Raw genomic sequence first — 114447 nt, forward strand, 5'->3', positions numbered from 1 at the left:
CGCGCGTGCGGCCGCAGGCGCGCGACGACGCGTTCGGGCGGTGGCTCGTCGGTCATGCGGTCATGCATACCGCAGGTGGGTGAGGTCCCCCACCGCGACGCCCCTGGAGTATCCCTGTCGATCCCGGATCGTGATGCGGCCCTCGTCGTCGATGCCGGTGGCGTCCCCCCCCCCCCCCGGCGCCCGCCTCACACGTTTTACGGGCGCACGCTCACGGTAGTGTCGGCGATCCGGACAGCGCCGATCGTGCCAACGCCTTGCCCAGTGCCGACTGGACGTTGGGACCGGACCGTCTCGGCGTCCGGACCGCCCGCGACCAGGGCGGCCACTGCCTCCAGGACGGCGCGGTGGAAGGCGACCAGCACCCGGTCGGCCGAGCTCGTCGGCGGTCCCGACCGCACACCGCGATCACGAGCGAGGTGGAGGTCGACGTGGGGGTCGGGAGCCGGTCCGCGGGGATCGTCAGGTTCACGCCGGCGCCGACGACGACGCTGCCGTCGGCGGCGACCTGGCAGAGGATGCCGCACACCTTGCGGCCCTCGACCTGCACGTCGTTCGGCCACTTCACGGCGACCTCGTCGTCGCCGGGCAGCACTGCCGCGACCGCCTCGCGCATCGCCGCACCGGCCACCAGCGGGAGCCAGCCGCGGTCGCGCTCGTCGAGGTCGGCACGGACGAGCAGGCTGACGGCGAGGGCCTCGCCGGCCGGGGCGGTCCAGGAGCGGTCCAGCCGGCCACGCCCCGCCGTCCGGTCGAGCGTGACGAGCACGCTGCCGTGCGGTTGTTCCGGCGCGACCGCGAGCAGGTCGGCGTTCGTCGAACCCGTCGTCGCCGGCGTGGTGAACACGGCGCCGGTCGCGGCGACGGCCGCTCGGCTGGTCGGGAACGACGGCGACGCGGGTGTGGACATGCACGCAAATGTACGGGCAGGAACCGTGGGGGTCCTCCAACCGACCGCGTCGTCACCGCCGGTAGGGTGAGCGGGTGACTTCAGGAGACACCCCCGATCTCTCGACGACGGCCGGCCGGCTCGCCGACCTCCGCGAGCGGTACCACGAAGCAGTGACCGCCGCGGGCGAGGCCGCGATCGCCAAGCAGCACGCGAAGGGCAAGGGCACGGCGCGCGAACGGATCGAGCAGCTGCTCGACGAGAACTCCTTCGTGGAGTTCGACGAGTTCGTCCGCCACCGCACCACCGCCTTCGGCATGGACGCCAAGCGGCCCTACGGTGACGCGGTCGTCACCGGCGTCGGCACCATCCACGGCCGGAACGTCGCGGTGTACGCGCAGGACTTCACCGTCTTCGGCGGCTCGCTCGGCGAGGTCGCCGGCGAGAAGATCATCAAGGTCATGCAGCACGCCATCAAGACCGGCGTGCTGATCATCGGCATCCTCGACCCCGGCGGCGCCCGCATCCAGGAAGGCGTCGTCGCCCTCGGCAAGTACGGCGAGATCTTCCGCCTCAACACCCAGGCGTCCGGGGTCATCCCGCAGCTCTCCATCGTGATGGGCCCGGCGGCCGGCGGCGCGGTGTACTCCCCCGCCCTCACCGACTTCGTGATCATGGTCGACAAGACCAGCCACATGTTCGTCACCGGGCCCGACGTCATCAAGACCGTCACCGGCGAGGACGTCGGCTTCGAGGAGCTCGGCGGTGCCCAGACGCACAACGCCGTCTCCGGGGTGGCGCACTACCTCGCCGAGGACGAAAGCGACGCCCTCGACTACGCCCGGTCGCTCATCGGCTTCCTGCCGGACAACAACCTGTCCGACCCGCCCGCCTACGACGTCGCACCGGAGCTCGAGACCACCGACGCCGACCACGAGCTCGACGTCGTGATCCCGACTCGGCGAACCAGCCGTACGACGTCACGACGATCATCGAGCACCTCGTCGACGACGGCGAGTTCCTCGAGGTCCAGCCGCTCTTCGCGCCGAACATCCTGATCGGCTTCGGCCGGGTCGAGGGCCGCACGGTCGGCATCATCGCGAACCAGCCGCAGGCCATGGCCGGCACGCTCAACATCGACGCCGGCGAGAAGGCCGCCCGCTTCGTGTGGTTCTGCGACGCGTTCGGCATCCCGATCCTCACCCTCGTCGACGTCCCCGGCTACCTGCCCGGCACCGACCAGGAGTGGACCGGTGTCATCCGCCGCGGCGCGAAGCTCCTCTACGCCTACGCCGAGGCCACCGTGCCGCTCGTCACCGTCATCACGCGCAAGGCCTACGGCGGCGCCTACATCGTGATGGGCTCGAAGCAGCTCGGCGCCGACATCAACCTCGCGTGGCCGACCGCCGAAATCGCCGTCATGGGTGGTCAGGGCGCCGTCAACATCCTGTACCGCGCCGAGATCAAGCGCGCCGAGGAGTCCGGCGAGGACGTGGCCGCCGTGCGTGCCAAGCTCGCGAACGAGTACACCTACAACGTGGCGTCGCCGTACCTGGCCGCCGAGCGCGGTGAGCTCGACGGGATCATCCAGCCGCACGCCACCCGCGTCTCGGTGATCAAGGCGCTCCGGGCGCCCGCGGCAAGCGGGCCTCGCTGCCGCCGAAGAAGCACGGGAACATCCCGCTGTGATGCTGCGCACCCGTTCCGCGGAGGACGTGCGCTGATGGGCCGCCACGCCGCCGCCGTCCCCGCTGTCCCCGCCTCCCGCCTTGCCTGCCGAGGAAGCCCCTTCGGTCGGAGCGGACGTCCGCGTCGTCTCCGGCGACCCGACGCCCGAGGAGCTCGCCGCCGTCGTCGCCGTCCTGCAACGGCAGGCGGACGAGGCGGCGTCGCTCGGCCGGCCCGAGGTCATCGTCTCGCCGCGCACCGGGTGGGACGTGTCCGCGCGCGGGCTGCGCCGGCCGCTCGAGCACGGTGCCGGGGGCCTGGGGGCGCTCGCTGCGCTGAGGCCGGCACCGTCCGTCTTGCGCACGACCGCGCGTCGACGTCGCCGGGGCCTTGCGCGACCCGGCACGCACGGGTGACCATGTACCCTGGGTATCGAGTCACCCGCAGCGTTGCAGGGTGCACTTCCCGGTCGGTCTCCCCTCCAGACGGGGGACATCTGTGGTCGACGGAGTCTGAAATCGCACGATTTGTCCCCCATAATGACGACTGACAGACCAGTTGGCGGCAGGCATAGTAGTTGTTGTTCGGTGTCCTTCTCACGAAGAACATCGCAGGCGGTGGCCGACTAGGGTACGAAGCCACCACCAGCTACGAGTCAGGGCGATATTCGGGTTGTCGCTCAGACTCGGGTCGTGAACGGGCCGGTCGGATTCCGACCGGCCCGTTCCCCGTTTCCGGTGTGTGCGTCGCCGTGCCGCCGCGGCGGGCGGTCGGGCGGTCGTCGTCGTGGCGGTCGTCGTCGTCGTCGTGGCGGTCGTCGTCGTCGTCGTGGCGGTCGTCGTCGTCGTCGTGGCGGTCGTCGTCGTCGTCGTGGCGGTCGTCGTCGTCGTCGTCGTCGTCGAAACATGTACACGCATGTTGCGACCCCGCACCAGTCGATCGACGCGTGGTTTGTCGTCTCATGCGCACGCGACGAGTGCGTGTGCATGTTCCGACGCCGCACCAGTCGATCGACGCGTGGTTCGTCGCACGAAGCGCACGCACCGATCGGGCACGGCCAACGGCACGGCGACACCAGCGACCACCGACCGGCATGGCGATCGGCGCCACCGACCGGCTCGTCAGCGCCACCGCCAGCGACCGCCACCCCCCGCAGCGCCAGCCGCTACGCGGGCACGTGCCGCGGGATCTCCAGCCAGACCACCACGGAGTCGTCCTCGTCGCCGTCGTCGTCGTCGACGCCCGCCCCGAGCGCCGCAGACTCGCTCGCCGCCAGGTCGAGCCGGAGCCCCACGACGGTGACCGCCGAGTCGGAGCCCTCGGACACGGTGCGGACGATGACGTTGTCGGCCTCGCGGGCTTGGCGCAGCGCCTCGGCGATCCGGGCGTGCACCCGGCGCAGGTCGTCGATCTCGAGGTCGTCGAGCCCACCGTCGTCGTGCAGCTGGACCGTGGCGCCACGGCGGCGGAGGCGCATGACCTCCTCGCGGACGTCCTCCGACAGCAGGGACCGGCCACGGATCTCGTCGCGGATGGCCTGCTCGAGGTGCAGGCACTCGGCCCGCTCGGCGTCGTCGAGGTCGCCACCGGTGTCGATGATCCGTTGCAGCATCGGCAGCGCCATCCGCGTCGTCTGGCTGAGCCGGAACTGCCGCTCGAACACGTGCGCGTCCTGCGCCGCCTGCCAGTCCGCCGTCTCCTGCTCGGCACGGACGAAGTCCCGGGTGACCCGGGTCGCACGGTTCATCGCGAAGGCGAACCCGGTGGCGATCGCCACCCAGGACACGCTGCCGAGCACCCCGAGGGACCCGAGCGCGCCGAGGCCCGCCCACGCGACGGTGTGCACGGCGAGGAACCCGACGCCGATCCACGCGAACGGCCCGCGCCCACGGACGACGAGCACCACCATCAGGGTGCCGACCGCGGCGATCCACCAGGTGCTGTACGAGGGGCCGGAACGGAGCTCGACCACCGGCGACGCGACGACCGGCATGACGACCGCGGTCGCGAGCGCGAAGCACGTCGCCCAGATCGGCAGCGTCCGGCCGGACACGAAGAGCGCGACGCCCGTCGCGGCGGCGTAGAGGACCATGCACGCGACCACGGGACCGGCATCGAGGACGCGGGGCAGCGTGGTGGCGGCGAGGAGCAGGTGGTAGACGGAGAACAGTGCCGCGAGGCCGATCGCGACGCCGGCGGGGATGGAGACCTTCATGCGTGCCGCCCCCTTCGCGGGTACCCAGTCGAGTCGGACACGGGTGCCGTCCCCGGGAGCGGTGACGACCTCGGCGTGCCCGTCGACCGCGACCACGCGCTCGATGATCGACCGGCGGACGCCGAGCCGTTCGGCCGGGATCGCGTCGAGCGCGAACCCGGCACCGTCGTCGCCGACCTCGACGCGGGCCCCGGCACCGTGCTGCTCGACGACGATCCAGCGGTCGACCTCGGCACCCCCGGCGTGCTGCACGCTGTTGACGGCCGCCTGCAGCGCCGCGGAGGCGAGCGCGTCGGCGACGGTGGCGGGGATCCGGACGCTGCCTGCACGCTCGCCCTGCACGCGGACCGGGGGGGGGGGGGGCGGCCAGCGCGCCCACGGCGTCGGCGATCCGGGCACGGAGGTCGGCGAGGGATACCGGCGGCGGCACCGGCGGGGTCGTCGGAGGCGGCCGCCCTCGAGGTGGTCGATGGCGTTCCGTGCCATCCGTGCGGCGAGCATCTCGGCGTCACGGGTCTCGGCGCGGGCGGCGGACAACAGCGTGGTGAGGACGCTGTCGTGCACGATCGCGTCGACCTGGACGCGCTCGACCTCGGTCGCGTGCTCCCGGATGGCGTGCGAGTAGCGGCGGACGGCGGTGGCCTGTGCGGCGTCCACCGCCGTGGCCGCACGGCGCAGCACGACCGCGATGACGAGGACGGCACCACTGAGGATCGCCGTGTAGACGCCGTCGAGGAGCGCCCGGAACCCGGCGTCGCCGCCGACCGGGGTGAGCCGGATGACGACGTACACGGTGGGAACGAGTGCGGTGTACACGGTCGCCCGCCACGGCGCGAAGCCCATGGCGGCGGCGGTCGAGCCGACCGTGCAGAGCCACCACGGCCAGGGCACCTGGTCCGACGGGATCGGCTCCTGCACGGTCAACGGCCACGTCACCAGCGCGACGAGGAACAGCAGCGCGCAGAGGATCTGTGCGAGCTGCGCGACCGGTCGGATGAACACCGACGCACCGATGAACAGGAACGACGCCGCGAGCCCGCACGCCACGACCGGGACCCCACACGGGGTCGAGGTACGGCAGCTGGTTGAGGACGGCGGGCACCGTGGTGGCACCGAAGCCGAGCGCCGCGACGGCGATGAGGATCGCGAACGCGCGTTCGACCGAGGCCTGCGTGATGGTGGCGCGGACGCTCCGCGACGGGTCGGCGCCGAACGGCGCGTCGCCACCGCCCTCGGCGCCGATCCGCGGCGCGGAGCCCACCCGGGCGACCCGACCGGTCGACCGGGTGGCACGCGCCGATCCGGACGTGGGTGCCGCGTCAGCCGCAGCCATCGTGCTCAGCGACCGTCGCCGTCGGGGTCGATCCCCGAGTCGAGCCCGGGCAGGATGCCGTCCTCGACCGCACGGCGGAGGAGGTCGACCTTCGTCGGGGCCGGGCGACCGACCTCGACGTACTTCACGCGGATGCGGTCGAGGTACTCGCGCGCCGTCGAGTAGCCGATGCCGAGCTGCTGCGCGGCGAGCTTGAGCGGCAGGCCCGAGGCGTAGAGGTGGAGGGATCTCGCGCTCACGTCGCCCGAGCTGTGCCTTCGCGAAGTCCCGGTCGGCGTCGATCGCACTCGCCCACTCGAGGTTGTTGAGCACGTCACCGCGAGCGACCGTCGCGACGGCGGCCATCACTGGTCTTCGTCGCCGAGGACTTCGGGATCACGCCCGCAGCCCCGGCGGCCAGCGCCTTCGCACGTTCGCGACGCGGTCGGCGATGGAGTGCACGAGGACCGCGGAACCGGTGCCCTGAACACCCTTCACGTTCGCGGTCACTTGTGGAGCCGTCGCCCAGCGACAGGTCGAGGACGACGACGTCGACCTCACGCCCGTCGAGGTGCTCGATGTACTCGGGCACGCTCGCGGCGGTGAGGACCACCTCGAACCCCTCGTTCTGGCACGCTGCCTGGATCCCGAGTCGCACGGACTCGTGGTCGTCGACGATCGCGACACGGACGGGCTTGGTCGCCAGTCCGGTCGTTCCGGTGGTGGTCGTGTCTGTTGCCACGGTGGCCTCTCTCGTCGATGCGCACCCCCGGCCCTGAAACCGGGGAGCCATCACCGACCAAGGATACCCAGGTCGGACTCAGGCAGCGGCGCGATCCCGTCGCGACACGGCGGAGCGTGTTGCAGGACGCGACAAGCGGCCCGGCGAGTACCGCACCCGGCCGACCCCAGACGACCCGACGCGCGCACCGCGCCCGGGCCGACCCGTGACCACCGTCAGGTGACCGGCGCCAGGCGCGCCACGGCCTCCAGGTGGTGGGTGTGCGGGAAGAGGTCGAAGGCGCGGAGTGCCTCCAGGCGGTACCCGAGGTCCGCGAAGGTCGCGACGTCGCGGGCCAGCGCGACCGGGTCGCAGGCCACGTAGACGACCTGGGCCGGCTGGAGCGCGGCGATCTGCACGACGACCTCGCGGCCGGCGCCGGACCGGGGCGGGTCGAGCACGATCGTGCCGGCGCGGTACCGCTGCCGCTCGCCCTGCGAGAGCGCGGCGACGGTGCGCTGCAGCCACCGGTCGACGCGGCCGGTCTCGGCACGGGCGCCGATCCACTCGACGAGGTTCTCCTGCGCGTGCTCGGTGGCGCGGGGGGCGCTCTCGACGCTCGTGAGCCGCGCCTTCGGGCCCACCAGGTCGCCGAGCGCCGCGGCGAGCAGGCCGACGCCGCCGTAGAGGTCGAGGTGCTGCCCCTCGGGGTCGAGTCGCTCACGGTCGACGAGGTCCTGCACCGCGGCGGTCAGGACGGCCGGCGCGGCACGGTGCACCTGCCAGAAACCGTTGTCGTCGACCTGGAACGCGCGCTCCCCCACGCGCTCGGTGACGACCGTGGGCTTCTGCTCGTCGATGACCAGCCGGGCCCCCTCGGAGCCGCTCGGTGCGAGGACGTCGACGACCGATGCACCCGGCATCGCGCCGCGACCGAGCGGCGCGCTGTCCTGCACCACCCGGGTCGCGAGCGGCAGGGACGCGACCGGCACGACGGTGTGCGACCGGGAGGCGAAGGGCCCGGCGGTGCCGTCCTCGTCGACGTGCAGGCGGACGCGGGTGCGCCAGCCGGTGCCGTTCGCCTCGTCGTCGCCGGGCGCGGCCTCGACGACCACGTCGTGTCCGAGCACGTCCGCGAGGTCGGTCCGGGCGAAGCGCGCGAACGAGTCCACCAGGACGTCGTGCTTCAGCGTGCGCTGGTGGGCGAGCGCGATGTGCCCGAACTCGGCACCGCCCGCGCGGTCGGCCGGGTCGCGGTCGAGGGCGGCTTCCGGCCACACGTGGTCCACGCGGTGCTCGCTCGGCGTGACGACCGACACGGTGTCGGCGCGCCAGAACGACTTCTTGCGGTCCTCGGTCACCCGGGCCACGACGCGTTCGCCGGGGATCGCGTCCGACACGAACACCACACGCCCCTCGTGCCGTGCCACCGAGATGCCGCCGTGGGCGATCCCGGTGACGTCGAGTTCGAGCAGCGTGCCGACGGATTCACCCATGGTTCGATGTTCCCATGCGTCTGTACCTCGCGAGTACCTCCCCGCCCGCCGAGCCCTCCTCGCCCAGACCGGGATCGAGCCGGTGCTCGTCGCGCCCGGGGTCGACGAGGACGCCGCCGTCGCCGCGACCGTGTCGGCCCTGGGCCGTGCGCTGACCGGTCCGGAGCTGGTCGCGATGCTGGCCGAGGCGAAGGCCGCTGCCGTCGCGGACGCCACCGCCCCCGTCGACGGCTTCGTGTTCGGCGGGGACTCCGCCTTCGAGGTCGACGGCGTCCTGTACGGCAAGCCCCACGACCCCGAGGTCGCGCGGGAGCGGTGGCGGCAGATGCTCGCCGCCGGCGGCGGCACGCTGTGGAGCGGACACTGCGTCATCGACCGGCGCGTGTCCGGGTCGGTCACCGATGGCGGGTCCGTCACCGATGGCGGGTCCGTCACCGATGGCCGGTCCGTCGCCGATGCCCGGTCCGTCGCCGATGGCCGGTCCGTCGCCGAGGGCGGGTCCGTCGCCGACGGCGGGTCCGTCGCCGACGGCCGGTCCGTCGCCGATGGCGGGCCTGGAGGCGCGGGGCGGGCCGGCACCGTGCCTCCCGTCCGCACCGTGGACGCGTCGGGCGGCGGGCCGCTGGGCCTGGCCGGGTCGTTCGGCGACGTCGCGCCCGGTGGGTCCGGGCTCGTCGCCTCCGGCGACCGCGTCGTCGCGGTCGACAGCGCGGTGCTCACCTTCGCCGACGACATGTCATCCGAGGAGATCGACGCGTACGTCGCGACGGGCGAGCCGCTCGAGGTCGCGGGCGCCTTCACCATCGACGGACGGGCCGCCGCGTACATCACCCGGATCGACGGCGCCCCCTCGGCCGTGGTCGGATTGTCCCTGCCGGTGCTCCGCTCGATGCTCCTGCGGGGCTTCGGCATCGCCTGGCACGACCTGTGGTCGCTGTAGACATCCGCACTTGTTCGGGGTGGTTCTTTGTGGGTGCCAGTCAATTCACACCCCCGCCGCACGAATACGCTGATGTCTCATGCCCCGTATCAGCAAGGTCCTCATCGCGAACCGCGGCGAGATCGCCGTCCGCATCATCCGCGCGGCCCGCGACGCAGGCAAGGCTTCGGTGGCGGTCTACGCCGACCAGGACCGTGACGCCCTCCACGCCCGCCTCGCTGACGAGGCCTACGCGCTGAACGGCACCACGAGCGCCGACACCTACCTCGTCATCGACAAGATCATCTCCGTCGCCAGGAGGTCCGGCGCCGACGCCGTGCACCCCGGGTACGGGTTCCTCGCCGAGAACGCCGACTTCGCCCGCGCCGTCATCGACGCCGGCCTCACCTGGATCGGCCCGTCGCCGGCGTCCATCGAACAGCTCGGTGACAAGGTCTCCGCGCGCCACGTGGCCGAGAAGGTCGGCGCACCGCTCGCCCCCGGCACGATCGAGCCCGTGCAGGACGTGTCCGAGGTCTTCGACTTCGTCGACCAGGTCGGTCTGCCCGTCGCGATCAAGGCGGCGTTCGGCGGTGGCGGTCGTGGTCTGAAGGTCGTGCGCGACCGTGCCTCGGTCGAGGAGCTCTTCGAGTCCGCGACGCGTGAGGCGATCGCGGCGTTCGGCCGCGGCGAGTGCTTCGTCGAGAAGTACCTCGACAAGCCGCGCCACGTCGAGACGCAGTGCCTCGCCGACGAGCACGGCAACGTCGTCGTCGTCTCGACGCGCGACTGCTCGCTCCAGCGTCGGCACCAGAAGCTCGTCGAAGAAGCGCCGGCCCCGTACCTGACCGACGCCCAGACGGAGCGCCTGTACGAGTCGTCGAAGGCGATCCTCCGCGAGGTCGGCTACGTCGGCGCCGGCACCTGCGAGTTCCTGATCGGCGCCGACGGCACCGTCTCGTTCCTCGAGGTGAACACCCGCCTGCAGGTCGAGCACTGCGTCTCCGAAGAGGTCACCGGCATCGACCTGGTGCGCGAGCAGTTCCGCATCGCCGAGGGTGGCGTGCTCGACTACGAGGACCCCGTCGCGCGCGGCCACCTCGTTCGAGTTCCGCATCAACGGCGAGGACCCGGGCCGCAACTTCTTCCCCGCGCCCGGCCCCGTGCACGCGTTCAACGCGCCGTCCGGCCCCGGCGTCCGGGTCGACTCCGGCGTGGTCTCCGGCGACGTCGTCTCCGGCTCGTTCGACTCCATGCTCGCGAAGCTCATCGTCACCGGTGCCACGCGCGCCGAGGCCCTGGAGCGTTCGCGTCGCGCCCTCGCCGAGTTCGAGGTCACCGGGCTGCCGACCGTGCTGCCCTTCCACCGTGCCGTCGTGTCCGACCCGGCGTTCGCGACCCCCGACGACTCGCCGTTCAGCATCTACACGCAGTGGATCGAGACCGACTTCGACAACGACATCCCGGCGTGGAGTGGTTCGCCGGAGACGCTCCCGGAGCCCGCGGCCCGCGAGTCGGTCGTCGTCGAGGTGCAGGGCAAGCGCATCGAGGTCACGATGCCGTCGATCGTCGGTGGCGGCTGCCGGCGCCGCGGGTCGGCGCCCGGCCGGCCCGTCCGCTTCCCCGAAGCGCCGGACGTCCGGCGTGCGTGGCGGTCTGGCCTCGTCCGGCTCGGTCACGTCGCCGATGCAGGCCACCGTGGTGAAGACCGCGGTCGCCGAGGGTGACACCGTGGTGAAGGGCGACCTGCTCGTCGTCCTCGAGGCCATGAAGATGGAACAGCCCGTGCAGGCGCCGCGCGACGGCGTCGTCACCGGGCTCAACGCCCCCGTCGGCCAGACGATCTCGTCCGGCCACGTGCTGCTCGAGCTGGCGTAGGGCGCGGGGCCGTGCGCGGCGCGGCTATCCGCTTTCGAACCACGAATCCGACATCGAACCGCCCTACTCGGCTGGTTCGACGTCGGATCCGTGGTTCGACCTCGCCGTACTCACCAGGCTGGAGCCGTTCGGACGGCGCGACGGACCGGGAGACCGGCGTCACGGAGCATGCTGGGGAGTCGTCCGCCGGCCTCGACGTCGTGCCAGACCGGTCGGACGACGCGTCGCACCTCCGGCAGGGCGCGGAGACGGTCCTCCCGGATCTTCTCCGCGATGACGACGTCCTCGGCGGATCGACCGTAGCGCATCGACGGGTCACGGTACTTGACGAGGCCGTCGAACTCGACGATGACCCCCTGGTCCGGGAACCAGAAGTCCACTCGACCGATGGGCCCGGACGAATCGCGGAACTCGTGCTGCTGGATCGCCGGCGGACATCCGACGTCCCGCATCACGAGGTTCGTGACGCTCTCGCCCGCTGATTCCGACAGCGGAGATGCGAGCTCCAGCACCTGCCGAGCACGCCGATGTGCACGGACGGAGCCGCGGGACGCCAGCTCCGATTCGAGCGCCGTTCCCGCGATCCCGCGGCGCAGGACGGCATCAGCCACCGCGAGTGCCCGTCCACGGTCGTAGCGAAGCGCGACGTCCACCGCGGTGTGCGCCAGCGTCGTGACCGGAAGACCGTTGATCCTGATGCAACCGACGGGTCGTCCAGCGCCAGCGGACTTGTCAGCGAATCGAGTCCGTTGCGCGGTCCCTCTCGCCGGATCGAGAACGGTGACGCGGTCGGGCACGGGCAGGATCCACGGCAGACGGTGGGCGATGACCGCCGATGCGTGGGACACGACCGTGCGAGGGGCAGACGCCTGGACTGCCGTCGCTCGTGCAATGTGCTGCTCCCAGACGGTGGCCTGGTCCCACTGCTCGCGGACGACGAAGGAGCCGTGAGCCACTCGGATCAGCGCCCCGCTCCTGAGTGCTCGATGCTGGGCTCGCGCGGTCGACGGATCGGGGTGGACGGTGAAGACGTCAGGCACAGGCACGACCCGAGCATGCGAGACGATCGGGCCCCGCAGTCGACCCGCGCTCATCCTGTGGGAGAAGTGTGTCGATGCCACAGCAACGGTCCACCTGGCCGTTGGAACCACGAATCCGGACATCGAACTGGGGAATCGGCCCGGTTCGATGTCGGATTCGTGGTTCGGAGCAGCGTGGCCGACGGCGCCCGCGCCCGCGCGCCGCCGAGCGCGCTACGACACCAGCGGGCGGACCGCGGCGGCCAGGGCGTCGACGAGCGACTGGGCCTCGGCGGGGGTGGACGCCACCGTGTCGATGTAGACCTTCACCTTCGGCTCGGTGCCGCTCGGGCGGACGATCACCCGCGCGTCACCGGTGAGGTCGTAGCGCAGGATGTCCGAGGGCGGGAAGCCCTCCACCCCGTCGAGGTAGTCCGTCGTCGCGGTGACGTCGAGGCCGCCCAGCGACGTCGGCGCCGCGGACCGCAGCGACGCCATGATCTCCCCGATGCGCGAGAGGTCGTCCACGCGGGTCGCGACCTGCCCGGAGGCGAACGCCCCGAACTCCGCGGCGAAGGCCTCGAGGTGATCCGCGATGGTCGAGCCGGCGGCCGCGAGCTCGTCGGCGAGGGACAGCAGGTCGAGCGCTGCCGAGATGCCGTCCTTGTCGCGGACGACCGACGGGTCGACGAGGTAGCCGAGCGCCTCCTCGTAGCCGAAGAGCAGGTCCGGCACGCGTGACACCCACTTGAAGCCGGTCAGGGTGTCCCGGTACCCCAGGCCGTGCCGCGCGGCGACGCGGGACAGCGCCGGTGACGACACGATCGACGCCGCGAGCGTGGCCGGTGGTGCCGGCCGCAGCGGCACGGGCGGCAGCACGCCACCCGAGCAACCAGCCGACCTCGTTGCCGGAGAGCCGACGGAACGACGGCACACCGGAACCAGAACCGGACCCGACGGGGATGGCCAGCGCGAGCCGGTCGGCGTCGGGGTCGTTCGCGATGACGAGGTCAGCGCCGACCGCGACACCGCGGGCGATCGCCAGGTCCATCGCGCCGGGTTCCTCCGGGTTGGGGAACGAGACCGTCGGGAACGCGCCGTCCGGCTCGATCTGCTCCGGCACCACCTCGGGCTCCGCGAACCCGGCGGCGGCGAACACCGCGCGCGCCGTCTGCCACCCGACGCCGTGCATGGCCGTGTAGACGACCTTGGGCTGGTCGGCGGGTGCGAGGACGGGCGCGGTCACCGTCGCGGCCGTGGCAGCCACGTAGGCGTCGACGAGCGCATTCGTGGCGACGGTGTAGTCGGTCCCGCGGGCGATGTCGCTGATCGACCCGGCCGCGACGGCGTCGATGGCGTCCGCGATGAGGCCGTCGACCGGCGGCACGATCTGCGAGCCGTCGTCGTCGCCACCGAGGTACACCTTGTAGCCGTTGTCCCGCGGCGGGTTGTGGCTCGCCGTCACCATGACGCCGGCACCGACGCCGAGGTGCCGCACCGCGAAGGCGAGCACGGGGTGGGGAGCGCCGACGGCAGCAGGGTGACCTCGAGCCCGAGGCCGCGCATGACCTCGGCGGAGTCGCGGGCGAACACGTCGGAGTTCACGCGGCCGTCGTACCCGATGACCACGCTCTGCTGCCGGCCGGTGTCGATGAGGAAGCGTGCCAGCCCGGCCGCTGCCTGCGTGACGACGACGCGGTTCATCCGGAGCGGTCCGGCGCCGAGCTCGGCGCGGAGCCCAGCGGTGCCGAACTGCAGCCGTCCCGCGAACCGGGCGTCGAGTTCGTCCGTGTCCCCGGCGTCGACGAGCTGCTGCAGCTCGGCGCGGGTCTCGTCGTCCGGGTCCTGCTCGATCCAGGCCCTGGCGGTGTCGACGACGCTCACAGCGCCGTCACCACGCGGGCGAGCAGGTCCGCGATCACCGGCTCGGCCTGCTTGCCGGCCTCGAGCACCTCGGTGTGCGACAGCGGCGTCTTCTGGATGCCTGCGGCGAGGTTCGTGATGAGCGAGAAGCCGAGGATCTCCATGCCGGCCTGACGGGCGGCGATGGCCTCGAGCGCGGTGGACATGCCGACGATGTGGCCGCCGATGGTCTTCGCCATCTGCACCTCGGCCGGGGTCTCGTAGTGGGGACCGCGGAACTGCGTGTACACGCCCTCGTCGAGGGACGCGTCGACGGACTTCGCGACCGCGCGCAGCCGTGCCGAGTACAGGTCGGTCAGGTCGACGAACGTGGCGCCCTCGAGCGGGCTGTCCGCGGTGAGGTTGATGTGGTCGCTGATGAGCACGGGCGTGCCCGGCGTCCAGTGCTCCTTGATGCCGCCGGCACCGTTCGTGAGGACCATGATCGACGCACCGGTCGCCGCGGCGGTCCGGACGCTGTGCACGACGCGGCGGACGCCGTGCCCTTCGTAGTAGTGCGTCCGGGCGCCGATGACGAGCGCGTGGCGGCCGTCGGCGAGGCGGATCGAGCGGACGGTGCCGGAGTGCCCGGGGACGGCCGAGGCGCTGAAGCCGGGGACCTCCGACGCGGGGATCTCGGACACGGTCTCGCCGATGAGGTCCGCGGCCTTGCCCCAGCCGGAACCGAGGGTGAGGGCGATGTCGTGGCGCTCGATCCCGGACTTCGCGGCGATGACGGCGGCGGCGTCGCGGGCGACCTCGAACGGGTCGGCAGCGGGGTCGTTCAGCGGGTTCTCGGTGCTCATGCCCCAACTCTGGGGGGCGCTCCAGTGCTCCCCGAGCGCCCGGTCGACCGCGGCCGTGATCTCGCCCTGGTCGAAGTGGTTCCGGATCACGATGACCTCGGCGTAGGTGTCCTCGATGGCCTCGACGAACTCCTGGCTGGTGAGGATCACGTTCGCGTCGTCGGACACCGTGCGCACGGAGGCGACGTCGGCGGCGATGACGGAAGCGGTCAGCCCGAGGGTGGCGAGCGCCTTCTCGGCGTTCACCTTGAGGATCGCGCCGGCGCCGATCCCGGCGCCGCAGATGGTCACGATCTTCACGAGGGACTCCGGATCGGTCGTCATGCGGAGACGCCCATGATCCCGCGGACCTCGTCCGCCGTCGTCGCCGCCGCCAACCGCCCGGTGACGGTGGCGTCGTTGAACAGGTTCGCGATCTCGCCGATCGACTCGAGGTGGGTGCCGACCCCGGCGACCGCCAGGCCGAGCACGACGCGCACGGGGTCGTTGTGCGGGTGTCCGAACACGACGGGCGACGCGAGCGTCACGACCGACAGACCGTCACGGAGCACCGCGGGCCCCGGTCGGGCGTGCGCGAAGGCGAGCCCGGGCGAGATGACGATGTACGGCCCGTGCTCGTCGACCAGGTCGATCATCGCCTGGGTGTAGGGCTCGGTCGACGCCCCCGAGGCGACGAGGGCGCCACCGGCCAGTTGGAGCGCCTCGCGCCACGAGGACGCGGTGGCCCCGAGCACGACGGCGTCGTCCGGCAGTGGCGGCAGCGGCATGCGTCAGGCCTCCTGGTGTCCGGCCGTGATCGTGGCGATGATCTCCTCGCGGTCCTCGAGCGGCAGGAAGGAGCCGAGGGCTGCGTTGATCTGGAACGCCGCGAGGTCGTCGAGGTCGTACCCGAAGGTGCCGGCCAGCAGCGCGAGTTCACGGGACAGCGTGGTGCCGCTCATGAGCCGGTTGTCGGTGTTGACCGTGACGCGGAAGCCGAGCTGGTAGAGCACGTCGATCGGGTGGTCGGCGAGGTCGTCGCCCCAGGCCGCGATCGCGCCCGTCTGCAGGTTCGACGAGGGCGAGACCTCGAGCGGGATCTCACGGTCGCGCACCCACGCCGCGACCTCGCCGAGCGAGGCCAGGGTCGAGCCGTCGCGGGCGTCGGAGAGGGTGACGTCCTCGAAGATCCGGACACCGTGGCCGAGGCGCAGCGCTCGACCGTCGACGAGGGCGGAGCGGATCGAGGCGAGCCCGTCGGCCTCGCCCGCGTGGACCGTGACCGGGAACAGCTCGGACGCCAGGTAGTCGAACGCGGCGCGGTGGTTCGAGGCGGGGAATCCGGCCTCGGCACCCGCGATGTCGAAGCCCACGACCCCACGGTCGCGGTGCCGCACGGCGAGCTCGGCGATCTCGAGGGACCGGTCCGCGTGGCGCATCGCCGTCACGAGCTGTCCGACGCGGATGCGACCGTCGGCGGCGTCGACTGCTTCCTCGATGCCGGCCTGCACGGCCTCGACCGTCTCGTCGAGGGTCAGCCCACCTTGCAGGTGCTGCTCGGGCGCCCAGCGGACCTCGCCGTAGACGACGCCGTCGGCGACCAGGTCCTCGACGAACTCGCGGGCGATCCGGGTGAGCTGCGGTGCGGTCTGCATCACCGACGTGGTGACGTCGAACGTCTTGAGGTACTCGACCAGGGAGCCGGAGTTCGACTGGTCGGCGAACCACTGCCCGAGCTCGGCCGGGTCGGTGGTGGGGAGCGACATACCCGCCGACGCTGCGAGCTCGATGATCGTCGCCGGACGCAGGCCGCCGTCGAGGTGGTCGTGCAGCGAGACCTTCGGCAGGTCGTTGATGACCGCTCCGGCGTCGGGCAGGCGGTAGGTCGGGGCGTCGGCGCTCATGCGACCAGGCTATCGGTGGTCACCGACCGCGCGCAGGCACCTGTGCACAACAGACGGACGAAGGGACTGGAGGCTCTCCACACGTGTGCGCAGAGCCTCCGGTCGGTCGGACGGTCGCGTTCAGCCCGCGATGCGCTCCCGCACGATCGGCCCGCGCGCCGCCACGGCAGCGTCGGACGAGCCGATCGACCACGCACCCTCGAGTGACTCGAGTGCCCGCGGGATCCGCGAGGCGTCGTCGGTGTGCAGCGTCCAGACGCGGCTGCCCCTCGGTCACGGTGTCACCGGGCTTGACGTGCAGCTCGATGCCCGCCCCGGCCTGCACCGGGTCCTGCGCGCGGGCACGACCGGCACCGAGGCGCCAGGCCGAGACGCCGAACGGCAGGGCGTCCTGCTGCGCCAGCACACCGGACGACGGCGCCGTGACGACGTGCTGCTCGCGGGCGACCGGCAACGCGGCAGAGGGGTCACCACCCTGCGCGGCGATCATCCGGCGCCACGTGTCCATCGCGCGCCCGTCCGCCAGAGCAGCGGCCGGGTCGGCGTCCGGCAGTCCCGCCAGCGTGAGCATCTCGGAGGCCAGGGCGACGGTCAGCTCCACGACGTCGGCCGGGCCGCCGCCCGCCAGCACCTCGACCGACTCCCGCACCTCGAGCGCGTTGCCGATCGTCAGGCCGAGCGGGACCTCCATGTCGGTGAGCAGCGCCGAGGTCTTCACCCCGGCGTCGTTCCCGAGGTCCACCATCGTCTGCGCGAGCTCGCGCGACGCTTCGTAGGTCGGCATGAAGGCACCGGACCCGAACTTCACGTCGAGCACGAGGGCACCGGTGCCCTCGGCGATCTTCTTCGACATGATGCTCGACGCGATGAGCGGGATGCACTCGACGGTGCCGGTGATGTCCCGCAGGGCGTAGAGCTTCTTGTCGGCCGGTGCCAGGCCCGAGCCGGCGGCGCAGATGACCGCGCCGACGTCGGACAGGATCTCCATCATGCGGTCGTTCGTCAGCGACGCCCGCCACCCGGGGATCGACTCGAGCTTGTCGAGCGTCCCACCGGTGTGGCCGAGGCCACGGCCGGACAGCTGCGGCACCGCGACGCCGAACGACGCCACCAGCGGCGCGAGCGGCAGCGTGATCTTGTCCCCGACCCCGCCCGTGGAGTGCTTGTCGACGGTCGTCTTGCCGAGCGAGCCGAACGACATCCGCTCCCCCGACGCGATCATCGCGAGCGTGAGGTCCTTGATCTCGCGCCGCTCCATCCCGTTCAGGAAGATCGCCATCGCCATGGCCGCCATCTGCGGGTCCTCGACGTAGCCGCGGGTGTACGCGTCGACGAGCCAGTCCACCTCGGCGGTGCTCAGCGCGCCGCCGGAGCGCTTCGTGCGGATGAGGTCGACGGTGTCGAAGGGCTCGACGGCCATGTGGATCAGTGCTCCTGCTGGTAGGTGGCGAGGGTACGCGGCCCCAACGCGTCGGGCAGGACCTCGTCGATGGTGCGGATTCCGGAGACCGTCTCGAGCAGCATGCCCTCGGTCGAGTGCTCGAACAGCAGCTGCCGGCAGCGCCCGCACGGCATCAGGGTCGCCCCGTCGCCGTCGACGCAGGTGAACGCGACGAGCTTGCCGCCGCCGGTCATGTGCAGCTGCGAGACGAGCGAGCACTCCGCGCAGAGCGTCACCCCGTACGAGGCGTTCTCGACGTTGCAGCCCGAGACGATCCGACCGTCGTCGGTGAGTGCCGCGGCACCCACCGGGAACGACGAGTACGGCGCGTAGGCGTGGCGCATGGCGGCCGTCGCTGCGGTCCGCAGGGGCGGTTCAGTCCACGTCGGACTGGAGGCGCGGGGCGGCGTCCGCCCCGGCGGTGGCGGTGACCGCCTGGTCACCCTGGGCGTTCGTGTGGGTCATGTGCCGCGCCTCCAGGCCGGTGTGGTCGGACTAACTCTTGATGTAGGGCTTGCCGGACGCGGCGGGACCGCGCGACTGACCGACCAGGCCGGCCACGGCGAAGATCGTCACCACGTAGGGCAGCATCAGCAGGAACTCGCTCGGCACGGGCGAGTTGATCGCCCCGAGCGTGTTCTGCAGGTTCGACGCGAAGCCGAACAGCAGCGCCGCGAGCGTCGCGCGGATCGGGTCCCAGCGGCCGAAGATGACGGCCGCGAGCGCGATGTAGCCGGCGCCGGCGGTCATGTCCTTGGTGAACGGACCGACCGCGTCGAGCGTGAAGTACGCACCACCGAGACCGGCGATCGCGCCGGCGAGCGAGACGTTCCAGAACCGCGTGCTGGTGACGTTGATGCCCACCGTGTCGGCCGCCTGCGGGTGCTCGCCGACCGCGCGGAGGCGGAGGCCCCAGCGGGTCTTGAACAGCGCGAAGGTGACGACGGCGACGGCGACGTACGCCAGGTACACGACCACGGTCTGCTCGAAGAAGATCGGGCCGATCACCGGGATCTGGTGGAGCAGCGGGATCTCGATCTTCGGGAACCGGATGCCGACGTTGAGCGACTCCTCGTTCGGGGAGAGCACCTGCGATGCAGGAAGCCGGTGAGGCCAGAGATGAACGCGTTGATGACGACACCGACGATGACCTGGTCGACGAGGTACTTGATGCTGAACGCCGCGAGGACGAACGACACCAGCACACCGGCGACGAGCGCGCCGACGAGGCCGACCCACGGCGAACCGGAGATCGACGCGATGAGCGCCGAGGTGAACGCGCCGGCGAGGAACTGGCCCTCGATCGCGATGTTCACGACGCCCACGCGCTCCGAGATGACGCCGCCGAGCGCACCGAACACGAGCGGGACGCTCAGGCCGAGCGCACCGACGAGCAGGCCCGGCAGCGGGATCGTCGCGCCGGCGGCGGCCCAGGTCAGGAAGCCGATGACGAACACGATCGCGAAGACCGAGGTCACCCAGAGCGGGACGCCCCGCGAGGCACGGACCTCGACGAAGGCGTAGACCGTGGCGATCGCGAGCAGGAGCACGACGACGATGCCGGTGGCCGCGGCGGGCAGCGGGACGTTCGGCAGCGCGAAGAAGTCACCGGGGTTCGCCAGGCGGAACGTGGTCGTGCCGGCGCGTTGCAGCAGGATGAAGAAGACCACGGCGAGCACGGTGAAGACCGCGTAGCCGATCGGCAGCTTCCAGCTGCGGGTGGTCTCGACCGGACGGTCGGTGGGCGACGACGCGGGGGTCGCGGTGGGGCTGAGGGTGCTCACGCGGCGACCGCCTTCTTGCTGTTCTTCGTGCTGACGCGTCGACGGGCGCCCGGCTGCGGGATCCGGAAGATCGCGCGGACGAGCGGCGGGGCCGCGATGAAGAGGACGATGAGGGCCTGGATGACCCCGACGATGTCGATCGGGATGCCGTTGGCGGCCTGCATGGCGTAGCCACCGTTCTTCAGCACGCCGAACAGGATCGCGGCCCAGAACACGCCCCACGGCTTCGACCGGCCGAGCAGCGCGACGGTGATCGCGTCGAAGCCGATCCCGGCGTCGATGTTCGAGGTGAAGCCGGATCGTCACGGCGCCCTGCACCTGGTAGGCGCCGGCGATGCCGACCAGGGCACCGGAGATCACCAGGACCCAGATCGTCAGGCTCGGGACGCTCATGCCGGCGACACGGGCGGCGCGCGGGTTCTCACCGATGGTGCGGAACCGGAACCCGAGCGACGACTTGTTGACGAGCCACCACACGACGACGACCGCGATGATCGCCACGACGAAGCCGAGGTCGACGCCGTACCGCGGGCCGAACAGTGCGGGCAGCACCGCGCTGTCCTTCGTCGCGGGCGAGATCGGCTTCGGTGCTGCCCGGCGCCGGTGGCAGGAGACCAGGGTGCGCAGCAGGTAGCTCACCAGGTAGAGCGCGACGTAGTTGAGCATGATCGTCAGGACGACCTCGTTGGCGCCGGTCCGGGCCTTGAGCACGCCGACGATGCCGGCCCACACGGCACCGCCGACGATGCCGGCGATGATCGTGAGCGGGATGTGCAGGGCCGCCGGGCCGTCGAACGAGAACCCGACCCAGCCGGCCGCCGCGGCGCCTATCAGGATCTGTCCCTGGCCGCCGATGTTGAACAGGCCGGCGCGGAACGACAGGGCGATGCCGAGGCCCGCTGCGATGAGCGGCACGGCGTAGTCGATCGAGCGCGTGAGCGGGACGATCGCCTGGTGGAACGAATCGGCGCCGAAGTTGATCACGGAGCCTTGGAACAGCGAGGCGTACCGAGCCGCCGACCGCGGTGCCGATGGCCTGGATGGTGTCACCGGGGCGGGCGAAGAAGTACCCGGCGGCGGCGCGGACGTTCTCGTCGGTGATCGCGATGAGGATGCCGCAGGCGACGAGGGCGAGCACGACGGCGAGGACCGTGACGAGCGCGGAGCCGTTCAGGATCCCCTGCATCGCGGCCTGCCAGCGGTCGCCGCCGTTGCGACGCTCGGTGTCGGCGGCGGAGTCCGTCATGAGGTGGGCGTCGACTCGACGTCCTGCAGGCGGTCGTCCGTGGGTGCCTCGGCTGCCGGCGGCGCGTCGGCCTGCGGCGCCGCGCTCGGCTGTGCGTCGTCCGGCACGGGTGTGCCCGGCTGCGTGTTCTCTGGCGTGGTGCTCACGCTGCCAGCTCCGTTCCTTCGGGATCTCCCCGGCCATCATGAGGCCGAGGACGTCTCGCGGGGTGTCCGCGGGGACGATGCCGACGATCCCGCCGCGGTACATCACGGCGATCCGGTCGGCGAGCGCCGCGACCTCGTCGAGCTCGGTGGAGACGACGATGACGGGGACGCCGGTGTCGCGGGTGGCGACGATGCGCTTGTGCACGAACTCGATCGACCCGACGTCGATGCCGCGCGTGAGCTGCGCCGCGACGAACAGACGGAGCTCGCGGCTGAGTTCGCGGGCGAGGACGATCTTCTGCTGGTTGCCGCCGGACAGCCGACCGGCGGCCGCTGTCCGGCCGGGGGTGCGGATGTCGAACTCGGCGATCTTCTCGTCGGCGAACGAGTCGCGCTCGGCGGCGCGGATGGTGCCGGCACGGACGAACTCGGCGTGGTCGGCCCGGTCGAGCATGAGGTTCTCGGCGATGGTGAACTCGCCGACGAGCCCGTCCTCCTTGCGGTCCTCCGGCACGAAGCCGACGCCCGCGTCGAGGATCTGCTTGACGCTGCGGCCGGTGAGCTCGCGCCCGTCGAGCGTGACCCGTCCGGCGTGCACGGGCTCGAGGCCGAGGATCGCCTCGGTGAGCTCGGTCTGGCCGTTGCCCTGCACGCCGGCGATCGCGAGGACCTCGCCGCGGCGGACGGTGAACGACACGTCGTCGACGAGCACGATGCCGTTCGCGTCCGTCACGGTGAGGTTCTCGACGACCAGGGCGTCCTCGCCACCGGTCGCCGGCTCCTTGTCCACGACGAGCGAGACGGCGCGGCCGACCATGAGGGCGGCGAGCTCGTTGTTCGTCGCGGTGGGCGAGGCCTCGCCGACGACCTTGCCGAGACGGATCACCGTGATGCGGTCGGCGACCTCGCGGACCTCGCGCAGCTTGTGCGTGATGAAGACGATCGCGGTACCGGCTTCGCGGAGCTGCCGCATGATGCCCATCAGCTCGTCGGTCTCCTGCGGGGTGAGGACGGCCGTCGGCTCGTCGAACACCAGCACGGAGGCGTCGCGCGACAGCGCCTTGATGATCTCGACGCGCCGCTGCACGCCGACGGGCAGGTCCTCGACCTTGGCGTCGGGGTCGACGTCGAACCCGAACCGCTCGGAGATCTCGCGGACGCGCTTGCGGGCGCCGGCGAGGTCGAGCCGCCCGCCGAAGCTGGTCTGCTCCTGCCCGAGCATGACGTTCTCGGCGACGGTGAACACGGGCACGAGCATGAAGTGCTGGTGCACCATGCCGATGCCGGCGCGCATGGCGTCACCGGGGCCGTCGAAGTCCTGCACGACGTCGTCGAGGAGGATCTCGCCCTCGTCCGCCTGGTACAGGCCGTAGAGGACGTTCATCAGGGTCGACTTGCCGGCGCCGTTCTCGCCGAGGAGGCAGTGGACCTCACCGGGCTCGACGGTGAGCGAGATGTGGTCGTTGGCGACGAGGGGGCCGAACCGCTTCGTGATGCCGCGGAGTTCGAGCTTCATGTTCGGGAGTCTATTTCTGTGATCGGCGCACGGAAACGCGGGCGAGGGAAGTCCCCCGCCCGCGTTCACCGGACTACTTGACGGTCGCCTTGGTCTCGACCTTGATGGAGCCGTCGACGATGCCCGACTTGATCGTGTCGAGCTCCTTCTCGAGGCCCTTGTCCACCTTGTCGGCGTAGTCGTGGAACGGCGCGATGCCGACGCCGTCGTTCTCGAGCGTGCCGACGTACGGCTCGTTCGAGTACTTCTTGTCGGCGGCCTGCTCGACGACGTCCTTGACGGCGGGGCGCATGCCCTTCTCGACGGACGTGAACGCGATGTCCTTGTAGCGGGGGTCGGCCTCGTAGAGGTCGCTGTCCGCACCGATCAGCACGGAACCGTTGTTCGCGTCCTTGATCGCCTCGGCGGCCGACTGGTAGATCGGGCCACCGACGGGGAGGATGACGTCGGCGTCCTGGTCGATGAGGGTCTGCGCGACCGCCTTCGCCTGGGTGCCGGCCTCGAAGCCGCCCGTGAAGGAGCCCTTCTGGCTCGCGACGTCCCAGCCGACGACCTTGACGTCCTTCGACTTCTGCTCGTTGTAGTACTTCACGCCGTCCGCGAAGCCGTCCATGAAGATCGTGACGGTCGGGATCTGCATGCCGCCGAAGGTGCCGACGACGCCGGACTTCGAGTACGACGCGGCCGCGTAGCCGGCGAGGAACGCCGCCTGCGAGGTGTCGAACGTGATCGGCTTGACGTTGTCGGCCTTGATCGAGTTGTCGTCGATGATGGCGAAGTCGGTGTCGGGGTTCGCCGCGGCCTGCTTCTTCGTGGCGTCGGCCAGGTTGAAGCCGACGGTGACGATGAGGTTGCAGTTCTGGTTGACGAGCTGCTCGATGTTCGAGTCGTAGACGGTGGCGTCCTTCGACTCGGCGGACTTGTAGGTCGCGCCGAGGTCGCTCGCGGCGTCCTTCATGCCCTCGAACCCGAGCTGGTTGAACGACTTGTCGTCGAAGCCACCGGCGTCGGAGACCATGCAGGGACGGAAGTCGGTCTTCTTGGCCGAGGCGTTGTCGGACGGGGCGGCCGAGCAGCCGGCGAGGACGGCGACGGTGCCGGCGAGCGCGAGGGAGCTCAGCAGGACCTGGACGGGTACGAGATGTCACGGGTGGGTTCCTCCGGGGGCGTGCCCGGACCACGTGCGTTCCGGGCGATCGTGGCGACAGTACACGACCGCCCGGCCGGTACAGGACGCTCCTGGAGGGGTCCGTGGATCAGTTACGGGATCGCGACCGCGCCGAAACGCGCCCGTAACGCGGAGTCGTGCGTCCGGCCCCAGTTCGGGGCGTTCGCGCACATTTCGTGGTGGAGCGCTACAGCACGTCCCCGCGACCGCTGATCTTCAGTGCATCCACCACACTCTTCACCCGCTGGGCGTTCGCGCTGGTGGTGACGAGCAGGGCGTCGGGGGTGTCCACGACGACGATGTCCTCGACGCCGATGAGCGAGATGAGCCGCTGGCTGTGCGAGACGACGATGCCGCTCGACGAGCCGGCGAGGATGCGGGCACCGTCGCCGAGGACGGCGAGGTTGTTCGCCCGGCCGCCGGACTGCAGCTTGGCCAGGGACGCGAAGTCGCCGACGTCGTCCTAGTCGAAGTCGCCGGGGATGACGGCCATCCGTCCGGCCGCCGCGGCGGGTTCGGCCACGGTGTAGTCGATCGCGATCTTCCTCGAGCCCGGGCCAGACCGCGTCGACGACGGCACCGCGTGCCGAGGTGTCCCAGGCGTCGGCGAGTTCCTCGAGCCCGGCGAGCAGCGTGGGCTTCGTCCGGCCGATCTCGGCGAGGAGCACGTCGGCGCGCGCGATGAACATGCCGGCGTTCCAGAGGTAGGTGCCCTGCTCGACGTAGGAGCGGGCGGTGTCGAGGTCGGGCTTCTCGACGAAGGACTGCACGGCGTGCGCGGTCGGGGCGCCCTCGATGCCGATCGTCTCGCCGTGCGCGTGGATGTACCCGAAGCCGATGGCCGGCTCGGTGGGGGTGATGCCGATCGTCGTGACGTAGCCGGCGCGTGCGGCCGCCACGGCTTCGCGGACGGAGCGGCGGAAGCCACGGGCGTCGCCGATGACGTGGTCGGCCGCGAAGGACCCGATGACGACGTCCGGCTCGCGGCGCACGAGGATGGCCGCGGCGAGTCCGATGGCCGCCGTGGAGTCCTTCGGCTCGCTCTCGAGCACGACGTTGTGGTCCTCGACGCCGGGCAGCTGCGACTCGACGGCGATGCGGTGGGCACGGCCGGTGACGACCATGATCCGCTGGTCCCCGGCGAGCGGCGCCAGTCGGTCCCACGTCTGCCGGAGCAGCGAGGTGCCGGATCCGGTCAGGTCGTGCAGGAACTTGGCGCGTCCGCCCGCGACAACGGCCACAGCCGCGATCCGATGCCCCCGGCGGGGATGATCGCGTAGAAGTCCTCGAGCTCGTCTGCCACAGGCTCACCGTACCGGTGCGGCGCCGCAGAGCCTGGACGCTCCCCGCACGTTTCCCGCATGCGGCGATCCGCACGCCCTGTTCACCCCGTTCGCGCACCCCGTTCACGTCGACGGCCCCGTCGGGTCACGCGCCCCGCGGAGCATGAGCCGTGCCATGAACGCACGCAGCGTGGAGCGCGGCACGTCCCAACGGACCGTCGCCGTCGTGACCGAGAGCTTCCTGCCCACCCTCAACGGCGTGACCACCAGCGTCCTCGCGGTCCTCGACCACCTGGAACGCCGTGGCCACCGCGCGGTCGTCATCGCGCCGGACACCCCGGGGCTCGCCCGGTTCCGCTCCCGCACCGAGGTGGAGCGCTACCGCTCCTTCGACGTCCACCGCATCCCCGCCGTCGCGTACCGCCAGTTCCCGGTGGCCCTCCCCCACCCGGTGCTCGACACCATCCTCGCCGCCTCCGGCGCCGACGTGCTCCACGCCGCCAGTCCGTTCCTGCTGGGCGGGCGCGCGATCACGGCAGCCGGGAGGCTCGGCATCCCCTCCGTCGCCGTCTTCCAGACCGACGTGGCCGGGTTCGCCCGCCGCAACGGCCTGACCGCGACCGTCCCGTTGGTGCGGAGGATCCTCGGCCGGATCCACGCCGGAGCGTCGCTCACCCTCGCCCCGTCGAGCGCGACGGCGTCGATGCTCGCGGAGGACGGGGTCCCCCGCGTCGCGCGCTGGGGGCGCGGCGTCGACACCGCGCTCTTCCACCCGGCACGGCGGTCGTCTGCCCACGTCCGCGCGCTCCGCCGCCGCATCGCGCCGGGCGGCGAGACGATCGTCGGGTACGTGGGTCGGCTGGCACCGGAGAAGGAGGTCGAGCGGCTCGCGGAGCTCGGCGGCATCCCGGGCATCCGGATCGTGGTCGCAGGAGGCGGTCCCTCCAGGCCCGTGCTCGAGCGTCGGCTGCGGCACCTGGACGTGACCTTCACCGGCCCGCTGCGCGGTGACGCGCTGGCGGACGCGTACGCGGCGCTCGACCTGTTCGTGCACACGGGCCCCGCCGAGACGTTCGGGCAGACGCTGCAGGAGGCGCACGCGAGCGGGCTGCCGGTGATCGCGCCCGCCTCGGGCGGGCCGCTGGACCTCGTCGCGCCGGGCCTCGACGGCGAGCTCTACGACCCGGACGTGCCGCAGGCGCTCCGAGCTGCCGTCCTGCGCCTGCACCAGGACCGCGCGCTCGCCGACCGAATGGGGTCCGCGGGGCGGCTCCGGGTCGAGGGCACCACCTGGGAGGCGGTCGGCGACCAGCTCCTCGCGCACCACGACACGGCACGCGCGATCGGCGCGCCGCCCGCCACGACGCGGGGCGCCCGGGCGGACTGGCACGAGAAGGTCAGCGCACGCGCATAGGATGGACGTGTTCCACACGAACACGAACGGCAAGGGCTCGCCGATCGGGCGAGCCCGTCCTATGGAAGGACGAGCTCATGGCTGAGCCCACCGGCGGCGGTACGGCAACCGCCGTCCCCGAAGTCACGATCGAGGCACCCCGTGCCTCTCGGAAGCTCGAGGGCACGCTCTACCGCGGATCGACGGGGATGTGGTCCTGGGTCCTCCACCGCATCACCGGTGTCGCGATCTACTTCTTCCTGCTCGTGCACATCCTCGACACCGCGCTCGTGCGGCTCTCCCCCGAGGCGTACAACGCGGTCATCGGCACCTACAAGACGCCGATCATGAACCTCGGCGAGATCGCCCTCGTGATGGCCATCGTCTTCCACGCGTTCAACGGTCTCCGGATCATCCTCATCGACTTCTGGTCGAAGGGCCCGAAGTACCAGCGCGCCATGTTCTGGATCGTGATCGTCCTCTGGGCGATCGCCATTGCCGGCTTCCTGCCGCGCCAGCTCATGAACCTCGTCGCGGACTTCAACCAAGGGGCGCCCGGATGACCACGCAGACCATCGAACCGCCGCGTTCCGCAGCAGCAGCCCGCCGCACGACCAACTGGGAGAAGTGGGGCTGGATCTACATGCGCGCATCGGGCGTCCTGCTCGTCGTGCTGATCTTCGGCCACCTCTTCGTCAACATGGTGGCGGGCGAGGGCGTCAAGCAGATCGACTTCGCCTTCGTCGCCGGCAAGTGGGCCTCGCCGTTCTGGCAGGTGTGGGACTCCTCATGCTCGTCCTCGCCCTGATCCACGGGTCGAACGGCATGCGGACCATCGTCAACGACTACGTGTCGAAGCCCGGTGTCCGGAAGACGCTGCTCGTCGCGATCCTCATCGCGTGCGTCGTCCTGATCGTCCTGGGCCTCCTCGTGTGCTGGACGTTCGACCCGTGCCCGGCCGGCGCCGCCGCTGCAGACCTGCCGTCGTTCTGCCCCGCGCAGTAGCGCCGACGCCGCACAGCAGCACGCGGGCCCCAGCACCCGCGCAGACCGACTCGCCCGCCGACGACACCCCTGTTGGCGCGGCACCCTCCCCGGAAAGGCCCCAGTGACCGAGACCACCGTTCACCACCACCAGTTCGACATCGTCATCATCGGCGCGGGCGGTGCCGGCATGCGTGCCGCCATCGAGGCCGGCCCGAAGGCGAAGACGGCCGTCATCTCGAAGCTGTACCCGACCCGCTCGCACACCGGTGCGGCGCAGGGCGGGATGGCCGCGGCCCTCGCGAACGTCGAAGAGGACTCGTGGGAGTGGCACACCTTCGACACGATCAAGGGCGGCGACTACCTGGTCGACCAGGACGCCGCCGAGATCCTGGCGAAGGAGGCGATCGACGCGGTCATCGACCTCGAGAACATGGGTCTGCCGTTCAACCGCACGCCCGAGGGCAAGATCGACCAGCGGCGCTTCGGCGGCCACACGCGCGACCACGGCAAGGCACCGGTCCGCCGGGCCTGCTACGCCGCCGACCGCACCGGCCACATGATCCTGCAGACGCTGTTCCAGAACTGCGTGAAGCTCGGCGTCGAGTTCTACAACGAGTTCTACGCGCTCGACCTCATCATGGTCGACGTCGTCGGCGAGGACGGCGTCACCCGCAAGCAGCCGGTCGGCGTCGTCGCGTTCGAGCTCGCCACGGGTGAGCTGCACGTCTTCCACGCGAAGGCGATGATCTTCGCCACCGGCGGCTTCGGCAAGATGTACAAGACGACCTCGAACGCGCACACCCTCACCGGTGACGGCGTCGGCATCGTCTGGCGCACCGGCCTGCCGCTCGAGGACATGGAGTTCTTCCAGTTCCACCCGACCGGGCTCGCCGGCCTCGGCATCCTGCTGACCGAGGGCGCCCGCGGCGAGGGCGCGATCCTCCGCAACGCCTCCGGTGAACGCTTCATGGAGCGCTACGCCCCCACGATCAAGGACCTCGCACCCCGCGACATCGTGGCCAGGTGCATGGTGCAGGAAGTGGCGGAAGGCCGCGGCGCCGGCCCGAACAAGGACTACGTGCTGCTCGACTGCACGCACCTCGGCGCCGAGGTCCTCGAGACGAAGCTGCCGGACATCACCGAGTTCGCCCGCACCTACCTCGGCGTCGACCCCGTGGTCGAGCCGGTCCCCGTCATGCCGACGGCGCACTACGCGATGGGCGGCATCCCGACGAACACCGACGCCCAGGTGCTGTACGACAACACCACCGTCGTCCCCGGCCTGTACGCCGCCGGCGAGTGCGCCTGCGTGTCCGTGCACGGCTCGAACCGTCTCGGCACGAACTCGCTGCTCGACATCAACGTCTTCGGCAAGCGCTCCGGCAACAACGCCGCCGAGTGGGTCAAGACCGCCGAGTTCCTGCCCCTGCCCGAGGACCCGGCCGCCGGCGTCCGCAACATGCTCGAGCAGCTCCGCGCCTCGACCGGCACCGAGCGCGTCTCGGCCCTGCGCAAGGAACTGCAGGACGAGATGGACAAGAACGCGCAGGTGTTCCGCACCGACGAGTCCCTGGCCCGCGTCACCGAGACGATCCACACGCTCCGGAACCGCTTCATGCAGGTCTCGGTGCAGGACAAGGGCAAGCGCTTCAACACCGACCTGCTCGAGGCCGTCGAGCTCGGGTTCCTGCTCGACCTCGCCGAGGTCGTCGTCTACTCGGCCCGGAACCGCAAGGAGTCCCGCGGCGGGCACATGCGCGACGACTTCCCAAAGCGCGACGACGAGAACTACATGCAGCACACCATGGCGTACCTGACGGGCGATCCGCACTCGTCACTCGCCGACGACCACATCACCCTCGACTGGAAACCAGTCGTCGTGACGCGGTACGAGCCGATGGAGAGGAAGTACTGGAGATGACCGACACCCTGGTCTCCGACGCACCCCGCACCGACACCGTGCAGGACGCTCCTCCCGGATCGTTCTCCGTCACGGTGATCGTCCGGCGCTTCGACCCGGACGTCGACGACGAGCCGCGCTGGCAGGACTTCGACGTCATGATGCTGCCGACCGACCGCATCCTCGACGCCCTGCACAAGATCAAGTGGGAGCAGGACGGGTCCCTGACCTTCCGTCGCTCCTGTGCGCACGGCGTGTGCGGCTCCGACGCGATGCGCATCAACGGGCGCAACCGCCTGGCGTGCAAGACCCTGATCAAGGACCTCGACGTGTCCAAGCCGATCTACGTCGAGGCGATCAAGGGCCTGCCGCTCGAGAAGGACCTCATCGTCGACATGGAGCCCTTCTTCAAGTCCTTCCGCGAGGTCCAGCCGTTCCTGCAGGCCAACTCGGTGCCGGAGAAGGGCAAGGAGCGCATCCAGTCCGTCGCCGACCGTGCCCGCTTCGACGACACCACGAAGTGCATCCTCTGCGCCGCGTGCACCTCGTCGTGCCCGGTGTTCTGGACCGACGGGCAGTACTTCGGCCCGGCGGCGATCGTCAACGCGCACCGCTTCATCTTCGACTCGCGCGACGACGCGGCGAACGTGCGCCTCGACATCCTCAACGACAAGGAGGGCGTGTGGCGCTGCCGCACGACCTTCAACTGCACCGACGCCTGCCCGCGTGGCATCCAGGTCACGAAGGCCATCTCGGAGGTCAAGCAGGCCCTGATGCGGGGTCGCGCGTGACGTCCGGTCGGAGCCGTTCCTCGGCGTCGTCCAAGGCTCGCCCGAGACACCACCGATAGGCTCCGGACCATGACGTTCGCGGAAACCCGCCCCATCCTCGACCAGCTCGGCTACACGATCCGCTACGTGCAGCTGCCCGGCGAGACCCTGCACGAGCCCCCGGTGGAGGGCGCGCTCCGCATCGTCCCCGCGGATACGAACGGCTCGGGCGACTTCGCGCTCGAGGTGGTCGACTACGGCACGGCCCGTCGCCTCGCCACCGCGCGCGGTGAAGCGGACGCGGTCGAGATGCCGCGACGCTTCCTGAACCGGCCGTTCCCGGCGCCGCGGGACATCCCCCGGCACGAGCTCGACGGGCTCCGCGACCGCGCCGCCTCGACGTACCCGCAGCTCGCGCAGCAGGTCGCCCAGGCCGGCGAGCAGGGCCTCACCATCCAGATCCCGGCGGGGTCCCCGTGGACCGCATCGGCGGTCCGGACGGGTACCTCCTGCACCCGCTCGACACCCCGGCACCGCAGCGGTCGCTGCCGCCGCACGTCGCTGCGGCTCCGGGAGACGCACCGGTACCTGGTCGAGCGGCCGTTCCTGCGTGACCGTCCGGTTCGTGCAGCCCTGGTTCGACCAGCCAGGAGGCGCGCTCCGCTTCCAGACGGCGGATCCGTCCGTCACGGTGCGAGACCTCGTCGTGGACGGCTCGCTCGCTCGACTCCGGGTGGTCTGACTCCCCCGACGACGACGGCCCTGCCACGCTGACGCGTGGCAGGGCCGTTCTCGTCGGTGTCCGACTAGCGCTGGTCCGGACGGTCGAACTGCGCCCCGGCCGGGTTCGGCGGCGGCAGCCGAACACGATCCCCGCGACACCGGCCGCGAACGACACCAGCCACAGCGCACCGGGCAGGTTCGCGTCGTGCAGGCGGCGCCACCCGAGCGCGATGTTCGGGACGATCGTGGCGAGCCACCACAGGCCGTAGAGCCCGAGGAGCACGAACGCGAGGACCGGGAAGGAGTTCGCCGTGTACTCGTTGCCGTACTCGTCCACGCGCGTGGCCGAGGCTGCGAACCCGATGATGGCCGCGATGTAGCCGCCGAAGAGGACGATCGTCACGATGGCGTTCGCGAGGAACCAGTACCAGTACTCACTGCGGCTGGCCCGACCGTCGAAGCGGGCGTACTTCTTGAAGAAGCGGAGGAAGGCGTCGAGGAAGCCGATGCCGTACCAGGGCGCCCAGAGCGGAGGGGCGCCGTCCGGGCCGGCCGGGATCGGCTGCGTGGACCTGCGGGTACGGCTGCCCGTAGGGCTGCTGCGCGTACGGCTGCTGCGTGTACGGCTGCTGCGTGTACTGCGGCGGCTGACCGTACTGCTGCTGCTGCGTGTACTGCGGCGGCTGGCCGTACTGCTGCTGCTGCGTGTACTGCGGCGGCTGGCCGTACTGCTGCTGGCCGTACTGCGGCTGCTGACCGTAGGGGTTCGGCTGCTGGCCGTACTGCTGCTGCTCCCCGGCCACGTTCGACTGCTGGCCGTACTGCTGCTGCTGCTGCCCGTACGGGTTCGGCTGCTGGCCATAGTCCTGCTGCTGGCCGTCGTGCGCCTGCTGCTGGCCGTACGGGTTCTGCTGCCCGTCCTGTGGCTGCTGCTGCTGCTCGGACGGCTGCTGACCCTGCGGCTCCTGGCCGCCGTCGGCCGGTGGTCCCCACTGCGGGGTGTCGTTGCTCATCGGACTCCTTCAGGTCGGTCGAAGCGGGCGCCGGCGGGGTTCGGCGAGAGGCAGGCGAAGACGACCATGACGGGCCAGAAGACCAGGCTCACCAGGCTCAACGCCCCGGGCAGGTTGACGTCGTGCATCCGCCGCCAGACGAGCGCCAGGTTCGGGACGAGGGTCGCCAGCCACCACAGGCCGAACAGTCCCAGCAAGACCCAGGCGAACGGGGACGGCGCACCGGTCACCCGACTCGAGAAGCCATTGTCGTCGACCACCGTCGTCGTGGGGCTGGTCGCGAAGAGCACGACGAAGAAGCTCCCGTAGAGCACGACCGTCACGATGGCGTTCGCGAGCACCCAGTACCAGTACTCGCTCCGGCCCGCGCGTCCGTCGAAGCGCGCGTACTTCGTGAAGAACCGGGTCACCGCGCCGACGAACCCGATCCCGTACCACGGAGCCCAGAGCGGCGGTCTGCCGTCCGGACCGACCGGTGCCTGATGGGCGTGCTGGGGGAACGGCTGACCGTACTGCTGCTGCTCGTCGGTCGGGGGTGCCCAGTGCGGTGTGCCGTTGGTCATCGAGCGCCCGCGGGCAGGTCGAACCGGGCCCCCTCGGGGTTCGAGGGCAGGAGGCCGAACACGATGCCGACGATGCCGACGAAGATCGCGATGAGCCAGAGCGGCCCGGCCAGGTTCGCGTCGTGCAGTCGACGCCAGCCGAGCGCGAGGGTCGGCACGATCGTCGCGAGTGCCCACACCCCCAGGAGGATCCCGCCGATGACGAACAGCGGCGACGGCGACGTGATCATCGAGCTGGTGCCGTAGGCGGTGGACACCGTGTCCCGCTGGGACGTGAAGGCACCGATGACGTAGATGACGACGATCACGGCCGTGACGATCACGTTCGCGAGGTACCACCACCAGAACTCGCTGCGGCTCGCACGGCCGCTGAAGGTCGCGTACTTCTTGAAGAAGCGGGAGACGGCCTTGCCGAACGACGCGCCGTAGTAGGGCGCCCAGAGCGGCGGCTCACTCCCTGGTCCGGGCGGTGCCGGCTGCTGCTGGCCGTACGGGTTGGGCGGGTACTGGTCACTCACGGGTCCCCCTTGTGCGTGTCGACATATGTGTCGGATCAGAGTCAACCAGAACGTCGACACCCCCGTCAGCGTGTGACGGGGGTGTCGACGAGCCGTGCAGGGCCCGGATCAGCCGCGATCGGGGCGGTCGAACTGCTGGCCACCGGGGTGCGTGGTGAGCAGACCGACGATGAGCGAGAACAGGATGCCGATCGGCGGGATGATGAAGAACAGCGCGAAGAGCCCGGACAGGTTCACGTCGTGCAGGCGCCGGACGGTCAGCGCGATGAACCCGATGAAGGTCGCGAGCGCCCACAGCCGTGCGAGCCCACCGTCAGCGTTGTCGAAGAGCGGCAGCACGTTGAAGACCGCTCCGATGATGCCCGCCGCGACGTTGCCGAGCACGTACCAGAGCGCCCAGAACCAGAACTCGCTGCGGCTCGCTCGACCGTCGAACCGGACGTACTTCTTCCAGAAGCGCAGGAACGCCTGCGGGAACGGGATGCCGTACCAGGGGGCCCAGAGCGGCGGCTGTCCCTGCTGCTGCCCGTTCGGGGTCGGGCGGCCGTACGGGTTCTGCGCGCCGTACGGCTGCTGGCCGTACTGCTGGCCGTACTGCTGGCCGTACGGCTGCTGGCCGTACTGCTGCTGACCGGACGGGTTCTGCGCGTACGGGTCGCGTCCGTACGGGTTCTGGTCGCTCACTGGTTCGTTCCTTCCGGCGGCCGGCTGTCGATGCACACAGAGTCAAGCAGACAGCCGGCTCGCTCGCGTCACTCCAGCGGAGGACACCGCCCCTACGGGATCAGCGCGAGCTTGCCGCCCGGGTGCTGCGACTCGAGCACCTCGGCGGCCTCCTTCGCCTCGGCCAGCGGGAAAGTGCGCGCCACCGGAACCTCGAGCTGGCCGGCCCCGGCGAGGTCGATCAGCCGCTGCCGGACCGAGTCACGGAACGCCTTGCTCTCCGGCTGCGCACCGCCCACGGCCGGGAAGCCGTCACGGGCAGCCCTCCCCGGCGCAGCGATCGTCACGATCCGGGTCCGGTCCGCGACCAACGCGAGCGAGACGTCGACGGCCTCGTCGGTTCCCACGCAGTCCAGTGCCACGTCGACGCCGGACGGTGCGAGGTCACGGATGCGCGCCTCCAGGCCGTCGCCGTACGCGACCCACTCGCCACCGAAGCGTCGGACGGTGTCGGCGTTCCGCTCGGACGCGGTGCCGATGATGCGCGCGCCCAGCGGGCGCAGCAGCTGGAGGAGGCTCACGCCCACCGCGCCGGAGGCGCCGTGGACCACGATCGTGTCGCGGCCCTCCGCGCGGGTGACCCGGATCATGTCGGCGGCGGTCGAGCCGGCGAGGAGCAGGTTGGCCGCTGCCGGGAAGTCGAGCGACGCGGGCTTCGCGAAGACGTCCGAAGCGGGGACGGTGAGGCGTTCCGCCCAGCCGCCGGAGACGCGGAAGGCGAGGACCTCGTCGCCGACGGCTCCCCCACCGGACGCGATCTCGGTGTCGGGGCCGATGGCGCTGAGGACCCCGGCGACCTCGTAGCCGATCGGGATCGGCAGGCTCGACGGGTCGCCCTGCCGAATGTGCTTCGTGTCGGCGGGGTTGACGCCAGCGGCACGGACGTCGATCGTGACCTCGCCGGGGCCGGGCGCGGGGACCTCGGTGTCGACGTACTCGAGGACTTCGCTGCCGCCGAACCGCGGGGCCACCCAGTGCTTCGTCATGCGTGCGACGGTACGCCGGTAGCCTGCTGGCGTGACGAGCCACGATCGACCGACCGGCCTCGCGCTGACCTTCCGGCAACGACGGCACGCTCCTCCTCGAACTCCTGCAGGGCTGGTACGACGCGTTCGACAGCAGCGTCACGCACGTGGACGACCCGGACCGGATCCGGGGTGTGCTGCGGTGGTGGATCGCGACGAAGCCCTCGCCCCCGCGGCGCCGGTCGACCTTCCCCGCGTGGCAGGAGTTCGGCTCCGGTCCTGCGTACCGGATCGCGATCACCGAGCAGCCGAGCGATGCGGCGAGGAAGCTCACGTTCGGGACCGACTCGGGCTCGCGGGGCTTCGAGAAGACCCTGGCGACGGGGCCCACGGATCCGATGTCACGGGCGTCGCAGTCGTTCATCGACGATGTCGCGCGCGGGGCCCTTCATCTCTTCCGCACGGAACAGCAGCGTGCCGAGAAGCGGATCGCCGGAGGGCAGTACCTCGCGATCCTCGAGGGGTACCTCGAGGAGATGCGGTCGTACGTCGACGTCAGTGACCAGCACGATGCCTACCACGACGTCCGTATGGGTATCGGTGCGATCCTCGACGACGAGCACTACCTCACACTGTCGCCGGATCCCCGTGCTCGATCGCTCTACTCCGAGCTCCTCGCGGAGCAGAGCAGCCTGTACCAGTGGCACATGGACCTAGCGAAGGGCGGGCACGAATGGGCTCGCGAGCGGCGCTGACCCAGCCGGGATCGGACGTCGGCCTCAGCGCTGTCCCCGCAGCCGCTTCCGCAACTCCTGGTACCGGGCGAAGCCGTCGACGCGGCTGAGGAAGTCCTCGATCGCAGCAACTCGATCGCCGTACTCGCGGATCGATTCCTCGGTGGCACGCTCGTCGGTGGTCGAGACTCGCCATCCGTTCTCGGTCTCGTAGATGCACGCGACGTTGACGTCGTTCGACGGCCGGCGCATCCAACAGACTGGGATTCCTGCGGGAATGAGCACGCCGTCCTGCACCTGCCAGTCCATCTCGGAACGCCAGAGGTCGTCGCTCATGATGCCTTCGACGATGCTTCTGCAAACGCGCCTAAAGAGTCCTCTTGCAGAACGCACTGCTCGATCTCTTCGACGGGGACGCGCGCCACCGTCGCGAATGCGACTGCGCGCGCGACGAACCCGTGAGCGCCGAACCAGGCACGGTGGAGTGTCCCGCCGAGTTCCCAGTCCAGGACCGTCTGGCCGTAGGTCGTCGCCAGCGTGAACCCAGCGGGCAGCTCCTCCGCGCGGCCCAGCAGCCAGTGCCCGCGGCTCAGACCTGCCTGCGCAGTGGAGTCCCGCAGAGTGGCCGCGAGCTGGATCAGTCCGTTCAGGATTGGACGCTCCCGACGCGCTGCCCCGGAGCAGGCGAATCGACGATCTCAACCACTTCGGCAAGGGAATGCTGACGTACCCAGGCGAGTCGGACGGCCAGCGACCAGCCGAGGTCAGAGAGGGCTCGTACGACGTGTTCATGCCCGTCGATGTGCCAACGAAGCTCTCGCTCCGAGTCGTCCTCGAGAACCTTGACACCATCGGGCGTACTTGCCCTGCCGTCGAACCACAGAGCATCGTTCCGCGCAGCTCCTTCGCGCACCAGCACGTACCGCTCGGCATCCTCGAGCCGGTTGAACCACACGAGGGGCCAGGCGCTTCCACGGTCACGAGTCGCGAACGAGTAACCGGCGCCGTCCGCGACGATACGGAAGGCCGTCCTCCGGCGTGCCGTACTCGAAGACGACCCGCTCGTCTCGCTTGATGCCGGGGATGGAAGAAAGGTCGGGCGGTTCGTTGCCCACGAACGTCCCGAGCAGGTCCGCGTCGGCGGGACGAAGTCCGCGTTGGTCAGTCAAGAGTGAGCGCCCTCCGCGTGATCGAGGGACACGACCCTCAAACGGTATCGCCTCGGTCTCATGTCAAATGCGAACCGCACGTTGCAGCAACTCCTCGATCGGTACATCCCGCACCCACGCCGTCATGCACACATCTCGACGCTCGCCGACAGCCACGAGCCTGACCTGGAGTCCACCTGCTGACCGTCGCGCCGTTGACCGAACTCCGCGTCGATTCGGCTCACCTGGACCGTGAACCCGTTCGCCTCGATCGCCAAGGTGTCCACCTTCGATCACGACGGGTCACGCGCGACGGTCGCCGCGATGCGAACGGCCAGGTCCTCGTCGATGACGTGCGGGTAGTTCGATCCGTACTCCCACCACGAGCAACAGATGCAGCATCGGTAGAGATGGCACTGGTACTCAAGGCTCACTCCGATGAGCTTCGGCTGGTCGGATCGGGAGATCCAGAACTCACGGCAGTACTTGCACCCCTGGTCATGAAACGGGATCGTGCGTGACATCAAGCGGTTTCTCGTCAGCTCACTCGCGGTGCCCGAGACCACCGAACCGGGTGGCATCGGGATGCCCCCCCTCCACGACGAATTCTCGTGTCTCCTTGATGAAGAACTCTCCACCCCCCTTGACTGCAGTGCGCCCACCAGGGACGAAGTGCTCCACCCCGCCGACGTCGGCGAACGTCGGGAGATGAGCCGCGAGATTCTCGACCGGGACGACGACACCGAAGACATCGCCGCCAGTCTGCCATGCCTTCATCGCGGATGGAGCCATCTGTGACAGGGTCTTGTAGTCGTGCGTGGTCTCCTCGAGATCACGGTGAACCGCGTCGGGAACCGACTCCACTGCGACCCAGGACTCACCGGGCGTCGCACTGCGCCCCTTCCCGATCAGTTGCACTACCGCTTGGCTGGGAGCGACATCCGCGACCAACTGTGGTCCGTTCATTCCGGCCAGATCACTCAGGTGGAGCCGGACGCCGGGTCCACCTGCACGCTCTTTGCGATCGCCTGGTTGTTCTTCAGCGCTTCGAATTCAGCGGACGATGCCGCTCGCGATCAGTTCCTTCAGGTCACGGAGCAGCATGATGAACATCTCGAGCGCGTCGGACTCGTCCTGGTAGTCCCGCGGACCGATCTCGACCGCCCGCTCGTCCGTCGACACCACCCGGTAGCCGCCACCGACCTCGTATATCGCCACCACGTCCGGCTTCCCGATGGAGCTGCTGGAACCACACCGCGCGCTCGAGGCCATCGGCAGCGATGATCTCCTTGGCAGTTGCCCGATCCATGTTCTCCTCCCCGATCAGTTGCACTACTGCTCGGCTGAGAGCGACAACCACGACCTGTGGTCCTTCCTCCAGGCCAGATCGCTGCCGGTGTCATCGACCACATGCACTTCGCCGCTGCACCCTCGGAGAACTGGAGGTTGCACGGTCGTCGGTGGCCGAGACTCGCCGAGGGGGCACACGGCTTCATGATCGACCACGAACGCTGAGAACGACCGCTCCTGCCGATGCGCCCCCTACCCCGGAAGATCCCCGTGGGGTCGACCTCGGTCATCCACTCGACGTGCTCGAGGCAACGGAGCGCCCGCCGCTAGCCTGAGACCGTGGCATTCGCATCCTCCGCGCCGACCTCGACCGATCCGGGTTCACCTCCCAGTTCATCGCGCTCCCCGGTGACGTCCCCGACCGTCCGCCGCTCGAAGGCGCACTCCGCGTCGAACCGTCGAGTGCCGGATTCGATCTGCTATCCGTGGACTACGGACAGGCGCGGGTCATCAGCCGCGCAGACGACGAGGACGGGGTGTCCGATCTCGTTCGTGCGTACCTCCGCAGGCCCATCCCGGAACCACGGTCCATCCGCGCGGAGGAGTTCGCGGAGCTGCGCCGATCGTCGGAGGGGTACCTGCCTGAGCTCGCCGACCGCATTCGTTCGTCGGGCGGCCAGGTGCTCATCGAGCTCCCGCCCGCGATCCCGGTCGACCGGGTCGGTGGACCGGACGGTTGGCTCCTGAACCCGTTCGGCGCGTCGTTCGAGTCGAGGTCACTCCCGCCCAACGCCTTGTCGCTCCCGTCGAGCGTGCACCCGTACGTCACCGATGGCATCGTGCTCGTGCATGCGCAGATCACACTTCCGTGGTTCGGGCAGCCCGGCGGAGCAATCCGGTTCTCGATCGCCGACGACACCGTGACGATCCGGGATCTGCTCGTCAGCGGTCAGCTCCGCAGGATCACCGTCGGCGACTGATCCGACAGCAGCATCGGCGACCGCCGCGCGACCATCAGCCTCAACCGTTCGGGTTTGCCTCCGAAGGTCTTCATGCGGGCAGCGCCGCCTCCGAGAATGCTCGCCGAGAGTTCACCTCGAGCGCACACCGCTCGATGTCGGACACGGGGACCCGCGCGACCGTTGCGAACTGCACTGCCGGGGCGATGAACCGCCCGGCTCCGAACCACGCTCGGTGAGGGCGTCCCGCAGGCCGTCCATTTCAGGAGGTTCCGCTCGCTCTCCACACTCAGCGACATCCCGTCGGGGAGTTCCTCGGGGCGGTCGAGGAGCCAGTGCCCCCGCTCGAGGCCAGCCCGGGAGCGAAGGGCACCAGCCGCTGAAGCGGCGATCGCGCCGCGCGGCGTCCTCCCCTGCTTCGAACACCACCCCGGTCCAGTCACCGGATCCCCGGTCGCCTCTCCACGCGTGAACTGCTCCGTCTCGAACGACGTAGCGCTCCAGAGTCTCCTGATCGCCGAACTCGACGAGCCTCGGCTCGTCACGACCCGATCCTGTCCGGCGCGGCGCAGGAGGTCTTCGAGGAGTTCGAGGCACGGGATCGTGATGCGCTCGTCGCTCACGACAGGATCCCGAGATCGCGGAGGTCCGCAGCCGAGCGGAAACTCATGGGAGGACCGGGGTCGACGAACCTGACCTGAAGCCCTCCACCCGGATGCCCGAATGCCGGAGCGATCTCGCTCACCCTCGATCTTCAGACCCTGCCCGTCGAAAGTTGCAGCATCGAAGTCGTACGTCCGGTACGCATCGCTGAGGTTGGACGGTGGAAGGGCGCGCTGTTCGAACGAGGTCCCCGGGAACGAGAAGAAGTTGCCGGACTCCTTGCCGAGCCGGTCGAGTTGCGAACCGTACTGATCGACGAACCCGTACGGATCCACCCAGTCGACGCGGTGTCCGGCGACGGCACCGGCGTTGCCGGGGTACTCGGGCGCGTACGACTGCCAGTCGTCGTTCCAGTCGATGTACCGGTCTTCCCAGTCGTCCCTCGTGAGGTAGTTGCCGTCGGCGTCCTTGCCGTACAGACCGTTCGGATTGCCCCAGTCGTCGACGAGGGCCCGCACGTCGTCGCTCATCCCCGGGCCCGTGTACGTCGGGTCGTCGGGAGCTCGGTACTTCTCCCCGAGGTCGTCGAGGTGGAGGTGCGGCTGGCCGTAGTCGGGCCGCTCGGCACCGCCCCGGACCGACTCGTCACGCTCCCACCCAGGACCACTGCGGTCGTCGGAGAACACCGGGTCCGTCGAGCGGTCGTAGTGGTGCGGCGGCGGAGTACCGGGCGCGTCGTGCCCGTCGCCGTCCGGCCGACCACCGCCGTGATCGGCGTCCGTGCCGTGGCCCGAGCCGCCGTGCCCTGTTGAGTCCCCACCGTGCCCGACTGAGTCACCCCCCGTGCCCGACCCCGCCGTGCGACCCCGACGTCGAACCGCCGTCCCCCGTCGCAGTCTCCCCGTGCTCCCCGTGCCCGCCAGCACCGACGAGCGCCGGCTCCCGCTCCGGCACGTGCACCGTCGCGTCGCCGCCGTCCGCGTGCGCGTTGGCGTTCGCATCGCTCCCCGCCCGCACGTCCGTGTCCGCCTCGGACCGCACCGGCGGCGCTTCGACGCCGCCGTCGCCGTGCCGTCCGTGCAGGAAGTCGCCGAGCCCCGTCTGGAAGTCCGCGAGGCGTCCGGAGAACCCGTGCGCCGCGTCGCCGATCCCGGTCTTGATGATCCCCTTGAGGTCGCCGAGCTTGGGCAGCACCGCGGTCAGCCCCTTCGACGCCCACGCCCCGGCGTCGACGAGGTCGAGGTACTTCCCCGCCTTCCCGACGGCTCCGGCGACCTCGCCGACCTTGCCGGCCGCGCCGACCTTGCCCGCTTCGCCGGCGATCGGAATGACCAGCGAACCGATCCCCCAGAGCGCCTGCCCGAACGCGCGCCCGGGGTCCTTGCCCCACTCGTCCCAGCCGACGGTGGCCTTCAGGAGCTCGGTCCACGACTCGCGCTGCAGCTCGGGATCCTTCTGCATCGTCTTCGTGTTGAAGCCGGTGAGGGCGAGGATGCCGCTCCACGATGCCCCGGCGGTCTCCCAGTGGAACCCGGTGCCGTCGACGCCGATGAGGGTGCCGAGGCCCTTCACGGTGCCCCAGATCCCGTCGACGAGGACGCCCTTGACCATGTTCGGCAGGAAGTCGACGGTCTTCTCGGAGCAGGACTCCTTCCGGTCCGACGCCGACCCCCACGGCAGCTTCGTGCCGGCGGGCAGCTCCTTGTAGCCGTACCCGAGTCCGTCGTCCTTGCCGTCGGCGCTGATCGCGTGCAGCGGCGACAGGCCGGACAGTCCGCGGATGGTGTTCGCGCAGGTCCGTTCCGCCGCCTGGTACGCCACGACCTGCGCGGCGACGCCGTTGATGATCGCGTTGTTCTCGTCGGTGAGGGTCTCGTCCTGGTCCCACGACTCGACGGTCGCGGAGTGGCCGTACTCCGTCGTCATCGTCCCCGGCGTGAAGGCCGCGACGTCGCGGTGCAGCTGGTTGCCCCGCGTGACGTAGGACTTGAGCTTCGCGATGATCGGCGTGACCTCGGTGACGAAGTCGTCCAGCGCCTTCGCGGCGGTGTCCAGGTTGTCGCCGAACGAGGTGCCGTGCGGGCCGATGGGTGTCATCACGGCGTACAGCTGCTCGTCGGCCGGCCCGGAGTAGACCCCGGAGATCGGCTGCCACGCCGTCACGATGTCCGCCGTGCCGTCCCGCACCGCGCTCGCGACCGTCCGGAGCTCCTTCGCCCCGGAGGTGATGCCGGTGAGGTCGACGTCGGTGTACGGGATCTCCCCGACCTTGACGAGTCCGCTCATCGCTTGCTGTCCCCCGTTGTCTCAGTTCCCCGGCGCACCGTCGAACGCGGCGAAGTTCCCGCTGCTCGCAGCGGCGATCGCGTTCGCCTGCGTGGTCGACGCCATCTCGGCGTCACCGTGGTCGATGGCCCTGGTCGCTCCGGCAGCACCGAGCAGCGACGCCTGGATCCGGTTCTGGATCCCCGCCAGGGTCGGCTGCTGGTGCTCGAAGAACCCCGCGAGCGCTTCACCGATGACCTGCGACTGCGCAGCGGTGGCCGCGGCCTCGACGGTCGCGGCCACCCCCGGCTTGCTGCCGTCAGCTGAGCCGCCGAGGGCATCCGTCAATCGCCGTCGCCTTGGTGGCGACGGCGGTGAGGACGGTCTCGACGCCGGCCGGGTCGACGCTCCATCCGTTGACGGTCACGTCAGCCGATGTTGCCGACTGCCGACTTCGCCTTGCTGATCGCCGACTGCGCCGACTCGTCGTTCGACTGCAGCGACGCGCGCAGCGTGGCGATGATCTGCTTGACCTCGCCCGCGACGGTGTTCCACCGCTGCTCCTTGGCGTGGTACTCGTCCGAGACGCCGTCGGCCTGGTAGTCGGCCATCGCGGCCTTCACGTCCGAGTCGCGCTGGGCGATCAGCGACTCGAGCTGCGCCGCCACGGCGTTGAAGTTGTCCTGCGCGTTCTGCGACGCCGCGACGTCGTAGTCGCGACGGTCTGCCTGGTTGCCACCGCTCATGGTGTGTTCTCCCTCTCCCCGAAGATCCGTCAGGCGCGGCCGCTGAAGCGGGCCGCGTCGAAGTTCGAGCTGCCCTCGAGCGAGCTCGTGGACTGCGCCATGTCCTGGTCGCCTTCCTGGAACGAACGGTCCATGCCCGAGATGCCCTGCAGCACGCTCGCGAGCGCGCCGTTCAGCTCGTTGGCGATGGTGTCCGTCTCGGCCTTGAAGCGGTCGAAGGCCTGGCGGCCGGCACCGTTGAAGCGGCCCTGCAGCGGCTCGGCCGAGTCGGCCAGCTTCCGCACGAGCGTCCCCAGGTCACCCGAAGCGCCGGACGTCTGCTTGGTCAGGTTTGTGAGGACCTGTGCCCCCATTGCGAACTTCATCGCTCATCCTCTCTGTCTTTTCCCCCACCCCTCAACGGGTGACAGCGAACGTCAGCAGCCTAGACCACCACTCTGCGCACGCGTCACGCCCCGCTTCTGACATGATCGGACGTGCCGATGGGAGGTGAGGCATGTCGTCGATCGTGGTCGAGACCGTGGTCCCCGTGATGACCTGTGGTCGCTGCGGGGTCCCGTCGACACAGGGACAGCGCTTCTGCACCGACTGCGGTGCTCCTCCTCGGGCGCACCGTCGCCTCCGCCGAGTACGACGCCCTGCAGGGCGTCGCCCCCGCCGGCGCGGGTGCAGTCCTCCTCGCGCGGTTCGTCGACGTCGTCGTCGTCCTCCTCGGCGGCGCCGCGGGTGCCGCCCTCCTCTTCCTCGCGCACACCGCGGTCCCGTCCTCGGACCCGGTCGGCACGGCCGTCGCCGGAGCGGTCGCGGGGCTCGTCGTGACGGCCGCGATCGTGGTGATCCGTGCCCCCAGGACGGGTCGCGGGCTGGGCGGTCTGCTCCTCGGCACCCGCGTCGTCGACACGGACGACGCACTGCCCGCAGGACCGGTCCGGCAGATCGCACGGCTCGGCGGACGTCCGCACCGACGCGCGGCGGGGACCGGTCCCTGGGCCGCGGCGACCGGCACGCTGACCGCCGCGCTCCGGACCGGACGCGAGCCGCTCGACCCCGCGGTCCCCGCGCTCGGCACCGCCTTCGGTGCGGCCGCGTCGGCGGGTGTCCGTCCCGGGTCTGCTCCCTGCCTGGAGGCGCGGTGCAGGCCGGTCTCGACGCCACCCGTCGCGCAGGGTTCGGTCCCACCCCCGCGGCTGCCCAGCAGACCGGTCACGGCTTCGCCGAGGTGCCACCGCCGACCGCGCCGGTCGCGGACGACTCGGTGCCGGCCGACGCCGTCGTCCTGCGCTTCGACTCCGGGGCGGTGCACTGGTTCCACGGCACCTGCGTGATCGGCCGGAACCCCGAGGCCGAGCCGGGCGTCGCCACGGTCGCCGTGCCCGACCTGTCCCGGACGCTGTCGAAGACGCACGTCGCCCTCGTGCAGGCCACCGGGTTCGTCGTGCTCCGCGACCTCGGCTCGACGAACGGCACCTCGGTGATCCGTCCGGACGCCTCCTTCGAGGACCTCGTCCCCGGGGTGGACCTCCCCGTCCCCGCCGGCTCGACCGTCCGGATCGGCGACCACGCGTTCCTCGTCGACCGGACCGGAGCGACGACGTGACCCCGTTCCGCCGCGGTGGGCCGGTCGACGACCGCCCCACCGCGAAGCACCCGCTCGTCGACTCGGCGGGCGACGGCTGCGTCCGCTACGAGAGCCGGGCGGGCATCGTCCGGCTCGGCGGCGCCCAGGCGACCCTGCTCGCGACGGCCGCGGCCGAGGGCGCCCGTCCGGTCCTGGTGACCGACGGCCTGTCCGTCCTGACCGAGGGGTTCCGGCAGGCGCTCGTGGACAGTGGTGGCGCGTGGGTGGTGCGTGGGGACGACGGCCTCCGGAACGGTCTCGACGGACGACGGCTCGACGCGTTCACGGACGCCCCGCACGCCGGACCGCCCACGTCGGTCGAGGACGTCGCAGTCGGGTTCCTCCGCCCGTGGACTCCCACCGCTGACCAGCTCGTCGTCTCCGTGTCGGTCCGCCACCGCGCCGCCGAGGAGACCGTCCTGGGTGCCACCACCGAGCTGCTGGCGACGGAGCTCGCCGGTGCGGCACCCAGCGGCTGGGGCCCCCACGAGCCGGCCGGACGACCCTGGGATCGTCGTGCACTCACCGAGACTGCCCGGGGCCGGATGCCCGACCCGACGCGCCTGCTCGCCGTCGGCTCGGCTGCAGCGCCCCTCGCGGTGACGATCACGGCGCAGCGCACCGGGCAGGGCGTCGAGGAACTCACCACCGGTCTGCTCTCGGTCGGCGCCCTCGGGGACGCCGTCTCCGAGGTGCGCGTCGCCGCCGTCCCGCAGGTGCTGGGCCGGCTCGCGGCGACGCAGCTGCCGCTGTTCGCCTTGGTGCTCCGGCGCCCCGGCCGGGCCGACCTCGCGCAGGCACCGCGGCTGTCCGCTCCACCGCTGCCGGTCGCGATGCTCGTCGGCGCCCCGGCGGTCCGGCAGCTCGACCTCGACGTCGAGGGCATGCGGGACCGCTTCGGAGCGGTGATCGCCGGACGCCCGCGCATCCCGGCACTGGTCCTGCCGTTCGGACGGACCCCGGAGCGCAACCCGGTCGAGGAGCTCGCCGCGGTCATCGACCACATCGGGCGCGACCGCGTGGCCGACGCCGTCGGCATGGACGACCGGACGAGGGAGCAGGTGCAGCGTGCCACGGAACAGTGACTCGATCCTGCTCGAGAGCGTCTCGACGCACCGGCGCCGGCTCCGGCAGGCGTTCGTGCTCGGACGCCTCGCCGACCGCCGACTGGTGAACGACAACGTGAAGCGGTTCATCGGCAGCGTCGTGCTCGCCGCGGTCGTCGGGGTCGGGTGCCTCGGGTACTCGTTCGTCACGAACGCCCTGGCGCAACAGGCCGCTCAGCAGCAGGCGCAGCAGAACCCACTGTCGACGCTGACACCCACGCCGACGCCGACGCGGCCGACCCAGACCCAGCGGACCCAGACGCAGCCGGCACCGACGCAGCAGACGCCCACGCAGCAACAGCAACAACGGCAGCGGACGCTGCCGGCCGGAACCGCAGCAGGAGACCAAGTGACCGACTTCACCCGCGTGACCGTCGTCGGGGCCGGCCGTCGCGCCGACGTCGTCGTCGCCTCCGACGAGCCGTTCGCCGGACTGCTGCCGCGACTGGTCGACATCCTCGACGAGCCGATCGCGGACAGCGCGCACCCGGTCACCCTCGTGCGGGTCACCGGCGAAGAGGTCTCCCTCGCCGGGGACGCCGCCTCGCAGGAGATCGCCGACGGCGAGGTCCTGCACGTCGTCCGCCGCGCCGACGCCCCGCCGCCCCCCGAGGTCTCCGACGTGACCGATGCCGTGGCCGACTCGCTCGGTCGCCGCTCGGACGGCTGGGGCACGGCCGCTCGGCAGTCCGTCGCGCCGCAGCGGTCGGGGCCACCGCCTCGGTCGTCGGCACCCTCGTGGTCGCGGCGTTCACGGTCGCCTCCGTGCGGGCCGCGTTCGACGGTGGGACCGTTCCCCCGCGCTCCTGCCGTCCGTGCTCGTCGGCAGCGGCGTGGTCCTGGCGATCGCGGCCCTCGTCGCCGGCCGCGCCGGAGCCCGGTGGACCGGCATCGCCCTCACCGCCGCGGCGACCGGACTCGCGCTGCCGATCGGGCTGGCGGTCGGGCCGGTGGTCGGCCGCGAGGGCGACCAGCCCGCGATGGTCGCCGGACTCGTGCTCGTCTGGGCGTGGATCGCGCTCGGCCTCGGGCTCGGCGTCGGGCAGCGCACCCGCACGATCGGCGTCGCGGCCGTCGTCGGCGTCGTGCTCCCCCTGCTCGGCATGGTCACCTGGCTGACCCCGGCACCGCAGGCCGCCGGCTGGGGTGTCGTCGGGATCGCCGCGATCGTCGTCTGCGGGCTGCTGCCGTCGGTCGCGATGTCGTCCGCCGGGCTCACCGGCCTCGACGACCGGGTGAGCGGCGGCGACCCCGTCGCCCGCGATCGCGTGGTCACCGCGCTCGACGACGCCTACCGGGCGCTCGACTGGACGACCGCCGCGGTGGCCGCCCCCATCGCCCTCGCCGGAGCGGCGCTGGTCTCCGACGCTGACCCGTGGGCCGTCGGTCTCGGCGCCGCCGTCGTCGTCGTGGCCGCACTCCGGACCCGGGCCTTCCCGCTGACGCTGCAGGGCGTGCTGCTCTGGAGCGCCGTCGTCGTCGCCGCCGTGCTCGGACTGCTCGGGCACGCCGCCACGGCACCGTTCCAGGTCCTCGGGGCCCTCGCCGGACTCGGCGTGCTCGGCGCCCTGCTCGCCGGGGTCCGTCCGGCCGCGCACCAGCGGGCTCGACTGCGGTCGATCGGCAACGTGCTCGAGACCGTGTCGGTCGTCGTGGCACTGCCGCTCCTGCTCGGCACGTTCGGCCTGTTCGCCGCGCTGCTGGAGACCTTCCTGACCATGCGGCTCCTCGACGACGTGGTCCCCGCACTCGGCCGGGCCTTCTTCGGCAGCGTGGCCGGTGGGGCGCGCGAGCTCGACGACGCGCACCGGGCGATCCGGCAGGGCGTGCCGACCAGCCGGCGCATCGCGTTCGCCTCGCTCCGGGGCGGCACCGGCTGCTCCGCGACCGCAGCGGCCGTGGCCACCGTGCTGGCACGCCGGCGCTCCGGTCGGGTGCTGGGCGTGGACGGCGCAGCCGGCCTCCGCTCGTTCGCGGTGCACGCGGGCGCGGACCGGACGGCACCGACGCCGCGGTCCGAGCGCCGTGACGCGGCGAGGACGTCCTGGGACGCGACCGACGGTCTGGCGGTGACCCCCGTCGGGGCTGCACGTGCTCCGGATCGGCGACCCGCGCCTCCCGAGCCGACAGGCCGCACCCGCCGAGTGGACGGACGCCGTCGACCCGATCGCCCGCTTCTTCGACGTCGTCGTCGGGGACTGGGGCTCCCGGAGCCCGTTCGTCGACCTCGGCGCCGTCGCGGCGGACGCGCACGTCGTCGCCCTCGTCACCGGACCGGACCGCGCCGCGATCGAGGAGGGCGTGGCCCACGCCGACGCCGTCCGCCGGCACGCACCGGACACGCGCGTCCTGGTCGTGCCCGTGGACACCACGGGCACCGGGCTGCGCGCCGCCCGCACGGCCGCCGCGTGGGCCCGGCCACGCGGTGCACCCGGTCCCCGGCGACCCGAGCGTCACCGGTGGCGGCGACCGCCCCACCGCGTCGCGGATCGCCCTCATCCAGCTCACCGCGGCACTCGTCGAGGCGGCGGTCGACCGTCGTCCCGACCAGCACGCCGACCGCACCGCCCCGGAGGTGACCCGGTGAACCGCATCGTGCACCGACCCGCTCGGGTCTCCACGCCGCTCGTCCGCCCCGACGCGGAGCAGCTCGCCCCGCCGCCGCAGCTGCCGGAGGGGCCGAGCGGCGGGATCCCGCTGCAGTCGCTGCTGCCGGTGGTCGGCGCGATCTCGTCCGTCGTGATGATGGTCGTGCTGCGCGGCAACAACCCCGTGCTCATGGTCGTCGCCGCCCTGGTCTTCGTGGTCGCGCTCGTCGGCGGCCTCGGCATGGCGTTCACCCAGCGCGGCAACGCCGTCCGGAACCGTCGCACCCAGCGCGAGCGCTACCTCGACTACCTCGAGGAGCTCCGCGGCGACCTCCGCACCCGCACGACCGCCGTCCGCGAGCGCGCCGAGCACGTCGACCCGTCGCCGGACACGCTCCCCCGCCTGGTCGGCGACCCGGCCCGGCTGTGGGAGCGGCGACGCACGCACGGCGACTTCCTGCGGGTCCGTGTCGGCTCGGGCGACGTCGGCTGGCTCGACCTCGCGGTGCCGCCGGACCAGAACCCGGTCCAACCGCTCGACCCCCTCATGCTGGCCGAGCTCGAGCAGGTCGCCGAGCACTACGGCACCGTGCACGCCATGCCGATCGCGATCCGCCTCGACGACGCGGGGGACGTCTCGGTCGTCGGTGACCGCGACGCGGTGCTCGACGTCGCGCGGGCCCTCGTCGCGCAGCTCGCGGCGCTGCACGCGCCGGAGGACCTGCACCTCGCCGCAGCGTTCCCCGCCGAACGCGCCGCCGACTGGGAGTGGTTCGACCTGCTGCCGCACGCCCGCATGGACCGGACCTTCGACGGACCGCTGCGCGCGCGTCGGGTCGCCGAGGACGTCCCGACGCTGGCGCGCACGCTCGCCGGCGAGCTCGGCGAACGCGCCCGCACCGCTGCGATGTACCGACGGTCGGGCGACTCGGCCAAGCGCAGCGACCTGCCGCGCCTGGTCGTCTTCGCGGACGAGCACGGCACCGTCGCGGTGCCGCTCGCGCTGCCCGAGGGCGAGACCCGTCCGGAGGACCTCCGGATCACGGTGGTCCACCTCGTCGCCGACCGGCTGCACGAGCCGTCGGACGTGCGGGTGCGGGTGACCGCGCGGTCGGACGCTGCCGAGGGCACCGGGACCGGGACCGGGACCGGGACCGGGACCGGGACCGGGACCGGGACCGGGACCACGCTCCTCGAGATCGTCGACGCCCGCGACGTCGAAGAGGGCGAGCCGGCCCCCGTGCAGACCGCGGTCTGCGACCCCGTCGCCCCCACGCTCGTCACCGCCGTCGCCCGCGCCCTCGCCCCGCTCCGCCTCTCCGCCGACGCCGAGGAACGCGCGGAGTCGTCGGCCGCCATCGGCGTGACCGACCTGCTCGGCGTCGACGACGTCACGACCATCGACCCGGACCGGACCTGGCGCCCGCGTGCCCCGCGGGACTTCCTGCGCGTGCCGATCGGCGTCGACGACTTCGGTGCCCCGCTGCTGCTCGACCTCAAGGAGTCGGCGCAGCTCGGCATGGGACCGCACGGCATCTGCATCGGCGCGACCGGCTCGGGCAAGAGCGAGATGCTCCGGACGCTCGTGCTCGGACTCGCGGTCTCCCACCCGCCCGAGGACCTCGCGATGATCCTGGTCGACTACAAGGGCGGCGCGGCGTTCGCGCCGTTCGCCCGACTGCCGCACGTCGCGGGGCTCATCGACAACCTCGCCGACGACCCGCAGCTCACCCGCCGCGCTCGTGCGTCGATCGCCGGTGAGGTCCGGCGGCGTCAGGAGATGCTCCGCGACGCCGGGGCCGCACCGTCGATCACGCACTACCGCGAGCTCCGCACGCAGCGCCCCGACCTGCCGCCGATGCCACACCTCGTGCTCGTGATCGACGAGTTCGGCGAGCTGCTCACCGCGGAACCCGAGTTCGTCGACCTGCTCCTGATGATCGGCCGCATCGGTCGGTCGATCGGTGTGCACCTGCTCCTGTCGAGCCAGCGCATCGAGGCCGGCAAGCTCCGCGGGCTCGACACCTACCTGTCGTACCGGCTCGGCCTCCGCACGTTCTCCGAGGCGGAGAGCCAGGTCGTGCTCGACACCGGCGACGCGTTCCACCTGCCCGCCGTCCCCGGGTACGGCTACCTCAAGGTCGACACGAGCGTCTACACCCGCTTCCGGTCGGGCTACGTGTCCGGCCCCGTCGAGGACGCCACCCCCGCCGCGGCCGCGGTGACCTCGTCCGCCGACACCGCCCCCGAGCCCTTCGTCCTGCCCGTGTACAACACGCTGGCGTCCGAGGACGAGGACACGGGCGAGACGACGCTCGAGACGCCGGACGTCGGCCGGAGCGTCGTCGACGAGGCCGTCGAGCGCCTCGGCCGCGGCGACCGGGCCACCACGCCGGTGTGGCTGCCGCCGCTGCCGACGCGACTGGCGCTCGGCGCCGTGCTCGACCCGAATGCCGAGACCGACCCCGTCGGCATCACGGTGCCGATCGGGCTGCTCGACGACCCGGCGCGCCAGCGGCAGCGCCCGTGGATGCTCGACCTCACGCAGGGCGGCGGGCACGTCGCCGTGATCGGCGCGCCGGGTTCCGGCCGGACCACCTTCCTCCGCACCGTCGCCGCGTCGATCGCGCTCACGACGACACCCCGGCAGGTCAGCGTCTACGGCATGGACCTCGCCGGCGGCGGCCTCGGTCGCATCGAGGGCTTCCCGCACGTCGGTGGCGTCGCGACCCGCGCGGACCGGAACCGCCTGCTCCGCCTGGTCGAGGAGCTGCAGGCGATGATCCGGCTGCGCGAGCGGGTCTTCCGCGACCACGGCATCGACTCCCTCGCGATGCTCCGCAGCCGGCACGCCGCGGGCCGGGTCCCCGAGCTGGGATCGGCGGACGTCGTGCTCCTCGTCGACGGGTTCGGGGTGATGCGCACCGAGTTCGAGGAGCTCGAGGACGCGTTCGGCGACCTGCTCCAGCGCGGCGGCAGCTTCGGCATCCACGTCGTCGTCGGCCTCACCCGCTGGAACGAGCTGCGGCTCGCGAACCAGCCGCTCATCGGCCAGCGCTTCGAGCTGCGGCTCAACGACCCGGCCGACTCGACGATCGCCCGGGCCGCCGCCGCGACGCTGAAGTCCGGCGAGCCCGGCCGCGTGCTCACCGGCGACGAGCTGTTCGGGCAGGTCGCGCTGCCGGTGCTCGACGACGTGGACGACGGTGCGGTCGGCGACGAGCTCGCCGCCCTCGCCCAGCGCGTCGCGGACAGCTGGGGCGGGCCCGCAGCCGCGCCGATCCGCCTGCTGCCGGAGTCGTTCGACCCCGCCGAGCTGCCGGACCCGCTCGCGACTCCGACCACGGTGCCGTTCGCGCTCCGCCAGGACACCATGGACTTCGTGGCGTTCGACCCCGCGGTCGACCAGCACCTCCTGGTGTTCGGCGACACGGCGAGCGGCAAGACCGCGCTCCTCCGCGGCCTCGCGGCGGGCTTCATGGAGCGCTCGACGCCGGACGAGCTCGTCCTCGCCTTCATGGACGTCCGCGGTGGCGCCGCCGCGGGCACCCCGGACGACTTCCTCGGCGGTCACGCCGCGAACGAGCGCGACGCTCGCGGGCTCGCGGCCGCGATCGCCGCGGAGCTCGAGCAGCGCGCCGCCGGCACCTCCACCGGGCCGCGCCCGCGCATCGTGGTGCTCGTCGACGACTACGACATCGTGGCCTCGGCCGGCACCGACCCGCTCGCGCCGCTCATGCCGTACCTGCCCTCGGCGCGTGACCTCGGTCTGCACGTCGTGCTGACCCGTCCGGTGGCCGGAGCCGCCCGCGCGATGTACGACACCGTGATCCAGTCGATCCGCGACTCCGGCGCGACCGGGCTCGTGCTGAGCGGCGAGCGGTCCGAGGGGCAGGTGTTCCCGAAGGTCTACGCGGAGCAGTTCCCGCCGGGCCGCGGGCGGCTCGTCCGAGCGCGGCACGGCCCCGCGCATCGTGCAGGTCGCCCACTTCCCCGCGGCCACGACCGTCGCACCGGTGCAGGCCGACCCCGCCGGTCAGACGACCGTGCTCGACCCGAAGGGAGCCGTCGATGCCCCGTGAGGTGATCATCCTGTCCGCGGAGCCCCCGACGTCGCTCGCGCTCGTCGAGGCCGGCGCGGACATCGCTCCCGAGCTGCGGGCCCGGACGCTCGAACGCGTCGTCACCGAGTTCGTCGACGACCGCGGGTCCGCCGTCCTGAGCGTCCAGGTGCCCGAACGCGTCGAGAACCCGGCGGAGCTCGCACGACTCGCCCCGTGGGCCACGCTCGAGGCACCGGTCTGGTGGACCGACGCCTGGGTTCCCTGGGGAGCTGCGGGCGAGGTGGGCGTCGCGATCGTCCGCGCCTTCGCCGCAGCCGTCGACGCCCAGCTGATCGTGGAGGACGGCACGTGAGCACGCTCCCCCGAACTCCGCGCTGCCCCCGAACTCCGCCCCGCCCCCGACCTCGGCCCCGCTCCCGCCGATGCCCGGCTCGCGGCGCGCCGCCGTCCAGCGCGCCCGGACGGTGCTCGTCGCGGGCGTCGCCGGCGGCACCGGGACCACGACCGTCGCGGCGCTCCTCGCCGACGCGGTCGGCGGTCGCCTGGGCGTCGTGGTGCAGGCGACGGACCACTCCGGTGGCGAGCTCGCCGCGCGGCTCCCCGTGCTGCAGAACGCGACCTCTCACGCGTGACCGTGCACGACACGGGCGCGCACGTCGGCCCCGCCGCGGTGCTCGCGGCCACGCCGGAGAACAGCCTCGTCGTGGTCGGACGGGCCACCGGTGACGGTGTCGAGGACGTCCGGGCGGCGCTCGCCTCCCCTCGCCGATTCCCCCGACCCGACGCTCCTGGCGCGCTCGGTGGTGGTGCTCGTCGACCGGGCCGCGAAGCCGACGCCGGTCGAGACGCGACCGTCCGCGACGCCGGGGTCGCCGGCGTGTTCGTGCTCCGCGCCGACCGCGCCCTCGGCCGTCCCGGCCGCATCGACGTCGCCGGCCTGGGCCGGCCCACGATCACGACGGTGTCGGACCTGCTGACGGCGCTCGGCTGGTAGACGCGACCGACAGACGGACGGGAGGCACGGTGCCAGCTGGCAACGTGCCTCCCGTCCGTGCAGTGGGACGTCGCTAGACGCGCGCGGAACGCACCCGGTCCACGAACGCGGCGCGCAGCGGGTGCTGCTCGTCGAGCCCCGTGATCGCCGTCACGACGTCCGCGTCGGAGCGGTCCGACCGCAGCAGCGTCTGCAGCTCGACGCTCTGCTCGTCGTCCGCGACGTCGAAGCGGAGCGCCGCACCCATCGCGTCGAGCAGCGCCGTCGGCTCCGTGCCGTCCTCGGCGAGGGCTGCGGCGGGCGAGACGAAGCGCTCGTCGCGGGAGAGCTCCCGGAGCGGCTGACGGCCGACACGGGTCACCGTGTCGGGCAGGTGCGGGTTCTCGAACCGGCCGATGATCGCCTGCACGTACGACGCGGTGGACCTCGGGTCGAGCTCGTGGCGACGGACGAGCAGGTCGCCGGTCTCGGCGAGCACGGACTCGAGCTCCGACCGGACCGCGGGGATCGCGATGGCGTCGGAGATCTTGTCCGCCCCCGCGAGGAAGCCGTGGTAGGCGACCGTGGCGTGCCCGGTGTTGACCGTGAAGAGCTTGCGCTCGATCGACGCCGCGAGGCCGTCGACGTAGTGCGCGCCCGGGATCTCCGGCTCGTTCCCACCGAACGGCGTGCGATCGATGGCCCACTCGAAGTAGGTCTCCACCGTGACGTCGAGTTCGCCGTCGGCGGACTGCGCCGGCACGATGCGGTCGACCGCGGTGTTCGCGAAGACGGCCTTCGCGAGCGCCTGGTCGCGGGACTCGGTCGGCAGGGCGTCGACGATGAACTCGCGGAGGCGGTCGGTCGCGTTGATGGCGTTCTCGCACGCCATCACCGTGAGGGGTGCGGCGGCGGCGTCGCGGGCGACGAGCGCGCGGGCGATGACCGGGGCGATGAACTTGAGCACGGTCGGACCGACCGCGCAGGTGACGATGTCGGCAGCGGCGACCTCGGCGATGACGCCGGCTTCGTCCCGGCGCTGTTCACCGCGCGGAAGTCCGTGACCACGTGGTCCGTCGCGCCGGCACCGACCTCGTGCACGGTGTACGAGTCGGCGGCCGCGAGGGCGTCGATGAGCGGTGCAGCCGACGTCGGCGAAGACGACCTCGTACCCGGCTTCGTGCAGGAGCAGTCCGACGAAGCCGCGGCCGATGTTGCCGGCGCCGAAGTGGACGGCGGTACGGGTGCTCACTGTTGACCTCGCCGAGGATCGACAGGATCGCGGCGGTGTCCGGGGCGTCGGTGAGCTTCTGGACCTCGTCCTCGTCGGAGAACACGATCGCGATCTTCGACAGGATGTCGAGGTGCTCGTTGTTGACGCCGGCGATGCCGACGACGAAGCGGACGGGGTTGCCGTCCCAGTCGATCGGGGTCGCGTAGCGGATGAACGAGAGCGCGGACGACTTGATGGCGTCCTTCGCGTCGTTCGTGCCGTGCGGGATGGCGAGGAAGTTCCCCATGTACGTCGAGACGCTCTTCCTCGCGCTCGAGCATCGCCGGGTAGTAGTCCGCCGTGACCGCGCCTGCAGCCTCGAGGATCTCGGCCGCCTCCTTCATCGCCTCCGACTTGGTCGGGGCGGTGTCCTCGGTGTGGATGCGGATCTGGCTCTCCTGCAGGACGGGCATCGGGGTTCTCCTTGGTGTTCGAGGACGTGGTGGAGGGGACGGGTCTGTACCCGTCCCCTCCGATACTGCACTTCGTTACTGGTTGTGGCGTTACTGGTTCTTGAGCTGCTCGACGACCTGGTCGTACTGCGGGGCGTTCATGAAGTTGCCGACCGACACGTGCTGCGCGTTCGGGTTCTTCTGCTTCGCGCGGTCCGTCAGTTCCTCCTGCGTGATGATGAGGTCCTCGTCACCGGTCAGGTTCGCGATCGCCTTGTTGACGACCGTGACCCCTTCGATGCCGGCGCTTCTTCACCTTGTTGCGGAGGACGCTGGCGCCCATCGCGCTCGAGCCCATGCCGGCGTCGCACGCGAAGACCACGTTGCGGACCTTCGTCGCGGTGGCCGTACCGGCGCCGACGCCGCCGAGGGCGGCCTCCGACTCCTGCTCGTTCGCCGGGCTGTTGTTGCCGAGGAGACCCGAGGTCGCGGAGTTGACGTCGCGGCCCTTGTTCGCCTGGAGCTTGGCCATCGCCGCGCTCATGTCGCCACCGGTGCCGGAGGCGAGGTCACGCTTGCGGGTCGCGATGAGGAAGAACGACGCGACCGCGAACGAGACCGCGGCGGACAGGATGACCGACAGGATGACGCCGAGGAAGCTGTCCTTCGCGGTCGCACCGAGCACCGCGAAGATCGATCCGGGGGACGCCGGGGCGACGAGTCCGGAGTGGAACGCGACGTTGGTCGCGACGCCCGTGGCACCACCGAGGATGACGGCGATGAACAGGATCGGCTTCTGCAGCACGTACGGGAAGTAGATCTCGTGGATGCCGCCGAGGAACTGGATGATGATCGCGCCGGGAGCGGTCGAGCGGGCGATGCCGACACCGAAGAACGTGAAGGCGAGGAGGATGCCGAGGCCGGGGCCGGGGTTCGCCTCGAGGAGGAACAGGATCGACTTGCCGGATTCCTGCACCTGCTGCGCGCCGAGCTGGTCGAGCACACCGTGGTTGATCGCGTTGTTCAGGAAGAACACCTTGGCCGGCTCGATGATGACGCTGGCGAGCGGCAGCAGGGAGTGCTGGACGAGGAAGTTCACCGCGTCGCCGAGGCCCTCGGCGATGAGCTTGAACAGCGGGGCGAGCCAGAAGAACCCGACCATCGCGAGCCCGAAGCCGAGGATGCCGGCCGCGTAGTTGTTCACGAGCATCTCGAAGCCCGGCTTGATCTTGCCGTCCCAGATCTTGTCGATCTGCTTGATGAGGTACGCGCCGAGGGGGCCGCAGATCATCGCGCCGAGGATCATCGTCGTGCCGTTGGCGCCGATGATGACACCCATGGTCATGATCGAGCCGACGACGGCGCCGCGGGTCTCGTAGACCATCCGGCCACCCTGGATCGCGATCGCGAGCGGGATGAGGTAGGTCAAGATCGGACCGACGAGCCCGACGTTCGCCACGCCGCCCGTCTCACCGAAGCCGCCGAGGATGCCCACGGGCGTCCAGCCGGTCTCGATGAAGAAGGCGGTGATGATGCCCCACGCGATGAAGATCGCGATGTTGGGCATGACCATGCCGGAGAGGAACGTGCCGAACTTCTGAACGGCGACGCGTGCGCCGCCCCGCGACTTCGCGGGTGCGTCGGGCGCTGCAACGGACGACGTTGTCATGTGCGGTGACTTTCTGTGAGGTGCTGCTGCTGTGTGAGGGGTGGTGCTGGGATCGGGTGGTGCTGTGGGGGCGGCTCAGGCGGCGTGCACCGCGGCCGCGGCGGACTTCGCGGCCGCCGCCGTGCTCGCGGCGAGTGCTGCCGTCGCCATCTCGCGGGCCTGCTCGAGGGTGTGGTTGCCGAGTTCGGCGCGCACGTCGGCGAGGGCCGCGGGGGTCATGGAGAGGGTGGTGGCGCCGAGGCCGACGAGCACGACGGCGAGCAGCGGGTCGGCCGCGGCCTCGCCGCAGATGCCGACGGGCTTGCCGGCGGCCGCACCGGCCGCACCGAGCTGTGCGACGAGGCGCAGGACGGCGGGGTGCCACGGGTCCTGGTAGGACGCGACGGTGCCGAGCATGCGGTCGGCGGCCATCGTGTACTGGGTCAGGTCGTTCGTGCCGATGGACACGAAGTCGGCGGAGGTGAAGACCTGGTCGGCCATCAGCGCGAGGGAGGGACCTCGGCCATGACGCCGGCGGTGCGGATGCCGAGCTCGCGGGCGAGGTCGACGAAGTACTCCGTCTCCTCGGCGTCGGCGACCATCGGGGCCATCACCCAGAGGTCGGCCTCGGTCTCGGCGTCGGCCTGGGCCAGCGCGGTGAGCTGGTCGCGGAGCACCTCGGGGTGGTTCCGCAGCGCACGGAGGCCGCGGCGCCCGAGGGCCGGGGTTCTCCTCGTCCTTGTCGGTGAGGAACGGCAGCGGCTTGTCGGCGCCGGCGTCGAGGGCGCGGACGACGACCTTCTTGCCGGGGAACGCCTCGAGGAGCTGCCGGTAGGACTCCTGCTGCTCGGCGACGGTCGGCGCCTTGGGCGAGTCGAGGAAGAGGAACTCGGTGCGGAAGAGCCCCACGCCCTCCGCACCGAGAGCAACGGCGCCCGCGGCGTCGGCGGGGCTGCCGAGGTTCGCGAGCAGGGGCACGGTGTGGCCGTCGGCGAGCGCGCCGGCGGTGAGCGGGGCGGCGGCGGCGGCGAGGCGGTCGGCGATGCGCTGCTCGACGTCGGCCACCAGCTCGGCGGAGGGCTCGGTGACGATCGTGCCGGCGACGGCGTCGACCACGACGGCCTGTCCCTCGGCGAGGTCGTCTGCGCCGGTGACGCCGACGATCGCGGTGATGCCCTTCGCCCGGGCGAGGATCGCGGTGTGCGAGGTGGGGCCGCCGTCGCGGGTGACGAGGGCGAGGACCTTGTCGAGGTCGAGGAGTGCGGTGTCGGCGGGCGCGAGGTCACGGGCGACGAGCACGAACGGGGTGTCCGACTCGGGGACGCCGGGTGCGGCGACGCCGCGGAGCTTCGCGACGATGCGCTGCGCGACGTCGTCGAGGTCGGCCGCGCGCTCCCCCATGTAGCCGCCCATGCCGACGAGGAGGTCGCGGAACTGCGCGAAGGCCTCGTGCACGGCGCGCTCGGCGTTGGTGCCGCCGTCGATGCGCGCGTGCACGTCGTCGAGGAGCGTCGGGTCCTGCGCCATGAGCGCCTGCGCCTCGAGCACGGCCTGGGCGTCGCCGCCGGCGAGCTGTCCGCGCTTGTTGAGGTCCTCGGCGACGGCGGCGATCGCCGTGGCGACGGCCTGCTTCGCGTCGTCCGCCGAACCCTCGAGCGGCGTGGTCGACGGTTCGCCGAGCGGGTCCGCCATCCGGAGCACGGGGCCGTGGGCGACGCCACGGCCGACGCCGGTTCCGAGCAGTTCGGACATTCGAGACTCCTTCATCTCACACGCACGTGCGGTGGGGGTGGTTCGTTCGGTGCGCGCGACGCGGAGACGGGACCCCGCCGGTGCGGCTGTGCAGCACACTACCCCGATCCGCGTTGACAAACAAACACATCCGGGGATAAAAATGCAGAAACAGATGCCCGTTTGCGTCTGGCGGCTGATCGGTTCCGAACACGACCGCCGCCATCGTGTCCGAGCATGTCCGTTCCGTTCCGACTCCACCGTCCCCAGACCACGAGGCCCCCGATGTACGCACCAGAGCGCCACCAGCGCATCGTCGAACGGGCCCGCGAGCAGGGCCGGGTCGACGTGAAGGACCTCGCCGAGCTGCTCGAGGTCACGCCCGAGACCATCCGCCGCGACCTCACCAGCCTCGAGCGGCGCGGACTCGTCCCGTCGCGCCCACGGTGGCGCGATCCCGGTCGAGCGGATCACCCTGCACCCGGGGGTCGGCGACCGTGGCGGCATCAACCAGTCCGAGAAGATGGTCATCGCCGAAGCGGCCCTCGACGAGCTGCCCGAGAACGGGTCGGTCATGATCGACGCCGGCACCTCGACGATCTGCCTCGCCGAGATGCTCCCCACCGACCGCGGCCTCACCGTCGTCACGCACTCGCTGCCCGTCGCCATGGCCGTCGCGAACCGGGCCGGCATCGACCTGCACCTGCTCGGCGGCAACATCCGGAGCGACTCGCTCGCCGGGGTCGGCACCTGGACCCACCAGCTCATCGGCATGGTGAGCGTCGACGTCGCGTTCATCAGCATCAACGGGATCACCCCCGAGCGCGGCCTGACGACGCACAACATGGCCGAGGCCGCCGTGAAGAGCGCCATGATCAAGTCCGCCCGACGGAGCATCCTGCTCGCCGACCACACCAAGTTCGGTCGCGAGGAGTTCGGCCGCGTCGCGCCGCTCGCCGCCATCGACACGATCATCACCGACCTGGGCGTCAACGCCGACCTGGTGCGCGAGGTCGAGGCCGCCGGCACCGAGGTCTTCTGGCCCGGCCGCGACTGACGTCGCGCCCCCGCGCCCCTCACCGCACCCACCCACCGGTCGCTCGCTACCATGAGCGCCACCACCCATCGACTAGGAGTTCATCGATGTCCGAAGCCACCCGCACCGTCACCGTCGCCAGCGCGTCCGGCCTGCACGCGCCCCGCCTCCCTGTTCGTCCAGACCGTGACCGCGTCGGGACACCAGGTCACGATCGCGAAGGGCGACAAGTCCGGCAACGCGGGCAGCATCCTCGCCCTGCTCGGTCTCGGCATCGAGAACGGCGACGAGGTCACCCTCACGGTCTCCGGCGACGACGCCGAGACGACCGCGGACAGCCTGGTCGAGTTCCTGAAGACGGACCACGACGCGGCCTGATCGCGTCGGTCGCGTCGCGTCCCGGACGCTGCCGCGACCACCTGACGGACTGGAGGCGCGGTGCCAGCTGGCACCGCGCCCTCCCGTCCATCCAGGGTGCGTCCAGGGCTGTCGGCACCCGCCGATAGGGTGTTCTGCATGACACGCCTGCGCCTCGCATCCGTCAACGTGAACGGCATCCGTGCCGCGTTCCGGAAGGGGATGGGCGACTGGCTCGCCACCCGCGACGTCGACGTGCTCGCCCTGCAGGAGGTCCGCGCGTCGAGCGACGACCTCGCCGGTCTGCTCGGTGACGAGTGGGACGTCGTGCACGACCCGGCGACCGCGAAGGGCCGGGCCGGGGTGGCGATCGCCTCGCGGCACTCCGCGCAGATCCACCGCGTCGCACTGGGCGCCGACGACTTCGACTCCGCCGGGCGCTGGCTCGAGGCCGACTACGAGATCGGCGGCACCACCGTGACCGTCGTGTCGACGTACGTGCACTCGGGCGAGGTCGACACCCCGAAGCAGGACGAGAAGTGGAAGTTCCTCGACGCGATGACGGAGCGCCTGCCCGCCCTGCGCGCGCACAACCCGCTCGCCGTCGTCGTCGGTGACCTCAACGTCGGCCACGACCAGCGGGACATCAAGAACTGGAAGGGCAACGTCAAGCGCGCCGGCTTCCTGCCGCGCGAGCGTGCCTACTTCTCGCGCTTCTTCGGTGCGGACGGCGAGCAGGTCGAGGGCGCCGACGGGTCCACCGGCCCGGGGCTCGGCTGGGTCGACGTCGGTCGTGCGCAGGCCGGCGACGTCGAGGGGCCGTACAGCGTGGTGGTCCTGGCGCGGCCAGGCGTTCGACAACGACACCGGCTGGCGCATCGACTACCAGATGGCGACGCCGGACCTCGCCGCCAAGGTGACCGGGTACACGGTCGACCGGGCCGCGGCGTACGACCAGCGATGGTCCGACCACGCCCCCGTGGTCGTCGACTACGAACTCTGGACCTCCCCGCCGCTTCACCTCACGCACCGGAGCACCACCATGACCAAGACCCGCATCTTCTCGGGCATCCAGCCGTCCGGCCGGCTCACTGCACCTCGGCAACTACATCGGCGCGCTCATGCAGTGGCGCGACCTGCTCGACGACTACGACGCGATCTACTGCGTCGTCGATATGCACGCGATCACCTCCCCGCAGGACCCGGCGGAGCTCCGGGCGAACACCCGGGCGACGGCCGCGCAGTACATCGCCTCGGGCATCGACCCGACGAAGGCGACCCTGTTCGTGCAGTCGCACGTCCCCGCCCACGCCGAGCTCGCCTGGGTGCTCAACACCCTCACCGGCTTCGGCGAGGCGAGCCGGATGACCCAGTTCAAGGACAAGTCGGCGCGTCAGGGCGCCGAGGCCGCGTCCGTCGGGCTCTTCACGTACCCGATCCTGATGGCGTCGGACATCTTGCTGTACGACACGAAGGTGGTGCCGGTCGGGGACGACCAGCGGCAGCACGTCGAGCTCACCCGTGATCTCGCCGGTCGGTTCAACTCGCGGTTCGGCGACACGTTCGTCGTCCCGGAGGCACGCATCCTCACCGAGACGGCCCGCATCTACGACCTCCAGGACCCGACGAGCAAGATGAGCAAGTCGGCGGCGTCCGACAGCGGTCTCGTGCGACTGCTCGACGACCCGAAGCGCACGGCGAAGAAGATCAAGTCGGCCGTCACCGACGCCGAGCGCGAGATCCGGGCCGACCGTCAGGCGAAGCCGGGTGTGACGAACCTGCTGTCGATCCTCTCCGCGTTCACCGGCACCCCGGTCGCCGCGCTCGAGGCGTCGTTCGCGGGCAAGGGCTACGGCGACCTGAAGGGCGAGGTCGCGGACGCGGTCGTCGCCGAGCTCGAGCCGGTGCGCGCCCGCACCCTCGAACTGCTGGACGACCCGGCGGAGCTCGACCGGCTGCTGGCGGTCGGCGCCGAGCGGGCCGAGTCGATCGCCCGCGAGACCCTCGCGCGGGTGTACGACCGCATCGGCTTCGTCCCGCGTTCGCGCGTCTGAGCATGCTCCCCGTCACGCTGTCGTCCGACCGGGTGCACCTCGACGTGCCCACCCGGGCGGACGCCGCGGCGATCACCGAGGCCTGCCAAGACCCGGACATCGTGCGCTGGACGACCATCCCGACGCCGTACACCGCCCGTGACGCCACCACCTTCGTGGACGCCCTGGTCGGCCCCGGCTGGGCGTCGGACCGCGAGTACACCTGGGCGATCCGTCGTACCGGGTCGACCTGGCTCGAGGGCGTCATCGGGTACCGCACGGCGCACCGCGACCTCGGGTTCTGGCTCGCGCCGTCGGCCCGCGGCACCGGACTGATGCACGACGCGGTCCGGCTCGTGCTCGACTGGGCCTTCGCGCAGGGTGCTCCGGACGTGTACTGGGAGTGCTACGCGGGCAACACCGCGTCCGCCTCGGTCGCACGGGCGGCGGGGTTCTCGTACACGGGGTCCGGTCCCGCGCTGATCCCCGGTCGTGGCGGCGCCCCGACGACCGCGGGAAGGGCCTCCCGCCGTGCGGACGGCACACCCGCATCAGAGCTGCCGTGGCCGCCCGAGACGTTCGGCGACGCCGGTAGTCTCGGTCCGTGAGCCGCTCCACCGATCCGTCGCCGACACCCGCCTCCCCGGCGGAGGTCCGTGCGATGCGCCGCGGGCTCGAACTCGCCGCGCTCGGCCCGGCCGTCGGTGACCACGCCCGCGTCGGAGCGGTCATCCTCTCCCCCGGCGGCGAGGTCCTCGCCGAGGGCTGGCACAAGGGCGCCGGCACGCCCCACGCCGAGGTCGACGCCATGGCCAAGGTGGCGCCGGAGCTCCTCCGCGGGGCGACCGCCGTCGTCACCCTCGAACCCTGCAACCACACCGGACGCACCGGCCCGTGCGCCGTCGCCCTGCTCGAGGCCGGCATCGCCCGGGTCGTGTACGCGATCGACGACCCGGGCGCGAACGTGCACGGCGGCGGCGACCGGCTGCGCGACGGTGGCGTCGACGTCGTGACGGGCGTGCTCGCGGACGACGCCGAGGCCTTCCTCGAACGGTGGCTCCTCTCCGTCCGGCTCGGACGCCCGTGGGTCACCGTGAAGTGGGCCTCCAGCCTCGACGGCCGTGCCGCCGCGGCGGACGGCACGAGCCAGTGGATCACCGGCGCCGCCGCCCGGCAGCACGTCCACGAACAGCGCGCCGCGCACGACGCGATCCTGGTCGGCACCGGCACCGTCCTCACCGACGACCCGAGCCTCACCGCGCGGGGCGACGCCGGCGAACTCCTCGCCGACCAGCCGCTCCCGGTCGTGCTCGGCGACCGCCCGGTCCCCGACGACGCCGCCGTCCGTCGCCACCCCGGGGCTGCTGACGCTCCCCGGCCACGACCTCGAGGCCGCCCTCCGAGCCCTCCGCGAGCACGGTGTGCACTCGGTGTTCGTCGAGGGCGGTCCGACCGTCGCCTCGGCGCTCATCGCCGCTGGTCTCGTCGACGAGTACCTCGTGTACCTCGCGCCCGTCCTGCTGGGCGGTCCCCGTGTGGCGCTCGGTGACGTCGGCGTGGGAAGCATCGGCGACCGTCGGAGGTTGGACGTACTATCGACCACCAGCCTCGGCCCCGACCTGCTGGTCCGAGCACGACCCCACCGCGCGGCGACGCCCGCGGCGGACGAGCTCCGGAACGCGGGCCCCAGGACGACCGGAGCACCCCATGACCGACGCACTCACCTCCCCCACCCCCGGGAGCCCGGTCCACTTCGAGGTGTCCACGAACGTCCCGACGACGCACGGCACGTTCGAGATGCGCGCCTACCGCGACCTCGTCACGAGCGCCGAGCACGTCGCGATCATCGCCACCGACCCCGACGGCGCCGCTCCCCGCGACGGCGCGCTCGTCCGGGTGCACTCCGAGTGCCTGACCGGCGAGGCCTTCGGGTCGCTGAAGTGCGAGTGCGGCCCGCAGCTCGACGCGGCGCTCGACACGATCGCGGCCGAGGGCGGTGTGGTGGTCTACCTCCGCGGGCAAGAGGGGCGCGGCATCGGGCTCATCAACAAGCTCAAGGCGTACCGCCTGCAAGAGGACGGGCTCGACACCCTCGACGCCAACCTCGCGCTCGGGCTGCCCGCCGACTCGCGCGCGTACGGCGGCGCCGCCGGCATCCTCGCTGACCTCGGTCTGGACCAGCGTCCGACTGCTGTCGAACAACCCCGAGAAGCGGCGGCAGCTCGAGGAGCACGGCATCACCGTCGAGGGGCTCGTGCCGCTCGTCGTCGGCATCTCCGCGCAGAACGCCGGGTACCTGACACTGAAGCGCGACCGGATGGGTCACCAGCTGCCGGCACACCTCGAAGCGGGCAGCCCGCTCGCCTGAGACCCGCTCGGCCCGTTCAGGGCGGATTCGGGCAGGTCCGCGACATCTGTCGTACGCTGTTGTCCTCCGTCACAAGCGGGCCACCACCCAGTTCCGAACGCACCCGATCGGTGCCCGCGCCACCCTGCGCGAACCGATCGGTGTCCGCCGTCCGGACCACCGCTGCGCCTCAGCACGAGCGCGCCCCACGGAGTCTCCTCACCACATGTCCGCCGCACCGGCACCCGCAGCCCCGAAGACCGCCGGCAATCCAGCGCTCCCGCGTCGTGATCGCCAGCCTCGTCGGCACCTCCATCGAGTTCTACGACTTCTACGTCTACGCGACCGCCGCGGTCCTCGTCTTCCCGACGCTGTTCTTCCCGAACGAGGACCCCACCGCATCGCAGCTGTCGTCGTTCGTCACCTTCGCCCTCGCGTTCTTCGCACGGCCGGTCGGGTCGATCATCTTCGGCCACTTCGGTGACCGCGTCGGCCGCAAGGCGACCCTCGTGGCGTCGCTGCTCGTCATGGGCACCGCGACGTTCCTCATCGGGTGCCTGCCGACGTTCTCCTCGATCGGCATCTGGGCACCGGTCCTCCTCGCGGTGATGCGCTTCGCCCAGGGCGTCGGCCTCGGTGGCGAGTGGTCCGGGCGCGGCCCTCCTGGCGACCGAGAACGCCCCGAAGGGCAAGCGCGGCGTGTTCGGCTCGATGCCGCAGCTCGGCGCCCTGATCGGCTTCCTGCTCGCGAACGGCCTGTTCATCGCGATCAACGCCGCCATGCCCGCCGGCGCCGACGGCTCCCCGAACCCGGACTTCCAGGCCTGGGGCTGGCGCATCCCGTTCCTGCTGTCCGCCGTGCTCGTCATCGTCGGCCTCTACGTGCGCTTCAAGCTCGTCGAGTCCACGGTGTTCCGCGGCGTCCAGGAGTCCGGCACGGTCGCGAAGGTCCCGCTCGGCCGCGTGTTCCGCACCTCGTGGAAGGCCGTCATCGTCGGCACCTTCGGCATGGTCGCCACGTACGTGCTCTTCTACTTCATGACGACCTTCACGCTGTCGTACGGCACCACCGGCACGGAAGCGAGCCCGCTCGTCCCGAAGATCGGCCTGGGCTACACCCGCGGCGAGTTCCTCACGCTGCTCATGATCGGTGTCGTGTTCTTCGGCATCCTCACGCCGATCGCCGGCATCCTCGCGGACAAGTTCGGCCGTCGTCGCACGCTCATCCCGACCACCATCGGCATCGCGCTGTTCGGTCTGACGTTCCAGATCTGGTTCGCGGCCTCGACCGGCCCGATCACGGTCGTCACGTTCCTCATCGTCGGCCTGTCGCTGATGGGTCTGACGTTCGGCCCGATGGGTGCCCTGCTGCCGGAGCTCTTCCCGACGAACGTCCGCTACACCGGTTCGGCGATCGCGTACAACGTCGCGTCGATCATCGGCGCCTCGCTCGCACCGACGATCGCGTTGGCCCTGTGGCAGCCCGACGGGAACATCTTCCTCGTCGGCCTGTACCTCTCCATCGCCGCGGTGGTGACGCTCGTCGCCCTCCTGTTCATGCGGGAGACCAAGAGCGCCGACCTCGACGAGGCGGACCGGTCCGGTGCGCCGGACGCCGCGCCTGCGGACGTCCGCGGGTAGGCACGCGCGCTGCGGACGGGAGGCACGGTGCCAGCTGGCACCGTGCCTCCCGTCCGTCTGCGGTCCCCCGGTGTGTGGATCCGGGCGTACCTGGTCGGAACTTCCGACCCGGTACGCCCGTTCCTGCTCGGTACGCCCGGTTCCGCCCGCACGCCCACCCGGGCGACCCCGCGCCTGTCCGTCAACTCAGGTTGACAGATGTCGGAGCGTCAATGTAGGTTGACAGCCATGGACCGACCGACCATCACGAGCCTCGCCGCGGGGGCCTCCCGAGACGACCCGTTCTCCGCCCTCGCCAGCGTGCGCGAGCTCCGACGTGAGCTCGAACGGACCGAGGAACTCGCTGCCCGCCGCGCCCGGGTGGCCGGCGCCTCGTGGCAGGAGATCGCGACGCTCCTCGGCGTCAGCCGACAGGCAGTGCACAAGAAATACGGCAGAAACTAGGACCACGATGAGCTCCCCTTCGCACGACCCAAGAAGACCGACGGCCCCCGCGCCAGCTTCGGCCGACTGCTGGGCTACCTGTTCGAGAACAAGCCCGCGATGGTCGTCATCATCGTGCTGAGCATCCTCGGCGCGGGTGCGTCCCTCGCGCAGCCACTGCTGGTGAACCAGGTGGTCACCGCGGTGCAGCACGGCAACACGCTGAGCATGCTCGTGTGGGCCCTGGTCGCCCTCGTGCTCGTCTCCGGGGTCCTCAACGGCGTCCAGCACTTCCTGCTCCAGCGCGCGGGTGAGGGTGTGGTCCTCTCCACCCGCCGCAAGCTCATCGCCCGCATCCTCAACCTGCCGATCTCCGAGTTCGACACGCGTCGCACCGGCGACCTGGTGTCCCGCGTCGGCAGCGACACCACGCTGCTCCGTGCGGTGCTCACGCAGGGGCTCATCGAGTCCATCGGCGGCGCGCTCACCTTCATCGGCGCGGTCATCGCCATGGCGATCATCGACCCGCTCCTGCTCGGCATCACCGTCGTCATCGTGCTCGTCGCCATCGTCGTCGTCGGCGGTCTGAGCCGACGCATCCGCATCGCGTCGAAGAAGGCGCAGGAGAAGGTGGGCGACCTGACCGCCGCGGTCGAGCGCGGCATCGGCGCCGTCCGGACGATCCGCGCGGCCGGCGCCACCGAGCGCGAGGTGCACGAGGTCGACTCGCACGCGACCGAGGCCTACAAGCGCGGGCTCGACATCGCGAAGATGTCGGCGTTCGTCGTGCCGGTCGCGAGCATCGTCATGCAGGTGGCGTTCATCGCCGTGCTCGGCGTCGGTGGCGCGCAGGTCGCCGCGGGCACGATCACGATCGCGACCCTCATCACGTTCATCCTGCTGCTGTTCATGATGATCATGCCGCTCGGCCAGGCCATGGGTGCGGTCGTCGCCGTCGCACAGGCCCTCGGTGCTCTGGGGCGCATCGAGGAGATCCTGCACCTGCCGACCGAGGCGCAGGACGACGGCGCGGTCCGCGTCGCCGCCGCCGTCGAGACCGACGACGCCATCACCTTCGAGCACGTCTCGTTCCACTACCGCGGCTCCGCGGATGCCTCCGGTCCCGACGGCGCGGTCGCGTCCGCCGGGTCGACGGGCGGGCCTGGAGGCACGACTCACCTCCCCGACACCGCCGACGACGAGCAGGCGGTGCTGCACGACGTGTCCTTCCGGGTGCCGCGCGGTTCGCGGGTCGCCCTGGTGGGGCCGTCCGGTGCCGGCAAGTCGACGACCCTCGCGCTCATCGAGCGGTTCTACGACCCGACCGACGGAGTGATCCGGCTGGGCGGCGTCGACGTCCGCGGCCTCGACCGCGCCGAGCTCCGCGCCCAGATCGGCTACGTCGAACAGGACGCCCCGGTGCTGGCCGGCACGATCCGCGCGAACCTGCTGCTCGGGTCGCCGGACGCGACGGAGGACGACTGCACCCGCGTGCTCGAGGCGGTGAACCTCGGCGAGGTCCTGCACCGCGATCCCCGGGGGTTGGACGCGCAGGTCGGCGAGGACGGGGTCATGCTGTCGGGTGGTGAGCGTCAGCGTCTGGCGATCGCCCGCGCGCTGCTCGCTGCGCCGCCGATCCTGCTGCTCGACGAGTCGACGTCGTCGCTCGACGGGGTGAACGAGCAGAAGATGCGGCTCGCGATCGACGCCGTCGCCGAGGACCGCACGCTGCTCGTCATCGCGCACCGGCTCTCCACCGTGGTGGACTCGGACGTCATCGTCGTGCTCGAGCACGGGCGGGTCGTCGGGGTCGGGATGCACTCCGAGCCTCGTCGAGTCGACGCCGCTCTACCGCGACCTGGCGAAGCACCAGCTGCTCGTCGACGGCCGCCCGGCCCGCCCGCCCCGGCCGTTCCGCGAAACGCAGCGTCGGCGGTTGCTCGCAGCGGTATGTCGCTGCGAGCAACCGCCGACGTTGCGTGTTGCGAGGGGAGGGGTCAGGCGGCGAAGGGGTCCGGCGTCAGCACGTAGACGGTCTCGAGGTACTCCTCGATGCCCTCGTGCGAGCCCTCGCGGCCGAGCCCGGAGGACTTCACGCCGCCGAAGGGGAACGCCGCGTTCGAGACGACCCCGGTGTTGAGGCCGAGCATCCCCGTCTCGAGGCGTTCCGCCAACCGCTGGCCCCGGGCGAAGTCCGTCGTGTACGCGTACGCGATCAGCCCGAACTCGGTGTCGTTCGCCAGGCGGATGCCCTCTTCCTCTGTCGTGAACCGCGTGATCGAGACGACCGGCCCGAAGATCTCGGTCGTGAGGATCTCCGACCCGGGCTGCACGTCGTCGAGCACCGTCGGCGCGTAGTACGTGCCGGGCCGGTCCACGCGCTGCCCACCGGTGACGAGCCGGGCGCCACGGGTGACGGCGTCGTCGACCAGCCGTGCGGCCTTGTCCACCGCGCGGTCATCGATGAGCGGCCCCATCGTGGTGCCGTCCTCGCTGCCGCGGCCGATCCGGAGCTCCTCGACCTTCGCGGTGAGCGCCGCCGTGAAGGCATCCGCGATGCCCTCCTGCACGAAGAACCGGTTCGCGGCGGTGCAGGCCTCGCCCACGTTCCGGAACTTCGCCAGCATCGCGTTCGTGACCGCGGTGTCGAGGTCGGCGTCGTCGAACACCAGGAGCGGGGCGTTGCCGCCGAGCTCCATGCTCGTCTTGAGGACGTTGTCGGCCGCCTGCTTGAGGAGCGCCGACCCGACCGGCGTCGATCCCGTGAAGGTCAGCTTCCGCAGCCGTCGGTCGGCGATGATCGGCTCGGACAGGTCCTTCGCATCGAGTGACGGCACCACGTTGAGGACGCCGTCGGGCAACCCGGCGCGACGGAACAGCTCGACCAGGAACAGGGTCGTCAGCGGGGTGAGTTCGGCCGGCTTCACGACGACGGTGCACCCGGCGGCCAGCGCCGGGCCGATCTTCCGCGTCGCCATCGCCAGCGGGAAGTTCCAAGGCGTGATCGCGTAGACCGGGCCGACGGGGCGCTTCAGGACGATGGCGCGGCCGGTGCCCTCCGGGTTCGTGCGGTAGTCCCCGTGGATCCGCACGGCCTCTTCGGAGAACCACCGGAGGAACTCGCCGCCGTACGTCACCTCGCCGCGGGCCTCGGCGAGCGGCTTGCCCATCTCGAGCGTCATGAGCGCGGCGAGGTCGTCGGCGTGCTCGCGCACCAGGTCGAACGCCCGGCGCAGCAGGTCGGACCGCTGCCGGGGCGGGGTCGCCGCCCAGTCGTCCTGCGCGGCGACCGCGGCGTCGAGGGCCGCGATGCCGTCCTCGGGGGTGGCGTCGGCGACCTCGGCGAGGACCGCGCCCGTGGAGGGGTCTCGCACCGGGAACGTCCGGCCGCCGGAGGCCGCCCGCCAGCTGCCGCCGATGAAGAGCCCCGCCGGGACCCCGGCGACGGAGACGTTGTCGTCCGCGACGGTGGTGGTGGGTCCGGTGGTCGTGGTGGTGTCGGTCGTTCGGGTGTCGGTCACAGTACTGCTCCTCCGGGGTTCGCGAGCCCCTCGTCCATGTCGCTCGTGCCGATGTGGCCGCCGGCCGTCCGGACCTCGTCGAGGGCTCGCTCGCTGCGCTCCGGGTCCACACCGGCGACCAGGTCGTCGATGACCTCGACGGCGTACCCGGCGGTGAGCGCGTCGAGCGCCGAGGCCCGGACGCAGTGGTCGGTGGCGATGCCCACGACGTCGACGGACGTGACGTGGTGCTCGACGAGGACGTCGGGCAGCGGCACGCCGCCCTCGGTCCGGCCCTGGAAGGCCGAGTAGTCCGGCGTCCCCTGCCCCTTGAACACGTGGACGTCGATCGGCGCGGTGTCGAGGTCGGGGTGGTAGTCGGCCCCCGGGGTCCCGGCGACGCAGTGCACCGGCCACGTCGTCACGAAGTCCGGCGCCGCCGTGCCGGCGAAGTGGCCGCCGTTGTCGTCGTCACCGTGGTGCCAGTCGCGCGAGGCGACGATGAGGTCGTACTCGTCGGCGTGCCGGCCGAGGAACGCGGAGATGCGCCGAGCGACCGCCGCTCCCCGGTGACACCGAGGGCACCGCCCTCGGTGAAGTCGTTCTGGACGTCGACGATGAGGAGTGCCCTGGCCATGGAGCCATCCAACACCCCGCGGATCAGGACCCGGTGAGCTTGCTCCCGCACGAGTAGGTGGCCGCGGTGACCCGGTCGAGTGCCGGCAGCGCAGCGGCGCGCGAGGACCCGATCGCGTAGAACGCGAAGGTCAGGCGCGAGCCGTCCGCGGCGTCGATGTACCCGCCGAGCGTGTTCGCGCTGTCGATCCAGCCGGTCTTCGCGTGCACCTTGCCGCGCGCGACGGCGTTCGCACCGGTGAACCGGCTGGCGAGCGTGCCGGACTGCCCGGACACGGGCAGGGCGTTCGCGAGCGTCCCGAGGCCCTTCGCACCCGCGGCGACCTGCACCATCAGGTGGGCGACGAAGTTCGGGGACACCGCGTTCGCCGCGCTCTCACCCGAGCCGTCCTTGATCACGATGCCGGCCGGGTCGACCCCGTACGAGCCGAGGGCCTTCTGGTAGACCGACGTCAGCGACGCCGCGGACCCGTCCGAGCCGGACTGCTTCGACGACACCCGGGCGAGCATCTCGGCGAGCGTGTTGTCGGAGTTCGGGATCATCTGGCCGATGAGCGTCGAGACCGGCTGCGACGACACCGTCGCGATGGTGTCCGAGCTCGTCGTGGCGCGCTTGACGATCTGCGCGTTCGCCGCCCCGGCGACACCGGCGTTCGCCAGTGCGGTGCGGAAGAGGGTGCCCGCACGACCGACCGGGTCGGTGGAACGCGGCGAGGTGGCGGCACCGGGGTTCGCCCGGTCACCGTCGACCATCAGCGCGGTGACGTTCGGCTGGTACCCGATCGTCCGCTCGCTGACGGGCCAGGTCGGGTCCCACGCGTCGCCGTCGTTCCAGTACGTGTCGTCCGTGACGATGGTGGTGACCGGGGCGTTGCCGAGCTTCGCCTTCACCTGCTGGGCGAGCTGGCCGAGCGTCGGTGCGCCCGGGTAGACCGTGGCCCCGCCAGCCGACAGGGTCGCATCCCCGTGGCCGACGAGCGCGATCGCGCCACCGGACTCCTTCGTGACGGTGGTCGGGATCCGGTACCCCCGCCGACGACGGCCAGCGCGGTCGCCGTCGTCAGGGTCTTCATGACGCTGCCGGTCTGCGCTGCCTTGTCGCCGTTGCGCGAGAACAGCACCTGGCCGGTCTTCGCGTTCATGACGTAGCCCTCGAACGCGCCGAGGCCGCTCGCCGAGGCGGCACCCGAGATCGTGCAGGTGCGGAGAGCGGAGGGCCCGGTGGTCTTCTCGGGGACCGCGCGGCCCGTCGGTGTCGGGGTGCTCGACGGCTTCGCGGTGGTCGGCGAGGCGGTCGGCGTCGGGGTCCGTGTCTCCTCGGCGACGGCGGACGCCGAGGACCGGGGCGCGGGCATCGTGGCCGCGGCCACCGCGACGGCGCCTCCCGACCCGAGCACGAGGACGGTCGCCAGGCCCCCGGCGATCCACGGCACCGGACGGCGGGCGGCGGAGCTGCGGGCGGCGGTGAGCGCGTGGCGGACGCGGTCCGCGACGGAGCGCGACGGAGGCTGGTGGTCGGACATCGCGAACGATCCTACGGAACTGCGGGAGGAGCCTCCAGGCCGTCGACCGGATCCGTCGTGACGGGACGGTCGTCGGCGGCGTACCGGACGCCCACCTGGCGACGTGCCTCGTCCATCAGGGCCATGATCGCGATGGTCTCCTCCGGGTCCATCGGACCGCCCTCGTGGGTGCCGGACGTCACCATCGACTCGAACGCGCGGACCTCGTGCGCGTAGCCGGTCAGTTCCTCGCGGCCGTCGTACTCCTCGACCACGACGCCGTCACGGTCGCGGATCCGCCACGTCGTCGGCGTGTACCAGGTCGCGTCGAGGTCGATGCGACCGTCCTCGCCGATCACCGACGCGGTGTTCGGGCTGCGGAGGTCGAGCCCGAAGTGGATCATCGACTGCGTCCCGCCCGGGTGCGTGAGGACGAGGCCCATCTGGGTGTCGACGCCCTGCTCGCTCAGCGTCCCGGCGGCGACGACCGACGTCGGCACCCCGAGCACGTCGACCGCGAACGAGATCGGGTAGACGCCGAGGTCGAGGATCGCGCCGCCGCCGAGCTCCGGGTCGTTGAGCCGGTGGTGCGGATCGGCGGGCAGCGCCTGGTGGTGGGTGGCCTCGACCACCCGGACGCGGCCGATCCGGCCCTCGGCGACGAGCTCGCGGATCATCGACATCTGCGGGAGGAAGCGGGTCCACATCGCCTCCATCACGGCGACGTCCGCGCGTCGGGCCGCGTCGACCACGCGGCGTGCCTCGTCGGCGGTGATCGTGAACGCCTTCTCGACGAGGACGTGCTTGCCGGCCGCGATCGCGAGCAGGGCGTCCTCGGCGTGACGGGAGTGCGGGGTGGCGACGTAGACCGCGTCGACCTCCGGGTCGGCCACGAGTTCCTCGTACGAGCCGTGCGCCCGCGGGATGCCGAACTCGTCGGCGAACGCCTGCGCCCGGTCCGCCGTGCGGCTGCCGACCGCGACGAACTCCACCCCGGCGGGGACGCAGTCCCCCACGAAGGAGCGTGCGATGCCGCCCGTGCCGATGACTCCCCAGCGAACCGTCATGGCCCCTGTCTACCAGCGGTGCCGCCCACCACGCCGCTGTCATCCTGCAGCACTTTGGTATGGACTCCACGGGCGATTGCCAGCTAGCGTGCTCCTGGTCCCCCGAACAGGGGTGCCGCTCCCCGAGCCGGTCCTCCGGCCCGGGGCCCTTCCCCGAGATCCGCTCAGCAGAAAGCGATCAGGTCTTCATGCGCCGATCCGTCCTCTCCGTCGTCGCCACGAGCGCGGCGATCGTCCTCACCTCCACACTCGTCGGCGTGAGCCCGGCGAACGCACACGGATGGGGCGCACCGGGTCACTCCCCCGGACACTCCGCCGATGCCCGCCTGACCCCGCGGACGCACTTCACGATGGCGGCCGACGGCTCCTCCGGCGCGACGCAGGGCGGCGAGGGCATCCCGAACATCGACTCCGTGAAGAAGACCATCGCCACGTACTACGGCGACCCCGGCACCGGGCTCGCGAACCGCACGGACTCGCCCTACATCCGCGAGATGCGCTCGATCGTCGCGCGGCAGTCCGCCGGCCTGCAGCGCATCCACGACCAGGCCGTCCGCCACGGTGAGAAGCCGGCGATCGTGCTCGACGCCGACGACACCACGCTGTGGACGTACGACATGGAGGTCGCGGACATGCACTTCGTCTTCGATCCCGCCCGCCAGGACGAATGGGTGCAGGACGAACGCTTCCCCGCCACCCCGTCGATGGTCGGCTTCGTCAACCGCGCACAGGCGATGGGCTTCACCGTCTTCGGGCTCACCGGTCGGAACGACGACCAGAAGGCCGCGACCGTCCAGAACCTGACGAAGGTCGGGTACACCGCCTTCACGCAGGACCGCTTCTTCACGAAGTGGACCGGGGTCGGGGCGTCCCAGCAGCCGTCGTACATCACCTGCGCCACCGCGAAGTGCACCACGGTCGAGTACAAGGCACTGACCCGGAAGCACATCGAGCAGGACCTCGGCTACGACATCACGCTCAACATCGGCGACCAGTGGAGCGACCTGCAGGGCGGGTACGCCGACCGGTCCCTGAAGCTGCCGAACCCCACCTACTACCTGCCCTCCGCCGACCTGCCCGGCGTCTCCGAGCCCCGACTGTCCCCGCGGACGCAGTTCACGATGGCGGCCGACGGCTCCTCCGGCGCGACCCAGAGCGGTGAGGGCATCCCGAACATCGACTCCGTGAAGTCCACCATCGCCACGTACTACGGCGACCCCGGCACCGGACTCGCGAACCGCACGGACTCGCCGTACATCCGCGAGATGCGCTCGATCGTGTCCCGCCAGGCGCCCGTCATCGCCGCGCAGTGCGCCGTCGGACGGAAGCTCCACCGCAACCCCGCGATCGTCCTCGACGCCGACGACACCACCCTGTGGACCTACGACATGGAGGTCGCCGACATGCACTTCGTCTTCGACCCCGCCCGCCAGGACGAATGGGTGCAGGACCAGCGCTTCCCCGCCACCCCGTCGATGACCTCGCTCGTGTCGATCGCCCAGCGCTCCGGCTGCACCGTCATCGGGCTCACGGGACGCAACGACGACCAGAAGACCGCCACGATCGCGAACCTCGTCAAGGTCGGGTACCCGCAGTTCACCGCCACGAAGAACGGCACCCAGACGTACTACACGAAGTGGACCGGGGTCGGCGCGTCGCAGCAGCCGTCGTACGTCACCTGCGCCACCGCGAAGTGCACCACCGTCGAGTACAAGTCGCAGACCCGCGCGCACATCGAGTCCCGCTCGGGTGGACGCTACGACATCGTCGCGAACGTCGGTGACCAGTTCAGCGACCTGCTCGGTGGCTCGGCGGACCGCAGCATCAAGCTGCCGAACCCGACGTACTACCTGCCCTGAGCGGCTGGCCTCGGCCCAACGGGAAACGGCCCCGATCCCCACTCTGGTGGGGATCGGGGCCGTTCGCGGAGCCGCCTGTCGGAATCGAACCGACGACCTATTCATTACGAGTGAATAGGAGCGGTAGACTGGGGGTACTCGGCGAGCGCCTCAGTCGGCGTCAGAGGCCCGGATACATGCGGATCGGGCTACCATCGGTGAGTGCAACTGCAAACACATGATTGCGGTTGGATGTGTGTACTGATGTGTGCACCGGGAGGATGCAGTGCCGAAGAAGCGTGATTCGGGTGACGGGGCGCTCTACGCGATCCGTGGGGGCAAGCTCTGGCGAGCGGTGATCGACGATGGCTACCACCCGGACGGACGCCGCCGGCAGCGCACGGTCACGTCGAAGACGAAGGAGGGCGCTCGCCGCAAGCTGGACGCGCTCAAGGACCAGATCAAGCAGCACGGCACCGCTCTCGACACGAAGACCACGCTCGACCAGTGGGCGACCCACTGGCTCGAGACGGTCGGGAAGCCGAACCTCAAGCCGAACACCCTGCTGTCCTACGAGTCCGTGACGCGCAACTGGATCGTCCCCACGATCGGCGCGAAGAAGGTCGCGTTCCTCAAGCCGTCCGACGTGCGCATCATGACGAAGGGGGTGGCCGACGCTGGCCGGTCCTCGTCAACGTCCCGGAAGGCGTTCCAGGTGCTCTCGCTGATGCTCGAGTCAGCGCGGGTCGAGGGCATCGCCGCACGCAACGTCTGCGAGGACGTCGACGCCCCCGTGCAGGCAGCTTCCAATCGCGGTGCGCTGAGCACCGACGCTGCACTGTCGGTCCTCAAGATCGCCGCCGAGCACGACGACGGCACCCGCTGGTGGATCGCGCTCCTCGGCGGCCTCCGCCAGGGGGAACGGCTCGGTGCTCGCCTCGACTCCCTCGACCTCGACTCCGAGCAGCCGACCCTCGGCGTCGAGTGGGCACTCTCCGAAGTCCCGTTCGAGCACGGCTGCCACCGCCTCGAGGACGACACCTGGCGATGCGAGAAGTCGCGCGCCGGCTCCTGCCCCAGCCGCCGCCTCCGGATCCCGGACGGCTTCGAGTATCAGCAGCTGAATGGGCGACTCTGCCTCATCCGGCCGAAGTCCGGCAAGCCCCGCTACGTGCCCCTGATGCCGGCGCTCGCCGAAGCGCTCCGCCGGTATCTCATCAAGACCGCCGACCGACCGAACCCCTACGGGCTGATCTGGCGGAAGCCGAACGGGGAACCGTACCTGTGGGGCGAGGACGAGCAGACCTGGCGGGACATCCTCTTCGAGGCCGGCGTCATCGCCGAAGAGCACCTCGCGCCCGGCTCCCCCGTCCCCACGACACACTGGGCGCGGCACACGACCGCGACTGTGCTCATGGAGCTCGGCGTCGACGCGAAGATCATCGGCGAGATCGTCGGCCACCAGTCCGAGGCCGTCACCCGCCGGTACCAGCATGTGTCCTCTACCGCGGCACGCGAGGCAATGGACAAGCTTGGCTTGCACTTCGCCCTCGACGCCTGACGAGGTCGGTAATCTCCGTCGCTCGAGCATGCGAACGCGGCTGCGTTCCCCTCGGACGAAGCGTCGAGCGCTGCATCGCAGCGAATCCGGTTCCACCCCAACCTCAGCACCAACACCAACACCAACACCAACACCAACACGACGCAAGGCTGCCGACAGAGAGTCCGTGTTGCTGCCCGTGACGGGTGGGCAAGCGATCGAGCGGAGGTCTGCGCCCGAGTGCGACCACGATCAAGCGCGGACGACCTGCGCGCCGAATGTCCTCCAATAGGGGGTCGCACTCACTCAATGAACTTCTGTCATACTCAGGTCATGTCCGAGCAAGAGGAAGTCCCGTCCGGCTTCTCCCAGGTGCAGGCACAGTGGGTCGTCGACCCTCAGCGCACGCCCACGTTCGCCAACGTCCTCCTGCCGCAGTTTGGACTGCCTGCTCCGACAGGCGACTCCACTCCGGACGCGGTGTACCTCACGTTCGGTCACATGAACTCTCCGGTCATCGATCTCGCGGCGGTACAGGGGATGGCGGAGCAGTCGCAATCTCCCGTGACCCCCATCACACCTGTGGCGCACTTGGTTGTAACGATCGACCGTCTCCGGTGGTTTGCGAGCCAGCTGCAGGACGTAGTGGACACCTATGACGAGAACAGCAACCATGAGTAGCCTCCAAATTGAGACCAGCACGAGCCGGTTGGCTCAGGGCGCATCCGTGGTGCAGCTTGCGTGGGACGGTCTGTCCAGCTTCGTTCTGCCCAGCTCGGGGGTGAGTAGCCCGCGGAAACTCTCACCCAAGAAGAAGGTGCTGCGCTACAAGGTCCAGACGCCGGTACGTACGATGAGGACATTCGCTCAGTCCACCCTCACTCTGACGGAGCCGTTCTACGCCCTACCGGAGGTGATCATGGCTGCGCTAGCTGCTAGTAACCGCCCGTGGTCACGTCGACTCATTAAGCTCGACGCGCAGAAGCGCCTGCATGCCCACGACCTGGTCACGTTCGTTTCGGTGCTTCTCGTGTCAGACGAATCGCGGTGGCCCACTCCCGGTGTGTTCCCGGGCGAAGACAGCGGGATCAGAGCTGAGTGGCACCTTGGTCGACGCCACGCGATCTTCGAGATCGACGACGACGGCGACATGTACGCCTACTACTTTGATCTCGAAGCTAAGACCTCGCAGCTCGCTGAGCCCAAGAGTCAGCAAGAGGCCGTCGAGTTCCTGCGGACGAACCTGGCATGACCGCCGTGGCCCCCTCCGGGTGCCTAGGCTTCCGCGAGGGGGAGGAAGCTGTTGTCGATCCAGGCGAAAAGTGGTTGCGTGTCTGCCTGGACCGCACTGAGAACTGGGACGCTGAGTCAGATCAACCGTCCGACATGATGTTTCAGTGGGCGACTACCGGAGACAGGCCCGGAGAACTCTCTGGGTCCCGAGCGTCGAAAGCGCCTGCAGGCGACGTGCTGGTGCATCAACGCGACGTCGAGGGCAAAGACACACGCGGGGTATGGAGCTTGCGGGTCGCCGATCTCAACTCGCTCGCCCTCCATCTTCACGACGACAGTGCCGTGCTGCCGCCGCCGCCCGCAGCACCGCCGGGGCACACTTTCCTGGATCTGCGACACGTCCCATCAGGCAAAGGCAACCCGGCAAAGTTCACGCGCCAGGCTCTTCGCACCGCTCTCCTCGATCTTGCGGTCGAAGAAGTGCGCGGCTGAGGCCGCCCTCCACGGGGCGTCGAGCCAGATCGGGGCGAGGCGGACGCCGCCTGCCGCGATGAGGCGGCCGGCGACGTTGCAACAGCCCCTCGATCTCCTACACGAGCCGGAGGGGCTTCGCCGTTTGCACTCCGAGCAGCGAGACCTCGACGCAATGGTCGACTGTCGACCACAATGCGACTCATGGGCCGCGCACCAGACCACCTCAACGACAAGCAGCTACGCGTCCTCCGCTGGGTCGAGCGCGGCTGCCCGGACGGCGAGTACGTCGACGACAACTACGGCCACCGCATCACAGCGAAGGCTTTGGCGAGTCGCGGGCTGGTTCGCATCGCAGGCCATGGGCCGAGTTGGAAAGCGACACTGACGGACACCGGTACCTCTCGTATCGCTGAGCTCATGCCGTCCACGACCGACAAAGTCGCCGGAGACGAAACGGCAGACGTTGGGGATGACCTGACTGCCCTTGCCGACCGGCTCGAGTCAGGCGGCGGGCGCTTGGACCTGAACGACCGCGACGACGACGTTGACTACCCGAAGCTTGTATGGCGCTTCAACAAGAGCGAGCGACGCCCCCGAGGTAAGGAGCTTCACCTCTCCCACCCAAGCTGGAAGGACCAGAGACACCTGCGGCTGGAGTACCGGGATTGGTACTGGGACCTGGTCGAGACGCCCGAGGTCCAAGCAGTTGCTCCGAAGTCCCACCTCGGTGCGCTCGCAAAGACCTTCCTGGAGTCGAAGGGCGACCAGTTTGTGACGAAGGATTCACTCCCCCGTGCCGCTCGACTCATCGAATCGATCGTCCGACACGCGGCGAAAGCTGGCGTCACAACCCGAGACCCGCGCGCCGTGGATGATCGCGCTCGACGTAACGGAGGCTCGGCCAGGGAGTGGAGTGGCCACATCGAGCTGGACGCAGGCGAGGCCGTTTTGCGTGTGCAGGTCCGCGAGATCGCTGGTCGCGGCGGCGAGAGGTTCGACTGGTCCAGCGGCGGATCGTTCGACCGGAAGCTCTACGAGCAGATTCAACGTCTGCCGCGGTGGCAGCGGAATCGGAACTATTGGTTCGTGCCCACGGGGAGGCTGGAACTGCGAGTCGCGCGCCCCGGGTACGGCTTCGACGGCTCGAAATGGGGCGACACGAAGACCCAGCAGATCGAGGACCGTCTGGGCGAAGTCTTCCAGCGACTCGAGGTCGCGCGACGTGAGGCTGTAGCTCGAGAGGATCGGCAGCGAAAGTCCGATGAGCAGCGGCAGCGAGACTGGGAGGCTGCGATGACGCAGGCCCGCATACTGTTTCGCGCATCCCAGGAAGAGGCGCTGCTCGTTGAGCAAGCATCCGTCTGGCGGCGACATCAGGAGGTGCGCTCGTTCATGGATGAGCTTCGACGACGTGATGACGGCTCCAACGAAGCTCTGCAGGTTTGGATCGCAACGGGCGAGCGAGTGGCACACCGGCTTGATGCCTTCGGGGCACTCGCTACCCCCGCATTCCCCGCGCCGTCAGCGCAGGATCTGCAGCCGTATCTGGGGGCCTGGAGTCCGTGGGGTCCGGGGCGGCGGTGAATCTAATCTTCGGATCGCTTGCGTTCCCGCCGACCAGAGTGAGGAAGCACGATCGGTCCGTCACCCCAACCCGTGGTGTCGATGGGTTCGCTGAGCCGGAGACCATCATCCACGAAGATCAGGCGCGCGTTGGGGACGAAGTCGTAGTTCTGTAGCGCCGTCTCGGCTTCCTTGATGAGGTCGCCAGTGTCGACTCCCAGCGCGATACACATCCCGTCGAGTTGGTCCAGATCGATGGGGCGCACGCCACGGACCATCTTTGAGAGCTGCGATTGCGAGACGCCCACCGAGTCCGCGAGCTCTGCTTGGGTGACACGGTGTTGAGCCATGAGGCCGCGAAGACGGGAGGCGACATGGCGCGTCAGATCACTGACTTCGTAGTTCGGCACGACACTCATCGTGTCAGTTCTGACACGCCGTGTCCAGTTCTGGAACTTTCGTAGTTCCCGTGGGTTACATTAGTCCACATGAACTACGACGCTCCGAGCCTCAAGGTCTCCCGATCGGTGCGTTCTCTCCTGGCGAGCCGGGGCGAGACGATCACTGCACTGGCAGCCGCAACTCTCATCGCTGAATCTACCCTGAAGCGACGACTTCTGGGACATTCCCCCTTCACGCTCGAGGAAGCCGGCTACATCGCGAAGCACTTCGATGTGTCGATCGCAGAGCTGCTGGCTCCGCCATTCGAAGCAGCCACACGGGCGGTCGCGTGAACCCTCGGATCGAATCCGCTCCCGCGCTCTTCACCCGGGAACTCGCGGCCTACTACCTCAGCTGCAGCCTCCGGGAGGTCGACGAGCTCCGCGCGAAAGGTGAGCTGATCCCAGTCGGCGACAGCAAGCGCATCAAGTTCACCAAGACCGACTTGGACAGGCACGTCAGCAACCTTCCCGAGCGCGACTGACACTCCCCACCCGGCGGGCCACGCCGCATTGGACGGCATTTTCTTCGCGGTTCGACCCCGCGGTGGTCCACTGCGCCCCAAAACGGCGCTGAACCACACACACAGCTCGCAGGACGACGCACCAGCGCCAATGCGCCAGCGGGTGACACACAGAGGAACAGAGGCGGTCGAACCGCAAGTGTGCTGACCCCGTCGTGGTGGATGGGGAGGTATGACCCCTCGTCGCGTCGTAGGCAGCCCCGGCAGGGGTGCTCCCTCAAGTTGTCCCGCGATCGGCAGCGACCACACACAGCGCAACAGCCCGTCCCCAGGAGTCACCGCCAAAGCGGCTGACGGGGGCACGTCGAGATCGGCACTCGACGGCGGGTACGAGACGCCGGCACCGGAGCTCGCGGCACACACCGCATCTTCCAGTGCTCCGGGGCTGGCGTCTTCCCCTTCACTCCCTCAATCGAAGGACCCCCCATGACTCGTCGCACCGTCCTCGACGCGCTCGCCGCAGTCGGCGTCATCGCCGTGCTGCTCGCAGCGACGTTGCTGCCGTCCGGCATTTGACCCTCACCCAGACAGATAAATGGCCCCGCTGGCGCTGCAACGCCCGGGGCCGAATCGTTCGTAGGAGAACAACCATGCCCATCCTGGCACACACCCCCCAGGTCCGCGCCGCACGGCGCAACGCTCGCCAAAACGTTCGGATCGTCGCCCGCAACATCAAGCGCGCCGCAGCCCGCAAGGGCCTCCGCAGCATTCGAGCCGTCTCCTGCGCCGCTGGCGTTCCCATGCGGCGGACCGCGCTCATGTGGTTCGGCATCACCTACACGGTGACCGAGATGACGCAGTACATGCTGTGGCTCGACCTCACCGTCTCGGACCTGTTCGCCGGCACCGGCCGGGCAGACGCGGAGGTCTCCGCATGAAGAACGCTGCACCCGGAACCGGAGCGCACCTGAAGACGCTGCGCATCACTACGGGAGTCCCCCAGCCGCTCGTCGCCGCCATGGCGGGCACCAGCACCATGTACTTGGCGAAGGTCGAGGACGGTCTACTCAGCCCAGCCCGAAGCTACGTGGCGAAGGTCACCGAAGCGATCATCCGGCTCATGAAGGATCCGCCGAAGCCGTGCCCCGTGCTCGGCTGCGACAACACCCGCCACATCGACGGGATGGACGGCCGCGTAGGCCAGCCCGAGATGCACCACGCGGACGAGAAGCGTGGCACCGGCTGGATCGTCTCAGTCGAGCGCGTCGACGACCAGGACCAGGCGTGGGCGGTCTACGCCGAAGTGTCCGACGACATGGCACTCGCACCGGCCGACTTCATGGCGTTCAGCGCCGCGTACCAGGGAGCATCCGCGTACGCCGCTGTCCTCAACCGCAAGCCCGCGTCCCTCCCCCGCTGATGGCCGAGTTCCCGGTGAAGTCGTTCCAGCTCGACGACGACCCTCCCACTGTCGAATTACCGCTCCGCGAGCTCGTCCCTACACCCGAGTGGGACGGCTACACGCTCGTGCTCACCCCCGGACCGAGCCGACGAGCTCGCCGCCGCGCTCACGGCGAAAGCCGCAGAAGTGTGCGACGGCTCCGTTGACGACCACTACATCGACTCTTGATCACCCCGAATCACGAGGTACCCGCATGACCCACCATCTCGCAGTCAGCTCAACTCTGTCGGCCGCCGCCCGCGAGGCACTGGCCGACTTCCTCTCCACCTCGTGCGAGGTCGCCACAATCGTCGACCCCGACAGAGGGTGGCCCGACGAGGCCGCCGCATCGATCGCGCAGGAACTCAGCGACGCCGGGTACGGCACCGTCAAGGACGGCACGTTCACCCTCGACATGCGACCGGTCGCGCCGCAGCAGCTCCCCACGGACTCGCTCGACGAGCTCGTGCCGGCACTCCTGGTCATCGACCACATCGTCGAGCGCGCCGACCGTCAGCGCTCGCCGGAGCTCCCGAACCCGAACAACGTCCTGGGGGTGGCGTTCGGCATCCTCCTGCAGCTGCAGAACGTCCTCCGGCTCGCCGTGTATGGGCAACAGGGGCGGCTGCAGCACGCCGACGTAAACCGGCAGCTACCTGCCGTCGCGACGATGCTCGCACGGGCCATCCGAGCGGAGGTGGCCTGACGATGGCGCACAGAGCAACGTCGTGGGCGTGGGAGCTGAAGTTGCCCGGCACGAGGAAGCTCGTCCTCCTCGCCCTCGCCGACATGGCAGACGAGTTCAACTCCTGCTATCCAGGGCAGGAGCGCCTGGCCGAGATGACGAGCGTCGCCGTGATCACGGTTCGCCGTGCGCTCTCGGAGCTCGAGCGGGACGGGCTGATCGTCCGGGCACGCCGTGCCCGTCAGGACGGAACGAGGACCAGCGACCGATACCGCCTGGCCGTCGGCGCACAACCGGTCAAATTGACCACAGGTCAGCCTGATGCGCCCAACCGATCATCTGGGTCGCGCTCAAGCGTTCAGGATGACCGCGCTTATGAACCCTCTAGTAATGAACCCCCAGAGGAATCACCAGAGAAGCGCATCTATCCCGAAGCGTTCGAGGAAGCGTGGGCGCACGGCCCCGGAAGAACGACAAGGCGCGCGCGCTGCAGCAGTGGCAAGCGGTGCGGAAGAAGCACCCCGGCCTCGACCTGACCGCCGTGATCATCACGCACGGCGACGCGCACGTCGCGGCCGGCACCCCGCAGCGGTTCGTGCCGTACCTCAAGACGTGGCTCAGCGGCGACGGGTGGGAGAACTCGCTACCCGAGCCGCGCCCGTCAGCCCCGCAGCGGCAGCTCAGCAACGCTGAGATCGCCGCCCTCGAATACCAGCGACTCTACGGAGGTCCCGATGGATCAGCAGGAAGCGTTCCGGCTCTTGGGCCGGGCGTCGGCGGTCGATAACCGCAAGGTCACGCAGCTCGCCGCGATCGTCTGGTCGGACACGCTGCCGACCATGTCGTACGACGAGGCCGCGGACCTGATGAACGAGTTCCGCCGCGACAACCCCGGCGTCTACCTTGAGCCGGGCCACCTGCAGCGGCAGAAGCGGATCCGCCTGGCGCGGACCCGGGAAGCGCGTGGACCGCACCCGCTGCCGCCGGCGGGGCAGCGGTGGGCGGTCGATGCGATCGAGAACGACTCCGGGTACTCCGCACCGGGCGGGGTGCTCGAGGCGAGCCATGACGACGCGGGCTGAGCTTCGCCGGCAGCGGGACGAAGCCCTCACCCGCGCCGCCGAGCACCGCCAAGAAGCAAACCGGCTGCGCGAGCGGCTGATGTACGTGACCGGCTCGTTCACCGCGGACGAGTACGGCGAGGTCGGGAAGGAGACCGATGGGTAGGGCATCCTTCGACCGAGTCGTCGGCGCGTTCCACGACCGGGTCCTCATGGTGCAGATGCGCGGTAACGAGGCGGCCGAGGCGCAGGCCCCCCGGGCACTCGGCGAAGGACCGGTCGGTGTCGATCCGCTCGGTCGAGGGTCAGACCCTCATCCACTCGCATTCTGACCCGACCTCGGACGTCCTCGCCGAGCTGAACCTGTCCATGCAGGACCTGTTCGACGAGCAGAAGGGCGTCGAGTACAAGTACCGCGATGGCCGGGTCGTACACCGCTCCCCCGACAAGCGGTTCCGGCAGTCCGGCAACACGAAGGGCCGGGACCTGTACCGCGTCGAGCGGATCGGTCAGGCCGATCCGGTGTGGATGGTCGAGGGCGAGAAGGACGTCCACGCGCTCGAATCGCTGGGCCTCGTCGCTGTCTGCACGGCGATGGGTGCTGGCAAGGCGGCGCTGTTCGACCTCGCCCCGCTGCACGGCAAGAAGGTGCTCCTCGTCCGCGACATGGACGAGCCCGGCATGAAGCACGCGCTGCAGGTCCGGGAACTCCTCGACGGGAAGTCGGAAGTCGTCGTCCTCGAACCGATCGTCGGGAAGGACGCCGCGGACCACATCGCTGCCGGCCACACCTGGCAGGAGTTCCGCCTGGCCCGCCTGCCGGAGCCCGAGGTCGTACCGGAGCCGGTGAACGAGGAGTTCGAGCGGCAGGTCGCTTACGAGATGGAACGCCTCGAGGTGAAGGACGAGGTGCGCCGGCGCAGGTCCGCAGTCGGCGCAGCCGTGCTCGAACCGATGCTGCTCCGGGACGTCCTCAAGGTGCAGGACACCCAGAACTGGCTCGTGCCTGGGCTGCTCGAGCGACGGGACCGCCTCGTCCTCACTGGCAGCGAAGGGTCGGGGAAGTCCTACTTCACCCGCCAAGTGGCGATCGCCGCGGCCGCCGGCCTGGACCCGTTCACCGGTCGGCAGATCCCACCGTCCCGCGTCCTCGCCATCGACGCGGAGAACACGGTCCTGCAGTGGTCCCGGAATACCCGCTACGTCGCCTCCCTGGCAGCGCAGTACGGAGTCCGCGACCCCGGCGACCACACGCTCGTGTCCGCTGGCGTCCGACTCGACCTCACCCGACAGGCCGACGTCGACCAGGTGCACCGCCTCATCGACCAGCACAAGCCCGACCTTCTGCTGATCGGCCCGCTGTACAAGCTCGTCCCCCAGGCCATCAACAACGACGACGACGCAGCCCCGCTCATCGTCGCGCTCGACGGCTTCCGGGAACGCGGCGTCGCGATGCTCATGGAGGCACACGCCGGACACGGCAAGTCCCTCGGCGGCGAACGCGACCTGAGGCCGCGTGGATCTGCCGCGCTCCTCGGCTGGCCCGAGTTCGGACTCGGCCTCCGCACCATCGAAGACGACGACTCCATGGTGACCGTCGTCCGCTGGCGAGGCGACCGAGACCCCGCGACTGGCCCCTCCGGCTTCGCCGAGGCGTCGCAGGCGAGATGCCCTGGATGCCGGCGTAACAGCACACCTCACCACACGGCAAGCGCCGATCCCACTCCACGGGGTCGGCGCTCGCCGCGTCAACGGTCGTCGGGGAGGCCGTGGCGAGGTAGATGGCGACCTGCGATGTAGCCCTCAATCAGGATTGGGATCTTCTGCTTCCTAATCTCGCGAGCAGCCCACCATCGCCGCCAGTCGGGGTGCGCTTCCTCATCGCGGTCTACCGACAGGATCATGTCGATTTCGGCGAGCAGTTCCTGCCTTCCGGACTGATCGAAGTCGTAGACCAAGTCGCCGAGCTGCGCACGGAGCTCTGTGACGGCTTCGGATTCGTCCAGCCCTTCGTTCTCAACGTCGTTGACGGCGCGTACCCATAGCCGGACCTGTCTGGCGAAGTCGATCCGTTCCAGCTGCGCCTGCCGAAGTCGGTCTCGTTCCTGACGCCGCTCGTCTTCGGCACGCACTTGCTTGGTGTACTCCACAGTTTCGCGCGCCACCCGTGCGCTACGGAGCGCTACCCAGACAGTCACCCCGCCAACGATCGTCGCTGCTACCACGCCGAGGAGACCGGTGCCGATGTCTCTCCACCACTCGTAAGAGGTCCAGAAGGGGTGCCACTCCGTCGTCATCAACATCACCGGCAGACCGTACCGCGACACTCACGACTCAGAAAGGAATCAATGCTCACACGACCCATCCACACCCCGACCGGCCTACCCGTCACCGCGGACCACGAGGTCGACCTCGTCACGCTCGAGCTCGGCCGCGGCACTCAGGTAGCTTTCGGCCTTAATGCCGCCGCCGAGCGCGTAGGGAAAAAGGAAGACGTGGGCGCAGGCCGGTAGCGAACGTGTGACCGCTAGCTCGGCGTGTTTGCGTCCTCTTCGCCTTGAATGAAGCCGCGGATGTTTTTCTCGATGTCGGCGGCCGAGACCTGTCGCGCAAGCGTTTGCGCGAGCGCCCCAGTCAGCAGGCCCGCGACGTTCCGACGGATGCGCCAAAGCCGTTGATGTCCGAGTTCGTGAAACACCTCGTACGCGGCCGACGTCGGGGTGTTGTCTTCCCCTCGCGCAGTCGCAGCGACGAGAACCAACCGTGCCTGTGTGGCTGCGTGCAACTGCGCTTCGTCACCGATCACTACCGGATGCTTCTCAACCGCGTTGCCGTATTCCACGAGAGACGTGATCGCCGATTCGATGAAGTGCCCGAGCTGGGCTCGGTACTGCTCCTCGGACGCGTCTGCCTCACGCTGCAGCTCATCCGCGCGGACCTTCTCGGCGAGCTTGTGCGATCGCCGCCCTACGACGATCGCCGCGACACCCACGGCGATGGATCCGATCCCCGAAATTGCGGGCACCCAAATATCCGAGGTCCAGTCATACCAGTCATGCACGCCTGGACCCTATCCACTCACGTCCGCCTTAGCGAGCGATCCGGAAACGAAGCGCTCGCGGCAGGACCGCCAAAGGAGCACTCTTGAGTACCGTTACCCCTCCCGACAGCGACCCCACCACCAACGCTGACGTCGACCCAATCGTCTGGCCGTCCCTGTCCGCCGCTCGGGCGCGACACCGACTCAACGAAGCACCCGGCCTGATCGCGTACGTGCGTACCCTCGTCGTCCCACCAGGCGCGCAGCGAAGCGACGGACTCCCTCGTCCCGCGTCGAAGGAAGCGCCAGCACCGCTTCGCATCAACGCAGTCGATGAAGCGGACAGTGCCTACGCACAGCTGCTGAATTGGGTCGGCTACTGGGCTGAAACGATGCACGTCGCTCCGCCGGTGACTGCAACGTATGCATGGTCGAACTCGAAGGAGGTGCAGGGATTCCGTGCGGGCGTCATACCCGAAGGTGCCGGCCTACTGGTCAAAAACCTCACGACGTGGTTGCTCACGCATCAGGACAAGGTCGAAGGGCACGAACACGCCAGCAGCTACTTCGACGACGTGGCATCGATCGTCTGGGATCTTCGGATGAAGTTCCCGCGCGCGGCAACCGGGACCCGCCCCGTGTTCCCCAGGCCGTGCCCTGTTTGCGACAGCCCGTCGATGGGCGTCGAATGGCAGTCGGAGCAGCTGACCGACTTCACCCTCGTGTGCGCTTACTGCGGTTTCGAGGGGAACACGGCTGCGTTGCTGAAGGATCGCGACGTGCGGGACCTCCTGCGCGAGATGCGGACCGACCAAGCCGAAGAAGCGACGTCCTGGTGGACGAAGAAGCAGGCGGTGCGGGAGATGCGAATCACGCCACAGACCCTGAATCGGTACATCCGGCGTGACGGATTGAGGACGCACACGGCGGCTGGCGAGGTCTACGTGAACTCGGACCAGCTTCGAGAGCTCTGGCGCGCCAAGCGGATCCGTAACCAGAACACGAGGTTGCGACACCAGGCGTCCTGAAGGCAGTGCAGGGCATCCTCATAGCGGTGCCCTGCACCGTCAGATCAGCGGTGCTTCCGAGTCATCGGGAAGCGCTTTTTCCGCCCACGTCCTCCGCTGCCGATCCCGCCAGGCCCTCAAGGCCGCTCCGCCGAAGAAGATGAGCAGACCTGTTCCCATGGTGAGCCAAAGAGTCCGTTGCGTATCGTCCACCGACGCCTGCCCGGAGGAAGGTTTGGGCATGGTGGCCCCTACGAGAACGACGAGCACGACGTAGGCCCCAAAGAGCAGAAGCAGTCCCACCAAGGAGACCACCCACCCGGAGAAGAGCGTCAACCAGTCGCGTGGTGCTCGGTATTGCAGGTTCACTCGACGCGCGAGGTCGTCACGCAGCCACTCGAGGTACTCTCGCCCTCTCGCATCGGCTGGCGTCTCTTTCAGTACTGCCGAGACTCGCTCGAGGCGGCGGAGGACGGATTGCTCGCGAGCGAGGGCTAACGCACCGAGTACGGCCGTCACCGCTATGCCGACAAACGTCGCTGCCACTGACCAGGTCACGCGTTGCTCTATCGGACACGAACGTCGCTGTGGAAGCAGATGGGGCTACGAAAGTGGGAACAGCGCCCAGACACTGGCGGCCGCACCGCAGACAACGCCCCCGCCGATCAAGATGAAGTCGGCCCGGACCTGATGCGGACGCTCGACGACGTCTTCTCGCAGCACGCCGAAGAACTCGGTCACCATCCACTGACTTGTGTCTGGATTCTTCCAGTCGGGCTGCCCTGGGCTGAGCCGCCGGAGTGTTCGTGTTGCCTGTCGGTAGAGTCCCAGTAGGCCGATGATCGGCAGGATTGCAGAGAAAGCGTAGAGCGCGACAACCGCGGCTTGCATCCAGGTCACCTGTTGACGGTACAAGGAACCCGGCCGCTGACCGCAACTAAGAGACACGCGGGAGCGCCGTGGCGTTGAGGGTGTTCGATTGTGGGCTATAATTACCGTGACATCGCATGCCCGCCCGGAAGCCCGGCGGGCATTACTTGTGCAGCCTGGTCCAGGCTGGCACTCCGCGCCTCTAGCTCAGCGGAAGAGCAACGAGCTTTTACCTCGAAGGTCGGCAGTTCGAATCTGCCGGGGCGCTCTCTACTCAGACAACCACAGTTCAATGGACACGTCCTCGAATGGCACCTGCACGGGTATCTCGGTTCGCAGCTGAAGCCAAGCAGATCGACGTGCAGGAGATCTGGTATCAGGGCAAGCGGGTCCTCCGGACCGTCGTGCAGGTCGTCATCGGAGCGGCCGCGGTCCTCGCGGTCGTCGTCGGTGTCGCCCCGCAGGTCCTCGAGGCGATCGCGGACGTCGTCCCCGGCCCGGTCCTCGTGTGGCTCACGGGTGCGGTCGCGTCGCTCGCGGCCGTCTCCGCGGCGCTCACGAAGGTCATGGCGATCCCGAAGATCAACGAGCTCCTCACACTCATCGGCCTCGGCTCCGTCCCGAAGGTCGTCGCGAACGAGACCGCAGCCGCGAAGTCGCAGGAACTGCAGCCCGCTCAGTTCACCCCATCGACAACGGACTACCGCTCCGAGCCGGACTCATCGCCGTCCTAAGCCCCCCCTGACCCCACGGAGAGGGGGAACCGCATGAGGCGGATCATCACGGGGCACCGTCTCCCTACGTCACCCTGCCGATCCAGTACGCACTCATGGCCCTGTACGGCGCACTCGCGGGCTGGCAGGGCATCCGCACCCTCGACGTCGTGACCGGAGACCTGTTCGGCGTCATCTGGCCGGTCCTGGTTCTCGGCACGTCGATCGCAGCGATAGTCGGCGTTGTCATCTCCCGGCTCCGGAGAAACCCGTGGACGGAGATCGTGGCAACGCTCGCGCTCATCGTGATGCTCGCGGCCTACGGGGTCACGATCATCTTCCGCGCCATCCACGATCCGGAGTACGACGGGCTCCCGTTCAGCGTCCTTCCGTTCGCGCTGTGCGTGTACCCGTACGCTCGGCTGTGGCGGATCGCTGGCGGTGATCGTGCATGAGCGGTGCCGCCTGGACCGGGCTCAGCGCCATCCTCGTCGCGTTGATCACCACGGTCGGACTGATCATCCGCTCCCGACGCCGGCCAAGTCAGGACGACGTCACCATTCCGCAACTCTGGGAGGAAAACCGGAACCTCCGAACCGACCTCAACGCGGTCAGCGACAAGGTCGACGGATTGATCCGAGACCGCGACGCGCAGCACAACGCCGTCCGCGTCCTCGGCGACGGCTTCGAGGCGCTCTCGGCGGTCGTCGAGCGAACCTCCCCACCACCCATGATCACCGACGGGGAGCACGCCGCGATCGAGCGAGCGAAGCAGCTGCTCGGCGACGACGCGATCTGGGCAACTGGCAGGCCAGTGCGTGGCAGCCCCACTTGACGAAACGAACACCCCCACCGGTTCCCTCGGGAGCCTGGTGGGGGCCTGTCGTCGTTGCTGGGTCAGTAGACGTTGAACTCTGTGACCACGGGTACGTCGTTGGAGCCGCCGACGGTGCATTCGGCGGTGCCAGATGCTGTGGCGTTGTACGCGTTGGTGACATCCGCTTCGAACTTCACGAAGTAGTGGTCGCCTTGGTTCTCGCTCGCGAGTACGCCAAGGAACACGTGACCCTTCCAGCCGTACGGGAACTGCTGATCGCCATACCGATCGCACGCGGTGAGAGCATGCGCGGAGTCGAGACCGGCGCTGGTCATGGTCGGGTCGGCCTCGGGTGTGGTCGTCGCGCTCGCGGTGGGGGCGGTGGTCGCGGCCTTCTTCTTCTTGACGGTGAGGGTGACCTTCTTGCCCTCCTTCACCTTCTTGCCCGCCTTGACGCTCTGCTTCGAGACCTTCCAGTTCGAAGCGAGGAACACCGGCCCGTCGGACTTCGGCTTCGCCTTGAGCCTCACCGTGAATCCGAGGTCTTCGAGCTTGTCACGGGCGTCGTCAGCTGACTGTCCGATCACCTTCGGCATCTTCACTTTGTCGGCAGCCTGAGCAGTCGTCGCGCCACCAAGCACCAAGCCGAAGCCGACCAGGATCGCGATGAGCGCTCGCAGCAGGTCGCGGGTCCGCGTCGATCGCTGAGTGTCCGTCAAGGTAGCCATCCGGACATCATGCCCCACCGAGGAGGCGTCGCCATCACCCCCGTTCGCGCCTCAAAACAGGCGGAATGAGAACCCCCTTGCCTAGCCGGATGGTCACGTGTCCCTTGGACGAGATCGAGATTGGCCCTCGTCGTGCGGAGACGGACACGCTTCGCTGGGTGACCGTAGTCCGAACGGTCCGGCCGAGCTTCTTGCTGCGGCGAAAGAAGAGGCCCATCAGCGGTTCTTGCAGCTCGCGACACCGTCTGCCGGGAGGTTGAGGTTGAGACGAATGCGTTGCGCGGCCGCACCACCGGTCGTTCCGGGGTCAAACGTCACAGCGTTGACGTCGCCCATGGTCTTGGCGTTGATGATTTGCGTTAGCGACGAGGTCCAGCTCAGGTAGGAGTCTCTGATGGCGTGCAGGTCGTCCGAAGTGACGACCGACGGCCATGGGGTCGTTGCGTCGTTCAGCTGCTGCGCCGCCTTCCGGTATGCCTCTACTGTCTTCGGCGCTTCGGCCTGTAGCTGGGCGAGTGTGACACCGGGAGTGTTGCCGACCGCGGACCAAGCAGCGTTCGCGTCGTTTGCGGGACAGACGATGTCGAGATACTGATCCCCAGCTGCAGCAATCGACATCCTGCTCGGCGTCGGGGTAGGGGCAACCGCTGTTTCGGTCCCCGTCGCGCTCGCACTAGCACTCGCACTCGCTTTACCGTCGGCGCCAGTCGTGCTTGAGCATGCAGTGAGGGCAACGAGGAGCGCAGCCGCTGCTGCTGTCGCGAAGATTGTCTTCATGGTGGGGATCACCCTATGACTGGGCCAACACCTACCGCTCGCCCCTATTCGCGGGCATGGATGCGCCCAACCACACCCGTTTGAACTCCCCAGCCCGCCCACACAGTTGGTCGACCAGGACGAAGCGCTGAGCTCCCCTGGTCGGGTTGAGGCATAACACAGCGCCCGTAGAACAGTCACAATAGGTAGCGCCTCGCCTGGTCCCCCAACTTGATTGGGACGGAAATCACCCAGGCTGAAGCACGAACGCCCCCACCTTCCGAGGGGGGCGTTCCTTGGTTCACGCCGAGATGTCGCTGAAGGGGCGGCCCTCTTGCATGTTCACCATGTAAAGCAGCGACAGGACTTGATTCCGCGAAACCGAAGCGTCACCTCTTGGTCGGCAACTCCATCCCGCCCAACGTCGATCCTTGCAAACGCAGCGCCGTCCTGACGCTGGCGGAGTCTGATGCCGACCACTTCCCCGGGAAGGTCGGATCCCATCAGGATTAGAGCGGGATGTTCGTCGGAGTCATCGACGGTCCAAGCGTGCCCCTCGTTCAGAGCAGTGAAGTGGTGCTGACATACGAAGTAGATCGCGTCCCACAGGGCAACTGCTGGTTCATCGCAGTTTCTAACAAGGCAGCGAACGTCGCCAGGGCGGATGAGGTCCAGCAGGTCAGGATCGCACGGCCCTCCGACATCCACCCAGTCAGGTGGTGACGCCGACTTTACCGGCGCGCATGTTCCTGCTTAGAGCCGACAGACGCGAGCACGTTGCCTCTTCGGTGCGCTCCCCCAAGTACCACGCGGTCAGCTCGCCCTCGAGGATGCCGAGAGCGTCTTGGCATCTCTCGACGGGTACGCCTTTGGTCATCTCGTAGAGATACCCCGTGCACGCGCGGTTCAGCTTGGGAGCGTCCAGCCGCGTCTTTAGTCGAGATAGTGCCGCTACCAAGTCAGCGCGGACCGGGTGCCACGTCTCTCGGCCAGTAGTGGAACCCGTCGAGGATCCCTGAGCGCGGAGGATCTCACTGTAGGCAGCCGCGTGCCGGGCGATTGCTCCAAAGATGTGCTCGATTGCATCTGCCCGCATGACTTCCACGGCTGCGCGCCGCTCCCGGCGCTCGCGCTCAAGAGAAGCCTTGACAGTCCGTTCCTCTCGGGCCAGCGAGGCGCGCCGTTCATCGTCGGCCGCCCTGCGTGCGTTCCGACCGGAGATCAAGGCAACCGCTATGCCCGCCACCCCGGTGACCAGGCCGCTGACGACAGCGACTAGGAGCGGGACGAACAGGTCGGGCTGAGTGGTAGCAGCGGCGGCCAAGATCATGTTCTGAAGGTAGAGCACCCGCGTTAGGACGTTGGCCGGGGCGTCCCAAGTCCGGGCTCCGACCGATCCCAGGGAGACACTTGCGGGAAGCTGAGGGGCAAAAGCGCCCTGCCCATGCTCAAGCGCATGTGCTCCCACCGAACGGTGGGAGCACTTGTCGTCTGACGATTCGAAGGAACCTACTTCAGCTCGATCGATCCGATCGTCTGACGCAGACGAGTCCCGTCGTCACCTTGAGGCGGCAACACGGTGATCGTGTACTGAGTACCCGAGTCGCCAAGGATGGTGACAACCGCTTCTTTGTAGGGGCCACTGCCCAACTGACTGCCGTCGTTCGTATTGACGGCAACGCCCACGTACTTGGCCCCCGGAACGCTGTAGCGGTAGGACTCTTCAGCGGTCCCCTCCCACGAGCCGTTCCATGAACCGTTGGCTTCTTCGTTGATCATCACCGTCGTTCCAACACCCGGCGAGCCTGTGCTGGCAATCTTGCCCTTCCAAGCGAACTCGCCGCTGTCAGGCGACGCCACGTAGCCGCGGTACCCGGGAGACTCGGACCCCACACTCCAGCCCGCTGGCACTCCGAGCGACAGCCGGCCATCCGGAGATTCCACCCGCTGCCAGCCGTCGGGAAGGCCAGGCGTGACGCCATCGATCTGCTTGAGCTTCTCAACGGGCGCGAGGGCTCGCCCCTTCGACTCCGACGACGCGGACGCCGTCGGCTTTTCGACGGCAGCGGTGGGACTCGGCGCGCCCCCCGTCGAGCAGCCGCTCAGGGCAGCCGTTGCGACCACAAGAACAGCTCCAAGCACAGACACTCGACCAAGTCTCAGATTCGTCACAGTCCGACCCTATCGGCTGCTTTCGGGCATCCGGCACCCACCTTCGGGGCGCACGGAGCAGGGGCGTGGCCTTCAACGGCTGACCGCGTCGCGCCACACCCAAGCGCAATCCGAGGCCTGCCCGAAGCCCCACTCGACCAGGACCGCACGCTCCGTGTACGCGATGGCTCGACCCTCGACCTCGAGGATGCGGTCCGCGAACTGCAGCCACGCGAGGACCGGGTCGGGCACAGGCAGGTCGACCTCGGGGCCGCCGCGGGTAGGCTCGGGCAGTGAGTAGGCCGGGCCGAGCGTCCAGCGGTCGCGTCGCCGTCGGGCCATCAGTCGCGGCGCGGTGCGAGCTTGCGGACCGTGACGCTCGAGCGCGGCACCCACGCGCGCTGCAGTCTGCCCTGCCAGGCGATCTCGACGAAGACGGCGACGTCAGACCGGGCCACGGCGAACGCCTTCACCTTCACGAGCTCGCCGATCTGCTCGAACCCAAGGCGGTCGATCCACACCGGCTGCGGCGGGTCGATGGACTCTGGACTGCCAATTTGGTCGGGGGGGGGAGCGACTCAGCCGCGTAGATCGGAACATCCTGGTGCTCAGGGGCAGCCCAGTTGTGCTTGGCCATGTCGAATTTCGTCGGTGGAGCCGCCGACACCGGCTCTTGGGTGCGATGTCGTTGTGTGCACTGCTGTGTGCACTGGGCAGAAAAAAGCCCCGACAAATCGCGCCTGAGAAGTGGATTTGAACGGGGCTTTTCTGTGGAGCCGCCTGTCGGAATCGAACCGACGACCTATTCATTACGAGTGAATCGCTCTACCGACTGAGCTAAGGCGGCGGACACCCCGGTCAGACCGGAGCGGCACGGGTCACGACTATACAGGTTCAGACGAGAGAACGCGAAACGAGCGCGTCGAGGTCGGCGAAGGACCGCTCGAGCTCGTCGACCAGGTGCGTGTCGCTGTCGCCGTCCGACCACTCCCACCACGCGTGCCGCAGGGTCGCGAGGGCGACGAGGGACGCGAGACGCGCCCGGCGACGCATCGTGGTCGGGTCCGATCCGAGCACCGGGTCCGTCCCGATCACCGGTTCGGCCGCAGGTCCGGACAGGCGTTCCACCACGGCCCGTTCGACCTCGGCCTGGAACTCCTTCATCGACTCCATCCGACGGCTGAACAGCTCCGGGGCCGCGCGGAGCACCTGCTGCCGTTCCTCGATGAGCCCGCGTTCCTCGATGAGCTCGCGGGTCGAGTGGACGAGCAGCGCGCCCAGGTCCGCCAGGAGGTCGCCCCGCGGCCCACCCGCCACGAACGCCGCACGGGCTTCGTCGTCGGGCAGGGTCGGGTCCTCGCCGAGGATCGCGCCCTCCTTGTTCGGGAAGTAGTTGAAGAACGTGCGCGGGGAGACGTCGGCGCGGCGTGAGATCTCGTCGACCGTCACCGCCTGCAGGCCGTCCTCGATCGCGATGCGGAGCGCGGCCTGCTGGATCGCGAGTCGGGTGGCGCGGCGCTTCCGCTCGCGCAGGCCGGGTTCTGCGTCGGACATGTCGCGATTGTCCCACGCTGGGCCGTGTCTCGGCGGGCGTTCTGGCTGGCGTTCCGGCTGGCGTTCCGGCTGGCGTTCCGGCTGGCGTTGCGGCTGGCGCACGGCCGGGCCTGGAGGCGCGGCTCGGCTCCGGGACGCACGCTCGGTCACGACGTGGTGGCGGCCAGGACGTCGGTGCGGCCCGGGCGGTGCGGCCCGGCCGGTGGGTCGGGCCGGTGCGGCCCGGCCCGTGGGCCTGGCCGGTCCGGCCCGGCCCGTGGGTCGGGCCGGTGCGGCCCGGCCCGTGGGCCTGGCCGGTCCGGCCCGGTCGGTGGGCCTGGCCGGTCCGGCCCGGTCGGTGGGTCGGGCCGGTGGTCAGCGGCTGGCGCGGGCGATCGTGACGAGCAGGGCCTCGAGTGCCAGGAGCGCCGCCACGTTCGCCGCGATGCGCTGCCGTGCGAGCGCGATCGCGTCGAGGACCTCGAGCGCGGCCGCCGGCGTCACCGACTGCAGTGCGTGGTCGAGGTGCTCCCGCATCGCGAGGTTCACCGGTTCGGCCGGTGCACCGAGCCCGAGGAGCAACAGGTCGCGGTACAGCGAGGAGACGTCCACGAGGATGCGGTCGAGGCCGTCCCGGAGGCTCCGGGTCGCCCGACGCTTCTGGTCTTCCTCGAGCGCACGGAGCTGCGATCGGAGCGCCGGCGGGACCGTGCCGCCCGGCTCGACACCGAGCGAGCGCAACGCCGCGTCGCGCTCCTCGGAGTCGCGCTGCTCCGTGATGGCCTTGGCGTCCTCGTCGGCGACCGCGAGCAGGTCGGCAGCTGCCATGACGGCGTCGCCGACGGTGCGCACACCGAGCACGGTGGTCAGGGTCCGGCGCCGGCGGTCACGGGCGTCCGGGCTGGTGGCGAGGCGCTGGGCCATGCCGATGTGGCTCTGCGCCTGCCGTGCGGCGTCCATCGCGAGGACCCGGTCGACCCCGGTGCGCGCGACCAGCAGGTCGGCGACGGACTCGATGCCGGGCACCCGCAGGCGCACCGAACGGACGCGGGACCGGATCGTCGGCAGCAGGTCGGCCTCACTCGGTGCGCAGAGGATCCACACCGTGCGCTCCGGCGGTTCCTCGAGCGCCTTGAGCAGCAGGTTCGACGTGCGCTCGGTCATGCGGTCGGCGTCCTCGATGATGACGACGCGGTAGCGGCCCACCGAGGGCGAGTAGTGCGACGAGGTCACGAGCTGCCGGATCTCGTCGATGGTGATGATGACCCGCTGGGTCGTCAGGACGGAGACGTCCGGGTGGGTCTTCGCCGTGATCTGCCGCAGGGTGTGGTCGTCGTCCGGTCCGCTGCCGACGAGCGCCGCCGCGAACGCCGACGCGACGTTCGACCGACCGGAGCCAGGCGGGCCGGTGATCAGCCAGGAGTGGGTCATCCCACCCGTGCCGTCCGGGGACTCGGCGGCATGCCGGAGCGACGCCACCGCTTCCTCTTGCCCGGTCAGGCCGTCCCACACGCTCACGACGTCATCCTGTCAGCCACCACCGTCAAGTCGCGTGGATGCCGACGAGCGGGCCGACCCCGGCACGGATGGCGCGCTGGACCTCGGCCGCCGGCGCCTCGGCGTCGACGACGAGGAACCGCTCGGGCTCTGCGGCCGCCATGTCGAGGAAGGCGTGCCGGACGGTCTCGTGGAACGCGGCGGCCTCGGACTCGAGCCGGTCGAAGGTGTCCCCCCGGGCCGCGGCGACGCGAGCGCGGCCCACGGTCACGTCGAGGTCGAGCAGGATCGTGCAGTCGGGGACGAGTCCGTCGGACGCCCACTCCGAGACCGACCGGACGTGCTCGGCGCCGAGGCCCCGAGCAACACCCTGGTACGCCACCGACGAGTCGATGTAGCGGTCCTGCAGCACGACGTCTCCGCGGGCGATCGCGGGTCGAACCAGCGTCTCGACGTGGTGTGCCCGGTCGGCCGCGTAGAGCAACGCTTCCGCACGCGGTGCGATGTGCCCGCGTTCGTGCAGGACGATCTCGCGGATCCGGACGCCCAGCTCGGTGCCACCGGGCTCGCGGGTGCGGACCACGGTGCGGCCGTGCTCCTCGAGCCAGGCGGTCAGGAGCTCGGCCTGCGTGGTCTTCCCCGCACCGTCGCCGCCCTCGAGCGTGATGAAGCGGCCGGTCACTTCTTCTTGGCAGCCGGCTTGCGGGCCGGAGCCTTCTTCTTCACCGGGCCCTTGGCGCGCTTGTCCGCGATGAGCTCGACCGCGCGGGCGTGGTCCACCGCCTCGACGTCCTCGCCGCGCGGGATGGTCGCGTTCGTCTCGCCGTCGGTGACGTACGGACCGAAGCGGCCGTCCTTCATCTTGATCGGCTTGCCGGACACCGGGTCGGCGTCGAACTCCTTGAGCGCGGCGCTGGCGGCACGGCGTCCGCCGTACTTCGGCTGCGCGAAGAGCTCGAGCGCCCCGGGCAGGTCGACGTCGAAGATGGCGTCCTCGCTCGGCAGGGTCCGGGTGTCGGTGCCCTTCTTGAGGTACGGGCCGTAGCGACCGTTCTGCGCCGTGATCTCGTCGCCGGACTCGGGGTCGTTGCCCACGGTGCGCGGCAGCGCGAGCAGCTTCAGCGCCGTCTCGAGGTCGACGGTCTGCGGGTCCATCGACTTGAAGAGCGACGCGGTGCGCTCCTTCGGCGCCGCGGCCTTCTTCGTCGTCTTCTTCGCAGGGGCCTTCTTGGCGGCGGTCTTCGTCGCGGTCGCCGTCGCGCCGGCTTCGGCCGGTGCAGCCGCGGTCGCGCCAGCCGTGGTCGCTGTCGCCGTGGCCGCGTCGAGCACCTCGCCGGTGGTCGGGTCCACAGCGGGCTCCGGCTCGGGGGTGCGCTCGGTCACGTACGGGCCGAAGCGACCGTCCTTCGCGAGGACTTCCTTGCCGGACTCCGGGTTGATGCCGACGACGCGGTCGCCGAGCACCGGAGCGTCCACGAGCTCGCGGGCCTTCTCGGCGGTGAGCTCGTCGGGTGCGAGGTCCTCGGGCACGTTGACGCGCCGGGGCTTCTCGGGGTCGTCGCTCGGGACCTCGATGTAGGGGCCGTAACGACCGATGCGCAGGGTCAGGCCGGGCGCGAGCTCGACCGAGTTGATCTCGCGCGCGTCGATCTCGCCGAGGTTGTCGATGACCGTCCGGAGGCCGCGCTGGTCGCCGCCGCCGAAGTAGAACTCCTTGAGCCAGTCGACCCGGTCCTCGTCGCCGCTGGCGATGCGGTCGAGGTCCTCTTCCATGCCCGCGGTGAAGTCGTACTGCACCAGGTCGCCGAAGTGGTCCTCCAGCAGCCGGACCACGCTGAACGCGATCCAGTTCGGCACGAGGGCACTCCCGCGCTGCGTCACGTACCCACGGTCCATGATCGTCGAGATGATCGCGGCGTAGGTCGACGGACGCCCGATCCCGAGCTCTTCCAGCGTCTTGACCAGGCTGGCCTCGGTGTAGCGCGGCGGAGCCGACGTGTCGTGGCCCTTCGCCTCGACGTCGGTGACACCGAGGTGGTCGCCCTCCGCCATCTGCGGGAGCTTCGCGTCGTCGCCGCCGCTGTCGCCTCCCGAGGCGCCGTGGCGGTCCTCGTCGCGGCCTTCCTCGTACGCGTTCAGGAAGCCGCGGAAGGTGATCACGGTGCCGGACGCGGTGAACTCCACGTCGGTGCCGGACACCGTCGACGGGATCCCCTCCACCGACTCGGTCGACGTGACGCCGAGCACGACGGAGGCCGTCGAACCCTTCGCGTCGGCCATCTGCGACGCGACGGTGCGCTTCCAGATCAGGTCGTAGAGGCGCCAGTCGTTGCCGCGGAGCACGCCCTCCATCTCGGAGGGTGTGCGGAACGTGTCGCCGGCGGGACGGATGGCCTCGTGCGCCTCTTGCGCGTTCTTGCTCTTGCCGACGTAGCTGCGGGGCTTGTCCGGGATCGTCTCGGCGCCGTACAGGGACGCGGCCTGCTTGCGTGCCGCGGTGACCGCCTGCTGCGAGAGCGAGGACGAGTCGGTACGCATGTAGGTGATGTGCCCGTTCTCGTAGAGCGACTGCGCGACGCTCATCGTCTGGCGCGCGGAGAAGCGCAGCTTGCGGGCAGCCTCCTGCTGGAGGGTCGACGTCGTGAACGGCGCGGCCGGACGACGGGTGTACGGCTTCGAGTCGACGCTGCGGACGGTCGCGTCGCCTGCCCGCTCGAGCACGGCGGTCAGTGCTGCCGCGGCGCCCTCGTCGAGACGGACGATGTCGCCCTTCAGCGCGCCGCGGTCGTCGAAGTCACGGCCGGAGGCGACGCGGGTGCCGTGGATGCGTGCGAGCCGAGCGGTGAAGGCGGTGTCGCCCTCCTTCTCGAAGCGAGCACTGAGGTCCCAGTAGTTGGCGGACACGAACGCCAGGCGCTCGCGCTCACGGTCGACCACGAGGCGGGTCGCCGCGGACTGCACGCGACCGGCGGACAGGCCGGGGCCGATCTTCCGCCAGAGGACCGGCGAGACCTCGTACCCGTAGAGACGGTCGAGGATGCGGCGGGTCTCCTGCGCGTCGACGAGCGCGGTGTCGAGTTCCCGGGTGGCCTCCTGCGCGCGCTGGATGGCCTCCTTCGTGATCTCGTGGAAGACCATGCGCTTCACCGGCACCTTGGGCTTCAGCACCTGGAGGAGGTGCCACGCGATGGCCTCGCCCTCGCGGTCCTCATCTGTTGCGAGGTAGAGCTCGTCGGCGTCCTTCAGTGCTCGCTTGAGCTCGGAGACCGTCTTCTTCGCGTCGGAGACGACGTAGTAGGGCTCGAATCCGTTGTCGACGTCGACCGAGAACTTGCCGAGGAGCCCTTCTTGAGCTCCGCGGGGAGGTTCTTGGGCTCGACGAGGTCCCGGATGTGTCCGACGGACGCCTGGACCTCGTATCCGTCCCCGAGGTATTGCGCGATCGTCTTCGCCTTCGCGGGGCTCTCGACGATGACGAGCTTCTTCGTGCCTGGCACGTGTCTCCTTGATCGATGGTGCGCGTCGGCCCTGGACGACGAACGCGTCCGGGTCGACCGGGGCACCGGTGACCGGGGGCCGACAGGCACACCATACACATAGTGTTCGGGCTGGTCGTCCGCCGGACCGGCGACCGCGACTGCGCCCACGGCGAACGGTCCGCCGCCGACGACGACACCGACACGGGCGCTCGCAGCAGCGGTCGAACAGGCCTGGACGACCGCGCCGTTGGCGCGGGCGACGGTGTCGGCGACCCGGCAGGGATCGCCCGGCACGAGACCGACGAGCGCGGACGCGGCGGCGAGCGCTGCGGCGTCTGCAGCGGCCTGCGCCCGGACCGTCCCGACGCGCATACCGGCCGCGGCGAGCGCGGCGGACACGGCCAGCAGCGCGACGGCGACGACGGCCGTGACGAGGAGCGTGGCCGAACCGCGGTCCGAAGCCGTCCGGTCCGGGGCTGTCCGGTCCCGCACGGTCACCGACCGCCCTCGGCAGCGCACGCCGTCGCCCGCAACGGCACGGCCGCGAACGGTCCGGCCGCACCCCGTGACGCCTCGACGCACACGACGTCACCGACGTGCTGCACCGTGACCGACGCTCCCGGCGCGATCCGCTCGGCGGCGGCACGACCGCTGCCGTCGTCCCCGCGGCCGATCGCACGTGCCGCCGTCGAAGCGGCCAGCTGCAGACGACCCACCCCGTCCACGACGAGGACGGCCGCGACCAGCGACGTCAGCACGAGGGCGACGACGGGGAGCACGACCGCGAACTCGACGCTCACGGTGCCGCGCTCCCCGTCCGGCGCGCCGTGACCACGCCGGTCAGAGGGAGAGCGCACCGCGGACGAGTTCGGTGAGGATGTCCTGCACCTCACCGGAGCGCATCACCGCGACGAGCACGCCGGCGAAGGCGACCGCGGCGAGGATCACCACGGCGTACTCCGCCGTGGCCGAACCGCGGTCGTCGCCGAGTCGTCGCCGGAGTCCGGCACCTCGGGCGGCGCCGGTGCGCAAGCGGCGCGGAGTGGGTGTCGTGGTGGTCGGTGTGTCGGTCATGGTCCGTCCTTCCTGAAGGGGTGCACCCAGCCTCGCGTCCGGCAGCGTCCGATCGGGCCGGTCGCTGCGATCTGTGGACGGTTCAGCCGACGTCCACGACGGTGGAGGAGAGGACTCCTACCACCACGGGCACGACCCCCACGAGGACGAAGGCCGGCAGCACGCAGATCCCGAGCGGCAGCACGAGCCGGACCGCCAGGCGTTCCGCGGCGGCGAGGCCCGCGGCGGCGGCATCGTCACGGACGTCCTCCGCGGCGGCTCGCAGCAGGGTGGCGGCGGGGACCCCGGCACGTCGGGCGAGCTGCGGGACCTCCTGCAGGCGCTCACCCTCGGCGTCGCCGACCCGGGGCGCCCCGGGCAACCCGACCCCGTCGAACGCCGCCTGGACGGCCGCGCCGCTCGACACCCACGATCCACCACCGGACACCGCGACCGCCCACGCGTCGAGCAGCACACCGGGCACGTGCCCGTCCGGGGTGGCCGCGCGGACCAGCCGTGCCGTCCACGTCCGGCCGAGACCGACCAGGACGGCGGCCACGACGCAGCACGTCCACCCGACGGGCGTGGCGAAGAGGACCTCGACGGCGCCCGCTCCCCAGGTCGAGCCGAGCGCGAGCCCGAGGGCCGGGAGCGCCAGCACGACCCGGGCACTCGCGCGCGGTCCGGCGAGCGCCACCCGCACCGCCCGGTCCGAGGCAGCCGTGCGGCGGGAGCGCCCCCGGCGAGCGCACGGAGTGCCACTGCGGCCGGCGCCCCGGTGTGCGCGGCGACGCGGAGCACGGCGGTGACGTCCTGCCACACGGGCTCGTCGTTCCCCGGGAGCCCGCCGACCAGGTCCCAGGCGCGCGGCGGCGGCACGCCGGCTCCGACCAGGGTCGCCACGCGGTCCAGCGTCCGAGCGGCCGCCGCGGCACCATCCGCCCCCTGCACACCGGAACGACCCGTCCCGGACCAGCCCGTCCTGGATGGGCCTGTCCCGGACCGACGCTCCCCGCCGCCCGCGCGAGCCGCGCGCCCACGCGGCGCGCCCCGGGAAGTCGCCGAGGGGCTCTGGAGCCGCTCGCCGTCTCACCGCAGCCGGTCCACCGGGCGGACCTCGAGCCTCCCGTCCGAGCCGACGCGGAACGTCCCCACACCGCTCAGCCGTCGTCGCCCACCGCGCCGCTCCACGTGCAGGACCGAGTGGAAGGCGCTGACCGCCTGTCGGGCGAGCGCCTCGGGGCCGAGTCCGGCGAGCGCCCCGAGCGCTTCGAGTCGCGCCGCGACGTCGGTGAGGCCGTTCGCGTGCACGGTGCCGGCGCCGCCGTCGTGGCCGGTGTTGAGCGCGGAGAGCAGCTCGCGGACCTCTGCGCCCCGGCACTCCCCCACGACGATCCGGTCCGGACGCATCCGCAGGGCCTCGCGGACGAGGCGGTCGAGTCCCAGTGCTCCCGCCCCCTCGGCGTTCGCCTGACGGGCCTCGAGCGAGACGACGTGCGGGTGGTCGATCCGGAGTTCTGCAAGGTCCTCGACCGTGACGATCCGTTCGGTCCGGGGGACGGCTCCGAGCATCGCCGCGAGCAACGTGGTCTTGCCGCTGCCCGTGGCCCCCGTGACGAGGACGTTCCGGCGCTCGTCGACGACGCGCTCGACGACCGACCGAGGCACCCGCGAGAACGCACCGAGCCGTTCGAGCGCTGCGACGGTCGGGAGCTCCGGGCGGGGCAACCGGATCGACACAGCGGTCCCGCTGACCGAGACGGGAGCGAGCACGACGTGTACGCGGATCCCGTCGCCGTGCCGGACGTCGGCGCAGGGCGTGGTCTCGTCGACGTGCCGACCACCCCGCGCGACGAGTTCCGTCGCGAGGTCGCGCACACGACGTTCCGGGGAGGTCGGGCGCCACGCGTTCGAGCCCACGCCCTCGGTCGACCCAGGTGCCCTTCCCGCCGAGGACGAGCACGTCCGTGACGGTGGCGTTACCGACGAGCGCCGCGAGTTCCTCGAAGTCCGCCGCGGCGAGTTCCCGCCGTCGCGCGGGTCGAGAACGCGCCGGGCAGGAAGGGTGTGGCGGCACGGTGTCGGTGCATGCCCCAAAAGGTAGGAGCGGACGCTGCCCGACGGCGACCGAAGTGAGCTCGGTGCAGAAGGGCCCCGAACCCACAGCAGCGGACAGATTTGTACCCCGAACCACATCGCCGTACCCCACTCGGTGCCAGGAGACCGAGCACGCTCCCGGAGCTGCAAAGGGCGTCGACACGGGGTTGCCGAAGACAACAGCAGGAGTGAGGCACGAGGACGAGGTCCATGCAAGAGCATGGACAGGTCTGTCCACGCTTCGGCTTGCCCATGCGGATCGAGGGCGTCCGGCCGACGCGAGGACGCCCGTCAGAGCGGTACGCGTCCCGGAAAACAGAAGAGGCGGCACCGGTTGGGGGGAACAGGTGCCGCCTGGACATCGGTGGATTGGGGGAATCCGAACCGTTGCCGCCGGAGCTAGTCCAGCGGGATCTACTGTACCCCATGAACTGCCCCCGACGGGCAACCCTCGACCCGACTTCCGGGCGCGCCGGGCCCCTGCTGCGCGCGATGCGGGCCATCGACGATGCGCGGTACCGGTGATCGACGATGCGGAGTACTGGCGATCGACGATGCGGAGTACTGGTGATCGACGATGCGGAGTACTGGTGATCGACGATGCGCGATGCCGGGCCGACCATCGGCATCGCGACCGCCGACGCCGGACTGGACGACTGCCGGGTCGCACCCCCGTGTGAACATCGCACCCGCGCACCTCGGGGCGCGATGTCCGTGGCGGGGTGCGACCCGCAGCCGACCCCGCGTACCCGCACCCGGCACCCGACCCGCAGCCCCGAGCCCGCGACACCAACGCCGCACCCGCACCCGCACCCGCACCCGCACCCGCACCCGGCACCCGGCGCCCGGCACCCGACCTGCAACCCCGAGCCCGCGACACCGACGCCGCACGGGCCACGCCCGACTCCGGCCGAGGGGTAGTCTCCCGACTGCACCACCGAACCACCGCTTCACCGCTTCACCGCACCACCGCACTACCCGCACCACCGCACCACCGCACCACCGCACCACCCGCCGCAACGACGCGAAAGGACATCGATGTCCACTCCGACCCAGACCGATCCCCGTCACGACGACGATGCCGCGACCTTCCCGCCACCTCCGGGTTCGTCGCCGACGCGGTCGCGCACGAGGACCTGCACGAAGCCGCCGCCGCCGACCGCGAGGCGTTCTGGGCCGAGCAGTCCCGCACCCTCCTGGACTGGCGCACCCCCTTCACGCAGACCATCGACTGGTCGGGCGCTCCGTTCGCGAAGTGGTTCGCCGACGGCACGCTCAACGTCGCCGAGAACTGCCTCGACCGCCACGTCCGCGCGGGCAACGGCGACCGGGTCGCGATCCACTTCGAGGGCGCGCCCGGCGACACCCGTCGGATCACCTACGCCGAGCTGACCGCCGAGGTGCAGCGCGCCGCGAACATGCTCACCGACCTCGGCGTCGGGCACGGCGACCGCGTGGTCGTCTACCTCCCGCTCATCCCCGAGGCCGTCGTGACGATGCTCGCCGTCGCCCGCATCGGCGCCGTGCACCTCCGTCGTCTTCGGCGGGTTCAGCGCCGAGAGCCTTCGCGCCCGCATCGAGGACGCCGGCGCGAAGCTCGTGGTCACGGCGGACGGCGGCTGGCGTCGAGGCGCGGTCTCGGCGCTCAAGCCCGCGGTGGACGAGGCGCTCGAGGGCGAGGGCACCGACAGCGTCGAGCACGTCCTGGTCGTCAAGCGCGGCGGCAACGAGATCGCCTGGAACGACCGCGACCGCTGGTGGCACGACGAGCTCGCGAAGGCCGCGCCCGACCACGCTGCCGAGGCGTTCCCGGCCGAGAACCCGCTCTTCATCCTCTACACCTCGGGCACGACCGGGAAGCCGAAGGGCATCGTGCACACCTCCGGCGGGTACCTGACCCAGGCCGCGTACACGCACAAGAACGTCTTCGACATGCACCCGGAGAAGGACGTCTACTGGTGACACCGCCGACATCGGCTGGATCACGGGGTACTCCTACGTGGTCTACGGTCCGCTCGCGAACGGCGTCACGCAGGTGCTCTACGAGGGCACCCCGGACGAGCCGAAGCCCGGTCGCTGGTGGGACCTCGTCGACGCCTACGGCGTGACGGTCCTCTACACGGCGCCGACCGCGGTGCGCGCGGCGATGAAGGCCGGCCGCGAGATCCCGGAGGCGCGCAGCCTCGAGACACTGCGCCTGCTCGGCAGCGTCGGCGAGCCGATCAACCCCGAGGCGTGGAACTGGTACCGCCAGGTGATCGGCCACGACCGCACGCCCATCGTCGACACGTGGTGGCAGACCGAGACCGGCGCGATCATGATCTCCGCCCTGCCCGGCGTCACGAAGCTCAAGCCCGGCGCCGCGCAGACGCCGCTGCCCGGCATCGTCGCCGAGATCGTCGACGACGACGGCAAGCGCGCTGACCCCGGCGAGAGCGGCTACCTGACGATCACGGAGCCCTGGCCGTCGATGGCACGCGGCATCTGGAACGACCCGGACCGGTTCGTCGAGACGTACTGGTCGCGCTTCCCCGGCCGCTACTTCGCGGGCGACGGCGCGCGGCTCGACGGTCAGGGCGACATCTGGATCCAGGGCCGCGTCGACGACGTGATGAACGTCTCGGGCCACCGTCTCTCGACGGCCGAGATCGAGTCGGCGCTGGTCGGGCACGAGGGCGTGGCCGAGGCCGCCGTCGTCGGTGCAGCCGACGAGACGACCGGACAGGCGGTCGTGGCCTACGTCATCCTGACCGCCGAGGCTGCCGCGGACGTCGACCGAGACGCGGCCGCCACGGAGCTCCGGAACTGGGTGGGCAAGCGCATCGGTGCGATCGCGAAGCCCCGGCAGGTGGTGATCGTGCCCGAACTGCCGAAGACGCGTTCCGGCAAGATCATGCGGCGCCTCCTCCGCGACGCGGCCGAGGGCCGCCGCATCGGTGACACGACGACGCTGGCCGACCCGACGATCATGGCGACCATCGCGGAACTGATGTGAGTCCGCTCACGTGAGCAGGGCCTCCAGTCGGTACGGACTGGAGGCCCTGCTCACGTTCGCGGTGCTGCTGACGGTCCGTCAGTCGGTGAGCTCGACCACCAGCTCGACCTCGACCGGCGCGTCCAGCGGCAGGACCGCGACGCCCACCGCGCTCCGCGCGTGGACGCCGGCGTCGCCGAAGACCTCGCCGACGAGGGTGGAGGCGCCGTTGGCGACGCCAGGCTGCCCGGTGAACGACGGGTCGGAGGCGACGAAGACCGTCACCTTGACGACCCGGGCGACGCGGTCGAGCGAGCCGGCGACCGACTGCACGGCGGCGAGCGCGTTGAGCGCCGCGGTGCGGGCCTCGGCGGTGGCGGTCTCGGCGTCGACCGACTGGCCGACCTTGCCGGTGACCGGCAGCGCGCCGTCCACGAAGGGCAGCTGCCCGGCTGTGTAGACGTACCGTCCGCTGACGACGGCGGGGACGTAGGCCGCCACCGGGGCGGCGACCGGCGGCAGGGTCAGCCCGAGCTCGGCGAGGCGCTCCGCGACGCTCATGCGTCGGCCTTCGGACGCTTCAGGTACGCGACGAGCCCGCCTTCGGGACCGGTGACGATCTGGACCAGCTCCCAGCCCTCGTCCCCGTAGTTGTTGAGGATGGCGGTGGTGTTGTGGATCATCAGGGGCGTGGTGAAGTACTCCCAGCGAGTCATGCGGTTCCTTGCCAGCCTTTCAGTCGGGGGTGTCGTTTAGGCTGCATCCTATGTCTGCCCAGAAGACGTCTGCCTCGCGGACCAAACCCGTCTCAGCAGTCGGCGCCTTCATCGGTTTCGTCGGTTTCAGCGTGCTCGCCGGTCTGCTCGTCACGATCGGCGTCACCCCTGCGATCGCGGTCGCCGGTGTCACGACGACGTCGACGATCGGCGTGTTCGAGTCCCTGCCGGAGTACATCGAGATCGGTGACCTCCCGCAGCGCAACGAGCTGTACGCGTACCAGGGCGGCAAGTCTGTGCACTTCGCGACGGTCTACGACCAGAACCGTCAGGAACTGAAGTTCGACCAGATCAGCGACCAGCTGAAGAACGCGGCCATCGACGGCGAGGACAAGCGCTTCTACGACCACGGCGGCGTCGACATGACCTCGCTGGTCCGCGCGGGTGTCGGCTCCCTCGCCGGTGGGCTCGGCGAGTCCGGCGGTGGCTCGACGCTGACGATGCAGCTCGTGCGCAACATCAAGATGAACCAGGCGCTCGAGCTCCCCACGAAGGAAGCGCAGCAGAAGGCCTACAACGAGGCGGTCGAGCAGACCATCCCCCGCAAGCTCGAGGAGATGAAGCTCGCGATCGGCCTCGCCAAGAAGTACACCCACAAGGAGATCCTGACCGGGTACCTCAACATCGCGTACTTCGGCGACCAGACCTACGGCGTGCAGGCCGCCGCGCAGCACTACTACAACAAGAGCGCGACCGACCTGACCCCGGCAGAGGCGGCCTCGATCCTGGCGATCGTGCAGTCCCCGAACACGCGCAACCTGTCGAACCCCAAGTACTACGAGGCGAACGTCGCGCGACGCAACGTCATCCTCAAGTCGATGTACGCGCAGAAGCACCTGACGAAGGCCGACTACGACAAGGCCGTCGCGTCGAACCCGAAGGACTACGTGCGCCTGACCGAGCCGTCGCAGGGTTGCCGCGCCTCCGTCGGCGACGGCTCGCAGTTCTTCTGCGACTACGCGGTGCAGGTCGTCAAGGAGGTGTCCCAGCTCGGGGCCACGCAGAAGGAGCGCAACACCGCGTGGCGCAACGGTGGCTACAAGATCCAGACGACCCTCGACATCGACGGCAACGCGGCCCAGAAGAAGGTGCTCAACACCTACGACAACAAGGCCGAGACCGCCCTCAAGCTCGGCGCCGCACTCGACTCGGTCGAGGTGGGCACCGGCCGCATCCTGACGATGGCGCAGAACAAGGACTACGACCAGGCGCTGCAGTCCCCGCCGACGTCGACCTCGATCAACTACAGCGTCGACAAGAAGTACGGCGGCGGCATCGGCTTCCAGGTGGGCTCGACCTACAAGGTCTTCACCCTGCTCGACTGGCTCAAGGCCGGGCACGGGCTGAACGAGGTCGTCAACGGCACCCCGCACAACACGGCCGTGTGGCAGCACTGCGGTGAACCGACCTACACGAACTGGGCGCCGAAGAACGACTCCGCCGAGAGAACGCGGCAACTTCACGGTCGCCCGTGCGACCGCCCTCTCGGTGAACGCCGCGTTCGCCTCGATGGCCGCCAAGCTCGACCTGTGCGACATCAAGCAGACCGCCCAGGACCTCGGCGTCCACTCCGGTGACGACAAGACCGAGCTCAGCTCGTACCCGTCGTCGATCCTCGGCACGAACAACATCGCGCCGCTGACCATGGCCGCGGCCTACGCCGGCATCGCCAACAACGGCACCTTCTGTGCTCCGATCGCCATCGACAACGTGACCAACGCCGACGGCAAGGGCCTGGGTGGTCAGCCGAAGAGCTGCAAGCAGGTCCTCGAGCCGGCCGTCGCCCAGACCGCGATCTACGCCATGAAGGGCACGATCTCCGGCGGGACCGCCGTGGGCGCCCAGACCCCGGACGGCACGCAGCTGTTCGGCAAGACGGGCACCACCGACGACGCCGACCAGATCTGGCTCGTCGGTGCGAGCTCCCGCGTCGCGACCGCGTACTGGCAGGGCAACACCGACGGCGGGAAGAACAACCTGCGTCACTACAGCAACGGCGTCAACGGCACCTACGCCGGCGCCCGTGCCGGAGTGTGGCGCGAGGCCCAGGCGCCGATGAACGCCCACTACCCGGCCGGACCCTTCACCGACCCGTCGGCGTCCGCACTCCGTGGCAGCAGCAAGGCCGTCCCGGACGTCAGTGGCAAGAGCGCGGCGGACGCGAAGGCCACCCTGGCGGCCTCCGGGTTCACCTACGTCGACGGCGGCGCACGGCCCGGCGCGCAGAAGGCCGGCACGGTCACCTCGACCTCGCCGTCGCCCGGGTCGCTGCTCTCCAACGGCTCGAGCGTCACGGTGTACACCTCCGACAGCTCGCAGATCGTGGTCCCGTCCGTCCCCGGCAAGAGCGTCGACGAGGCCCGGTCGCAGCTGAACCAGGTCGGCTTCACGAACGTCGAGATCTCCGACCAGTACGCGAAGGGCGGGGGCGGCAAGGAGTGCCGTGCTCGCCGCGGTCGACCCCGGCGTGCACACCAACGCCGGCAAGGACTCCACCATCACGCTGACCCTCTACGGCGACAAGAACGGCAAGGCGCCCAAGGACTGCAAGTGACCCGCGGTCGCGCCGCGCTCGGGGTCGCCGCCGCGGGCGCGGCCGTCGGCGCTGCGACGGCCGCCTGGGGCACGCTCGTCGAACGACGTCGCTTCGGCATCCGGTGGGAGACCGTCCCGGTCCTCCCACCGGGGTCGCGCTGACGTGACGGTCCTGCACCTGTCCGACATCCACATGGCTCCGTGGCAGGCGGACAAGCAGCAGTGGCTGCGCGACCTGAGCCTGGTCGAGCCCGACTTCGTCGTGAACACCGAGGACAACCTCGGGCACGCCACGGCCAACGCCGCGGTCGAGTACGCGCTCGAGCCGTTCCGCGGTGTGCCGGGGGCGTTCGCGTACGGATCGAACGACTTCTACGGCCCGACGCCGCGGAACCCGTTCAAGTACTTCTCCGGGCCGAGCCGGCACCACTCCGACAGCCGTCCGGTCGAGCTCGACATCGACCGCCAGACCGCGTTCTTCGAGTCGTTGGGCTGGCTCGACGTGAACGACCAGGCGCACGCGATCGAGCTCCGCGGCTCGCGGTTCGAGCTGTTCGGCACGTCGGACGCCCACCGCGACTGGGACCGGCTCGACCTGCTCCCCACCAACGTCGACGAGATGCGCAGCGACGTTCCCTGGTCGGAGGACGAGGACGGCCCCTCCCCCGTCGCGATCGGCATCACGCACGCGCCGTACCGCCGGGTGCTCGACGCCTTCGTCACCCAGGGCGCCGACATCGTCTTCGCGGGGCACACCCACGGCGGCCAGGTGCAGGTGCCCGGCGTCGGTGCCCTCGTCACCAACTGCGACCTACCGCGTCGCTACGTCAGCGGCCTGCACAAGTGGCAGCACCGCGGGCACTGGTCGTGGCTCGAGGTCTCGGCGGGCCTCGGCACGTCGATCTACGCGCCCGTCCGGTTCTCCTGCCGGCCCGAAGCAGTCGTCGTCACGCTCACCGCGCGCACCACCTGAGACGCCCGGCACGACGCGCCCGGGAGTTCTCCCGGTGTCACGAGCACGTGTGATCATCGGGTAGACTTCTGGGGTTGCTCCGGTACGGAGTGACCACACCGCGGGGTGTGGCGCAGCTTGGTAGCGCGCCTCGTTCGGGACGAGGAGGTCGCAGGTTCAAATCCTGTCACCCCGACACTGTGTTGAGACAGTACGAAGTAGGCCCTGGTTCTCCGGAACCAGGGCCACCTGCTGCGTGTCCCGAGGTACATCCGCCGGCTGCGCCCGCTGGGGAGCGCGGACACCGGGATACGCTCGGGACGCCATGGAGATCTCCGCACCGCTGACCGCCGTCCTGACGCAGATCGGCGCCCGGTTCCCCGAGCTCGCCCACGACCCGGTCCTCGCGCAGGACCTGTTCGAGAACGTCACCTCGATGGTGGCCGAGGCGCACGAGCGGTACGCCGCCGGAACGGACGGCAGCGTGGTGAGCGACCGCTGGCTGGACCCCGCGCACCTCGCGACGGGGGCGCTGCACGCCGAGCACGCGCAGCACCCCGCCGGTGCGATGCTCGCCGCCGAGGTCCTGTACGACGCGTACCTGCCGGTGTTCGTCGACGAGGTCCGGGCGACCACGACCGACGAGGTCCTCCGTGCCGCACGCGCCCTGCACGCGGCCATCTGGAGCCGCTTCCCCGCCGGGGCGATCGCCTACACCGAAGCCCTCCGGCAGCGCGTGACCACCGCGAACCTCGACTCCCGGACCCGGATCGCCCGCGACCTGCACGACCGCGTCGCCCACGGCGTGCTGGCGGGTCTGCAACGGCTCGACCTGGTCCTGCTGACCGACCCGCCCGCCGACGGCCGCACGGAGCAGCTGGAGGCCGCCGGGCGTCTCCTCCGCGGTGCTCTCGCCGACGTGCAGGACCTGGCGGTCGCCCTGCACGCCCGCGTCGGGGACGACCTGCTCGACGACGCCGTCCGCCGCCACGTGGACGACCTGTTCCCCGACGACGAGCGGCTGACGGTCACCACGGCCGGATCGCCGACGCCGCTGCCGAACTGGAAGGCCGAAGAGGCCCTCACCATCGTGCTCGAGGCGCTCACCAACCGCCGGAAACGCCCCGGACTCCCGGTGCCGTGTGACCTTCACCTGGTCCGACCAGGACGTGGTGGTCGCGATCGCCGACGACGGCCCGGGCTTCGACGCCGATCGCAGCCCCGACGGCCGACTCGGTCAGCACACGATGCGGGAACGCGCGGCGGTCATCGGCGCCGTCCTCGACGTCGAGAGCACGCCCGGCGCCGGTACCACGGTCCGGCTCACCGTCCCGAAGGGCTCGATGTGACCACCGCCACCGCCACCCAGACGCCCGCGGTCACGCACGTCGCGATCGTCGACGACCACCGGCTCTTCCGCGAGGGGCTCGCGACGATCCTGTCCGCCGTGCCGACGATCCGCGTGGTCGCACACGGCGAGCGTCCGGCCGACGTGCTCGACTCCCCGAAGCCGCCGCGATCGACGTGCTGCTCCTCGACGTCGAGCTCGACGGACCGCCGGCGCGCACCACCATCGCGGCGGTGCGGCGGAACCACCCGGGTATCGCCGTCGTCGTGCTGACGATGCACCGCGACGCCGTCCTGCGGCGGGCGCTGCTCGCCGTCGGTGCGGTCGACTTCGTGACGAAGGACACCCCGAGCCGCGAGCTCGTCGACCGGATCGTCCGGGCAACGAGCACGGACGCGGCGCCGGTCACGTTCCCGATCGACCTCGTCACCGAGGCGCGCGCGGGGACGCCGTTGAGCGACCGCGAGCTCGAGGTCCTGCGACTCGTCGCGGCCGCACGCTCCAACGCCGAGATCGCCGCGGACCTCGGACTGGCTATCGGCACGGTGAAGCGCCACGTGTACAGCGTGTTCCGGAAGCTCGACGTGGGCTCCCGGGTCGCCGCGGTGGCCGCCGCGACCCGTCTCGGCCTCCTGGCCTAGACGCTCCCGACAGGGATCGAGGGAGCAGGAAATCGTCGGCTCGCTCGCGGCGACCCGGCGATTTCTGCTCCCTCAACACGCTAGACCGACGCTGGCGCCCCCGCGGGCACGGAGCCGACCGGCGGCGTGCAGCCCGAGCCACGACGTCGAGCGCCTGGTGCCGGTACTGCGCCTGCGCGGCCCCGGGCGAGACGATCACGCCGTTCGCGCCGGTCGACTCGACGAGCGCGTTGATCTTCGCCGCGACCTCGTCGACGTTGCCGTACGCCTGTCGCTCCGTCCGCGCCGCGATGAAGCGCCGCTCGAGGTCGGAGAACTCGTACGCGCGGGCCTCGTCCATCGAGACCGGCTCGGGCTTCGCACCCTGGCGCATCCGGATGAACGAGATCATGCCCGGGGCGCTCTGCTCCTCGATCACGGCGGGGTCCTCGTCGGTGACGACCTGCACGCCGATCAGGGCGTTCGGCGTCTGCCGGAAGCGCGAGGGCCGGAACGAGTCGCGGTAGGGGGCGAGCGCCGCCTCGGTGTTGTCCGAGGCGAAGTGGTGAGGCGAAGGCGAACGAGACGCCGAGCGCCCCGGCGACCTGCGCGCTGTAGCCGGAGGACCCGAGCAGCCAGAACTCGGGCACGTCGCCGTAACCGGGCACCGCACGGATGCCCGACAACAGGTTGTCCGAGGACATGCCGGTGAAGAACCCGATCAGGTCGGCCAGCCGGTCGGGGAAGTCGTCCACGTCGAGCCGGTCGGTGCGGCGGAGGGCCATCGCGGTCGCCCCGTCGGTGCCCGGCGCACGGCCGAGCCCGAGGTCGACGCGGTCCCCGTAGAGCGCCCGGAGCGTGCCGAACTGCTCCGCGATCACGAGCGGTGCGTGGTTCGGCAGCATCACGCCGCCGGAGCCGATCCGGATCGTGGAGGTCGCGGCCCCCACGGCGCTCAGGAGCACCGCCGGCGCGGACGACGTGATGCCCGGCATGCCGTGGTGCTCGGCGACCCAGAAGCGCTCGTAGCCGAGCTTCTCGGCGTGCACCGCCATGTCGATGGAGCCCTGCAAGGCCTCGGTGTTGGACTGGCCGTACTCACGCGTCGCCAGGTCCAGGACGGACAGGTGCAGGGTGTCGTCGCTCATGTGGGCACCAACGCGCGCTGCGGCGCGCGCATTCCACGTGCCCTGGACGCACCCGACAGACGGACGGGAGGCCGTGGCGGGGCCGCAGGCCTCCCGTCCGCCTGTCCGGTCACCTGGGACACCACTCGGCAGAGCGGGTCAGGCGCCGTCGAGCCGGCCGCCGGACTCCGTCAGGTAGCAGTTGGCGCAGAGCGACTCGTAGGTGACGTCGACGCCGTCGATGGCGACCTGCGAGCCGTCGAAGACGAACCGGCCGTCCACCTTGCGGGCGTTGAAGACGGCCTTGCGGCCACAGCGGCAGATCGTCTTGAGCTCCTCGAGGGAGTGCGCCACCTCGAGCAGGCGTGCGCTGCCGGGGAACGCCTCGGTCCGGAAGTCGGTGCGGATGCCGTAGGTGATGACCGGGACCTCGTCGAGGACGGCGATCCGGAGCAGGTCGTCGACCTGACGGGGCGTCAGGAACTGCGCCTCGTCGACGAGCACGCAGCTCACCGGCCGGACCATGCCGTCGAGCCGGTCGGACTCGGGGTCGGTCGCGCCCGCCTCGGTCACCGCGGCGCGGACGTCGGCGTCGGGACCGAACACGATGTCGACGGTCCGGGTCACCCCGAGCCGCGAGACGATCTCGCGGTCGCCCTTGGTGTCCACCGACGGCTTCGCGAGCAGGACGCGGTGACCCCGCTCCTCGTAGTTGTAGGCCGCCTGCAAGGAGCCCCGTGCTCTTGCCGCTGTTCATCGCGCCGTAGCGGAAGTAGAGCTTCGCCACTGCGCGAGGAACCCGTCCTCGGCGGCACGACGGATGAGGTCGGACTTCTTCGACGCCGGACGCCCGACCTTGCTGTACTTCTCGCGCACGCGACGCAGGTAGGTCTTCGCGGTCTCGTACTGCACGTTCATCTGCGCGGCGACCTCGTTCGTCGAGTAGCCCGACACGTAGAGGCGCAGTGCCTCTTCCTCGCCGTGGCTCAGCTTCGGCCGCTGGTGCGCGTTCGCCCCGGTCGGCGGCGGTCGCCAGTCGCGCTGCGGCAGGGTCTCGCGGGCGACGCCCATGATCTCGCGGGCGACGTCCATGACCTCGCGCATCGGC

At 70.4% G+C, this 114447-nt stretch carries 98 protein-coding genes, 4 tRNA genes and 26 pseudogenes (1 of these 128 only partly in view); 61 read left to right on the top strand and 67 right to left on the bottom strand.

The genetic code is table 11. The features are described 5' to 3' along the window. Positions 1-211 precede the first annotated feature (211 nt). Positions 212-910: a biotin--[acetyl-CoA-carboxylase] ligase gene (locus tag ACZ8AI_RS05790; protein WP_464857228.1), complete on the bottom strand. Its 699-nt coding sequence runs from the start codon at positions 908-910 to the stop codon at positions 212-214. Positions 911-1062: 152 nt separating this feature from the next. Between ACZ8AI_RS05790 and ACZ8AI_RS05795 the strand changes: the two are divergent. Next, positions 1063-3107 (top strand): annotated as a pseudogene (locus tag ACZ8AI_RS05795) (acyl-CoA carboxylase subunit beta). Positions 3108-3722: 615 nt separating this feature from the next. On the opposite strand, the gene ACZ8AI_RS05800 reads toward ACZ8AI_RS05795, so the two are convergent. The 3 genes and pseudogenes from ACZ8AI_RS05800 to ACZ8AI_RS05810 form a co-directional block, all read right to left on the bottom strand. After that, complete coding sequence (locus tag ACZ8AI_RS05800) at positions 3723-5819, bottom strand: ATP-binding protein (RefSeq protein ID WP_464857230.1); 2097 nt, start codon at positions 5817-5819, stop codon at positions 3723-3725. A gap of 291 nt (positions 5820-6110) precedes the next feature. Then, positions 6111-6877, bottom strand: a pseudogene (locus tag ACZ8AI_RS05805) (response regulator transcription factor). Between the two features lie 164 nt (positions 6878-7041). Further along, positions 7042-8301, bottom strand: a complete 1260-nt coding sequence (locus tag ACZ8AI_RS05810; RefSeq protein WP_464857232.1) for a class I SAM-dependent RNA methyltransferase — start codon at positions 8299-8301, stop codon at positions 7042-7044. A gap of 82 nt (positions 8302-8383) precedes the next feature. On the opposite strand from ACZ8AI_RS05810, the gene ACZ8AI_RS05815 reads away from it, so the two are divergent. Then, positions 8384-9241 carry a Maf family protein gene (locus ACZ8AI_RS05815; protein ID WP_464857234.1) on the top strand — a complete coding sequence of 286 codons (858 nt, stop codon included), beginning with the start codon at positions 8384-8386 and terminating at the stop codon, positions 9239-9241. Positions 9242-9320: 79 nt separating this feature from the next. After that, positions 9321-11098 (top strand): annotated as a pseudogene (locus ACZ8AI_RS05820) (acetyl/propionyl/methylcrotonyl-CoA carboxylase subunit alpha). 110 nt (positions 11099-11208) lie between these two features. Here the strand turns inward: ACZ8AI_RS05820 and ACZ8AI_RS05825 are convergent. The 13 genes and pseudogenes from ACZ8AI_RS05825 to ACZ8AI_RS05885 form a co-directional block, all read right to left on the bottom strand. After that, the gene (locus ACZ8AI_RS05825) at positions 11209-11751 is read right to left on the bottom strand and encodes a hypothetical protein (RefSeq protein WP_464857236.1); all 543 of its coding nucleotides are present in this window, start codon (positions 11749-11751) and stop codon (positions 11209-11211) included. 600 nt (positions 11752-12351) lie between these two features. Next, positions 12352-14001 (bottom strand): annotated as a pseudogene (locus ACZ8AI_RS05830) (phospho-sugar mutase). Next, a complete protein-coding gene (locus ACZ8AI_RS05835; protein WP_071290604.1) occupies positions 13998-14825 on the bottom strand; it encodes a purine-nucleoside phosphorylase in 828 nt (275 codons plus the stop codon). Before ACZ8AI_RS05835 ends, ACZ8AI_RS05830 begins: the two are co-directional and overlap by 4 nt. Before the next feature lie 66 nt (positions 14826-14891). Beyond that, a pseudogene (locus ACZ8AI_RS05840) lies at positions 14892-15149 on the bottom strand (PTS sugar transporter subunit IIB); the annotation flags it as partial. Then, complete coding sequence (locus ACZ8AI_RS05845) at positions 15146-15592, bottom strand: PTS sugar transporter subunit IIA (protein ID WP_464857238.1); 447 nt, start codon at positions 15590-15592, stop codon at positions 15146-15148. The gene ACZ8AI_RS05845 and the pseudogene ACZ8AI_RS05840, both read right to left, overlap by 4 nt. 3 nt (positions 15593-15595) lie before the next feature. Next, a complete protein-coding gene (locus tag ACZ8AI_RS05850) occupies positions 15596-16708 on the bottom strand; it encodes an adenosine deaminase (protein ID WP_464857240.1) in 1113 nt (370 codons plus the stop codon). A gap of 120 nt (positions 16709-16828) precedes the next feature. Further along, positions 16829-18128: pseudogene (locus ACZ8AI_RS05855) on the bottom strand (thymidine phosphorylase). A 5-nt stretch (positions 18129-18133) separates the two neighbouring features. Beyond that, positions 18134-18493: a cytidine deaminase gene (locus ACZ8AI_RS05860; RefSeq protein ID WP_464857242.1), complete on the bottom strand. Its 360-nt coding sequence runs from the start codon at positions 18491-18493 to the stop codon at positions 18134-18136. A 151-nt stretch (positions 18494-18644) separates the two neighbouring features. Further along, positions 18645-19933 (bottom strand): annotated as a pseudogene (locus tag ACZ8AI_RS05865) (ABC transporter permease). Between the two features lie 357 nt (positions 19934-20290). After that, positions 20291-20983 (bottom strand): annotated as a pseudogene (locus tag ACZ8AI_RS05870) (ABC transporter permease); the annotation flags it as partial. 358 nt (positions 20984-21341) lie between these two features. After that, positions 21342-22841: pseudogene (locus ACZ8AI_RS05875) on the bottom strand (ABC transporter ATP-binding protein); the annotation flags it as partial. A 73-nt stretch (positions 22842-22914) separates the two neighbouring features. Next, complete coding sequence (locus ACZ8AI_RS05880) at positions 22915-23859, bottom strand: BMP family lipoprotein (RefSeq protein WP_464857244.1); 945 nt, start codon at positions 23857-23859, stop codon at positions 22915-22917. Positions 23860-24196: 337 nt separating this feature from the next. Further along, positions 24197-25312: pseudogene (locus ACZ8AI_RS05885) on the bottom strand (mannose-1-phosphate guanylyltransferase). A 143-nt stretch (positions 25313-25455) separates the two neighbouring features. Between ACZ8AI_RS05885 and ACZ8AI_RS05890 the strand changes: the two are divergent. From ACZ8AI_RS05890 to ACZ8AI_RS05915, 6 genes and pseudogenes are all read left to right on the top strand, one after another. Continuing rightward, complete coding sequence (locus ACZ8AI_RS05890) at positions 25456-26706, top strand: glycosyltransferase family 4 protein (RefSeq protein ID WP_464857247.1); 1251 nt, start codon at positions 25456-25458, stop codon at positions 26704-26706. A 77-nt stretch (positions 26707-26783) separates the two neighbouring features. Next, positions 26784-27248: a succinate dehydrogenase, cytochrome b556 subunit gene (gene sdhC, locus ACZ8AI_RS05895; protein ID WP_464857249.1), complete on the top strand. Its 465-nt coding sequence runs from the start codon at positions 26784-26786 to the stop codon at positions 27246-27248. Beyond that, positions 27245-27690 (top strand): annotated as a pseudogene (gene sdhD / locus ACZ8AI_RS05900) (succinate dehydrogenase, hydrophobic membrane anchor protein). The gene sdhC and the pseudogene sdhD overlap by 4 nt, the downstream one beginning before the upstream one ends. Before the next feature lie 103 nt (positions 27691-27793). Then, the gene (gene sdhA / locus ACZ8AI_RS05905) at positions 27794-29593 is read left to right on the top strand and encodes a succinate dehydrogenase flavoprotein subunit (RefSeq protein ID WP_464857251.1); all 1800 of its coding nucleotides are present in this window, start codon (positions 27794-27796) and stop codon (positions 29591-29593) included. After that, on the top strand, positions 29590-30363 hold the full coding sequence (locus ACZ8AI_RS05910) for a succinate dehydrogenase iron-sulfur subunit (RefSeq protein WP_071290616.1): 774 nt from the start codon (positions 29590-29592) through the stop codon (positions 30361-30363). The genes sdhA and ACZ8AI_RS05910 overlap by 4 nt, the downstream gene beginning before the upstream one ends. A 69-nt stretch (positions 30364-30432) precedes the next feature. Beyond that, complete coding sequence (locus ACZ8AI_RS05915; protein WP_464857511.1) at positions 30433-31116, top strand: hypothetical protein; 684 nt, start codon at positions 30433-30435, stop codon at positions 31114-31116. A gap of 148 nt (positions 31117-31264) precedes the next feature. On the opposite strand, the pseudogene ACZ8AI_RS05920 reads toward ACZ8AI_RS05915, so the two are convergent. The 6 genes and pseudogenes from ACZ8AI_RS05920 to ACZ8AI_RS05945 form a co-directional block, all read right to left on the bottom strand. Further along, positions 31265-31573: pseudogene (locus ACZ8AI_RS05920) on the bottom strand (DUF805 domain-containing protein); the annotation flags it as partial. Next, on the bottom strand, positions 31500-32078 hold the full coding sequence (locus tag ACZ8AI_RS05925; protein WP_464857513.1) for a hypothetical protein: 579 nt from the start codon (positions 32076-32078) through the stop codon (positions 31500-31502). The gene ACZ8AI_RS05925 and the pseudogene ACZ8AI_RS05920, both read right to left, overlap by 74 nt. Then, positions 32075-32641, bottom strand: a complete 567-nt coding sequence (locus tag ACZ8AI_RS05930) for a DUF805 domain-containing protein (RefSeq protein WP_464857254.1) — start codon at positions 32639-32641, stop codon at positions 32075-32077. The genes ACZ8AI_RS05925 and ACZ8AI_RS05930 overlap by 4 nt, the downstream gene beginning before the upstream one ends. Further along, complete coding sequence (locus tag ACZ8AI_RS05935; RefSeq protein ID WP_464857256.1) at positions 32638-33159, bottom strand: DUF805 domain-containing protein; 522 nt, start codon at positions 33157-33159, stop codon at positions 32638-32640. The genes ACZ8AI_RS05930 and ACZ8AI_RS05935 overlap by 4 nt, the downstream gene beginning before the upstream one ends. A gap of 108 nt (positions 33160-33267) precedes the next feature. Further along, complete coding sequence (locus ACZ8AI_RS05940; RefSeq protein ID WP_464857258.1) at positions 33268-33843, bottom strand: DUF805 domain-containing protein; 576 nt, start codon at positions 33841-33843, stop codon at positions 33268-33270. A gap of 92 nt (positions 33844-33935) precedes the next feature. Beyond that, positions 33936-34868, bottom strand: a complete 933-nt coding sequence (locus tag ACZ8AI_RS05945; protein WP_464857260.1) for an NADP-dependent oxidoreductase — start codon at positions 34866-34868, stop codon at positions 33936-33938. A gap of 146 nt (positions 34869-35014) precedes the next feature. Between ACZ8AI_RS05945 and ACZ8AI_RS05950 the strand changes: the two genes are divergently transcribed. After that, positions 35015-35602 (top strand): hypothetical protein, encoded by a 588-nt coding sequence (locus tag ACZ8AI_RS05950; RefSeq protein ID WP_464857262.1) that lies wholly within the window; start codon positions 35015-35017, stop codon positions 35600-35602. A gap of 24 nt (positions 35603-35626) precedes the next feature. Here the strand turns inward: ACZ8AI_RS05950 and ACZ8AI_RS05955 are convergent, their stop codons facing one another. The 4 genes from ACZ8AI_RS05955 to ACZ8AI_RS05970 all read right to left on the bottom strand — a co-directional run bounded on the left by ACZ8AI_RS05955 (position 35627) and on the right by ACZ8AI_RS05970 (position 38001). Next, positions 35627-35917 (bottom strand): hypothetical protein, encoded by a 291-nt coding sequence (locus ACZ8AI_RS05955; protein ID WP_464857264.1) that lies wholly within the window; start codon positions 35915-35917, stop codon positions 35627-35629. Positions 35918-36227: 310 nt separating this feature from the next. Then, positions 36228-36536 (bottom strand): hypothetical protein, encoded by a 309-nt coding sequence (locus ACZ8AI_RS05960; RefSeq protein WP_464857266.1) that lies wholly within the window; start codon positions 36534-36536, stop codon positions 36228-36230. Between the two features lie 736 nt (positions 36537-37272). Further along, the gene (locus tag ACZ8AI_RS05965) at positions 37273-37680 is read right to left on the bottom strand and encodes a hypothetical protein (protein ID WP_464857268.1); all 408 of its coding nucleotides are present in this window, start codon (positions 37678-37680) and stop codon (positions 37273-37275) included. 102 nt (positions 37681-37782) lie between these two features. After that, positions 37783-38001 carry a hypothetical protein gene (locus ACZ8AI_RS05970; protein ID WP_464857270.1) on the bottom strand — a complete coding sequence of 73 codons (219 nt, stop codon included), beginning with the start codon at positions 37999-38001 and terminating at the stop codon, positions 37783-37785. Positions 38002-38504: 503 nt separating this feature from the next. On the opposite strand from ACZ8AI_RS05970, the gene ACZ8AI_RS05975 reads away from it, so the two are divergent. Next, a complete protein-coding gene (locus ACZ8AI_RS05975) occupies positions 38505-38999 on the top strand; it encodes a TNT domain-containing protein (RefSeq protein WP_464857272.1) in 495 nt (164 codons plus the stop codon). On the opposite strand, the gene ACZ8AI_RS05980 is transcribed toward ACZ8AI_RS05975, so the two are convergent. The 5 genes from ACZ8AI_RS05980 to ACZ8AI_RS06000 all read right to left on the bottom strand — a co-directional run bounded on the left by ACZ8AI_RS05980 (position 38969) and on the right by ACZ8AI_RS06000 (position 42957). Further along, positions 38969-40267 (bottom strand): TNT domain-containing protein, encoded by a 1299-nt coding sequence (locus tag ACZ8AI_RS05980; protein WP_464857274.1) that lies wholly within the window; start codon positions 40265-40267, stop codon positions 38969-38971. The two genes, ACZ8AI_RS05975 and ACZ8AI_RS05980, sit on opposite strands and share 31 nt — an antisense overlap. A gap of 148 nt (positions 40268-40415) precedes the next feature. Continuing rightward, positions 40416-41867 (bottom strand): hypothetical protein, encoded by a 1452-nt coding sequence (locus ACZ8AI_RS05985; RefSeq protein WP_464857276.1) that lies wholly within the window; start codon positions 41865-41867, stop codon positions 40416-40418. 21 nt (positions 41868-41888) lie between these two features. Beyond that, on the bottom strand, positions 41889-42149 hold the full coding sequence (locus tag ACZ8AI_RS05990) for a DUF6507 family protein (protein ID WP_464857278.1): 261 nt from the start codon (positions 42147-42149) through the stop codon (positions 41889-41891). A 125-nt stretch (positions 42150-42274) separates the two neighbouring features. After that, a complete protein-coding gene (locus ACZ8AI_RS05995) occupies positions 42275-42592 on the bottom strand; it encodes a pore-forming ESAT-6 family protein (protein ID WP_027466434.1) in 318 nt (105 codons plus the stop codon). A gap of 29 nt (positions 42593-42621) precedes the next feature. Further along, positions 42622-42957: a WXG100 family type VII secretion target gene (locus ACZ8AI_RS06000; protein ID WP_027466433.1), complete on the bottom strand. Its 336-nt coding sequence runs from the start codon at positions 42955-42957 to the stop codon at positions 42622-42624. Positions 42958-43185: 228 nt separating this feature from the next. Between ACZ8AI_RS06000 and ACZ8AI_RS06005 the strand changes: the two genes are divergently transcribed. The 9 genes and pseudogenes from ACZ8AI_RS06005 to ACZ8AI_RS06045 all read left to right on the top strand — a co-directional run bounded on the left by ACZ8AI_RS06005 (position 43186) and on the right by ACZ8AI_RS06045 (position 52962). After that, positions 43186-43917, top strand: coding sequence for a hypothetical protein (locus tag ACZ8AI_RS06005; RefSeq protein ID WP_464857281.1), 732 nt, complete (start codon positions 43186-43188; stop codon positions 43915-43917). After that, on the top strand, positions 43890-44189 hold the full coding sequence (locus ACZ8AI_RS06010; RefSeq protein ID WP_464857283.1) for an FHA domain-containing protein: 300 nt from the start codon (positions 43890-43892) through the stop codon (positions 44187-44189). The genes ACZ8AI_RS06005 and ACZ8AI_RS06010 overlap by 28 nt, the downstream gene beginning before the upstream one ends. Then, a complete protein-coding gene (locus ACZ8AI_RS06015) occupies positions 44186-45295 on the top strand; it encodes a DUF6177 family protein (protein WP_464857285.1) in 1110 nt (369 codons plus the stop codon). The genes ACZ8AI_RS06010 and ACZ8AI_RS06015 overlap by 4 nt, the downstream gene beginning before the upstream one ends. A gap of 388 nt (positions 45296-45683) precedes the next feature. Then, positions 45684-45884, top strand: a pseudogene (locus ACZ8AI_RS06020) (EsaB/YukD family protein); the annotation flags it as partial. A gap of 61 nt (positions 45885-45945) precedes the next feature. Further along, the gene (locus ACZ8AI_RS06025; RefSeq protein ID WP_464857287.1) at positions 45946-47895 is read left to right on the top strand and encodes a hypothetical protein; all 1950 of its coding nucleotides are present in this window, start codon (positions 45946-45948) and stop codon (positions 47893-47895) included. Between the two features lie 4 nt (positions 47896-47899). Next, complete coding sequence (gene eccCa, locus ACZ8AI_RS06030) at positions 47900-51991, top strand: type VII secretion protein EccCa (protein WP_464857289.1); 4092 nt, start codon at positions 47900-47902, stop codon at positions 51989-51991. Next, positions 51976-52320 (top strand): hypothetical protein, encoded by a 345-nt coding sequence (locus ACZ8AI_RS06035; RefSeq protein WP_464857291.1) that lies wholly within the window; start codon positions 51976-51978, stop codon positions 52318-52320. The genes eccCa and ACZ8AI_RS06035 overlap by 16 nt, the downstream gene beginning before the upstream one ends. Positions 52321-52390: 70 nt before the next feature. Then, positions 52391-52600, top strand: a complete 210-nt coding sequence (locus ACZ8AI_RS06040) for a hypothetical protein (RefSeq protein ID WP_464857293.1) — start codon at positions 52391-52393, stop codon at positions 52598-52600. Further along, complete coding sequence (locus ACZ8AI_RS06045; RefSeq protein WP_464857295.1) at positions 52597-52962, top strand: hypothetical protein; 366 nt, start codon at positions 52597-52599, stop codon at positions 52960-52962. Before ACZ8AI_RS06040 ends, ACZ8AI_RS06045 begins: the two co-directional genes overlap by 4 nt. Before the next feature lie 73 nt (positions 52963-53035). Here the strand turns inward: ACZ8AI_RS06045 and ACZ8AI_RS06050 are convergent, their stop codons facing one another. The 4 genes and pseudogenes from ACZ8AI_RS06050 to ptsP form a co-directional block, all read right to left on the bottom strand. After that, positions 53036-54193, bottom strand: a complete 1158-nt coding sequence (locus ACZ8AI_RS06050) for a mannitol-1-phosphate 5-dehydrogenase (protein WP_464857297.1) — start codon at positions 54191-54193, stop codon at positions 53036-53038. 1 nt (position 54194) lies between these two features. Beyond that, positions 54195-54627, bottom strand: a pseudogene (locus ACZ8AI_RS06055) (PTS sugar transporter subunit IIA); the annotation flags it as partial. 229 nt (positions 54628-54856) lie between these two features. Continuing rightward, the gene (locus tag ACZ8AI_RS06060; RefSeq protein WP_464857299.1) at positions 54857-56275 is read right to left on the bottom strand and encodes a PTS mannitol transporter subunit IICB; all 1419 of its coding nucleotides are present in this window, start codon (positions 56273-56275) and stop codon (positions 54857-54859) included. A gap of 75 nt (positions 56276-56350) precedes the next feature. Next, positions 56351-58006 (bottom strand): annotated as a pseudogene (ptsP, locus tag ACZ8AI_RS06065) (phosphoenolpyruvate--protein phosphotransferase). A 264-nt stretch (positions 58007-58270) separates the two neighbouring features. On the opposite strand from ptsP, the pseudogene ACZ8AI_RS06070 reads away from it, so the two are divergent. From ACZ8AI_RS06070 to ACZ8AI_RS06120, 11 genes and pseudogenes are all read left to right on the top strand, one after another. Beyond that, positions 58271-58357 (top strand): annotated as a pseudogene (locus ACZ8AI_RS06070) (D-beta-D-heptose 1-phosphate adenosyltransferase); the annotation flags it as partial. 151 nt (positions 58358-58508) lie between these two features. Next, complete coding sequence (locus ACZ8AI_RS06075; RefSeq protein WP_464857301.1) at positions 58509-59042, top strand: DeoR/GlpR family DNA-binding transcription regulator; 534 nt, start codon at positions 58509-58511, stop codon at positions 59040-59042. 51 nt (positions 59043-59093) lie between these two features. Next, positions 59094-59399, top strand: coding sequence for an HPr family phosphocarrier protein (locus ACZ8AI_RS06080; RefSeq protein WP_464857303.1), 306 nt, complete (start codon positions 59094-59096; stop codon positions 59397-59399). 138 nt (positions 59400-59537) lie between these two features. Next, positions 59538-60378: pseudogene (locus ACZ8AI_RS06085) on the top strand (exodeoxyribonuclease III); the annotation flags it as partial. Between the two features lie 42 nt (positions 60379-60420). Then, positions 60421-61432: pseudogene (gene trpS / locus ACZ8AI_RS06090) on the top strand (tryptophan--tRNA ligase). A 2-nt stretch (positions 61433-61434) separates the two neighbouring features. Continuing rightward, complete coding sequence (locus ACZ8AI_RS06095) at positions 61435-62019, top strand: GNAT family N-acetyltransferase (protein WP_464857305.1); 585 nt, start codon at positions 61435-61437, stop codon at positions 62017-62019. Positions 62020-62072: 53 nt separating this feature from the next. Beyond that, a pseudogene (ribD, locus tag ACZ8AI_RS06100) lies at positions 62073-63057 on the top strand (bifunctional diaminohydroxyphosphoribosylaminopyrimidine deaminase/5-amino-6-(5-phosphoribosylamino)uracil reductase RibD); the annotation flags it as partial. 76 nt (positions 63058-63133) lie between these two features. Next, positions 63134-63779: pseudogene (ribA, locus tag ACZ8AI_RS06105) on the top strand (GTP cyclohydrolase II); the annotation flags it as partial. 248 nt (positions 63780-64027) lie between these two features. Next, a pseudogene (locus ACZ8AI_RS06110) lies at positions 64028-65399 on the top strand (MFS transporter). A gap of 228 nt (positions 65400-65627) precedes the next feature. Continuing rightward, complete coding sequence (locus tag ACZ8AI_RS06115; protein WP_464857307.1) at positions 65628-65843, top strand: hypothetical protein; 216 nt, start codon at positions 65628-65630, stop codon at positions 65841-65843. Between the two features lie 66 nt (positions 65844-65909). Beyond that, a pseudogene (locus ACZ8AI_RS06120) lies at positions 65910-67704 on the top strand (ABC transporter ATP-binding protein); the annotation flags it as partial. A 115-nt stretch (positions 67705-67819) separates the two neighbouring features. Here the strand turns inward: ACZ8AI_RS06120 and ACZ8AI_RS06125 are convergent. The 5 genes and pseudogenes from ACZ8AI_RS06125 to ACZ8AI_RS06145 all read right to left on the bottom strand — a co-directional run bounded on the left by ACZ8AI_RS06125 (position 67820) and on the right by ACZ8AI_RS06145 (position 72527). Beyond that, complete coding sequence (locus tag ACZ8AI_RS06125) at positions 67820-69241, bottom strand: NAD-dependent succinate-semialdehyde dehydrogenase (RefSeq protein ID WP_464857497.1); 1422 nt, start codon at positions 69239-69241, stop codon at positions 67820-67822. A gap of 98 nt (positions 69242-69339) precedes the next feature. Beyond that, a pseudogene (locus tag ACZ8AI_RS06130) lies at positions 69340-69959 on the bottom strand (isochorismatase family protein). A gap of 23 nt (positions 69960-69982) precedes the next feature. Next, positions 69983-70942, bottom strand: a complete 960-nt coding sequence (gene dacB, locus ACZ8AI_RS06135) for a D-alanyl-D-alanine carboxypeptidase/D-alanyl-D-alanine endopeptidase (protein WP_464857499.1) — start codon at positions 70940-70942, stop codon at positions 69983-69985. Continuing rightward, positions 70846-71481 carry a hypothetical protein gene (locus tag ACZ8AI_RS06140; RefSeq protein ID WP_464857515.1) on the bottom strand — a complete coding sequence of 212 codons (636 nt, stop codon included), beginning with the start codon at positions 71479-71481 and terminating at the stop codon, positions 70846-70848. The genes dacB and ACZ8AI_RS06140 overlap by 97 nt, the downstream gene beginning before the upstream one ends. 11 nt (positions 71482-71492) lie before the next feature. Beyond that, on the bottom strand, positions 71493-72527 hold the full coding sequence (locus ACZ8AI_RS06145) for a Gfo/Idh/MocA family protein (protein WP_464857309.1): 1035 nt from the start codon (positions 72525-72527) through the stop codon (positions 71493-71495). Between the two features lie 188 nt (positions 72528-72715). Between ACZ8AI_RS06145 and ACZ8AI_RS06150 the strand changes: the two genes are divergently transcribed. Further along, positions 72716-74386 (top strand): HAD family acid phosphatase, encoded by a 1671-nt coding sequence (locus ACZ8AI_RS06150; RefSeq protein WP_464857312.1) that lies wholly within the window; start codon positions 72716-72718, stop codon positions 74384-74386. Positions 74387-74455: 69 nt separating this feature from the next. Here ACZ8AI_RS06150 and ACZ8AI_RS06155 read toward each other — a convergent pair. Next, positions 74456-74545 (bottom strand) — tRNA-Thr (locus ACZ8AI_RS06155). Positions 74546-74651: 106 nt separating this feature from the next. Between ACZ8AI_RS06155 and ACZ8AI_RS06160 the strand changes: the two genes are divergently transcribed. From ACZ8AI_RS06160 to ACZ8AI_RS06180, 5 genes are all read left to right on the top strand, one after another. Beyond that, complete coding sequence (locus ACZ8AI_RS06160) at positions 74652-75926, top strand: tyrosine-type recombinase/integrase (RefSeq protein ID WP_464857314.1); 1275 nt, start codon at positions 74652-74654, stop codon at positions 75924-75926. Between the two features lie 312 nt (positions 75927-76238). Further along, positions 76239-76586 (top strand): hypothetical protein, encoded by a 348-nt coding sequence (locus ACZ8AI_RS06165; protein ID WP_464857316.1) that lies wholly within the window; start codon positions 76239-76241, stop codon positions 76584-76586. A gap of 136 nt (positions 76587-76722) precedes the next feature. After that, positions 76723-77157, top strand: coding sequence for a hypothetical protein (locus tag ACZ8AI_RS06170; protein WP_464857318.1), 435 nt, complete (start codon positions 76723-76725; stop codon positions 77155-77157). After that, complete coding sequence (locus ACZ8AI_RS06175) at positions 77154-77630, top strand: hypothetical protein (protein WP_464857320.1); 477 nt, start codon at positions 77154-77156, stop codon at positions 77628-77630. Before ACZ8AI_RS06170 ends, ACZ8AI_RS06175 begins: the two co-directional genes overlap by 4 nt. A gap of 183 nt (positions 77631-77813) precedes the next feature. Continuing rightward, positions 77814-79196, top strand: a complete 1383-nt coding sequence (locus ACZ8AI_RS06180; protein WP_464857322.1) for a hypothetical protein — start codon at positions 77814-77816, stop codon at positions 79194-79196. A 2-nt stretch (positions 79197-79198) separates the two neighbouring features. On the opposite strand, the gene ACZ8AI_RS06185 is transcribed toward ACZ8AI_RS06180, so the two are convergent. Then, positions 79199-79585 (bottom strand): helix-turn-helix domain-containing protein, encoded by a 387-nt coding sequence (locus tag ACZ8AI_RS06185; RefSeq protein WP_464857324.1) that lies wholly within the window; start codon positions 79583-79585, stop codon positions 79199-79201. Between the two features lie 78 nt (positions 79586-79663). Between ACZ8AI_RS06185 and ACZ8AI_RS06190 the strand changes: the two genes are divergently transcribed. The 11 genes from ACZ8AI_RS06190 (at position 79664) to ACZ8AI_RS06240 (ending at position 85066) form a co-directional block, all read left to right on the top strand. After that, positions 79664-79909, top strand: coding sequence for a helix-turn-helix domain-containing protein (locus ACZ8AI_RS06190; protein WP_464857326.1), 246 nt, complete (start codon positions 79664-79666; stop codon positions 79907-79909). Then, the gene (locus tag ACZ8AI_RS06195) at positions 79906-80100 is read left to right on the top strand and encodes a hypothetical protein (RefSeq protein ID WP_464857328.1); all 195 of its coding nucleotides are present in this window, start codon (positions 79906-79908) and stop codon (positions 80098-80100) included. Before ACZ8AI_RS06190 ends, ACZ8AI_RS06195 begins: the two co-directional genes overlap by 4 nt. 629 nt (positions 80101-80729) lie before the next feature. Then, positions 80730-81017 carry a hypothetical protein gene (locus ACZ8AI_RS06200; RefSeq protein WP_464857330.1) on the top strand — a complete coding sequence of 96 codons (288 nt, stop codon included), beginning with the start codon at positions 80730-80732 and terminating at the stop codon, positions 81015-81017. Next, positions 81014-81499, top strand: coding sequence for a hypothetical protein (locus tag ACZ8AI_RS06205; protein ID WP_464857332.1), 486 nt, complete (start codon positions 81014-81016; stop codon positions 81497-81499). Before ACZ8AI_RS06200 ends, ACZ8AI_RS06205 begins: the two co-directional genes overlap by 4 nt. After that, positions 81499-81687 (top strand): hypothetical protein, encoded by a 189-nt coding sequence (locus ACZ8AI_RS06210; RefSeq protein ID WP_464857334.1) that lies wholly within the window; start codon positions 81499-81501, stop codon positions 81685-81687. Before ACZ8AI_RS06205 ends, ACZ8AI_RS06210 begins: the two co-directional genes overlap by 1 nt. 47 nt (positions 81688-81734) lie before the next feature. Then, positions 81735-82226 (top strand): hypothetical protein, encoded by a 492-nt coding sequence (locus ACZ8AI_RS06215; protein WP_464857336.1) that lies wholly within the window; start codon positions 81735-81737, stop codon positions 82224-82226. 2 nt (positions 82227-82228) lie between these two features. Continuing rightward, complete coding sequence (locus tag ACZ8AI_RS06220) at positions 82229-82741, top strand: helix-turn-helix domain-containing protein (RefSeq protein WP_464857338.1); 513 nt, start codon at positions 82229-82231, stop codon at positions 82739-82741. Next, positions 82654-82992 (top strand): hypothetical protein, encoded by a 339-nt coding sequence (locus ACZ8AI_RS06225; RefSeq protein WP_464857518.1) that lies wholly within the window; start codon positions 82654-82656, stop codon positions 82990-82992. Before ACZ8AI_RS06220 ends, ACZ8AI_RS06225 begins: the two co-directional genes overlap by 88 nt. Then, entirely contained in the window at positions 82940-83287 is a 348-nt protein-coding gene (locus ACZ8AI_RS06230) for a hypothetical protein (protein ID WP_464857340.1), read from the top strand. Before ACZ8AI_RS06225 ends, ACZ8AI_RS06230 begins: the two co-directional genes overlap by 53 nt. Then, entirely contained in the window at positions 83271-83432 is a 162-nt protein-coding gene (locus ACZ8AI_RS06235) for a hypothetical protein (RefSeq protein WP_464857342.1), read from the top strand. Before ACZ8AI_RS06230 ends, ACZ8AI_RS06235 begins: the two co-directional genes overlap by 17 nt. 116 nt (positions 83433-83548) lie before the next feature. Next, positions 83549-85066: an AAA family ATPase gene (locus tag ACZ8AI_RS06240; RefSeq protein WP_464857344.1), complete on the top strand. Its 1518-nt coding sequence runs from the start codon at positions 83549-83551 to the stop codon at positions 85064-85066. Here ACZ8AI_RS06240 and ACZ8AI_RS06245 read toward each other — a convergent pair. Both ACZ8AI_RS06245 and ACZ8AI_RS06250 read right to left on the bottom strand, forming a co-directional pair. Next, the gene (locus tag ACZ8AI_RS06245; RefSeq protein WP_464857346.1) at positions 85015-85572 is read right to left on the bottom strand and encodes a hypothetical protein; all 558 of its coding nucleotides are present in this window, start codon (positions 85570-85572) and stop codon (positions 85015-85017) included. The two genes, ACZ8AI_RS06240 and ACZ8AI_RS06245, sit on opposite strands and share 52 nt — an antisense overlap. A gap of 221 nt (positions 85573-85793) precedes the next feature. Further along, positions 85794-86327: a hypothetical protein gene (locus ACZ8AI_RS06250; protein ID WP_464857348.1), complete on the bottom strand. Its 534-nt coding sequence runs from the start codon at positions 86325-86327 to the stop codon at positions 85794-85796. An 83-nt stretch (positions 86328-86410) separates the two neighbouring features. On the opposite strand from ACZ8AI_RS06250, the gene ACZ8AI_RS06255 reads away from it, so the two are divergent. After that, positions 86411-87334 (top strand): hypothetical protein, encoded by a 924-nt coding sequence (locus tag ACZ8AI_RS06255; RefSeq protein ID WP_464857350.1) that lies wholly within the window; start codon positions 86411-86413, stop codon positions 87332-87334. A gap of 39 nt (positions 87335-87373) precedes the next feature. On the opposite strand, the gene ACZ8AI_RS06260 is transcribed toward ACZ8AI_RS06255, so the two are convergent. Both ACZ8AI_RS06260 and ACZ8AI_RS06265 read right to left on the bottom strand, forming a co-directional pair. Beyond that, on the bottom strand, positions 87374-87871 hold the full coding sequence (locus tag ACZ8AI_RS06260) for a hypothetical protein (protein WP_464857352.1): 498 nt from the start codon (positions 87869-87871) through the stop codon (positions 87374-87376). 45 nt (positions 87872-87916) lie between these two features. Beyond that, entirely contained in the window at positions 87917-88213 is a 297-nt protein-coding gene (locus ACZ8AI_RS06265) for a hypothetical protein (protein ID WP_464857354.1), read from the bottom strand. A gap of 166 nt (positions 88214-88379) precedes the next feature. On the opposite strand from ACZ8AI_RS06265, the gene ACZ8AI_RS06270 reads away from it, so the two are divergent. The 4 genes from ACZ8AI_RS06270 (at position 88380) to ACZ8AI_RS06285 (ending at position 89731) form a co-directional block, all read left to right on the top strand. Further along, a tRNA-Lys gene (locus ACZ8AI_RS06270) sits at positions 88380-88451 on the top strand. Positions 88452-88542: 91 nt separating this feature from the next. Continuing rightward, positions 88543-88917 carry a hypothetical protein gene (locus ACZ8AI_RS06275; RefSeq protein ID WP_464857356.1) on the top strand — a complete coding sequence of 125 codons (375 nt, stop codon included), beginning with the start codon at positions 88543-88545 and terminating at the stop codon, positions 88915-88917. A gap of 95 nt (positions 88918-89012) precedes the next feature. Then, entirely contained in the window at positions 89013-89351 is a 339-nt protein-coding gene (locus ACZ8AI_RS06280; protein ID WP_464857358.1) for a hypothetical protein, read from the top strand. Beyond that, complete coding sequence (locus ACZ8AI_RS06285) at positions 89348-89731, top strand: hypothetical protein (protein ID WP_464857360.1); 384 nt, start codon at positions 89348-89350, stop codon at positions 89729-89731. Before ACZ8AI_RS06280 ends, ACZ8AI_RS06285 begins: the two co-directional genes overlap by 4 nt. 62 nt (positions 89732-89793) lie before the next feature. On the opposite strand, the gene ACZ8AI_RS06290 is transcribed toward ACZ8AI_RS06285, so the two are convergent. From ACZ8AI_RS06290 to ACZ8AI_RS06360, 15 genes and pseudogenes are all read right to left on the bottom strand, one after another. Beyond that, positions 89794-90441, bottom strand: a complete 648-nt coding sequence (locus ACZ8AI_RS06290; RefSeq protein WP_464857362.1) for a YPYG domain-containing protein — start codon at positions 90439-90441, stop codon at positions 89794-89796. 216 nt (positions 90442-90657) lie between these two features. After that, complete coding sequence (locus ACZ8AI_RS06295) at positions 90658-91059, bottom strand: hypothetical protein (RefSeq protein WP_464857364.1); 402 nt, start codon at positions 91057-91059, stop codon at positions 90658-90660. 850 nt (positions 91060-91909) lie between these two features. Then, a complete protein-coding gene (locus ACZ8AI_RS06300; protein WP_464857366.1) occupies positions 91910-92545 on the bottom strand; it encodes a hypothetical protein in 636 nt (211 codons plus the stop codon). A 161-nt stretch (positions 92546-92706) separates the two neighbouring features. Next, the gene (locus ACZ8AI_RS06305; protein ID WP_464857368.1) at positions 92707-93369 is read right to left on the bottom strand and encodes a hypothetical protein; all 663 of its coding nucleotides are present in this window, start codon (positions 93367-93369) and stop codon (positions 92707-92709) included. A 72-nt stretch (positions 93370-93441) separates the two neighbouring features. Then, complete coding sequence (locus ACZ8AI_RS06310; RefSeq protein WP_464857370.1) at positions 93442-93600, bottom strand: hypothetical protein; 159 nt, start codon at positions 93598-93600, stop codon at positions 93442-93444. An 89-nt stretch (positions 93601-93689) separates the two neighbouring features. Then, positions 93690-93869 carry a hypothetical protein gene (locus ACZ8AI_RS06315; protein ID WP_464857373.1) on the bottom strand — a complete coding sequence of 60 codons (180 nt, stop codon included), beginning with the start codon at positions 93867-93869 and terminating at the stop codon, positions 93690-93692. A gap of 250 nt (positions 93870-94119) precedes the next feature. Then, positions 94120-94195, bottom strand: a tRNA-Thr gene (locus tag ACZ8AI_RS06320). A gap of 47 nt (positions 94196-94242) precedes the next feature. Further along, positions 94243-94902 carry a TetR/AcrR family transcriptional regulator gene (locus ACZ8AI_RS06325; RefSeq protein ID WP_464857375.1) on the bottom strand — a complete coding sequence of 220 codons (660 nt, stop codon included), beginning with the start codon at positions 94900-94902 and terminating at the stop codon, positions 94243-94245. Positions 94903-95256: 354 nt separating this feature from the next. After that, positions 95257-96399, bottom strand: a complete 1143-nt coding sequence (locus ACZ8AI_RS06330) for a DNA polymerase III subunit delta' (RefSeq protein ID WP_464857377.1) — start codon at positions 96397-96399, stop codon at positions 95257-95259. Between the two features lie 25 nt (positions 96400-96424). Further along, the gene (tmk, locus tag ACZ8AI_RS06335; protein WP_464857379.1) at positions 96425-97060 is read right to left on the bottom strand and encodes a dTMP kinase; all 636 of its coding nucleotides are present in this window, start codon (positions 97058-97060) and stop codon (positions 96425-96427) included. Continuing rightward, positions 97057-99875, bottom strand: a pseudogene (gene topA, locus ACZ8AI_RS06340) (type I DNA topoisomerase). The gene tmk and the pseudogene topA overlap by 4 nt, the downstream one beginning before the upstream one ends. Positions 99876-100351: 476 nt before the next feature. Next, a complete protein-coding gene (locus ACZ8AI_RS06345; protein ID WP_464857381.1) occupies positions 100352-100657 on the bottom strand; it encodes a TadE family type IV pilus minor pilin in 306 nt (101 codons plus the stop codon). Between the two features lie 40 nt (positions 100658-100697). After that, complete coding sequence (locus tag ACZ8AI_RS06350; RefSeq protein ID WP_464857383.1) at positions 100698-100931, bottom strand: DUF4244 domain-containing protein; 234 nt, start codon at positions 100929-100931, stop codon at positions 100698-100700. A gap of 82 nt (positions 100932-101013) precedes the next feature. Continuing rightward, the gene (locus tag ACZ8AI_RS06355; protein ID WP_464857385.1) at positions 101014-101613 is read right to left on the bottom strand and encodes a hypothetical protein; all 600 of its coding nucleotides are present in this window, start codon (positions 101611-101613) and stop codon (positions 101014-101016) included. A gap of 386 nt (positions 101614-101999) precedes the next feature. Next, positions 102000-102830, bottom strand: a complete 831-nt coding sequence (locus tag ACZ8AI_RS06360) for a CpaF family protein (protein ID WP_464857387.1) — start codon at positions 102828-102830, stop codon at positions 102000-102002. Positions 102831-103607: 777 nt separating this feature from the next. On the opposite strand from ACZ8AI_RS06360, the gene ACZ8AI_RS06365 reads away from it, so the two are divergent. Both ACZ8AI_RS06365 and acs read left to right on the top strand, forming a co-directional pair. Further along, positions 103608-103928 carry a hypothetical protein gene (locus ACZ8AI_RS06365; protein ID WP_464857520.1) on the top strand — a complete coding sequence of 107 codons (321 nt, stop codon included), beginning with the start codon at positions 103608-103610 and terminating at the stop codon, positions 103926-103928. Positions 103929-104041: 113 nt separating this feature from the next. Continuing rightward, a pseudogene (gene acs / locus ACZ8AI_RS06370) lies at positions 104042-106002 on the top strand (acetate--CoA ligase). A 78-nt stretch (positions 106003-106080) separates the two neighbouring features. On the opposite strand, the gene ACZ8AI_RS06375 reads toward acs, so the two are convergent. Together ACZ8AI_RS06375 and ACZ8AI_RS06380 are read right to left on the bottom strand one after the other, a co-directional pair. Beyond that, complete coding sequence (locus ACZ8AI_RS06375) at positions 106081-106542, bottom strand: RidA family protein (RefSeq protein ID WP_464857389.1); 462 nt, start codon at positions 106540-106542, stop codon at positions 106081-106083. Continuing rightward, a complete protein-coding gene (locus tag ACZ8AI_RS06380; RefSeq protein WP_017888699.1) occupies positions 106539-106697 on the bottom strand; it encodes a DUF4177 domain-containing protein in 159 nt (52 codons plus the stop codon). Before ACZ8AI_RS06380 ends, ACZ8AI_RS06375 begins: the two co-directional genes overlap by 4 nt. Positions 106698-106828: 131 nt before the next feature. On the opposite strand from ACZ8AI_RS06380, the gene ACZ8AI_RS06385 reads away from it, so the two are divergent. The 6 genes from ACZ8AI_RS06385 (at position 106829) to ACZ8AI_RS06410 (ending at position 112233) form a co-directional block, all read left to right on the top strand. Further along, the gene (locus ACZ8AI_RS06385) at positions 106829-108334 is read left to right on the top strand and encodes a transglycosylase domain-containing protein (protein ID WP_464857392.1); all 1506 of its coding nucleotides are present in this window, start codon (positions 106829-106831) and stop codon (positions 108332-108334) included. Further along, on the top strand, positions 108246-109454 hold the full coding sequence (locus tag ACZ8AI_RS06390) for a PASTA domain-containing protein (protein ID WP_464857394.1): 1209 nt from the start codon (positions 108246-108248) through the stop codon (positions 109452-109454). Before ACZ8AI_RS06385 ends, ACZ8AI_RS06390 begins: the two co-directional genes overlap by 89 nt. A gap of 1 nt (position 109455) precedes the next feature. Further along, positions 109456-110265, top strand: coding sequence for a metallophosphoesterase (locus tag ACZ8AI_RS06395; RefSeq protein WP_464857396.1), 810 nt, complete (start codon positions 109456-109458; stop codon positions 110263-110265). Between the two features lie 101 nt (positions 110266-110366). After that, positions 110367-110440, top strand: a tRNA-Pro gene (locus ACZ8AI_RS06400). A gap of 129 nt (positions 110441-110569) precedes the next feature. Then, on the top strand, positions 110570-111865 hold the full coding sequence (locus ACZ8AI_RS06405) for a sensor histidine kinase (RefSeq protein WP_464857398.1): 1296 nt from the start codon (positions 110570-110572) through the stop codon (positions 111863-111865). Beyond that, positions 111769-112233 (top strand): LuxR C-terminal-related transcriptional regulator, encoded by a 465-nt coding sequence (locus ACZ8AI_RS06410; RefSeq protein WP_464857400.1) that lies wholly within the window; start codon positions 111769-111771, stop codon positions 112231-112233. Before ACZ8AI_RS06405 ends, ACZ8AI_RS06410 begins: the two co-directional genes overlap by 97 nt. 80 nt (positions 112234-112313) lie before the next feature. Here the strand turns inward: ACZ8AI_RS06410 and ACZ8AI_RS06415 are convergent, their stop codons facing one another. From ACZ8AI_RS06415 to ACZ8AI_RS06425, 3 genes and pseudogenes are all read right to left on the bottom strand, one after another. Beyond that, positions 112314-113360: an MsnO8 family LLM class oxidoreductase gene (locus ACZ8AI_RS06415; protein ID WP_464857402.1), complete on the bottom strand. Its 1047-nt coding sequence runs from the start codon at positions 113358-113360 to the stop codon at positions 112314-112316. 138 nt (positions 113361-113498) lie between these two features. Next, a pseudogene (locus ACZ8AI_RS06420) lies at positions 113499-114126 on the bottom strand (thymidine kinase). Beyond that, on the bottom strand, positions 114093-114447 hold the 3' portion of the coding sequence (locus tag ACZ8AI_RS06425) for a helix-turn-helix transcriptional regulator (RefSeq protein ID WP_464857404.1). 194 nt of this gene lie beyond the right edge of the window; only the last 355 of its 549 coding nucleotides appear in the window; the start codon falls outside the window, past its right edge; the stop codon is at positions 114093-114095. The pseudogene ACZ8AI_RS06420 and the gene ACZ8AI_RS06425 overlap by 34 nt, the downstream one beginning before the upstream one ends.

The organism is Curtobacterium sp. AC273 (assembly GCF_979253735.1).

Excerpts from the sequence above, each read along its gene's own strand:
- ACZ8AI_RS06180 (WP_464857322.1), top strand. The coding sequence starts at position 77,814 with ATGGGCCGCGCACCAGACCACCTCAACGACAAGCAGCTACGCGTCCTC.
- ACZ8AI_RS05910 (WP_071290616.1), top strand. The coding sequence starts at position 29,590 with ATGACCGACACCCTGGTCTCCGACGCACCCCGCACCGACACCGTGCAG.
- ACZ8AI_RS06415 (WP_464857402.1), bottom strand. The coding sequence starts at position 113,360 with ATGAGCGACGACACCCTGCACCTGTCCGTCCTGGACCTGGCGACGCGT.
- ACZ8AI_RS06040 (WP_464857293.1), top strand. The coding sequence starts at position 52,391 with ATGCCCGGCTCGCGGCGCGCCGCCGTCCAGCGCGCCCGGACGGTGCTC.
- ACZ8AI_RS05985 (WP_464857276.1), bottom strand. The coding sequence starts at position 41,867 with ATGAGCGGACTCGTCAAGGTCGGGGAGATCCCGTACACCGACGTCGAC.
- ACZ8AI_RS05810 (WP_464857232.1), bottom strand. The coding sequence starts at position 8,301 with ATGGGTGAATCCGTCGGCACGCTGCTCGAACTCGACGTCACCGGGATC.
- ACZ8AI_RS05835 (WP_071290604.1), bottom strand. The coding sequence starts at position 14,825 with ATGAGCACCGAGAACCCGCTGAACGACCCCGCTGCCGACCCGTTCGAG.
- ACZ8AI_RS06230 (WP_464857340.1), top strand. The coding sequence starts at position 82,940 with ATGGATCAGCAGGAAGCGTTCCGGCTCTTGGGCCGGGCGTCGGCGGTC.
- ACZ8AI_RS05890 (WP_464857247.1), top strand. The coding sequence starts at position 25,456 with ATGAGCCGTGCCATGAACGCACGCAGCGTGGAGCGCGGCACGTCCCAA.
- ACZ8AI_RS06365 (WP_464857520.1), top strand. The coding sequence starts at position 103,608 with ATGCGCGATGCCGGGCCGACCATCGGCATCGCGACCGCCGACGCCGGA.
- ACZ8AI_RS06285 (WP_464857360.1), top strand. The coding sequence starts at position 89,348 with ATGAGCGGTGCCGCCTGGACCGGGCTCAGCGCCATCCTCGTCGCGTTG.
- ACZ8AI_RS06150 (WP_464857312.1), top strand. The coding sequence starts at position 72,716 with ATGCGCCGATCCGTCCTCTCCGTCGTCGCCACGAGCGCGGCGATCGTC.
- ACZ8AI_RS05850 (WP_464857240.1), bottom strand. The coding sequence starts at position 16,708 with ATGAGCGCCGACGCCCCGACCTACCGCCTGCCCGACGCCGGAGCGGTC.
- ACZ8AI_RS06235 (WP_464857342.1), top strand. The coding sequence starts at position 83,271 with ATGACGACGCGGGCTGAGCTTCGCCGGCAGCGGGACGAAGCCCTCACC.
- ACZ8AI_RS06375 (WP_464857389.1), bottom strand. The coding sequence starts at position 106,542 with ATGAGCGTCGCGGAGCGCCTCGCCGAGCTCGGGCTGACCCTGCCGCCG.
- ACZ8AI_RS05915 (WP_464857511.1), top strand. The coding sequence starts at position 30,433 with ATGACGTTCGCGGAAACCCGCCCCATCCTCGACCAGCTCGGCTACACG.
- ACZ8AI_RS06140 (WP_464857515.1), bottom strand. The coding sequence starts at position 71,481 with ATGTCCGACCACCAGCCTCCGTCGCGCTCCGTCGCGGACCGCGTCCGC.
- ACZ8AI_RS06220 (WP_464857338.1), top strand. The coding sequence starts at position 82,229 with ATGGCGCACAGAGCAACGTCGTGGGCGTGGGAGCTGAAGTTGCCCGGC.
- ACZ8AI_RS05860 (WP_464857242.1), bottom strand. The coding sequence starts at position 18,493 with ATGCGCCACGCCTACGCGCCGTACTCGTCGTTCCCGGTGGGTGCCGCG.
- ACZ8AI_RS06095 (WP_464857305.1), top strand. The coding sequence starts at position 61,435 with ATGCTCCCCGTCACGCTGTCGTCCGACCGGGTGCACCTCGACGTGCCC.
- ACZ8AI_RS05995 (WP_027466434.1), bottom strand. The coding sequence starts at position 42,592 with ATGAGCGGTGGCAACCAGGCAGACCGTCGCGACTACGACGTCGCGGCG.
- ACZ8AI_RS06325 (WP_464857375.1), bottom strand. The coding sequence starts at position 94,902 with ATGTCCGACGCAGAACCCGGCCTGCGCGAGCGGAAGCGCCGCGCCACC.
- ACZ8AI_RS06035 (WP_464857291.1), top strand. The coding sequence starts at position 51,976 with ATGCCCCGTGAGGTGATCATCCTGTCCGCGGAGCCCCCGACGTCGCTC.
- ACZ8AI_RS06290 (WP_464857362.1), bottom strand. The coding sequence starts at position 90,441 with ATGGCTACCTTGACGGACACTCAGCGATCGACGCGGACCCGCGACCTG.
- ACZ8AI_RS06350 (WP_464857383.1), bottom strand. The coding sequence starts at position 100,931 with ATGACCGACACACCGACCACCACGACACCCACTCCGCGCCGCTTGCGC.
- ACZ8AI_RS06380 (WP_017888699.1), bottom strand. The coding sequence starts at position 106,697 with ATGACTCGCTGGGAGTACTTCACCACGCCCCTGATGATCCACAACACC.
- ACZ8AI_RS06295 (WP_464857364.1), bottom strand. The coding sequence starts at position 91,059 with ATGTCGATTGCTGCAGCTGGGGATCAGTATCTCGACATCGTCTGTCCC.
- ACZ8AI_RS06215 (WP_464857336.1), top strand. The coding sequence starts at position 81,735 with ATGACCCACCATCTCGCAGTCAGCTCAACTCTGTCGGCCGCCGCCCGC.
- ACZ8AI_RS06145 (WP_464857309.1), bottom strand. The coding sequence starts at position 72,527 with ATGACGGTTCGCTGGGGAGTCATCGGCACGGGCGGCATCGCACGCTCC.
- ACZ8AI_RS06060 (WP_464857299.1), bottom strand. The coding sequence starts at position 56,275 with ATGACAACGTCGTCCGTTGCAGCGCCCGACGCACCCGCGAAGTCGCGG.
- ACZ8AI_RS06115 (WP_464857307.1), top strand. The coding sequence starts at position 65,628 with ATGGACCGACCGACCATCACGAGCCTCGCCGCGGGGGCCTCCCGAGAC.
- ACZ8AI_RS05970 (WP_464857270.1), bottom strand. The coding sequence starts at position 38,001 with ATGGCCTCGAGCGCGCGGTGTGGTTCCAGCAGCTCCATCGGGAAGCCG.
- ACZ8AI_RS05790 (WP_464857228.1), bottom strand. The coding sequence starts at position 910 with ATGTCCACACCCGCGTCGCCGTCGTTCCCGACCAGCCGAGCGGCCGTC.
- ACZ8AI_RS06025 (WP_464857287.1), top strand. The coding sequence starts at position 45,946 with ATGCCGTGGCCGACTCGCTCGGTCGCCGCTCGGACGGCTGGGGCACGG.
- ACZ8AI_RS06210 (WP_464857334.1), top strand. The coding sequence starts at position 81,499 with ATGGCCGAGTTCCCGGTGAAGTCGTTCCAGCTCGACGACGACCCTCCC.
- ACZ8AI_RS06190 (WP_464857326.1), top strand. The coding sequence starts at position 79,664 with ATGAACTACGACGCTCCGAGCCTCAAGGTCTCCCGATCGGTGCGTTCT.
- ACZ8AI_RS06075 (WP_464857301.1), top strand. The coding sequence starts at position 58,509 with ATGGTCATCGCCGAAGCGGCCCTCGACGAGCTGCCCGAGAACGGGTCG.
- ACZ8AI_RS05955 (WP_464857264.1), bottom strand. The coding sequence starts at position 35,917 with ATGAGCGACGACCTCTGGCGTTCCGAGATGGACTGGCAGGTGCAGGAC.
- ACZ8AI_RS06200 (WP_464857330.1), top strand. The coding sequence starts at position 80,730 with ATGCCCATCCTGGCACACACCCCCCAGGTCCGCGCCGCACGGCGCAAC.
- ACZ8AI_RS06165 (WP_464857316.1), top strand. The coding sequence starts at position 76,239 with ATGTCCGAGCAAGAGGAAGTCCCGTCCGGCTTCTCCCAGGTGCAGGCA.
- ACZ8AI_RS05930 (WP_464857254.1), bottom strand. The coding sequence starts at position 32,641 with ATGACCAACGGCACACCGCACTGGGCACCCCCGACCGACGAGCAGCAG.
- ACZ8AI_RS06405 (WP_464857398.1), top strand. The coding sequence starts at position 110,570 with ATGGAGATCTCCGCACCGCTGACCGCCGTCCTGACGCAGATCGGCGCC.
- ACZ8AI_RS05880 (WP_464857244.1), bottom strand. The coding sequence starts at position 23,859 with ATGGTCTCCGACGCCGGTGGCTTCGACGACAAGTCGTTCAACCAGCTC.
- ACZ8AI_RS06280 (WP_464857358.1), top strand. The coding sequence starts at position 89,013 with ATGGCCCTGTACGGCGCACTCGCGGGCTGGCAGGGCATCCGCACCCTC.
- ACZ8AI_RS05925 (WP_464857513.1), bottom strand. The coding sequence starts at position 32,078 with ATGAGCAACGACACCCCGCAGTGGGGACCACCGGCCGACGGCGGCCAG.
- sdhC (WP_464857249.1), top strand. The coding sequence starts at position 26,784 with ATGGCTGAGCCCACCGGCGGCGGTACGGCAACCGCCGTCCCCGAAGTC.
- ACZ8AI_RS06205 (WP_464857332.1), top strand. The coding sequence starts at position 81,014 with ATGAAGAACGCTGCACCCGGAACCGGAGCGCACCTGAAGACGCTGCGC.
- ACZ8AI_RS06175 (WP_464857320.1), top strand. The coding sequence starts at position 77,154 with ATGACCGCCGTGGCCCCCTCCGGGTGCCTAGGCTTCCGCGAGGGGGAG.
- ACZ8AI_RS06000 (WP_027466433.1), bottom strand. The coding sequence starts at position 42,957 with ATGAAGTTCGCAATGGGGGCACAGGTCCTCACAAACCTGACCAAGCAG.
- ACZ8AI_RS05945 (WP_464857260.1), bottom strand. The coding sequence starts at position 34,868 with ATGACGAAGCACTGGGTGGCCCCGCGGTTCGGCGGCAGCGAAGTCCTC.
- ACZ8AI_RS06080 (WP_464857303.1), top strand. The coding sequence starts at position 59,094 with ATGAGCGCCACCACCCATCGACTAGGAGTTCATCGATGTCCGAAGCCA.
- ACZ8AI_RS05845 (WP_464857238.1), bottom strand. The coding sequence starts at position 15,592 with ATGCCGCTGCCGCCACTGCCGGACGACGCCGTCGTGCTCGGGGCCACC.